Below are 110,364 nucleotides of genomic sequence, written 5' to 3' on the forward strand. Positions count from 1 at the left end.
GACCAGTAGGAAGACGACGATCGCCAGCAGCACCACGGCCGAGATCGAGAGTGCCACGGCGTTTCACCTCCACGTCGAGCGGACATCGGTACGCGTACTCGTACTCAGTGCTCGGCGGAGTCATACCCACCGTGCGCTACGGATCATAACTATCCGTACCAGCGCATCGATCGAATTCCGGCAGCACGAGGGGCGCATGCCGCGCATGCGCAGGGTCACGGGGGAGGCCGGCCGGGGAGCCTGTACGCCTCCCCGGCCGACTGTCGGCACCCGCACGGCCGCACGGGACCCAGGCTGCACGCCTCAGATCTCGGGACAGAAACGGTCAAGTTGCCTACGTGTAAACCGCGTTGGCGGGAAAGTGGCCCTGACGGAGCGAATCCGCGGGGGGTGGCCGGATTTCGCCCCTCGGGGCTGCGCCGGTCATTCCTTCGCCGGCGGGGCCGGCGCGGCGGGAGGCGGGGGAAGCTCGCCCGGGGCCGGGACGACCTGTTTCTCCGCCGCGAAGTGACAGGCCGACGGGTGGGCCGCCGGGCCGGACGGGAAGGCCTCCGGGACGGCCAGCAGCGGGACCTCGTCCGTGCAGCGCTGCTGCGCCTTCCAGCAGCGGGTGCGGAACGGGCAGCCCGAGGGCGGGTTGGCCGGGGAGGGCACGTCGCCGGTCAGGATGATCCGCTCGCGGTGTGCGCGTGCCTGCGGGTCCGGGACGGGCACGGCCGACAGCAGGGCCTGGGTGTAGGGGTGGGTGGGGTGGTCGTAGATCTGGGTGTCGGTCCCGATCTCCACCACGCGCCCCAGGTACATCACGCCGACCCGGTCGGAGATGTGCCGCACGATCGAGAGGTCGTGCGCGATGAAGACGTACGACAGGTCGAACTCGTTCTGGAGGCGTGCCAGGAGGTTGATCACCTGGGCCTGGACCGAGACGTCGAGCGCGGAGACCGGCTCGTCCGCCACGATGATCTCCGGCTGCAGGGCGAGCCCGCGGGCGATGCCGATGCGCTGGCGCTGGCCGCCGGAGAACTGGTGCGGGTACCGGTTGATGTACTCCGGGTTGAGGCCCACGACGTCCAGGAGCTCCTGGACCCTTCGGCGCCGGTCGCCCTTCGGAGCCACCTCGGGGTGGATGTCGTACGGCTCCCCGATGATGTCGCCGACCGTCATCCGGGGGTTCAGCGAGGTGTACGGGTCCTGGAACACCATCTGGATGTTGCGGCGGACGGCTCTGAGGGCCTTGCCGGACAGCTTGGTGATGTCCTCGCCCTTGTACGAGATCGCGCCGGACGTCGGGCGTTCCAGGTTGACCAGCATCTTGGCGACCGTGGACTTGCCGCAGCCCGACTCGCCGACGATGCCGAGGGTTTCGCCCCGGGCGAGGTCGAAGGAGACCCCGTCGACCGCCTTGACGGCGCCGATCTGCTTCTTGAAGAGGATGCCCCGGGTCAGCGGGTAGTGCTTGACGAGGTCCCTGGCCTCCAGGATGGACTCAGCCACCGAGGCACTCCTTCCAGAAGAAGCACGCGCTCGCGCGGTCCGGGCCGGCCTGCGCGAGAGGCGGGACGTCGGTGCGGCAGACCGCCTGCGCCATCGGGCAGCGTGGGTTGAAGGCGCAGCCGGGCGGGATGTTCAGCAGGTTGGGGGGCAGGCCCTTGATCGCGTAGAGCTCCTGGCCCTTCTGGTCCAGGCGCGGGATCGAGTCGAGCAGACCGCGGGTGTACGGGTGGGCGGGCGCGGCGTAGATCTCGTGGACGGGGGCCGCCTCGACGATCCGGCCCGCGTACATGACGGCGATCTTGTCGGCGACGTCCGCGACCACCCCGAGGTCGTGGGTGATGAGGATGAGCCCCATGTTGAGCTCGCGCTGGAGCTCGGCCAGCAGGTCCATCACCTGGGCCTGGACGGTGACGTCCAGGGCCGTCGTCGGCTCGTCCGCGATGATCAGGGAGGGCTCCAGGGCCAGCGCCATCGCGATCATGATGCGCTGGCGCATGCCGCCCGAGAACTGGTGCGGGTAGTCCCCCACCCGCTCCCGCGCCGCCGGGATCTTCACCCGGTCCATCAGCTCGACGGCCTTGGCCTTGGCGGCCTTGCGGGACATGCCGCGGTGGACCTCGTACATCTCGCCGAGCTGGGCGCCCACGCTGAGGACCGGGTTCAGGGAGGACAGGGCGTCCTGGAAGATCATCGCCATCTCGGCGCCCCGGATCTTCCGCCGCTCGTCCTCCTTCATCTTCAGCAGGTCCTTGCCCTTGAAGAGGATCTCGCCGCCCGCGATCCGGCCCGGCGGGACGTCGAGGATGCCCATCACGGCCTGGGCGGTCACCGATTTGCCCGAGCCGGACTCGCCGAGCACGGCGAGCGTCTCGCCCTCGTCCACCGAGTAGTTGACGCCGTTGACGGCCTTGGCGACTCCGTCCCGCGTACGGAACTCCACATGGAGGTCGCGGACTTCGAGCAGCATGTGCCCACTCCTCAGCGCAGCTTGGGGTCGAGGGCGTCGCGTACCGCGTCGCCGAGCATGATGAACGCGAGCACGGTCAGGCTCAGCGCGCCCGCCGGCCAGAGCAGCATGTGCGGGGCGTTGCGGATCTGCGAGGCCGCGTTGGAGATGTCGATGCCCCAGGAGACGGTGGGCGGGCGCAGGCCGACGCCGAGGAAGGACAGGGTGGCCTCCAGGGCGATGTACGTACCCAGGGCGATGGTGGCGACGACGATGACGGGTGCGACGGCGTTGGGCGCGACGTGCCGCAGCAGCATCCGGCCGTTGCCGGCGCCGAGGGCCCGGGCGGCCTGGACGTAGTCGTTCTGTCTGGCGGTGATGACGGAGCCGCGGCCGATGCGGGCGATCTGCGGCCAGCCGAGCAGCACGATGAAGCCGACGACCGGCCAGACGGTGGTGCTGGTGACCACGGACAGGAAGACCAGGCCGCCGAGGACGACGGGGATGCCGAAGAAGATGTCCGCGACCCGGGAGAGCAGCGAGTCGCCCCAGCCGCCGAAGAACCCGGCGAGCCCGCCGAGCACCGAGCCGAGCAGGGCGGCGCCGAGGGTGGCGCAGACGCCGACGGTGATGGAGGCGCGGGCTCCGTAGACGGTGCGGGTGTAGACGTCGCAGCCCTGGGTGTCGTAGCCGAAGGGGTGGCCGGGCGAGGAACCCTGCTGGGACTTGGACAGGTCGCACTGGAGCGGGTCGCCGCTCGCGATGAGCTGCGGCCAGATCGAGATGATCACGAGGAACAGGATCATCAGCGAGGAGATGACGAAGACGGGGTTGCGGCGCAGCTGGTGCCAGGCGTCGGACCACAGGGAGCGGGGCTTCTCGCCCGGGCCGGTGGGCGCGTCGCCCAGCTTCTTCTCGAGACTCTCGGCTTCCTCGAGCGCGAGGTCTATGGGCCCGCCCAGGCCGGTGGGCGCGATGGCCTCCCCCTCTCCGGGCTGCAGCGGGTCGAAGACGGGCTCGTTGCGCTCAGGCATAACGGATCCTCGGGTCCAGGACCGCGTAGAACAGGTCGACGAGCAGGTTGGCCAGCAGGAAGACGATGACGAGGATGGTCACGAAGCCGACGACCGTCGGGGAGTTGTTGCGCAGGATGCCCTGGTAGAGCTGGTACCCGACGCCGTGGATGTTGAAGATCCGCTCGGTGACGATGGCGCCGCCCATCAGGGCGCCGATGTCGGTGCCGATGAAGGTGACGACGGGGATGAGCGAGTTGCGCAGCAGGTGGCGGGTGACGACCCGGCGGCGCGGCAGGCCCTTGGCGACGGCGGTGCGCACGTAGTCGGCCTTGACGTTCTCGGCGATGGAGGTGCGCGAGAGCCGGGTGACGTAGGCGAGGGAGACCAGCGCGAGCACGATGCCGGGCAGGATCAGCTCGTTGATGGGGGCGTCCGGGGAGACGGTGGGCCGGACCCAGCCCCATTTGACGCCGAAGAGGTACTGGAGCACATAGCCCGTCACGAACGTCGGCACGGAGATGACGACGAGGGTGAGCACCAGCACGCTCGTGTCCACGGACTTGCCCCGGCGCAGCCCGCTGATCACGCCCAGGGTGATGCCGACGACGATCTCGAAGAAGATCGCGACCATGGTCAGGCGCAGGGTGACGGGGAAGGCCGAGGCCATCAGCTCGGTGACGGGCTGGCCGTTGAAGGCCGTGCCGAAGTCGCCCTGGAAGATCTGGCCCATGTAGTGGAGGTACTGCTCCCACAGCGGGCGGTCGAGGTAGAGGTCCTTGCGGATGCGCGCGGCGGTGGCGGGGTCGGGCGCCTTGTCGCCGAAGAGGGCCGCGACCGGGTCGCCGAGCGCGTACACCATGAAGAAGATCAGGAACGTGCTGCCGATGAACACCGGGATCATCTGGAGCAGCCGCCGGATCACATAACGTCCCATGGACTGCTCCAGGATCGATCCGACGGAGGGTCAGCTGACCTTGATCTCGTTGTAGACGGGGACGCTGAACTGGTTGAGCGCCACGTCCGTGAGCCGCTCGGCGTAGCCGGCGCTGCCGTTCTGGTACCAGAGCGGGATGGACGGCATCTGCGCGACGAGGATCTTCTCGGCGTCCTGGAACTTCACGATGGCCTTGGCCGCGTCGCTCTCCTGGTTGGCCTCGTCGACGAGCTTGTCGAAGTCCGGGTTGCTGAACTTGCCGTAGTTGGAGGAGGCGCCGGTGTAGTAGAGCGGCTGGAGGAAGTTCTGGATCAGCGGGTAGTCGGCCTGCCAGCCGGAGCGGAAGGGGCCGGTCAGCTTGAAGGAGCTCTGCTGGTTACGGAAGTCGGCGAACGTGCCGATGGGGTTCACCGTGCAGACCGGACCCTCGCCGAGCGCGTTGTTGATGCTGTTGCAGACGGCGTCCATCCAGTCGCGGTGCGAGCCGGTGTCCACGTTGGACGTCAGCGTGACCTTGCCGCCGGGGAGCCCGCCGGAGTCCTGGATGAGCTTCTTGGCGGCGGCCGGGTCGTACTTGCAGGCGTCGCCGCAGAGCGTGGCGCTGAAGCCGCCCTTCTCGCCGAGGGCAGGGGAGGTCCAGTCCTTGGCCGGGGTGCGGGTCTCGCGGAAGATCTGCTTGGTGATCTCGTCGCGGTTGATCGCCATGGAGATGCCGCGGCGGACGTTCTCCATGCCCTCCTTGCTCCACTGCGGGTCGTACAGCGGGAAGGTGAGGGTCTGGATGATGAGGGCCGGCTGGTTGATGTACCGGTCGCCGAGGTCGTTCTTGACGTTCTTCAGCTGCTGCGCGGGGACGTCGTCGACGAGGTCGAGGTTGCCGGAGATCAGGTCCGTGTAGGCGGTGTTGTTGTCGGTGTAGACCTTGAGGTCGACGCCGCCGTTCTGCGCCTTGTCATCGCCCGGGTAGCCGGCCCAGGTGCGCAGCTTCATGCCGGTGCCCTTGGTGTACGAGTCCACCGTGTACGGGCCGTTGCCGATCGGCTTGTTCAGCCAGCCGGCGTGGTCGGTGAAGAAGGCCTTGGGCAGCGGGGAGAAGGCCTGGTAGCCGAGGGTCTCGGGCCACGTGGAGAACTTGTTCTTCAGGGCGACCGTGAAGGTCTTGGGGTCCTTGACCACCAGCCCTGACATCGTCTTGGCCTTGGGCTCGCCGGACGCCGGGTGGACGTCCGCGTAGCCGACGATGTCGGAGAAGAACGGGGAGTTGTTCTGCTTGTTGCGCACGTCCGCGCCGTAGTTCCAGGCGTCCACGAAGGACTGCGCGGTGACCGGCTCGTCGTTGCTGAACTTCCAGCCGTCCTTCAGCGTGACGGTGAAGTGCTGGCTGTCGGTGGTCTCGATCTTCTCGGCGAGCATGTTGTTGGCCTCGCCGGTCTTCGGGTCGTACCGCTTGAGGCCCCGGAAGAGCATGTCGAGGACCTTGCCGCCCTGCACCTCGTTGGTGTTGGCCGGCTCCAGTGGGTTCTGCGGGTCACCCCAGGAGGAGCTGACGATCCCCGCGTCACCGCCTCCGCCGCCGCTCTCGCCGCCGCCGCAGCCCGTCGCCGCGAGGACGACGGCCACCGCGCATGCGGCCCACTGGGCTTGGATGGCTCCACGCATGGAGTGCCTCCTGTGACTCCTTCCCCCGGACGGATCCGGGGGACTTCTCACTCGGTTCCGTGGAACCTCGCGACGGCCAAGCCCTGACCGCTGCCCGAGGGCAGGGCCACAGCGTACCCGCCAATGTCACCCCATGTGCCGCTCCGTGCGCTCCCGGTGAACTCGATTGCACCCCTGCGTCTCGCGCCTGTCACCCGCACGGGTGCAAACTCAGCTCCCAGGTGTCCACCGCGTAGTGCAGGCCCATGTCGTGCGCCTCGTAGAGCGCCAGTGCGCCGGTCTCGTTGTGGACGTCCACGCCGAGGCCGACGGTGTCCCGGCCGCGGGCCGCGTAGGCGGCGAAGCCGTGGCGCAGCAGGAAGCCACCGATGCCGCGGCTGCGCAGGTCCGCGCGGACGCCGATGTGGCTGAGCCAGCCCATGCCGGTGCGGTCGTCGCGGCTCAGCAGGACGCCCACGTCGCCCGCGCCGGGCAGGCTCGCGATCCAGACCAGCGACCAGTCGAGCCGGCGGGCGTCGAGATGGTCCAGCCATGCCTCGTACGGGCGCTCCACATGGCCGAAGTGGGCCGCGAAGGTCTCCTCCACCAGGGCGTGGGCCCGGCGGCGGTCGGCCTCGTCGGCGGCGCAGTCGCGCAGGACGAGCCCCTCGGGCGGGGCGGGAGGCAGGTCGGCGGCCGGCGCGAGGGCTCGGGTCATCACCTGGTAGCGGCGTACGGTGCGGTAGCCGCGGCCGGGCAGCAGGTCCGCGTCGAGGGTGGGCTTCACGTTGAGCTGGAGCCGTAGAACGGCCTCCCCCGCGCCGGCGGTGAGCTCGCGGGCCCGGACCTCCATCAGCTCCAGCAGCCGGACGGCGGCCTCGCGGTGGCCGGGCAGGACGTAGTGGTCGGAGTCGACCCTGCCGGGACCGGAGTCAGCCCAGACCAGGGCGTACGCGACGAGCCGGCCGCCCTCGAAGGCCAGCCAGGAGTCCTTCGCGAGGTCGACGTCGGGGTGGTGGAGATCGGCCTCGACGGTCCCGATGTCGGTCTCCGGTCTGCCGATCTCGAAGACGTCGACGGCATTGAGCAGGGCGCAGATGTCGGACGCGTCCCCGGGCCCTGCGGGCCGTACGGCCGGCGTGCGCCGGCCTCGGCGGTCGTACGGTGTCTCGGCCATCCGGACACTGTCCCCTCGGCAGCGGCGTGCCCGCAACTGCCTTTCGGCGCGCTGCCCTACGCAAGGGGGCGGGCGCAGGGACCCGTACGCAAGGGCGCCCGGGCCGGAAGAATCCGGTCCGGGCGCCCTTCACTGCATACGGCGGTGCGGGATCAGACGGCCAGGATGGCCTTCTCCTCCGCGAAGTGGCACGCCGACTCGTGCGCGGCCGGGGTGTTCACACCCTGGAAGCGCGTCGGGATCGCCAGCAGCGGCTCCTCCGTGGCGCACCGGTCCTCGGCCTTCCAGCAGCGGGTGCGGAAGCGGCAGCCCGAGGGCGGGTTGGCCGGGGAGGGGACGTCACCGGTGAGGATGATCCGCTCGCGGCCCTCGCGGGCCTGCGGGTCGGGAACCGGGACGGCCGACAGCAGCGCCTGGGTGTAGGGGTGCGTCGGGTGCTCGTAGATCTGGGCGTCGCTGCCGATCTCGGCCATCTTGCCCAGGTACATGACGCCGACGCGGTCCGAGATGTGCCGGACGATCGACAGGTCGTGCGCGATGAAGACGTAGGACAGGTCGAACTCGTCCTGGAGCTTCTCCATCAGGTTGATGACCTGCGCCTGCACCGACACGTCGAGCGCGGAGACCGGCTCGTCGCAGATGATGATCTCCGGGTTGAGCGCGAGGCCGCGGGCGATGCCGATGCGCTGGCGCTGGCCGCCGGAGAACTGGTGCGGGTACCGGTTGATGTACTCCGGGTTGAGGCCCACGACGTCCAGGAGCTCCTGGACCTTGCGGCGCCGGTCACCCTTCGGAGCCACCTCGGGGTGGATGTCGAAGGGCTCCCCGATGATGTCGCCGACCGTCATGCGCGGGTTCAGCGAGGTGTACGGGTCCTGGAACACCATCTGGATGTTGCGGCGGACGGCCTTGAGGGCCCTGCCCGACAGCTTGGTGATGTCCTGGCCCTTGTAGAAGACCTCGCCGGCGGTGGCCTTCTCCAGGCTCATCAGCAGCTTGGCGACGGTGGACTTGCCACAGCCGGACTCACCGACGATGCCGAGGGTCTCGCCCCGGTACAGGTCGAAGGAGACCCCGTCGACCGCCTTGACCGCGCCGACCTGCTTCTTGAACAGGATGCCCTGGGTCAGCGGGAAGTGCTTGACCAGGTTGCGGACCTGGAGGATCGGCTCTCGCTCGGTGGCGTTCTTGGTGAGCTCAGCCATGGATCTGCTCCTTCCAGAAGTGGCACGCGCTGCCGCGGCCGGGCAGCTCGGTGCCGTCCTGCTCGGTCACCGGGTGCAGGACCGGCACGTCGGTGCGGCAGATGTCCTGCGCCTTGGGGCAGCGCGGGTTGAAGGCGCAGCCCGACGGGATGTTCAGCAGGTTGGGCGGCAGGCCCTTGATCGCGTAGAGCTCCTGGCCCTTCTGGTCCAGGCGCGGGATCGAGTCGAGCAGACCGCGGGTGTACGGGTGCGCGGGGCGGCTGTAGATGTCGTGGACCGGGGCGGTCTCGACGATCCGGCCGCCGTACATGACGGCGATCTTGTCCGCGACGTCGGCGACGACGCCGAGGTCGTGGGTGATCAGGATCAGGCCCATGTTCATCTCGCGCTGGAGCTCCGCGAGCAGGTCCATGACCTGGGCCTGGACCGTCACGTCGAGAGCCGTGGTCGGCTCGTCGGCGATGATCAGGTCCGGCTCGAGGGCCATCGCCATGGCGATCATGATGCGCTGGCGCATACCGCCGGAGAACTGGTGCGGGTAGTCGCCCACGCGCTCCTTGGCGGCGGGGATCTTCACGCGGTCCATGAGCTCGATGGCCTTGGCCGTGGCGTCCTTCTTGGACATCCCGCGGTGGACGCGGAACATCTCGCCGAGCTGGGCGCCGACGGTGTGCACCGGGTTCAGCGAGGACAGCGCGTCCTGGAAGATCATGGCGATCTTCGAACCGCGGATCTTGCGGTACTCCTCGGACGGGAGCTTGAGCAGGTCCGTGCCCTGGAAGAGGATCTCACCGCCCGCGATCTTGCCGGGCGGCATGTCGAGGATGCCCATGATGGCCTGCGCCGTCACGGACTTGCCCGAGCCGGACTCGCCGAGGACCGCGAGGGTCTCGCCGGCGTTCACGGAGTACGAGACACCGTTGACGGCCTTGGCGACACCGTCGCGGGTGTGGAACTCGACGTGCAGGTCGCGCACTTCGAGCAGGGGGGTCCCCTCCGGCGCCGAGCGCGGCGCGGGGACGTTCGAGGTCTTGTCGATGATGGTCAACGTACGCCCTTCCTCAGCGCAGCTTCGGGTCGAGGGCGTCGCGCACCGCGTCGCCGACCATGATGAACGCGAGCACAGTGACGCTCAGCGCAGCGGCCGGGAAGAGGAGCACGTGCGGGGCCTGCAGCCAGCGGACGGATGCGTCGCTGACCATGAGGCCCCAGGAGATCTCCGGGGGCTGGACACCGATACCGAGGTACGACAGGGCCGCCTCGGCGGAGATGTACACACCCAGGCTGATCGCGCCGACCACGATGACGGGGGCGATGGCGTTCGGCAGGATGTGCCGAACAGTGATGCGCAGGGTGCCGGCGCCGAGGGCGCGGGCGGCGACCACGTAGTCGTTGTTCTTGTTCTGCAGCACCGAGGACCGCATGATGCGGAAGATCTGCGGCCAGCCGAGGATCGCGAGCACCAGGGAGACCGTCCAGGCGTTGCCCGGCAGGGCGGACATGATCAGCATGCCGCCGAGCAGGAGCGGGATCGCGAAGAAGATCTCGGTGAAGCGGGACAGGAAGCTGTCCAGCATGCCGCCGGCCCAGCCGGCCAGCAGGCCGAGCGCACCGCCGACGACGACGACCAGCGTGGTGGTGACGATGCCGACGATCACCGAGTTGCGGGCCGCCCACACCGTACGGGTGTAGACGTCGCAGCCCTGGATGTCGTAGCCGAACCAGTGGTCCCCGCTCGGCTTCTTGAGCGAGTTCTGCAGGGTGCAGGCGGTGGCGTCGAACGGGCTGCCGTCGGTGAACCACTGCGGGAACGCGGAGATGACCAGCATGCAGACGACGAGGAACCCACCGATCAGGAAGACCGGGTTGCGGCGCAGGTCGCTCAGGGCGTCGGACCAGAGGCTGGCCTCGCGGTCCTTCTTCTTCTTTCCGCCGTCCTTGACCGCGGCGCCGGCGGAGGTGGCTCCGGCGAGCTGGGTGTCGGTCATCGAGTCCTCCACCGTAGTTGTGTCACGCATAGCGGATCCTCGGGTCGAGCACGGCGTAGAGCAGGTCCACGAGCAGGTTGCCGATCAGGTAGACGAGGACGAGGATCGTCACACCGCCGACCACGACCGCACCCTGCTTGAGGTACACGGACTGGGCGAGCAGGCCGCCGACTCCGTGGATGTTGAAGATCCGCTCGGTGATGACCGCACCACCCATGAGGGAGCCGAGGTCGGCGCCCAGGAAGGTGATGATCGGGATGAGGGCGTTGCGCAGCGCGTGGTTCACGACGACGCGGCGGCGGGGCAGGCCCTTCGCGGTCGCAGTGCGGACGTAGTCGGCGCGCATCGTCTCCATCAGGCTGGTGCGCGTCAGGCGGGCCACGTACGCGAGGGACGTGGAGGCCAGGACGAACGCCGGCAGGAGGTAGGCGCGGATCCCGTCGTTCTCGTTGAAGGAGACGGGGAAGAAGTCGATGCCCCAGTTGGTCTTCAGCTGCACGCCGAGCGTCAGCTGCAGCACGAAGCCGGTGACGAAGACGGGGATGGAGATGACCATCAGCGTGGAGATGAGCACCAGCTGGTCGAGGAACTTGCCGCGGCGCAGGGCGGCCATGACACCGGCCAGCACGCCGACGGCGGCCTCGATGACGAAGGCGACGAGGGCGAGGTTCACCGTGTACGGGAACGCCTCGGAGAACAGGTCGAGGACCTTGCGGCCGGTGAGGGTCTCACCGAGGTCGCCCTGGAACACACCGGAGATGTAGTTCCAGTACTGCAGCAGGAACGGGTCGTCGAGGTGGTACTTGGCACGCAGCATCGCCGTGACGAGCGGGTCTGCCTTCTTCTCGCCGGCGAGCAGCTGGATCGGGTCAGCGCCCGGCATGGCGAACGTCAGCGCGTAGATCAGGAACGTGGCACCGATCAGTACAGGGATCGCCTGTATGAGTCGGCGGATGAGGTAGCGGCCCATCAGACCTCCAACGAAGAACAGGGGGAAAGGGCGGGCAGACGGAAACCTGATTCCGCCTGCCCGCCCCCGGGATCCCCTTAGTGAAGAGGGGTGTTAGTTGAGCTCGACGTTCGCCAGGTCCATGCGGCCCTGTGCGTCGACCTCGACGTTCTTCACGGTCTTGGAGTAGGCCGAAGAAGACATGTACGTGAAGACCGGGATGTACGGCAGGTCCTTGATGATCATGTCATCGGCTTCCTGGTACAGCTTCAGGCCCTGAGCGGCGTCGGTGGCCTTGTCGGCCTCGGCGAGCTTCGCCTCGAACGCCTCGTTCACGTAGTGGCCGTAGTTGGAGCCGTTCTCGATCGCGACCTTCGAGAAGATCGGACGGAGGTAGTTCTCCGCGGCCGGGTAGTCCATCGACCAGGCCATGCGGAAGGCGCCCTTGTACTTCGAGGCACCCAGGTCGTCCAGCAGGTCGCCGAACTTGGCGTACGGCTTGGCGGTGACCTCGATGCCGAGGTTCGCCTTCAGCTGGTTGGCGACGGCCTCGATCCACTCCTTGTGGCCGCCGTCGGCGTTGTAGCCGAGCTCGATCTTGTTGCCCGGAACACCGCCCGCCTGGGTGTAGAGCTCCTTGGCCTTGGTCGGGTTGTAGGTCCCGGCCTCGCCCAGCGCGCCCTTGCGGTAGCCCGGGATGATCGGGCTGATGAAGTCGTCGGCCGGCTTGCGGGTGCCGTTGAAGATGGTCTTCGTGATGGCGTCCCGGTCGATGGCCATGGAGATGGCCTTGCGGATCTCCACCTTGCCGAACGCCTCGGGGTTCTGCTCCAGCGGGAGACCGATGTAGCCGACGCCGGACTCGGGCTTGTAGATGTAGCGGTCGCCGAACTCCTGGGAGACGGTGGCCATCGCCGAGATCGGGAGCTTGTCGACGATCTGGATGGTGTCGGCGCGCAGGTCGTTGTACGCCGTGTCCAGGTTGTCGTAGACCTTGAAGGTGACGCCGTCGAGCTTGGCGCGGCCCTCGGCCGGGTACTTGTCGTACTTCTTGATCTTGATCTGCTTGTTGTGCTCCCAGGCGCCGTCCATCTGGAACGGACCGTTGCCGATCGGAGCCTCGCCGAACTTCTTCGGGTCGGCCTCGAACGCCTTGGGCAGCGGGTAGAAGGCGTTGTAGCCCAGCATGGTCTTGAACTGGGAGAACGGGTCCTTCAGGGTGACGGTGAAGGTCTTCTCGTCGACGACCTTCAGGCCCTTGAGCTCCTTGGCCGTGGGCTTCTTGTCCTTGCCCGGCGCGAGCTCCTCGGAGCCCTCGATCTTCGAGAAGAACGGCAGACCCTCGGCCGCGTTGTCCTGGTTGGCGCCCCAGTTCCAGGCACGGACGAAGGACGCAGCGTCGACCTTCTCACCGTTGTGGAAGGTGAAGCCGTCCTTGATCTTGATCGTCCACGTCTTCGAGTCCGTGGTGTCGATGGCCTCGGCGACCGCGAGCTTCGGCTCGTTGGTCTTGTTGTCGTAGTCGACCAGGCCCTTGAAGAGCGCGTTGAGGACCTCAGCGCCTTCGGACTCGGCGGTGTTCTGACCCACCAGGCCGTGCTGCGGCTCGCCGAGCACCACGGTGATGTTGCCGCCGGACTTGCCGGCGTTCGAGTCCTTGCTGGTGCTGCATGCGGTGGCGGCCATCGCCACGATGACGGCACCCGCGACCCACTTGGCGCTCGTTGCTCCGCGCATGGGTAATTGCCTCCTCAGGAGTCACGATAGATACGTGAAGGACCCGGCCTCGCTGACACCCCTGACAGCGAAATCCGGCCCCATCGTGTGTGCTCGTGAGTCGACGCTCCCCACAGCGTGTGACCCATTGACCCGAGCTCAATGGAGCCATCCTCAGGGACCGCCAGACCGTAAACCACACTTAAGTGGTCTCGTTTTCACAACATCACCCCCTGGCGAAAACCCGAAATCCGGACAAACGGATAGGAGACAGACACGTGCGAAACGGACGGTTAGCTCATCTTCCGGAGTGTCACGGTCGGAATGCGGACACCTGAACGCAACAATCCGGTTGACAAACGCGAACAGCCCCTCCCGCCACAGACAACTGTGGGGAAGGGGCTGCTCGTTGGAACGGTGCCCTAGGGGCGTCCGGGAACTACCGCACTACTTGCCGGACTTGGCGCGCGACGCGGTGCGCGAGCGCTCCTTCTGGTCCAGGACGACCTTGCGGATGCGGACGGCCTCCGGGGTCACCTCGACGCACTCGTCGTCGCGGCAGAACTCCAGGGACTGCTCCAGGGAGAGCTTGCGGGGCGGCACCACGTTCTCGGTGTTGTCCGCGGAAGCCGCACGCATGTTGGTGAGCTTCTTCTCCTTGGTGATGTTCACGTCCATGTCGTCGGAGCGCGAGTTCTCGCCGACGATCATGCCCTCGTACACCTCGGTGCCGGGGTCGGTGAACAGGACGCCGCGCTCCTGCAGGTTGATCATCGCGAACGGCGTGACCGAACCCGAGCGGTCCGCGACCAGCGAACCGTTGTTACGGGTGGTCAGCGTGCCGAACCACGGCTCGTGGCCCTCGTGGATCGAGTGGGCGATACCCGTACCGCGGGTGTTCGTCAGGAACTCCGTACGGAAGCCGATGAGGCCGCGCGACGGGACGACGAACTCCATGCGGACCCAGCCGGAGCCGTGGTTCGACATGTTGTCCATGCGGCCCTTGCGGACGCCCATGAGCTGCGTGACCGCGCCCATGTGCTCCTCGGGGACGTCGACCGTCATGCGCTCGACCGGCTCGTGCACCTTGCCGTCGATCTCCTGCGTGACCACCTGCGGCTTGCCGATGGTCAGCTCGAAGCCCTCGCGGCGCATCTGCTCGACCAGGATGGCGAGCGCGAGCTCACCACGGCCCTGGACCTCCCAGGCGTCCGGACGCTCGGTGTCCAGGACGCGGAGCGAGACGTTGCCGACCAGCTCGCGGTCCAGACGGTCCTTGACCTGGCGGGCGGTGACCTTGCGGTCCTTGACCGCGGACTTGGCCTCCGCGCCCTTGCCGCTGCCGCCGCGGCCGACCATCGGGGAGGTGTTCGTACCGATGGTCATCGAGATCGCCGGCTCGTCCACCGAGATCAGCGGAAGCGCGATCGGGTTCTCCGGGTCGGCCAGGGTCTCGCCGATCATGATGTCGGGGATACCGGCGACGGCGCAGATGTCACCGGGGCCCGCCACCTCGGCCGGCTTGCGGGTGAGCGCCTCGGTCATCATCAGCTCGGTGATGCGGACGTTCGACATGGTGCCGTCACGCTTGATCCACGCGACGGTCTGGCCCTTGCGCAGCTCGCCCTGCTCGACGCGGAGCAGCGCGATACGGCCGAGGAAGTTGTCGGCGTCCAGGTTGGTGACGTGGGCCTGGAGGGGGGCCTCCTCGTCGTACACCGGGGCGGGGACGTGCTCCAGGATGGTGGAGAAGAACGGCTCCAGGCTGTCGCTGTCCGGGGGGACGGTGCCGTCCTCCGGCTTGGTCAGCGAGGCGACGCCGTCACGGCCGCAGGCGTAGACGATCGGGAACTCGATCTGCTCCTCGGTGGCGTCCAGGTCCAGGAAGAGGTCGTACGTGTCGTTGACGACCTCGTCGATCCGGGAGTCCGGCCGGTCCGTCTTGTTGATGCAGAGGATGACCGGCATGTTCGCCTGCAGGGCCTTGCGCAGGACGAAGCGGGTCTGGGGCAGCGGACCCTCGGAGGCGTCCACCAGCAGAACGACGGCGTCCACCATCGACAGACCGCGCTCGACCTCACCACCGAAGTCGGCGTGGCCGGGGGTGTCGATGATGTTGATCGTGATCGGGGCCCCGCCGTCCTTGGGGTGATACTTCACCGCCGTGTTCTTGGCGAGGATCGTGATGCCCTTCTCACGCTCCAGGTCGTTCGAGTCCATCATGCGGTCGTCGAGGTGCTGGTGGGCGGCGAAGGCACCGGCCTGCTTGAGCATGGCATCGACGATGGTCGTCTTGCCATGGTCGACGTGGGCGACGATGGCGACGTTACGGATGTCGTGGCGCGTGGGCACTTCGGCGCTTCTCCCGGGATCGTGGATGGCGTCGCGTACGGTCCGGCACGCGCGCCTCGACCGGGCGGAAAACCTGCCACGGCCTTACCCCATCGTACGTCGCGTGGCGGGAACCGCTCGCCGGGGGGTCTGTCAAGAGGCCGGACGACTGAGAAGGGCCGGGTGTGGGGTGGGGTGTCCCGGCCATGGATCCTGCGGGTTTGCTGCGGGTCAACAGGCGTGGTCAATGGGTGTGACACGACCTTGCCCGCCGGAGATCCGGCGGGCAAGCGACTTGAGTCACATCTGAGCTTGTGAGCCGAAGCTCAATCTGTCTGGCCCCGTTTTGTCACTTCTTCTTCTCCTGCTTTTCCTTGGCGGCTTGAGCCTTCTTCCAGCCGATGTCCTGGAAACGGGGGGTGCCGAGGCCGAAGGCGCCGGCATTGGCCAGGTTCGACTTGGCGGCCACCAGCTCGGGGCGCTGGTACAGCGGGATGGAGCCGACGGCGGCCCAGATCCGGGCGTCGGCCTTGCGCATCAGCTCGCGCGAGGCCTCCTCGTCGAGCTCGCCGAGCGCCTGGTCGAAGAGCTGGTCGATGTGGTCGGTGCCGACCCGTGTGTAGTTCTGTTCGACGAGGAGCGAGCCGTCGGCGGCCGGCTCCGGCTTGGCGAAGATGGGGCGGGCGTCGGTGGCCGGGTAGGCCGTCGCCGGCCAGGAGTAGAGCGCCAGGTCGTACTGGCCCGAGGCGACGTGGTCCTTGAAGAAGCTCTCGTCGGCCACCTTCGTCAGCTCGGTGTGCACGCCGACCTTCTGGAGCATCTGGGCGATCCGCTCGCCGACCGTGCGCAGGGCCTCGGAGCCGGGGCCGGCCGGGAGGACGAAGCGCAGGGAGAGCGCCTTGCCGTCCTTGGCCAGCATGTTTCCGGAATTGCGGGTCTGCTTGACCGGGGCCGGCGCCGGGCTGGGGCTGCTCCCGACCCTGCCGGGCTCGGGGGCGGCGCCGTCGCGGGCCGGGCCGCTCTTGGCGTCGCCGGCGGAGTCTGCGGCCTCTGCCGGGTCCGCCGGGTCGGGGGCGTCGGCGCCGAGGGCTTCGGCCTGGGCGAGGAGGGCGGCCCGCTGCTCGTCCGCGAACGGGGCCGCGGCCAGGACCGGGGAGAGGCGCCCGCCCTGGGCGAGGGGGCCGTTCCCGGCGCCCTCGTCGCCCTGGTCGCCCTGGTCGCCCTGGTCGCCCTGCGCGAACGTTTCCGCGTCCGTCTTGATCGCGGACCTGACCGCCGGGAGCCCCCGGTCCAGGCTGTCGCCGTTGCGCTCGTCGGTCTCGCCCACGATGTAGAGGCCGTCGTTCCCGGTGCCCGGACCCGACGGGGTCTTCGAGTCGTCCTGGCCGTCCTCCGCGTTCTCGGAGCCGGCCTTCGCGCCCACCGGCTCGGTGAGCTTGCCGCCCCGGCGCCAGCCCGCGTCCGCGAGCAGGGCCTCGGCCGCGTGGATGTCCTTGCCGCCGAGCGCCTCGCTGTTGTCCGCGTACGCCCGCTGCCCGGCCAGCGCCACGTGGCTGCCGACCGGCTTCGCCGGCAGGCCCAGGGGCTTCAGTACGATCTCGGCCAATTCCTTGCGGTCCAGGGCCCGGGCCACCGCCCGCCGGACCCGCTCGTCGGCCAGCGGGCCGGCGGACCCGTTCAGGGCGAGCTGGGTGTAGGCCGGCTCCAGGGACTTGCGGACCGTGAAGGTGCGCAGGGCCGACTGCTCGTCGGCGTAGTTCTTCGCCGCCTCGGCGTTCTGCGCCCGGTTCTCCCGCTCCGTCGCCGCCTTGCCCTCGTCGGCTCCGTACGCGATCGCCCACGACAGCGTGGCCTCGGCCGGGGTCACGGAGGCGTCCGGTGCGTGCGCCGGGGCTCCGCCCGAACCCGGGGTACTCGCCGCGTCCCGGCCGGCCAGCGCGATCCGGTCGGCGCCGGCACGGTCGATCTCCGCCAGGTCGACCTTCCCGGCGGCCAGCGCGGCCGGGCGCTGGGCCCGCGGCACGGCGGTCAGGACCAGCGTGTCCAGCTTGGCCGGCCGGCCCCACCAGCGGGCGTTGCGGGTCAGCGCGGCGGTGCCGGTCTTCTTGTCGATCGCCCCGAGGTTGAAGGGTCCGGCGGTGACCTTGAGGGTGCCGCGGGCGCCCTCGTTGAAGGCGTCCGGGGTGCCGGTGACCTGCTTGGGGTAGAGCGGGGAGAACAGGGAGCGCCAGTCGGTGTACGGCTTGGCGAAGGTGACCTTGACCTCGAGGTCGGTCTTGCCGCGCTCGATCTTCTCGATCCGGTCGTATCCGGCGTTGCGGGCCGTCCAGTAGGCGGAGTCCTTGCCGTTCAGGGCCCGCCACTGCGCCACGAAGTCGGCGGCGCCGATCTCGCGCCCGTCGCTCCACACCGCCTGCTGGTTCAGCTTGTACAGGACGACCTGCTTGGGCTCGCGCTCGACGACCTGGGCCTTCTCCAGGTAGTCCGGGTTGGCCACCGGCCGGCCCTTGTCGTCCAGCGTGAACAGCTGGGGCAGCACCGCCCCGGCGATCCGGTTGGTGGTGGCGTCCGCATCGGCCTGGAAGGTGTTCAGGGTGTCCGGGAGGCTGTCCACGGCCCAGCGCAGCACCCCGCCGTCGGCGACCTTGTCGCGGGTCGTGGCCGCGATGTCCTGGCCGGCGGCCACGGGGCCGCCCTCGTCGTCACCAGCGCCGCAGCCCGCGAGCAGCGGCAGTGCGAGGACTCCCGAGGTCAGGAGCGCCAAGGACCTGCGCCTTCTCTGGGACATGGGTGGTACCTCCGGGGCGGGGCGTGAAAGGGGGCAGCTTGATCACGTTTGGCGGTATATGGAGCTGATCACACTGGGTGTCGCAACACACTGAAATCCACAGCCCGCCGCACCTCTCGCAGCCGACCCTCGCCACGCCGCGAACCCCACCCGTGCGGACCAATCCCACTTGCGTCACGGACGGGCGTTCCCTCGTAAGAGGGATCAAAATGGGGGCAGGGAGGGGCGCACAGATTGCGCCTGCGCGCCCGCAATCGCTGCACGTCCCTTCACAACGGGGGACGGGAGGCGGGACACTCGCAGGCGCACATGAGCGTTGCCACCGCAACCAGCGGAAGTGAGGGCAAGTCATGTCCCTGCAAGATGATTTGACCGCCGTACGACGCAACCTGAACGAGCTGGTCCGCTCGGTCGAGCGGCTCGAGAAGGACATCGCCCGGCAGGCCCCGGACACCCCGCGGGCCCCACGCCAGGAGGGGATGGTCTCCGTTCCGGACGCCCCGTACGACAGCTCGCTGTGGAAGGACGCCGACGACGAGGGTCTCGGCGCCCGCGACCGCCGGGCACCCTGACCCTGGCGTACGCGGCCCCGCACCCCGCACACGCCGGCACCCCGCACCCCACCAGGCCCAGCCGTCCGCGGCTGGGCCTCGTGGGTCATCCGTCATCACTCCACCCGGAGTCCCCTTTGGCCACAGGCACGGAACCACCCCGGCAGCTGACCGGCGTCCACGACGCCTCCCGGGCCGCGATCGCCGCCCGGCACCTGCGCACCGACCGGTGGTGGCTGGCCCCCGCCGTCACCGCGGCCGGACTGCTCGCCTTCATCGTCTACTCGACGTGGCGGGCCTTCGCCAACGCCGACTACTACGCGGCCCCGTACGTCTCGCCGTTCTATTCCCCGTGTCTCGCGGAGAACTGCCAGGAGATGCGCGGCGGCCCCAACCTGGACCTGTTCGGCAGCTGGTGGGGCCTCTCCCCCGCCCTGCTGATCCTGATCTTCCCGCTCGGCTTCCGGCTGACCTGCTACTACTACCGCAAGGCGTACTACCGGGGCTTCTGGGCCTCGCCGCCCGCCTGCGCCGTCGCCGAGCCGCACGCGAAGTACACCGGCGAGACCCGCTTCCCGCTGATCCTCCAGAACATCCACCGGTACTTCTTCTACGCGGCGCTGCCGGTCGCGGGCATCCTCACGTACGACACGGCGCTGACCTTCCGCGACGAGCACTACGAGTGGGGCCACATGGGCCTCGGGACGCTGCTGTTCCTCGTCAACATCGCGCTGATCTGGGCTTACACGCTGTCCTGCCACTCCTGCCGGCACATCATGGGCGGCCGTCTGCGGCACTTCTCCAAGCACCCGGTGCGCTACCGGCTGTGGGGCTGGATCAGCCGGCTCAACACCCGCCACATGCAGCTCGCGTGGGCCTCGCTCATCAGCGTCGCCCTGTGCGACTTCTACGTGTACCTGCTGGCCGGCGGCGCCTTCACGGATCCGAGGTTCTTCTGACATGGCTCAAGTCGACCGGCAGCAGTGGGACGTGGTCGTGGTCGGTGCGGGCGGCGCCGGGCTGCGGGCCGCGATCGAGGCGCGCGAGCGGGGCGCCCGTACGGCCGTGATCTGCAAGTCCCTGTTCGGCAAGGCCCATACGGTGATGGCGGAGGGCGGGATCGCCGCCTCCATGGGCAACGTCAACGAGGGTGACAACTGGCAGGTGCACTTCCGCGACACCATGCGCGGCGGGAAGTTCCTGAACCAGTGGCGGATGGCGGAACTCCACGCGAAGGAGGCCCCGGACCGGGTCTGGGAGCTGGAGACCTGGGGCGCGCTCTTCGACCGCACCCCGGACGGGAAGATCTCCCAGCGCAACTTCGGCGGGCACGAGTACCCGCGCCTCGCGCACGTGGGCGACCGGACCGGCCTGGAGCTGATCCGCACCCTCCAGCAGAAGATCGTCCAGCTCCAGCAGGAGGACTTCAAGGAGTTCGGGGACTACGAGGCCCGGCTCAAGGTCTTCCAGGAGTGCACGGTCACCCGGGTTCTGAAGGATCGCAGTTCGAAGGATCAGGAGAAGGTCTCGGGGGCCTTCTGCTACGAGCGCGAGTCCGGCCGGTTCTTCGTCCTGGAGGCCCCGGCGGTGGTCCTGGCCACGGGCGGGATCGGCAAGTCCTTCAAGACGACGTCCAACTCCTGGGAGTACACGGGCGACGGCCACGCGCTGGCGCTGCTCGCGGGCGCGCCCCTGCTGAACATGGAGTTCGTGCAGTTCCACCCGACCGGCATGGTCTGGCCGCCCTCGGTCAAGGGCATCCTCGTCACCGAGTCGGTGCGCGGCGACGGCGGGGTGCTGCGCAACAGCGAGGGCAAGCGGTTCATGTTCGACTACGTCCCGGACGTCTTCAAGGAGAAGTACGCGGAGTCCGAGGAGGAGGGCGACCGCTGGTACGAGGACCCGGACCACAACCGGCGTCCGCCCGAGCTGCTCCCCCGCGACGAGGTGGCCCGGGCCATCAACTCCGAGGTCAAGGCGGGCCGCGGCTCCCCGCACGGCGGGGTCTTCCTCGACGTGTCCACCCGGATGCCGGCCGAGCGGATCAAACGGCGGCTGCCCTCCATGTACCACCAGTTCAAGGAGCTGGCGGACGTGGACATCACCGCCGAGCCGATGGAGGTCGGCCCGACCTGCCACTACGTGATGGGCGGGATCGCGGTCGACTCCGACACCGCGGCCACGGTCGGGGTCCCGGGGCTGTTCGCGGCGGGCGAGGTCGCGGGCGGCATGCACGGCTCGAACCGGCTGGGCGGGAACTCCCTGTCCGACCTGCTGGTGTTCGGCCGACGGGCCGGGCTGCACGCCGCCGAGTACGCCACCGGCCTCGCCGAGGCGCTGCCCGCGGTCTCCCAGGCGGAGATCGACGCGGCGGCGGCGGAGGCGCTGGCCCCGTTCCACGCCGCCGACGGCGCGGAGAACCCGTACACGCTCCACCAGGAGCTCCAGACGACCATGAACGACCTGGTCGGGATCATCCGCCGCGAGGGCGAGATGGCCGAGGCCCTGCGGAAGCTGGCGGGCCTGCGCGTACGGGCGGCCCGGGCCGGGGTCGAGGGGCACCGGCAGTTCAACCCGGGCTGGCACCTCGCCCTGGACCTGCGGAACATGCTGCTGGTCAGCGAGTGCGTGGCCCGCGCGGCCCTCGAGCGCACCGAGAGCCGCGGCGGGCACACCCGGGAGGACTGCCCGGCGATGGAGCGCGAGTGGCGCCCCGTGAACCTGCTGTGCCGTCCGGTCGACCCGCCCCCGGCGGATCCCTCGGCCGACCGGATCGCCCTCGTCCGCACCCGTACCGAACCCGTCCGCCCCGACCTGCTCGCGCTCTTCGAGAAGGACGAGCTGGTCAAGTACCTCGCCGAAGAGGAGCTCTACTCATGAGTGCGTACGACGCGAGCTTCCGGATCTGGCGGGGCGACGCGGAAGGCGGGGAACTGCGGGACTTCACCGTCGAGGTGCACGACGGCGAGGTCGTCCTGGACATCGTCCACCGTCTCCAGGCCACCCAGGCCTCGGACCTGGCGGTGCGCTGGAACTGCAAGGCGGGCAAGTGCGGTTCGTGCAGTGCGGAGATCAACGGCCGGCCACGGCTGATGTGCATGACGCGCATGTCGACCTTCGACCGGGCCGAAACGATCACGGTCACGCCGTTGCGCGCCTTCCCGGTCGTCCGGGACCTGGTCACGGACGTGTCGTTCAACTACCGCAAGGCCCGCGAGGTCCCGGCCTTCGTGCCGCCGGAAGGGGTGGCTCCGGGGGCGTACCGGATGCAGCAGGTGGACGTGGACCGCTCTCAGGAGTTCAGGAAGTGCATCGAGTGCTTCCTGTGCCAGGACACCTGCCACGTGGTGCGCGACCACGAGGAGAACAAGCAGGCGTTCGCCGGTCCGCGCTTCCTGATGCGGGTGGCGGAGCTGGACATGCACCCGCTGGACGCGGCGGCGGAGGCGGGCCTGGACCGCAAGCGCACGGCCCAGGAGGAGCACGGGCTCGGCTACTGCAACATCACCAAGTGCTGTACGGAGGTCTGCCCCGAGGGCATCAAGATCACCGACAATGCGCTGATCCCGCTGAAGGAGCGGGCGGTGGACCGCAAGTACGACCCGCTGGTATGGCTGGGCAACAAGATCCGCAGGCGTGCTGACCTGTAGCGCCCCCGGCCGTTCACTTCGCAGGACACAATGCCCCCTGGGAAAACGTCGCATGACGTGATGTCAGAGGGCTTTGCGGTGCGGGTGGGGGATCAGCTGGCCGGCCGGTACCGGCTGGACCAGCGGCTGGGCCAGGGCGGCATGGGCGAGGTGTGGCGCGGGCACGACCTGTCGCTGGACCGGTCCGTGGCGGTCAAGCCCTCACCCTCACCCTCGACGACGTCCTCCTGGTCGCCGACCACCTCGTCGTCTCCCGCCCCAGCCTCTCGGCTCAAGCCTTGCCCTGACCCGGCCCCGACCACCCCTCGCCGCCCGGGCCGCTCACCCCGGGCCGGGGGCCGTGCGGGGACGATCCCCGGGTGCGGCGCGGGTAATGCGCCCATACGCTCCCAAATGTGATGCCGTCGAGGAGCAGGGCGAAGAGACGCACCGCCGCCGGGATATCCGTACGGGCCGGGCTCGTGCTGGCCGCCGCGCTGCTGGGGCTCGGCGGGTGGGGGGTGGCCGGGGCGCCGGCCGCTCGGGCCGACGATCCCGTCACCCTGTCCCAGCAGGGGCAGATCACCGACCGCGTGGGCGCCCTCGGCGACCGGAAGGCCGCCGTCACGGCCGCATTGGACAAGCTGTACGCCGACCATCGCATCCAGCTCTTCGTGACGTACGTGCACGATTTCTCCGGGCGCTCCGCCCAGAGCTGGGCGGACGCCACCGCGCAGAAGAACGGCCTCGGCCAGGACGACGTGCTGCTGGCGGTGGCGACCGGGGCGCGCCAGTACGCCTATTCGGCCGATGTCGACTCCGGGTTCACCCAGGAGCAGCTCGCGGACGTCGCCCGTACGGCCATCGAGCCCGCGCTGAAGCAGAACGACTGGGCGGGCGCCGCGATCGGCGCCGCCGACGGGTACGGGGCCGTGCTCGCCGGGAAGCCCGTACCCGTGCCCGCCGTCACGCCCGGCGTGGCGAACCCCGGCGGCGGCGCGGGCGAGGGCAACGGGGCCGGGGACTACGTGCTCCCGGTGGTCGTCGTCGGCGCGGCCGGCGCCCTCGGGGCGTACGCGTACAGCCGCCGCAAGCGCAAGGCCGGCTGGGCCGGCAGCACGACGGGCTGGGGCGAGCAGCCCGCGACCACGACCGCCCTGCCGCTGCCCGAGCTGGACGGCAAGGCCAAGGCCCTGCTGGTGGAGACCGACGACGCGATCCGTACCAGCACCGAGGAGCTCGGCTTCGCCTCCGCGCAGTTCGGCGACGCAGCGGTCGGCACGTTCACCGAGGCCTTGGCCTTCGCGCAGAGCGAGCTGACGGCCGCGTTCCGGCTGCGCCAGCAGCTCGACGACGCATATCCCGAGGACGACCCCACCCGGCGGCGGATGCTCGACGAGATCGTGGCCCGCTGTACGGAGGCGAACCGGCGGCTCGACGCCGAGTCGGCGGACTTCGACCGGCTGCGGGACCTGGAGAAGAACGCCCCGCAGGCCGTGGCGACGGTGGAGGCGCACTTCCGGGCCCTGACGGGCCGTACGACGACGGCCGAGGCCACCCTGACCGCGCTGGCCGGGCACTACGCGGACTCGGCGTCCGCGCCCGTGGCCTCCAACGCCGAACAGGCCAAGGACCGGCTGCTGTTCGCGACGACCAGCCTCGGCGAGGCCCGGGCGGCGATCGAAGCGGGCGACAACGGGAAGGCGGCCGTGCACGTACGGGCCGCCGAGGGCGCGGTGGACCAGGCGGCGACGCTGGTCGACGCGGTGGAGCGGCGGGCGCAGGAGCTGGCGGAGGCCGCCGGGAAGCTGCCCGGGGCGCTCACGGAGACGGACACCGACCTCGCCGATGCCCGCGGCCTGCTGACCGGCACCGCGGAAGGGGCCTCCACGGCGGATCTGCGCGGGCGCATCGGCCGGGCGGAGGCGGTCCTGGCCGACGTACGGCGGGCGCAGGAGGCCGGCCGGTACGACCCGATCGATGCCCTGCGCCGGGTCGAGGAGGCCGATGCCGTCCTCGACGAGGCGCTGGCCGGGGCCCGGGAGCGCGAGGCGGGCAGCCGGCGGGCGGCCGCCCTGCTGGACCAGGCGGTGCTCTCGGCGCGCAGCGCGATCGGCGCGGCGGCGGACTACATCACCACGAGCCGGGGCGCGGTCGGCAGCCAGGCCCGCACCCGGCTGGCGGAGGCGCAGCGGCGCATGGAGCGGTCGGCGGCCCTCGCGGGCCCGGACCCGGCGGCGGCGCTGGCGGAGGCGCAGCAGGCGGACGGCCTGGCGCGGCAGGCGCAGCAGCTGGCCGAGCAGGACGTACGGGCGTACCAGGACCCGTACGGCGGCGGCGGGCAGCGGCAGCAGGGCGGCGGCATGGGCGGCGCGGTCCTCGGCGGGATCATCCTGGGCGAGATCCTGCGCGGCGGCCGCGGCGGCGGGGGCTTCGGCGGGGGCTTCGGCGGCGGGGGCTTCGGGGGCGGCGGACCGGGCCCCGGCTCCTTCGGCGGCGGCGGCACCCGTGGCCGCATGGGCGGCGGCGGTCGCTTCTGATCCACTCTCCCTCACCCCGTGAAAGGTCACCGATGAGCAAGCAGACCATCCTCGGCCGTGTCACCCAGCTCGCGAAGGCGAACATCAACGCGCTGCTGGACCAGGCGGAGGATCCGCAGAAGATGCTGGACCAGCTGATCCGCGACTACTCGAACAACATCACGGAGGCGGAGCAGGCGGTCGCCACCACGATCGGCAATCTGCGGATGCTGGAGGCGGACCACAAGGAGGACGTGGAGGCGGCCGCGGAATGGGGCGCCAAGGCGCTCGCGGCGAGCCGGAAGGCGGACGGGCTGCGGGCCGAGGGGTCCACTGCGGATGCGGACAAGTTCGACAACCTCGCGAAGGTCGCCCTCGGCCGTCAGCTCCGGTCGGAGAAGGAGGCGAAGACGGCGGAGCCGACGATCGCCGCGCAGACGGAGGTCGTGGACAAGCTCAAGTCCGGGCTGGACGCGATGAAGGAGAAGCTGACCGAGCTGACGGCCAAGCGGGACGAGCTGGTGGCCCGGGCGAAGACCGCGCAGGCGCAGAACACCATGCTGGACGCGGTGAAGAACATCGACGTCATGGACCCGACGAGCGACATCGCCCGCTTCGAGGACAAGGTCCGCCGGGAGGAGGCCAGGGCCTTGGGCCGGCAGGAACTGGCGGCGTCCTCCCTGGACGCCCAGTTCGAGGCCCTGGACGACCTCGACAAGACCTCGGAGGTCGAAGCCCGCCTCGCCGCCCTGAAATCCCGCAAGGCCGCCTGACGAAAGCGCTGCGCGACCGCTGCCGGGGGCTGAGCCCCGGCAGCGGCGCGGTCAGCCGTTGTACATGCCCAGCAGCTGCTCAGCCGAGAGTTCCGAGACCGCCTCCGCCGCCGCGCCCGGGAGCGGGAGCTCGAACCAGACCGTCTTCCCCCGGTGGGTGCGGCGCGTGCCCCAGCCCGCCGACAGCATGCCGACCAGCTGCAGCCCCCGCCCGCCCTCGTCCGTGTCCCGGGCCCGGCGGCGCCGCGGCTGCACCAGGTTGCCGTCCCAGACCTCGCAGACCAGGGTGCGGTCCAGCAGCAGCCGCAGCCGGATCTCGCCCTCCCCGTACCGCAGGGCGTTCGTCACCAGCTCGCTCACCAGCAGCTCGGTGGTGTCCAGCAGCCCCTCCAGCCCCCAGCCCGGCAGTTTCGCCCGTGCCAGCTCCCGCGCCCGGCCGACCGACCGCGCCTCGCGCGGCAGCTGCCAGTCCCCCACCGCTTCCACCGGCAGCCCCTGCACCCGCGCCATCAGCAGCGCGATGTCGTCCTCACCGTGCCGCGTGTCCAGCGTGTTCAGCACGTGGTCGCACACGTCCTCCAGCGGCCGCACCGGGTCGGACAGCGCGTCCCGCAGCCCCCGCAGCCCTTCCTCCAGCGGGTGGTCCCGCGATTCCACCAGCCCGTCCGTGTACAGGGCCAGCAGGGCCCCCTCCGGGAGGTCCACCTCCACCTCCTCGAACGGCTCCCCGCCCACTCCCAGCGGCATCCCGGGCGGCACCTCCAACAGCAGTGCGGGCCGCGGCGGGGCGCCCGGTTCGGCCGGTTCCACCAGCACGGGCGGCATGTGGCCGGCGTTGGCGATGGTGCAGCGCCGGGTCACCGGGTCGTAGACGGCGTACACGCACGTCGCGAGGTACACCTCGGAGCGGTCCGCGTCCCGCGAGTGCAGCGCCGCCCGGGAGGCCTGCTGGGAGCCGCCGGGCGCGCCGAGCCCGCGGGCGATCTCGTCCAATGCGGTGAGAACCTCCGCCGGTTCCAGGTCCAGCAGCGCCAGGGTCCGTACGGCGGTGCGCAGTTCGCCCATCGCGACGGCCGCCCGCAGCCCGCGGCCCATGACGTCGCCGACGACCAGCGCCGTGCGGTGCCCGGGCAGTTCGATGACGTCGAACCAGTCCCCGCCGACCTCGGTGGCCGCGTTCCCCGGCAGGTACCGGCAGGCAATGTCCAGGCCGGCCGCCTCGGGGTCCCCGGGCGGCAGCAGGCTGCGTTGCAGTATCAGCGCCCGCTCGTGCTCGCGCCGGTAGAGGCGGGCGTTGTCGATGCAGACGGCGGCCCGGGCGGCGAGTTCCACGGCCACCGCCCGGTCCCGTTCCCCGAAGGGCTCGCTGCCCTTCGTACGGGAGAACTGGGCGAGCCCGACGACGGTGTCGTGCGCGACCATCGGTACGACGAGCGTCGACTGCACGAGGTCGTCCGATCCGCCGCCTTCGATCAGCCTCGGCCGCGCGGTCCGCAGGGCGAGCGCCCCCGGCGAGGCCGCCGGGTAGCGGTGGATCTCCCCTACGGAGACCAGCGTGCCCGGACCGGACAGCGGGGCGTCCGACACGGCCGAGGCGAAGGCGACGCGCCGCAGGGGCGCGGAGGGCGCCCGGCCGGCGCCCAGCCCGGGCGGCAGCGAGGGCACGCCGGGGCCCTGCGGCCGGGCGGGCCGGTCGTCGTCGCCGAGCAGCAGCCCCTGGTAGAGGTCGACGGCGGCGAGGTCGCAGAAGCCCGGGACGGTCACGTCCAGCAGTTCGCGGGCGGTGGTCTCGAGGTCGAGGGAGTTCCCGATGCGGTGCCCGGCCTCGTTGAGCAGCGCGAGATTGCGCCGGACCCCGGCGGCCTCGCGGGCGGCGAGGTGACGGCGGGTGACGTCGGTGCCCAGGCCTGCGACGCCGATGGGGCGGCCGGTGCCGCCGTGGACGCGGTAGAGGTTGATGGACCAGTGGCGGTGCTCCCGGCTGCCGGGGGCGGCGCCGGTGATCTGAAGGTCGGTGACGGAGTCGCCGGTCTCCAGGACCCGCCGCAGGGCCTCGGCCATCCGGTCGGCCTCCTGGGGCGGGAGGTAGTCGTGGACCGTGCGGCCGCGGTGCTCCTCGACGGCGCCGCCGAAGACGGTCGCGAAACGGCGGTTGGCCCGCTGCACGGTGAGGTCCGTGCCGAAGAGCAGGAAGCCGAAAGGAGATTGGCCGAATATGGCCTGCGAGGCGGCGAGATCGGATTCGATCCTGCGCAGCGCGCGTACGTCGACCACGACGCACAGCGCGGCCCGCTCGGCGGTCTCGGTCTGGGTGGGCATCACATAGATCTCGGCCACGCCGTGCGCGCCGTTCCCGCCGGGGATCCGGAAGGGGACGAGGCCGGTCCATTCCTTGCCGTCGAGGATCTCGGCCACCCTGCGGTGTCCGTCGGCGCGCAGCTCCGGCGGCATGAAGGCGTCCACCGGGTCCCGGCCCACGGCCTGTGCGGCGGTCAGCCCGAACAGCTCCTCGGCGCGCAGGCTCCACTGGTCGATGAGCCCGTCGGGTCCGATGGAGAAGGACGCGACCTTTATGTAGTCATATATCGAGCCAGGCGGGCTGCTGTGCCACAGGGAGTCGTGCCATGTCTCCCCGGGCACACGGGCCTGATGTGCCTGCGCAGGTATCTCGCTCACGCGACCGTCCCCTCCAGCTCACCGCAACCGGACCGGCCATGACCGAAGTATTCAGCACCACGGCCCCGCACGGCACGGCGTTCACGATCACAAAAAGGTCCCGACTATTTCGAGCCATGCCCTGTGATCGTCGGCCATCCTTCACCTTGTTACTCACCAGGAAGTGCCAACTCGAACCACACGGTCTTGCCCGATTTCCCGTGCCGCGTCCCCCAGCGCTGCGCGGAGGACGCCACCAGGTGAAGTCCCCGGCCACCCTCGTCGTCCGGCTTCGCGACCCGTTCGCGGGGCGGATCCGGAAGCGGATCGGAAACCTCCACGAGCAAGGCGGCACCCCCCGTCACACTTCCACTGGCCGGATTGCGCCGCACCAGCCGGACGCCGATGGGGCCGGAGGCGTACCTCAGTGAATTGGTGACCAGCTCGCTGACCAGCAGGACGGTGACGTCGCCGACGGAGTCGAGACCCCAGGAACCGAGCGTGCCACGCACGGCGTGCCGGGCGGTGCGGACGGCGCCGGGTTCGGCGGGGAAGGCCCACTCGGCGCATTCACCGTCTGTGTCGATCACGCCGATCACTTCCCGGGCCGACAACGACCCCAGTCCGATTCATCAGGGACAGAGCCACGAGGGGCAGTACACGATAGGGACTAATAGCGACATACCCGATATTCGAGGCGCCGTACCACCCGATCCTTCACGCACCGGCGCACTGTGGCGCAGACGGCCCAGCGCACGCGCGTCACGCGCCCCCGTGCGACCTGGCGTGCTGCTCGTCGCGCTCGGCGCGCAGCCGGCGTCCGACCTCGGCAACGGCGGGCCGGTCCTGGTCGAGCCAGTCCACCGAGTCCAGCTCCCCGGGCCCGAGCCAGCGCAGCTCGTCGTGGTCCTCCAGCGGCGCGGGTTCCCCGGACAGCAGCCGGGCGGTCCACACGTGCAGGACGAGCCCGGGCCTGAGCGGCCACTCCCCCGGGATCCGCTCGAGCGGCTCGGCCTCCACGCCGAGTTCCTCGCGCAGTTCGCGTACGAGCGCCTCGGGGACGGATTCGCCCGGCTCGGCCTTCCCGCCCGGCAGTTCCCAGCGTCCGGCCAGCTCCGGGGGCGCGCTGCGGCGGGCGGCCAGCAGGCGGCCCTCATGACAAAGGGCTCCGCCCACGACCACTCGTACCGTCATGGGGCGGAGCCTATGCCAACGCGCGGATACTCAGTTCGTCGTGGCCGTCTGACCGATCCGCTCGACCCAGTACAGCTGCTTGTGGCCTCTGTCCTCGAGGCTGTCGGCGACCTTCTGGGCCTCGGCCCGGGTGGGGTACCGGCCCACCCGGTAGCGGTTGCCGTTGTCGTCCTGACGTATGACCAGCCATGAGAGCAGGGCACCGCTGTCGTTCATCGCGTTTGACCCTCCGCCGATGTACCTGCCCGGGAAACCGCATTGCGCATATGCCCGAGCTTACGCCCGACCTTTACGGAGCGGATACGGTTTTTCACGAAGAGGTACCTCAGGCGTACGCATCCGGCCATGCGTACGACAGGGCCGTGTACGCCGGTTCAGAACCGGCGCACCGTGGGCATCGACAGCACCACCGCACCTCCCTGCGGCGCCTTTCGGCAGTCCGTGACACCCCGTCACGCGTGGACATTGCCCCGGGGTTACGCCGCGCGCCCCCGCGTCACCGCCCGGTCAACACCCTGGCACGCCCTGTCCGCTCACCGGACCGGCAGGTGGTACGACAGGCGGTAGCGGTCCGCCGGGACCACCACGTCGGCGGTCTCGACCGCCCGCCCGGACGCGAAGTACGTACGGCCGATCACCAGGACCACATGGCCCGGGACCCCGCCCAGCAGCATGATCTCCTCGGCCAGGCCGGGCCGCGCCCCGACCTCCTCCACCACGTTGTCCACGACGACGTCGATCGCGGCCATCCGGTCGACGACCCCCGAGCCCCCGAGCGGCCCCTCCTCCGGCAGCATCACCGGGGTCCGGCCCGTGACCGCGAGCGGCTCCCAGGAGGTCGACAGCATCATCGCCTCCCCCGCGTCGCGGAACACGTACCGCGTCCGCATCACCCGCTCGCCGGGCTCGATGCCGAGCCGCCCGGCGATCTCCACCGGTGCGGCCGTCTGCTCACTGCCGGACTCCCAGGTGCCCCGGGCGCCCGCCTCGGCCTGCTCCTGCCGGAACGGCGTCGACGTCCCGCCCGTGCGGTATCCCGAGCGCGCGACCCGTCTCGGCACGGGCTGCTCCCGTACGTACGTACCCGACCCGGACCGGCCCTCGACCAGCCCCTCCGCCATCAGGACCTTGCGCGCCTCAAGCGCCACGGTGTCGGAGACCCCGTACTCCTCGCGGATCCGGGCCTGCGAGGGGAGCCGGGCGTGCGGGGGCAGGGACCCATCGACGATCTTCCGTCGCAGATCCCCGGCGACGCGCAGATAGGCCGGCTGCTCACCGAAAGTCACTGGCCACTCCCATCAGGTTGACAGACAGCTACACCCTGGCAACCGACGGTTGTAGACCGCAAGCAAGGGCCAGAGTTTCACCCGAAGTGATGAAGGCAGGTCACTGAAACCCGTTACCGCGCGCTATCCTCGACGGCTCCTCACACCGAGGCCGAAGAGGACCCGTCCGACTCGCCGTCAGGATCGCCCTCCGAGCCGCCGTCCGAGTCGCCCGGCTGCCCCGCGAGCCAGTCCGGCACCCTCGTCGAGAGCCCATACGCCCCGCGCAGCGCCTTCTCCGTGTCCACGGACAGTGCACCCGAGGCCGCGTCCCACGCGTCCTGGAACTCCGCCGGCCTCGTCGCCTTAGCCGCCCGCTGCCACGCCGCCCGCGCCGCCTCGACCCCCTTGAGCTGCGCCCGCGCCGGCCCGGCCAGCTCCGGCCGGGCCTTCACCCCGTCCAGCAGCCCCGCCTCCGCGGCCAGCGCCCGGTCGACCTCGCGGGCCCACTCCCGGTACTGCGGCAGCGCCTCGTCGAGCTCCTCCTCCGGCCCGCCCCCCAGCGCCAGGTCGGCCTCGTTCATCACGCGCAGGAAGGCCACCTGCTCCGGCTTCAGCGTCCCGGCGTCCTTGCGCAGGCTGCCGCGGTGCTCCCGCTCCGCCGTGCCGATGACGCAGAGCAGCCGCCGGTCGCCGCCGCTCCACGCTTCGCGCGAGGGCGCGAAGTAGAACATCTCCGCGTACGAGGGCAGCGCCCACGAGTCCATCGCGTACGCGTCCTGTGCCTTCCAGCACGTGTCCGTGGCGGTCTTCTTCAGCTCGGGCCCGCCCGGGAACACCGTGTCGTCGAACCGGGTCGAGGAGGTGACCTCGCCCTCGTGCACCTCCGTGCACGCGATCCGGTAGATGAGCGGGCTCTGGTCGAGCAGGTCTGCGCCGGGGACGTTGAAGCAGTCGCCGGCGCGCATGTCGTCCACGGCGGTCAACTCGCCCTCGACGCCCTCGAACTGCTGGAGCGTGTCCAGCCGGTCGAACAGCCGCTCCGCCACCCGGTCCGCGGCGAAGACGACGGCGGCGGTCATCGCGAGCGACACCGCCAGACCCGCGATGGCGAGCGCCCTGCCCCGCTCTCCCTTCCGCGCGATCTGGACGAGCGCCACGATCCCGAAGACGACCCCGAGCGGCGGCACGCACAACAGCCCGACCAGCAGCGACGCGAGCGCGAAGCCGTTGAGAGCGGGCTCCCGGTACGCCTGCTGCGGGGGCGGAGCGGGCCAGTAGGGCGGGGGCGGGGTGCTCACGGGGCGGGGTGCTCCATCACAGGGGGCGCGAACGAATGCGCGAAATAGTACGCAGCGGGGGCGACCGCCGTGACGGTCGCCCCCGCAGTTCACCGCGGCCTTGGGCCGCGTTCACCCCCGGTGGGTCAGAACTGGAGCGCCCAGGAGTCGATCTTGCCGGTGTCGATGTTGGCGTTGTCGTTCACACGGAGCTTCCACACACCGTTGGCAACCTCCGAAGAGGCGTTGACGGTGAAGGCCTTGATGATGTTGTCCGCACTGCCGCCGCTGCGGTTGTGCAGGGTGTACACGGAGCCGTCGGGGGCGACCAGGTCGACCTTCAGGTCACCGGTGTACGTGTGCTTGATGTCGACCGAAACGCTCAGCGCCGCCGGGGCGTTGCCGGAGACGCCGCTGACGGTGAGCGGCGACTCGACGGTGGCGTTGTCGTTGATCGCGTAGTCGGCGGTGTTCTCGAAGCGGGTGCCCGGGTTCGGCGGGGTGGTGCCGCCGCCCACGTAGAGCAGGCGGTTCGGGGAGCCGGAACCGGGGCCGGTCACCACGTTCGGGGTGGCCGCGGCCACCAGGGCCGCGGAGACCTGGGCCGGGGTGCTCGAGGGGTTCTGCGAGAGGTACAGGGCGGCCGCGCCCACGACGTGCGGCGTGGCCATCGAGGTGCCCGAGATGGTGTTGGTGGCGGTGTCGCCGGTGCCCCACGAGGAGGTGATGGAGGAGCCCGGGGCGAAGATGTCCAGGATCGAGCCGTAGTTGGAGTAGCTGGCCTTGGCGTCGGTGTTGGTGGTGGCGCCGACCGTGATGGCCTCGGCGACACGCGCCGGGGACTTGGTGCTCGCGTCCGTGGACTCGTTGCCCGCGGCGACGCCGTACGTGATGCCGGAGGCTATGGAGTTGCGTACGGCGGTGTCGAGCGCGGAGTCGGCTCCGCCGCCGAGCGACATGTTCGCCACGGCCGGCTTGACGGCGTGCTGCGTCACCCAGTCGATGCCGGCGACGACCTGTTCCGTCGTACCGGAGCCGTTGTTGTCGAGGACGCGGACGCCGACGATCTTGGCCTTCTTGGCCACGCCGTACGAGGTGCCCGCGACCGTTCCGGCGACGTGCGTGCCGTGGCCGTGGCCGTCCTGGGCGGTGTTGTCGTTGTCGATGGCGTCGTAGCCGTAGGAGGCGCGGCCCGCGAGCTCGCCGTGGGTGATGCGGACGCCGGTGTCGATGATGTACGCGGTGACGCCCTCGCCGGCCTTGTCCGGGTAGGTGTAGCTGTTGTCGAGCGGGAGCGGGTGCTGGTCGATGCGGTCCAGGCCCCAGGAGGGCGGGCTGGGCTGGGTGCCCTGGGCGTCGTCGACGGTGAACGTCCGGTTCTGCACGACGGACTTGACCGCCGGGTCGGCGGCGAGCTTCTTCGCCTGCGCCTCGGAGACCTTGACGGAGTAGCCGTTGAGGGCGGCGCTGTAGGTCCTGCCGATCGTCGCGCCGTAGCGCTGGGCGACGGCCTTGCCGCTGTCGGCGGTGGAGCGGGCGGCCGAGTCCTTCAGGGTCACGATGTAGCTGCCGGCGACCGAGCCGGGGGCGCCGGCGTTCTCGATGACGCCCTGGGGGCCGTTGTCGGCCGCGGAGGCGGGTAACGCGGCGGCCGCGCCGAGCGCGAGGGCCACGACGGCGGTCGCGCTGATGCCGGCGAATTTCCGGCGGGTGTGACGCATCACGGACATGTGGGGGGTCCTCCTCATAGGTGGTGCATTGCGGGGGGTGAGGCGGCAGAAAGACATGGGCATGACAACCCCTTCGGGGTCTGCCGGGCTGCCGCCTCCAAAAGGTTGGCCCACGCGTTCGCCCCACCACAAGAGGACGGCGAACGCGTAACATCCGTGCCATACAACGGCCATGAATGAGCAAAGGCCCTCTGCACATGACGCACGCACTGCCCGGCTACGTCTGCCCCGAAGACGCCACGCGCGCGGATGCCCGGACGGCGCCCTGGCGCTGCCCGCTCTGCGGAGGACCGTGGGATCTCGACTTCACACCGGATCCGGCCAGTCCGCTCGAACCGGCCGCCGGACCCAACTCGCTCTGGCGGTTCGGGTCCGTGCTGCCGCTGCCGGGGGCGTTCTCCGTGACGCTGTCGGAGGGGAACACCCCGCTGGTCCCGCTCGGGGAGCGGATTCACGCCAAGCTCGACTTCCTGATGCCGACGCTGTCGTTCAAGGACCGCGGCGCGGTGATGCTCGCGGAGCTGGCCCGGCGGCTGGCTCCGGAGCGGGTCGTCGCGGACAGCAGCGGGAACGCGGGGACGGCCGTGGCCGCGTACTGCGCGCGGGCCGGGCTGAAGTGTGAAGTTTTCGTGCCCGAGGGCACCTCGGAGAAGAAGACGGAGCAGATGCGGGCGCACGGGGCGGCGGTCCGCGTCGTACCGGGCGGCCGGGAGGCGACGGCGGTGGCGGCCCGGGAGGCGGCCGACCTCCCGGGGGTCTTCTACGCGAGCCACGTCTTCAACCCGTACTTCCTGCACGGAACCAAGACGTACGCGTACGAGGTGTGGGAGGAGCTCGGCGGCCGGCTCCCGGAGACCCTCGTCGTCCCCGTCGGCAACGGCACCCTGCTGCTGGGGGCGGCGCTGGCGGTCGAGGAGCTGGCCCGGCGCGGGGTGAAGCCGCCGGCGCTGATCGCGGTACAGGCGGAGGCGGTGTCCCCGCTCGCCACGGCCTTCGCGGCGGGCGCGCAGGACGCCGACCCGGTGGAACAGCGGCCCACCCTGGCCGAGGGCATCGCGATCCCGGCCCCTCCGCGGGCCCGCCAGATCCTGGCGGCGGTCCGCAAGTCCGGCGGCACCTTCCTGACGGTCCCGGAGCCGGCCCTGCGCGCGGCCCAGCGGGACCTGGCACAGCGCGGGCTCTTCGTGGAGCCGACGGCGGCGGCCTGCTGGGCGGCGGTGGGCCCGCTCGCGCCCACCGATCCCCTCCAGGGCCGCACGACGGTCCTCCCCCTGTGCGGAGCAGGCCTGAAGGGAGGCCTCGCGTAGTCCAGCCCCCGCCGGCACATCCAGCCCGGCCGGCGCTTGAGGCGCGGGGGCCCGGGGGCAGCGCCCCCTACACGTCGGAAAATCGCAAGCCGGGGCCGGGCCCGGTCTGCTGAACTGGTCCCATGACCACCACCGTTGATCTCGCCCGCCGCTTCACCGCGCTCCACACCCCCGCCGCGCCGCTGGCCCTGGCCAACGCCTGGGACGTAGTCAGCGCCCGCCTCGTCGAGGCCGCCGGCGCCCCCGCCGTCGCCACCACCAGCGCCGGTGTCGCCTGGTCCCTCGGCGCGCCCGACGGGGACGCCCTGACCCGCGACCGCGCCCTCGACCTCGTCGCCCGGGTGGCCGAGGCCGTCTCCGTCCCCGTGACCGCCGACATCGAGGGCGGCTTCGGCGCCGACCCCGCCGGGGTCGCCGAGACGGTCACCGGGGTGCTCGCCGCCGGCGCGGCCGGCATCAACATCGAGGACGGCACCCGGGCCGCCGCCGACCACGCGGAGCGGGTGGCCGCGGCCCGGGCCGCCGCCGACACCGCCGGGGTCCCGCTGTACATCAACGCCCGCATCGACACGTTCCTCTTCGGCCTCGGGGAGGAGGCGAACCGCCTCGACGAGACCCTCGCCCGCGCCGCCGCCTACCTCCGCGCGGGCGCCACCGGCATCTTCGTCCCCGGCGTCACCGACCCGGCCACCGTCACCGAGCTGGCCAAGGGCATCGACGCGCCGCTCAACGTCCTCGTCGGCCCCGGCGCCCCGTCCGTCGCCGAGCTCGGCGCCCTCGGCGTCGCCCGCGTCAGCCTCGGCTCCTGGGTCGCGTCGGCCGCGTACGACGTGGTCCGCCGCGCCGCCGAGGAGCTGATCGCGGGCGGCACGTACACCGCGCTCGACGCCTCCCTCCCGTACGGCGAGCTGAACGCCCTGCTCAAGGGCTGAGACCCAGGAAGCGTGTACGCGCCAACGACCCTAGGATCCCGTCATGCGCACCTCGGAGACTGCTGAGAGCAAGCCGCCGGAATCCACCGCCCGCAGGGTCACGGGCGCCGTCTGGACCGCGCTCGCCCTCGTCTACGTCCTCTGGGGCTCCACCTACCTCGCCATCCGCGTGGTCGTCCGGACCATGCCGCCGTTCCTCTCCGCCGGTGCCCGCTTCATCGCGGCCGGCCTGCTGCTGCTGGGCCTCGTCGCCTGGCGGTACGGGCCGGCCGCGCTCCGGGCCACCCGCGCCCAGGTCGGTTCGGCGGTCGTGGTCGGCCTGCTGCTGATCCTCGGCGGCAACGGCCTCGTCGTGCTCGCCGAGACCGAGGTGCCGTCCGGCCTGACCGCGCTGCTCATCGCGGCGGTGCCGATGTGGCTGGTGGTGCTGCGGACCGCCACCGGCGACCGGCCGCCGCTGCGCACCCTGGGCGGCGTCCTGCTGGGCTTCGCCGGGCTCGCGGTGCTGACCAGTCCGGGCATCGGCGGTGCGGTGCAGCTCTCCGGGGTGCTGCTGGTGCTGGTGGCGTCGGTGCTCTGGTCGCTCGGCTCGTTCTCCGCGTCGAAGCTGTCCCTGCCGGGCAACCCGTTCACGGGCAGCGCGTACCAGATGCTCGCGGGCGGGGCCGGCGGCATCGTCGTCGGCCTGCTGCGCGGCGAGCACCAAGACCTGGACTGGGCGGGCTACTCCACCGCCTCCTGGCTGGCGCTGGGCTACCTGGTGGTGTTCGGCTCGCTGGTCGCCTTCACGGCGTACGCATGGCTGCTCCAGTCGGCGCCGCTGTCGCTGGTCGCCACGTACGCGTACGTCAACCCGGTCGTCGCCGTCGCGCTGGGTGCGCTGATCCTCGACGAGGCCATGACCTGGCCGATCCTGGTCGGCGGTGCGGTCGTCGTCGCGGCGGTGTGCGTGATCGTCAGTACCGAGCGCAGGCAGTAGCGGGGGCCCGGGCTCAGTCCCGTGCGGCCTGCTCGTACAGCGCCTTGGCCTTCTCGTCCAACAGGGCGGCCGTGGAGTCCACGTCCGTCTCCCCGCCGCTCAGCACCCCGATCAGCCGCCCGGGACGGCCCGGACCGCCCCGGTCTGCGATCCAGGGGCTGCCGCTGGTGCCCGACCAGAAGCCCGCGCAGCTGATGTACAGCATCGCGGGGTCCTGCTGGTCGTGGCTGGTCTGGGTGGTGCAGGAGATGGGCTTGTTCTGCGGGTTGCGGTCCGACTCCGGATAGCCGACGACCGTCACCTCGCGCTCGTACCCGGAGGTCCAGTCGGGCTTCGGGGCCTCCTCGGCGCCGCCGACCGCCTGCTGCACGCTGCGGCCGTCCTCGTCCGGCTCGATGCTGAGGAAGGCGAAGTCGGCGGTGTCCTCGCCCCATCTGGTCCAGCGCTCGTCCACGTGGACCGCGCGGACCTTCCACACCCCGAGGGGCTGGCGGCCCACGCCCTCCCCGGTGAAGGCGGGGGCGAAGGAGAGATCGCCGATGGCCCGGCCGTCGGGGGCGACCGCTCCGGGCTCGCCGTCCTCGCCCGCGGGGGCCACACAGTGCGCGGCGGTCGCGACGACCGTGCCCTTGGGGCTGTCGACGACGCTCGCCGTGCACCAGTGCTCCCCGTTCGCCATGAGGACGCCGACGCCGGGGAAGGCGTGCACCGCGTGCGCGTCCACGTCCGTCGCCTTGAGGAAGCCGACGGCCAGGACCGCCGCCACCCCGGCGGCGGCCGCCGCCGCCGCACCCTTGACGACTACGTTCATCGCACGCCGGGGTCGGGGGTCGGTGCGAGCATGACCTTGCTGATCCACTCCAGAGCGCCCTCCCTCATACCGCGTACGTACGACTTTCCATTGTGCTCACCATCCTGGATCACCTGGAGCTGGGTGTGCACGGGGCCCTTTCCGTACTCCTTCATGAACTTCTCGGCCCTCTCGCGGCCGGTCTCCTTGGTGCCGATCTGGAAGTTGATGTAGACGTCCGGACCACCCTCCTTGATCAGCTTCTCGGCGAGCTTCTCGGGGTTGTTCTCGTCCATGGCCTGCGTGTTCCCCTTCCACAGCGGGGAATCGGGGACGATGTCAACCCCGCTCGCGATGGCCGCCTTGAACCGGTCGGGGTACTTCAGGACGTGCTTGAAGGCACCGAATCCGCCCGCGGAGGAGCCCATGAAGGCCCACCCGTCCCGGGAGGTGAAGGTCCGGAAATTGGCCTTCGTGAAATCCGGGATGTCCTCGGCCATCCAGGTGCCCATCTTGGGCTCGCCGGGGATGTCCGAGGCGTCGAAGTGGTGCTTGGTGTCCGCGTTGTGCACCGGCATGACGAGGATGAAGGGCAGGCTCGTACCGGCCTTCGCCCCGTCGCTGACGGCCTTCTGGAGGCCGAGGCCGGGGCCCGTCCCCCAGTAGTTCGTGGGGTAGCCCCGGCCGCCGGGCAGGGAGATCAGCACCGGGAAGGCGCTCTTGGCGTATCTCGGCTCGTCGTACTCCTTCGGGACCCACACCCACACGTCACCGGTGAACCCCGACTTCGCGCCGGTCAGGGTCGTCCGGCCGATCTGCGTGCCGTCGGGCATCCGGTAGGTCCGGACGAACTCGGACTTCGGCCCGGTCGGCATGCTCACCCCCGGCCGGATCTCCTCGGCCGCGGCGGCCGACTCCTGCACCTTCCCGAAGGAGACCGGATCCCCTATGTCCGAGAAGAGCCCGTACTTGTACGCCGCCGCGCCGCCGCCGGCGGCGAGCGTGAACGCCAGCGCACCGCCGATCAGAAGCCTGCGCAGGCGCTTGGGGCGGCGACGGCCCGTGGTCAGCGGGCCTTCCTCGGTCATGAGGTCGCCGTCACCCTGAAGCTGGTCATGCTGCACGGTTTTGTCCCGTTCCTTCTCCGGCGCTCCCGAAGAGCGCGGGTCAGACCGATCGGTCCCCCTTACACCCCTTACAGAGGTGTCAACGATCGGATGGGTTGCCTGGGACCGGCGGGACGTGGCCTGCGCCACCCCGCTCCCGGGCTCCGTGCGTACGGCGTGGTCAGCCGGCTGGTCAGCCGGCCTGGGGCTTCGGGCCCTTGAGCACCTTGCTGATCCACTCCAGGGAGCCTTCCTTCATGCCCCGGACGTAGTGCCAGCCGTTGTGCTCGCCGTTCTGGATGTCGCGGATGGTCATCTTGACGGGGCCCTTGCCGTACTGCTGCTGGAACTTGGTCATCCGCTCCTTCCCGGTCTCCTTGGTGCCGACCTGGAAGTTGATGTAGACCTCGGGGCCGTTGCCGTCGATCAGCTTCTTCGCGAGCTTCTCGGGGTTGTTCGCGTCCATCTCCGCCTGGTGGCCCTTCCAGAGCGGGGAGTCGGGAACGATCTCGCCGCCGCTGGCGATCACGGCCTTGAACCGGTCCGGGTACTGCAGGACCGTCTTCATGCCGACGAAGGCGCCGGAGGAGGAGCCCATGAAGGCCCAGCCGTCGCGGGACTGGTACGTACGGAAGTTGGCCTTGGTGAACGCCGGGACGTCCTCGGCGATCCAGGTGCCCATCTTGGGCTGGCCGGGGATGTCGGCGCCGTCGTAGTAGTACTTGCTGTCCGGGTTCAGCACCGGCATGACCACGATGAACGGCAGGCTGGTACCGGCCTGGACGCCCTCGCTGATGGCCTTCTGCAGGCCCAGGCTGCGGTCGGCCCAGTAGTTGCTGGGGAAGCCGTTGCCGCCGGGGAGGGCGATGAGCACCGGGAAGGCGCTCTTCTCGTACTTCGCCTCGTTGTACTCCTTGGGCGTCCACACCCAGACGTCGCCCTCGAAGCCGGACTTCGCGCCCGCGAGGCGGGTCTTCGCGATGATCGTGCCGTCGTCGAGCTTGGCGGTCTGCTTGAAGTCGGACTTCGGGCCGGTCGGCAGGAGTACGTCCGGATCGCCGGTCGGCGTGGGAGAGGCCGACGGCGCATCCGGGGACGGCTTGCCCGCATCGGGGGTGGCGGACGCGGGAGCCTTGCCGAAGCTCACGGAGCCGCCGTCGCCGGAGAACCACTCGAGCTTCCAGGCGGCGAAGCCTCCGCCGCCGAGCAGCAGCGCGAAGGCCACGACGGCGGATATCCATATCGCCCGGCGGGAACGCCGGGGCGGGTCTTGGTGCACGAACTTCGCTCCGAACGGTCATGACTGCCCCGGGCCGGGACAGAACGGCTGGGTATCCCTTTAGCCCTGATGTGCGAATCCCACGGACAGTTCCAAAACCCGGCAAAAACATGGTCGGAATCTCATGTGTCCGGAACCCCGACAGCAGAACTCACCTCTGGGCGTCGAGCGCCTCCGCGCACCGCCCCAGCAGGCTGATCAGCTGCTCCCGCTCCTCAGCCGAGAACGCGGTGGCGAGCGCCCGCTCGACCCGTACGGCGCCGGCGTCGGCGAGCTCCATCGCGGCCCGGCCCTCCTCCGTGAGCCGGGTCTCGAGCACGTTGCGGTGCCATTCGTGCGGGGTGCGCTCGATGAGCCCGCGCTCCTGGAGGTTCTTCAGCACGGTGTTCATGGTCGGCGGCGTCACCCCGCACAGCCGGGCGAGCGCGGCCGCGGAGATCCCCGGCTTCTCGGAGAGCCAGAGCAGCGCGGCGTACTGCGGAACCGTTACTGCGGCGGGCTTGAGCGCAGCGTTCTTGGCCGCGAGAAGCGCCTGCTCGGCGCGCTTGACGTGCGAGCCGATGCGCTCCTCGGGAGGCATGGAGGTCATCCCCGCATCCTAAGGCCCTTGCAAGCATTAGAGCTCTAACCTATCTTCGTGTTCACCTACTCGGAAGAGGACACTCGCTGTGCTGAAGAAGCTCCTGCCCGCCACGTTCCTGACCCTGACCACGGCGCTCACCCTGGGCGCGATCCCGGCCGCGCAGGCTGCCCCGGCCGCCTCGGCCCCCGCCCCGGCCTCCGCCCCGGCCCACGACAACCGGATCTCGACGGCCTTCACCCTCCCCGGCGAGAAGGTCTACCCCGAAGGCATAGCCACCGACCCCCGCAACCACACCGTCTACGTCGGCTCGTACGCGGACGGCACCGTCTACCGGGCCCGCCCCGGACAGCGCACCGCCGAGGTGTTCCTGCCCGCCGGCACCGACGGCCGCCACACGGCGAACGGCCTGCGCGTCGACGCCCGCGGCCGCCTGTGGGTGACCGACTCCACCTCCGGGGTCTCCGTCTACGACACCGCGTCCCGCAGGCGCGTGGCCCACTTCGAGGTCGCCGGGAGCGGCGGGCTCTTCGTCAACGACCTGGCCATCACCCCGGACGGCACCGCCTACCTGACGGACAGCGTCCGCTCGGTGATCTACCGCGTGACCCCGGCCCAGCTGGCGGCCGGCTCGGGCGCGCTGCTCCCCGCGTACGACCTGAGCGGGCACCTGACCCCGTCCCCGGCGGGCAGCTTCGCCCTCAACGGCATCGTCTCGGACCCGGCGGGACGCTTCCTGCTGACCGTGGACATGACCGCGGGCGACCTCCACCGCATCGACCTGCGCACCGGCGCGATATCCCGCGTCGCCCTCCAGGGCGGCGACCTCACCCACGCCGACGGCCTCGACCTCGCCCCCGACGGCACCCTGCGGGTGGCCCACAACACCACGAACACCCTGACCCGGTGGCACCTGAGCCCCGACGGCACCCGGGCCCGGCTGACCAGGACGATCACCGACCCGTCCCTGCAGATCCCGACCACGCTGAGCCACACCCCGGGCCGCACGCTCGTGGTCCGCTCCCAGTTCGACAAGGGCGGTCCCATGGGCCCGGGTACGCCGGCGTCCTTCACGATCGCCTCGGTCCGCGGTCTTTGACGCCTCCTTCTCGACGCGCCCCGCGGTAGCCGTCAGCGGGCGGCGCCGAGCCGCGCCTGTTCCTCCTCGACGATGCGCCGGGCCAGCGAGGTGTCCGAGACGTCGACCGCCTCGGGCGCCGACTCCGCCACCACGCTGCGCCGGGCGTACGCGTCGAACAGCCGGGCCTTGCGCTCCAGCACCTCCAGCATCCGCTGGTCCACCCCGTCCGTGGCCAGCAGCCGGTGCACCCGTACGGCGCGCACCTGGCCCATCCGGTGGGCGCGGGCCACCGCCTGCTGCTCCATGGTCGGCTTGACCTGCGGCTCGCAGAGGATCACCACGGACGCCGCCTGCAGGTTGATCCCGATGCCGCCCGCCTCGATCTGCGCGAGCAGTACGGCATGCCCGGCCGCCGCGCCGAACCCGTCGACGAGCCGCTGGCGCCGCGCCGGCGGCACGCTCCCGGAGATCGGCCCGAAGAGGAGGCCGCTGTCTGCATGCGGCCGGCGCCCCAGCGCCTCCTCGACCGCCCCGAGCACCTCGCGGAAGGAGGAGAACACCACGACCTTCAGCCCGTTGGCGGCGGCGTCCGCCACCAGCTCGCGCAGCCGTTGCAGCTTCGCCGACTTCTCCGGCTTCGCGTACGCGGCCCGGCGCATCGCCATGAAGTTGCCGGCCCGCACCGCCGCCCGGTAGGCGTCCCGGTCCGCGGCACTCAGCTCCTCCCACTCGTCGGTCCACTGGAGTTCGGGCAGCTCGGCGAGTACGTCGCGCTGGTTGCGCCGCAGGTACGCGGGCGCCACCGCTTTGCGGAACGCCTTGGACCCGGCGACCGAGTCGACGTCCCCGATCCCGGAGACCGCCTCGGGCTGCAGGATCCGTACGAGACTGCGGAACTCGGAGACCCGGTTCTCCATCGGGGTGCCGGTGAGGAAGAGGACGTACGTGCAGCGGGCGGCCCAGGCGGCGACCGCCAGGGAGCGCCGCGCGCGCGGGTTCTTGACGTGGTGCGCCTCGTCCACGACGAGCATCCCCAGCTCCTCGGCGGCGAGTTCGGGGAATCCGGTCAGCGCCTGGAAGGTCGTCACGGCCACCCCGCCCTCCCCCCGCCAGTCCGCGAAGGCGTCGTGCCGGCCGGGGCCGTGCAGGGCGACCGCGCGCAGGGTGCTGCGCGCCTCGATCTCGCGGGTCCAGTTGATCAGAACGCCGGCCGGGCAGACCACGAGGAAGTGGCGCTGCCCCTGCGCGGCGAGGTGCGCGAGGGCGGCGAGCGCCTGGATCGTCTTGCCCAGCCCCATCTCGTCGCCGAGGATCACCCGCCGCTGGGCGAGGGCGAAGCGGGCGCCGAAGGACTGGTACCCGCGCAGCGAGACCCGGCGGTGCGTTGCGTCGAGGTCCTGGGCGCGGACCCGTTCGGCCAGCGCTTCGGGCAGGAACCCCTGGGCGGCGGCCGGGTCGGGGCCGCTCCCGGCGTGCTCGGTGAGCTCCGTGAGCAGCCCGTAGTACTCGGCGGAGCGCAGCTCGAAGTCGACCCAGGCGGCCGCCTCGCCGGCGGGGCCGCGCAGCAGGTCGACCGAGGCCTGTCCGAGCAGTACGGGCACCCCGCTCCCGGCGGCCTCCGCGGTCAGCCGGCCGATCTCCCCGACGGCGGCCAGGGCCCGCTCCCGCCGCTCCCGTCCTGCGAACCACATCCGCAGCCGGCCTGCGGCGGGCCCGGCTTCGGCGAGCAGCGGTCCGAGCCCGGCGTCCAGCTGCCGGGCCGCCGCGACGGCCCGGCGGGCTTCGGGCCCGGCCTCGACGAGGAGCTGCAGGGCGGTCACGAGTGCGGTGGTCCGGGGTTCGGGGCGGTCCACGTCGAGGTGCACGGCGACGGTCTCCCCGACGGCCTCGGCGAGCTGCCGGGCGGCGCCGAGCGCCTGGTCGGCGGTCTGCTGCCCGACCCCGGGGATCTGCCGCAGCCGGTGGCGTCCGGCGTCCAGCACCTGCTGCACGGTGTCGAACCCGGCCGCCTCGATGGCGGCCACCCGCAGCCGCCCCTCGGTGACCTGGGCCAGCCGGTCGACGGGGATCCGTCGCAGCTCGAGGCGGGCCAGCTCCGCGTGGATCGGCGCCCAGGCCTCCCGTACGGCTTCGACGGCCCGCCGGTGGTCGGCCAGCAGCGCGCCGGCCGCCGCATGCAGCCGCTCGCCCGCGTCGATCGCCTCGGCCGCCCTGTGCCGCATACCCCTCCCCTCCCCTCGACCGCTCCCGCCGACTGCTCCCGGCTGCGCCGGGTAACGACTGCACGCAACCTACCGCCGCCGGCGGGACGCTCAGTAGCCGTTCACGGCGCCGCCCACGGTGATCTCCGCCTTCATCCCGAGGTCCTTGTGCCCGTCGACGGGGCAGTAGAGCTCGTACGTACCGTCCTTGAGGGTGATGTCGAACTTCCCGCTCTCCCCCGGTGCCAGGGTCTTGGAGCGCTGCTCCCCGCCCGGTCCCTCGACCTCCAGGGCGTGGTCGTGGTGGCCGGTGTTGTTGACGGTGAACGAGTAGGCCCCTGCCGTGAACGTCTTCTGGGACAGGGCGATATGGAAGTCGCTGAGGTCCGCCGTGACCTGCGTCGCGGCGGGCGCGGGTGGGGCGGGCGGCGCCGCCGGGCCGTTTCCGGCTCCGTAGCCGCCGCCCCCGCAGGCGGCCAGCAGCCCCGCGAGCGCTCCGGCCGCCAGCCCCGTTCCCACACGAGTGGTCCGGGTGGTGCGTGTCCTTGTCATGGCAGGGATACGGCTGACAGCCGCCGGGAGATTGCGGACGGGAACGGAGGCCGGGAGAGGAGGAGAATGAAGGGGTGTTTCCGCGCGAACCCGAACCAATCCATTCGGGGAGGCCGAACGTATCCACTGATGTGCAGAGAATGGGCCTCCCGCTCGGGCGTGCGCCGGACGAAGCACTGCTGTCGGGCCTGGCGACGGGTGATCCCGAGATCGCCGTCGCGTTCGTCCGCCGCTTCCAGCGCACGGTGTTCGGCGTGGCCATCGCCGTGGTCGGAGATGCGCAGCTCGCCGAGGACATCGCCCAGCTGACGTTCGAGCGGGCGTGGCGGCACGCCCAGGTCTACGATGCGCGCCGCGGTTCGGTACGGACCTGGCTGACGGCGATCGCGCACCATCTGGCGATCGACGCGGTCCGGGCCCGCCGGGCCAACCCGGTCGCCCCCGAGGACCTGGACGCCCTCCTCGACATCGTGACGCAGACCCCCGAGCAGCAGGCGCTCGCCGCCGAGACGTCGGCCGGGATACGGACTGCCGTGGCGGCCCTGCCCCGGGAGCAGGCCCGCGCCCTGGTGATGGCGGGGATCTACGGGATGACCGCGCAGCAGGTCGCCGACATGGAGCGGATCCCGCTGGGGACGGCCAAGACGCGGATCCGGACGGCCATGCACAAGCTGCGCAGGACCCTGGGGGCCGAGGAGAGCCGGCGATGAGCGAGATGACCTGCGAGCAGCTGAGGGAGCTCGACGCCGAGCTGGCGTTGGACATCCTTCCGGCCCGGGAGCGCGCCCGTGCGGTCGCCCACCTGGACCGGTGCCCCGGCTGCCGGGTGCACATCGAGCAGCTGTCCCTGGTCGGCGACGGGCTGCTGGGCCTGCTGCCGGGTACGGAGCCCCCGGTCGGCTTCGAGAGCCGCGTCACGACCGCCCTCCAGCCGGCGCCGCAGCAGCCTCCCCCGCAGCCCGCGCCGGCCCGGCGCCGACTGCTGCGGCCCCGGGTCGCGGTCGCGGCGGCGGCGCTGGCCGTGGCGTGCGGCTTCGCCGGCTGGGCGGCGGGCACGGTGATCGAGCAGGCCTCGGGGCCCGCGTCCCCGACGGGCGCAGCGAACGCGCAGCTGCTGCAGGCGCCGCTGATGGCGGACGGCGGGGAGGTGGGCCGGGTCTTCGCCCATCCGGGCCGGCAGGGCTGGGTGTACATGTCGGTGGACCTGGAGAAGACGACGCCGGAGGTCAGCTGCGTACTCGTCAACAAGGACGGCACGACGACCCGCCTCGGCACGTTCTCGCTCCAGGGCGGCTACGGCTACTGGGTCGCGGCGGCCGATGTGAACCCCACGACCCTCGCGGGCGCCAGCCTCCTCACCCCGGACGGCACGGTGCTGGCAAAGGCCAACTTCGCATGATGAGTCACGGAGAGTAACGCTCCGAAATGCGGGAGTCACCACCCGGTGCCAGGGTGGTGGACGTCCCCAGTGGACGTCCCCTCACCCTCTTCGAGGAGCGAAACCGGCATGGTCAAGAAGCAGCCGCCCCAGGACAAGGCCAACAAGCTCAAGGAGCAGGCCAAGCAGAAGACGCAGGAAGCCAAGAGCCAGGCGAAGAACCCGGACCGCAAGTCCGAGGACATGGACATGGACATGGACATGCCCCAAGACCGCCCCCGCCCGTCAGGCTCCTCCGAGTCCCTGTACTAGCGGCACCGCAAGGCGCGCCCGACTCCCCCCGGGCGCGCCTTGCGCGTTCCGCGGACCGGCTGCGGTCACGGGACCACGAAGGTCAGCGTGGCCGGGGGGGCTGCGGGGCGGGGGACGGAGAGGTGGGTGGTGCCCGCGCGGACCGCGCGCAGTTCCCATTCGCGGTGGCCCGTGGCCGTGACGTTGCTGATGGGGATCAGCAGGACCGACTCGCCCTGAGCCGTGGGTTCCGGGCCGCCCTCCGGGAGGGGGAGCCGGAGCCGGGCCGTCTGACCGGCCTCGAGCCGCCCCGTGAAGCCGTCATCGGCCCCGGTGAATACGCGGCCCTGCGCCGGTGTCGGTGCGCCCGCTCCCGTGGCGCCCGTACCGCCCGGGTCACGCGACTCGTTCGCCGGCGGACGCGCCCGGCCGCCCCCGCACCCGGTGAAGAGCGCGAGGGCGGCGAGGCACACCAGGCGTCGGTCAGCCACCGTCACGCACGTTGAACCGCAGCAGGACGTCGACCTGGGACAGCAGCTGGTTCCGCGTCGACGCCGGGTTGTTGCAGACCGCCTCGGCGCGGGCCATCGCCGCCCCGAAGGTCGAGTCCGTCTTCCAGTCGCCGTTGGTGTCCACCGGCGTGGCCAGGTCGTATGACCCGTTCGCGAAGTTGAGCCACGCCGCGAGCAGCTGCTGGGACACCAGCGGCCTCGGCTGCGGAGAGCCCGAGCTCAGGATCGCGTACGCCTGGGCCTCGGTCAGCGGCCCGTAGACCGCGCTCATGAACGAGGCCACGCTCAGCAGGCAGGCCCGCTGGGCCGGCATGAACTGGTTCGGTGCCCGCCCGTCGTACTCGCCCATCCAGTACGCCTGGTTGCGCGCCCGCAGTGCATTGCCGGTGGTGATGACGGCCGCCGTGTCGAAGGCGTTGCCGCCGTCGTCGTCCTGGCCGGTGAAGGTCAGCGTGGACAGGCAGGCGGCCGGGTACGCGTGCGACTTCGTCGCCGTCACGTTGCGCGGCTGGATCGAGGGGCTCGGGTCCGGGTCGGTGGCCGGCGGGTTCACCAGCGAGACCAGGTTGTCCGAGGCCCCGTCCCCCCACAGCCACGTCAGGGTCAGGTCGTCGCTTCCGGGGTCGGTCGACGTGCCCTTCACGGCGACCGGCGTGCCGGCGTGGGCGATGAAGGCCTTCTGCCCGTTGTACGTCGTCTGCCGAGGTTCCCGGCCGAGGGCGCGGTCCCTTTGGCGGAGCCGGCGGCGCTGAGCGTGACGTCCGTGCCCTCACCCGTCGTGTAAGGGCCGCCGGCGTTCGCGGTCGGCAGGCAGGCGGCGGGGACGGTCTCGTCGGCCGTCACGGTGTTCTGGTCCGCGCTCGACGCGGCGCCCGTGCCCATGCCGCGGCCGGCGAAGACCCGCCACAGCAGGCACTGGTTCGCGCCCGCGTTGTTGGTCATGTCGGCGGCCAGGATGCCGTCGCGGGCGTCGAGGTAGCTCGGCGCGGTGACGGTGTTCTTCATGCCGTCGATGACGAGCTGCTGGGTGAACGCGACGCCCTTCGCCTCGCGGATGTCGTACATCGTCGCGGCCCAGATCTCACCGTTGCGGTGCACGCCACGGGCCGGGCGGAACGTTCCCCACTTCTCGGTGGACGTGTCGTACGCCTGCGTGCGGATGCCGGTGGCGGTGTTGCCGGTGACGTACTCGCCGACCGTCGCGTCGCCCCACTTGAGGAAGGAGATCGTGTCGCTCCAGCCCTCCCCGAGGGCGCCGGTCTGGGCACCGCCGCCGAGGTTGCCGCCGCCGACGAGGCGGTTGGACACGCCGTGCCCGTACTCGTGCGCGATGACGTCGCCGTCGAGCGAACCGTCACGCCACGGCCGGCCCGGCGGCTGCCACATGTACATCTGCATGCGCGGGCTGGCGCCGTCCCCGGGGGTGCCGAAGTTGGCGTTGTTCGTGCACCGGATCGCGTTCGGCGGCGTGCTGCTGTCCAGGCAGCCGAAGTCCCAGCCGTCCTGCGCCTCGGCCAGCACCGGGTCGTTGCCCGAGCCGCCGCGACCGAAGTTGTCGACCTGGAAGTTCCGCGACGCCTCGTCGAACCCCAGGTTGTAGAGGTAGTCGTGCATCACGTTGGTGTAGTAGAAGAGCTGCGTGACGACGGGGTTCACGTCCGCGTCGAGGTTGGCCTGCGTCGCGGTGGCGTTGGTGCGCCAGGTGTCGCTGAACGTGTAGTTGAAGTGCCGGAAGGCGGGGTCGCCACTGGCCGGGGACTGCGGGCGCAGCGCGTCGTTCCCGGTGTCCGGCACCGTGTTGTCGCCGTCCTCGTCCCGGTACGCGTTGGCGTTGTTGCCCTGGGTCAGCCGGTCCGCCACCCAGGAGCCGTCGCGCCCGGTGAAGGGCGTGACCGTACGGGCGGCGCCGGCGGCGTCCGGGTGCTGCGCCGTGAAGACGGTCCCTTCGGGGCCGGCGTGGTGGTACCGGCTCTCGCGGCTCAGCAGCCGGCCGTCGGCGGCGTCGACCACCGTCTGGTACCAGGACGTACCCGAGACCTCGATGTCGGTGAGCCAGGCCGGGCGCAGCTCGCGGCCGGAGTCGGTGGGGAACCACACCAGCTCGGCGGTCACGTCGTTGGGCTTCGTGAGCCTCTTGGCGTAGACGTTCTTGAACTTCTGCTTGCCCTTGTCGCGGTTGTCCGTGCCCGTCAGCTCGTGCTGCGCCCTGGCGCCCTGGGCCTCGGCCGCGTGGTCGAGGGCCTGCTTCGCCGTCAGCTCTACGCTGCCGGCCGGCTCGGCGGTCACGACGGCGCCGCCGAGGATGACGAGGCGGCCGCGCTTGTCGACGGTGGCGGTGAGAAGCCCGCCGTGTACGCGCATGCCGTCGATGCTCTGACCGATCGTCACCTGCTGCGCCCCGTTGTGCTTGGTGGGGTACGTGGAGACGACGACGAGCTGCGCGGCCTGCTCGGCGGTGAGCCCGAACTCCCCCCGATGGTCACGCACGTAGGCAAGTGCGACGTGCTCGGGAGCCCGCTTGGAGGGGGTCGTCAGATAACCGCCGGAGTTGAAGATCATCCGGGCGTGCCCGGTCGCGGGGTCGCGCCGTACGGTCGGATCGGCGGGGTCGTCGACACCCCGCGGCGCGGCGGCGGCCAGGCCCGGCGCCAGAGCCAGGAGCAGGCCCGTGGTGGTCACTGCGGTCCACAGCCTCGTGCGGAATCGCCATCTGGTCACGGCCTGACCCTCCCAAGCGCCGACGCTCCCCCGGGTCTGCTGTCGAGACCGCGCGCGCTCCGTGACCCTACTCACCAAGATCCACCGGTCAACGAGGCTCTCCGCCCGCTCCCACCTCCGCCCCCATTTGCGGCAAGCGCACACAAGCCCGACACCGGAAGGCGCTGCGGGCACCCCGAAACAAGAACGGGGCCCCCAGCCCGAGGGTCGCCGTCTGCGAGTCAGCGATTACCGGGTCGTATACACGATCGACAACGGGGAACTGGTGGTCTGGGTCGTTCACGTGGGGCATCGGTCCACGGTTTACGAGACCTGATCGGCAGCGATGACCCAGGGATGGTGCGGCAAGTTGCCGAAAAACCTCCGGCCGGGATCGTTGGCTCTCCAGCCTGAGCTGCGGGCGGCTACCGTGAAGCCATGACCGGACTGCCCGACTGGATGCGCCCGCCGCGCGCGGAAGGCTGGTTCGCGGAGGACCTCGACCGCCTCCCCGAGGCACCCCGCCACACCGAGCTGATCGATGGAGCCCTCGTCTTCATGATGTCGCCCCAGAGGTGGTGGCACGGCCACCTCGTCACCACGCTCACCGTCGCACTCATGGAGCAGGTGCCCGCCGACACCAGAGTCGGCCGCGAGATGACCATCAAGCTCGACCCGCGCAACCGTCCCGAACCGGACCTGCTGGTGACGACGGCCGATTTCGACGGCGACCGTACCTGGTTCGCACCGGAGGACGTCCAGCTCGTCATCGAGGTCGTCTCCCCGGAGTCCGCCCATCGCGATCGCACAGTAAAACTCCGCAAGTACGCAGAGGCCGGCATCCCGCACTACTGGTGCATCGAGGACGAGGACGGGGCACCCGTCGTCCACGTCTACGAGCTCGACGAACCCACTGGCGCATACGCGCCCGCCGGGATCTTCCGGGGCACCCTCCAGCGCCCGGTGCCTTTCGAGGTCAGCCTGGACCTCGACAAGCTCACGCCGCCCCGAAGCAGCTGAAAAGTCAGCACCAAGTCAGCACGGGAATGCAGAAGGGGTCGGACTCGCCAGAGCCCGACCCCTTCTGGCCTGCACATTTGACGAAACTGTCTCACATGCAGTAACGAGCCGATTACACGTTGAAGCGGAACGTCGAGTGCAGAGCTGCGACCTGCGGAAACGCCGTTTTGGAGGGGCTTATCCCAGCACCATCCCAGCACCGGCGATCAGTAGTGGTACCGGGCAGCGAGGATGACGATCTCCATGTCCGTCACCAGGTAGACGAGGCGGTGCTCGTCATCGATCCGCCGCGACCACGCCCCAGGCAGGTGATACTTCAGCGGCTCTGGCTTACCGATGCCCGCAAAGGGGTCACGCCTGACGTCCTCGATGAGCTTGTTGATCCGGGCGAGCATCTTGCGGTCGTTCTTGAGCCAGGACGTGTAGTCCTCCCAGCCCTGATCCTCAAAGGCAAGCCTCACGCGGCACCCGCACCAGCGTCCGCCGAGTCCGGATCGATCAGCTCCCGCTCCGACACATTGACGTGGGCCAGGGCGTTCTCGTACGCCTTGAGCAGCCGACGTGCGTTCGCCGGCGAGCGCAGCAGGTACGAGCCCTCACGCAGCGCCGCATAGTCCTCGGCCGAGACGAGCACGGCGTTGCCGTGCTTCGAGACGATCTCGATGGCCTCGTGGTTCTCGTTGACCTTTTTGATCAGCGGAAAGAGTTCTTTGCGGGCTTCGCTCGCGGTTATGGACATGACCTGACCTCTTCCCTCAAGTGGTACCTAATAACGTACCACTCTCGGCGCTGTTCAGGAGGGAGGGCGACTGATGGATAGTCAGCTATCCCAGCACCATCCCAGCACGGGAAAAAGCCAAGGGCCCACCTCCGAGGAGGTGGCCCTTCTGACCTGCAGGTTTGCCTGGTGGGCAACGTGGCGCTAATTCACACGCTCACACGTTGAAGCGGAATGCCTGAGCCCCGATCCTGGCCTGCGGTGGAACCCAGCCCAGGCCCCTGACCAGGTATTTTCCCGTTGGCGTGCGTTGGCTTCCGACGGACGCTTACGGGTGTCCTGCGGACTGCGCCATGCGTCCCTCGGCCGGGGCTGCGCAGGACGGGACGGCGGCCAGCACGCAGGCATCTTCCCTCTCGCGTCGGCGGCCGGTGCCGCTGAAATCCATGGCCCGCCGTCCGGCACATCGGCAAGACTGCACAGATGAGCAGCCGATACCCGTGTCCTTGCTGCGGGCATCGCGGGCTCGACGAGATTCCCGGCTCCTACTCGATCTGTCCTGTCTGCTTCTGGGGGGGGGACCGCCCTCTGCTGCTCCCCGGAAAGGCACTTCCGAATGACGCTGCGCAAGGTGCTGACAGGTGTGGTGACGGCAGTCCTCTGCGGCACTGCCGTCTCCTGCACGACCGGGGGCGACGACAGTAGTTGGACCGCGCCCGCCAAAGGCCAGGCCGCCGCGCTGCTGGACTTCTCCGACGAAGGCCGGGACGCGAGTCTCAGGACGGTGGCGTTCTACGGCTTCAACGGTTTCCCGGGCGGTATGACGACCGGCCAGGACGGCAGCGTCTACGTACTTGGACAGAAGCTGGTCCGGATGAAGCGCGACCGGACGGTGTCGACGGTCGAATTCGCTGGTGAGAAGGAGGGCGCCGCCTCCGGCGTCGTGGCGCTGGCCGACGGCTCTCTTGTGCTCGGCATCGAAGGACAGGTGAAGAAGCTGGAGCCGGACGGCAGCGTGTCGGTCCTGGCCGGCGCTTCCGGGTCCGCCCGCACGACGGGGACGCCCGTTCCGGTGTCGGCACCCGCCGCCGGATTCCACTTCAGCGCTACGCCGAGCCCGTTCGGGGTCAGGCCCGACGGAACCATTCTGATCGCGGATCACGATGTCTTGTGGGCGCTCAAGGACGGCACACTCAGACAGCTCTACCGCACCACCGCGACGTCTCCGGATGGCGAGCCGCTCCTGCTCGGCTGGGACAACGCGGTCGACGCGTCCGGCGCGGCATATGTGTCCCCTGAGGTGCCTGAGCGCGTGCCGGGACGTCTCGGCGATGTGGTGGCGATCAACGCCGACGGCCTGTTGAGCAAGCCGCTGCTGCCCTCGGAGATCCCCGGCTGCCGGGATCCCCTGCCGCGCTGAAGGTGATGTGGCTGACCGGCGACGGCGCGAGCGGCATATTCGCGCAGGTCTACGACGCGTCGGGCTCCAACGGCGCGGTCCTGCACCTCCATTCCGGGAGGGCCGATGTCCTCACGCGTGAGAAGCCCGGCATCAGCTCCGGCAGCCCCTGCCGTATTCAGCACCCGATGGACGCGCTGCAACTGCAGTGTGCACTGCCCCCAGGCATGACCTATCGGTCGGGCAGCCTCATCCTCGGCGGAAACGGGGACTACGTCCTGGAGATCCGGGTCACCTGACCCATCCGGAGATCGACGGCCGGCGTACGCGGCTGAGGACCCTCGCGGACAACAAAAGGGGCGAGGCGGCTGCCCTGGACGGGATGACGTTGCCTCAGAGCCTCACTTCTCCGTCTTCGGCCAGTAGAAGGAGAGGTCGATGAACGTCGGCTTCTCATCGTCGAAGGAGTACAGCAGGGATGCGTCGATGTATGGCGTTCCCGGCGTGTGCTTCGCGGGAGACATGCCGCTGGTGGACATCACGGCCTCGCGCCCGGCCTCGCGGCCGCCGGTCCGCTGCTTGTACCAGCGGTCCACGTTCACGGTGTCCATCGACACCTCCTTGGCCAGCTCCTTCGCGGCCCGGTAGGCGTCATCGGTGCTCATCTTCGGATAAATGATGTGCACCGAGTTGACAGTGCCGCTGTCCGGGTCCGCGTCGAGCCGGAGCATGCGCCTTCCGGTGAGGTGAATTCCGCCGGAGAACGTGATGTCGTACTCGGCCGAGGAGATTTCCCAGGAACTCCGGCTCTTGCCGGACCAGTTGACGTCCGATTTGGTATGGCTGTGACTCAGGTCCCATTTCACGGAACTGGGCTCCTCCCGGGCCATGTACAGGTACCCAAGAAGAAGCAGTGCGGCCGAGACGGCCGCGAAGGTGATGACGAGGGGCCGGGCGCGGTACGGCATCCTGGATCAGCCCTCGCCGTTGAGCGTGATGCGCCGGAACTCCTTGGCGCGCTCGTTCAACGGCAGGGCGATGAGCCGCTTCGCTTCCGCCGGATTGTCGCGGAGAAGACGTTGATAGGCAGGCAGCATGTCGTCCGAGATCCAGTCCCGGCGGTCGTCGGTGTTGGTGACCTGGCTGAACGGACAACCGACGAAGCCCCAGCTGTAGTCCTTGAAGCTTTCGCTCCCCGGCATCGGCGAGCGCGTCATCTGGTCCAACTCGGTGGAGAAGAAGAAGCCGATGAGTCCGTCGTGGTGGTAGATCTCCGAGTAGCAGGGCGGGCAGGATGGCCTTCTGCTCCCGCGCGAGGAGATCCTGGTTCCCGTCGGAGATGCGCTTGGGGTCTCCTGAATTGACCCCTTTCATGTGCCGGCAGATCTGGCATCGATCAGACCTTCCCATTGGAGGGGTCAGGCGTACACCTTCTGGACTTTGGCGTCGTTGGGGCCGAGTCCCTTTGAAGTGTCCCAGGTGGTGGGGTCGATGTCCGCCGCGATCATCGCCTTGGCCATCTGGCGGGCCATCGCCGTGTCCGAAACGTCGGCCGCGTCCGGCGTCGACTCGGCGACCGCGCTGCGGCGTTTCGATGGTCGGTTTGATCTGAGACTCACAGATGATCACGACGGAGGCGGCCTGCATGTTGAGCCCCACCCCCGGCGCCGACCGTGGCCCGAAGCTGTTGTGTACACATGGCACACTCGGTACCCTTGAGGCATGACTCAGCCGCTGCCCATAGAGTCCATCCGCGACGTACGCGCTCACTTGGCCGAGGTCGTCGAACGGGCCGACCGCGACGACGTGCCCACTGTCATCACCCGTCGCGGCAAGCAGGTCGCCGCCGTGGTCTCGATCGAGGTGCTGCGCAAGTACCAGAAGTGGGAAGAGCGCGAGATCAACCGCATCATCGACGAGCGCATGGCGAGCCCGGCCGCCGGCGTCCCGATCGAGGACGTGATGAGGGAGACGCTGGCACGCGGTGAGTGACTACCGCACGGTGTTCCGGCCCGAGGCCCAGGCCGAGCTGCGCAAGATCCCGCGTGACATGGCGCTTCGTATCCTGGCCAAACTGACAGAGCTGGAGAGCGACCCCTTCGGCTTCAACACCACCGCACTCGTATCCCAGCCTGAGCGCCGCCGCCTACGGGTCGGCGACTACCGTGTCGTCTACACGATCGACAACGGGGAGCTGGTGGTGTGGGTCGTACACGTCGGACACCGCTCCACGGTCTACGACACGTAGCCACTCCAGGTTCTGCGGACTGCTGCGGACAGCACAACGGCCTGACCTGCTTTCTCACAGGTCAGGCCGTTTGCACACATCCAATCAGACGTTGAAGCGGAACTCGACCACGTCGCCGTCCTGCATGACGTAGTCCTTGCCTTCCATGCGGGCCTTGCCCTTGGCGCGGGCCTCGGCGACCGAGCCGCAGGCGACCAGGTCCGCGAAGGAGATGACCTCGGCCTTGATGAAGCCGCGCTGGAAGTCGGTGTGGATCACGCCGGCCGCCTCGGGGGCCGTGGCGCCCTGCGGGATGGTCCAGGCGCGGGTTTCCTTCGGGCCGGCCGTCAGGTAGGTCTGGAGGCCCAGGGTGGCGAAGCCGACGCGGCCGAGGGTGGCCAGGCCGGGCTCGTCCTGGCCTACCGACTGGAGGAGCTCGAGGGCCTCCTCGTCGTCCAGCTCGGCAAGGTCCTGCTCCAGCTTGGCGTTCAGGAAGATCGCCTCCGCCGGGGCGACCAGCGCGCTCTGCTCCGCCTTGAAGGCGTCGTCCACCAGCTCGTCCTCGTCCACGTTGAAGACGTAGAGGAACGGCTTCGTGGTCAGCAGGTGCAGCTCGTGGAGGAGGTCGCCCTGCTCCGTGCCCTTGGTGATGCCCTTGGAGAACAGGGTGTCGCCGGCCTCGAGGATCTTCTTGGCCTCGACGACGGCCGCGAGGACCGCGACCTTCTCCTTCTGGAGGCGGGACTCCTTCGTCAGGCGGGGCTCGGCCTTCTCGATGGACTGGAGGTCGGCGAGGATCAGCTCGGTGTTGATCGTCTCGATGTCGTCCTTCGGCGAGACCTTGCCGTCGACGTGCACGACGTTCTCGTCCTTGAAGGCACGGATGACCTGGCAGATCGCGTCCGACTCACGGATGTTCGCGAGGAACTTGTTGCCCAGGCCCTCGCCCTCCGAGGCGCCGCGGACGATGCCCGCGATGTCGACGAAGTCGACCGTCGCCGGGAGGATGCGCTGCGAGCCGAAGATCCCGGCGAGGACGGCCAGGCGCGCGTCCGGGACGCCGACGACGCCGACGTTCGGCTCGATGGTGGCGAACGGGTAGTTGGCCGCCAGCACGTCGTTCTTGGTCAGGGCGTTGAACAGGGTCGACTTGCCGACATTCGGCAGGCCGACGATTCCGATCGTGAGCGACACGTTGGCGACTTCCCGTAGCTGGAGGGGGCGGCGGCCCGGGAGTGGGCCACCGGACAGTTTACTTTCCGATGAGTGGCAGTCGTTGTACGCGTGTCCCCACCCCGATACCGCGCTCGGCCCGCCTAGCTTGGTGGGGTGGAGCAACACAGGACGCGTTCGGCGGATCACCCGCAGCGACAGCAGCCGGAGCGACAGCAGCCGCGGCGCCCGGCCGCCCCGCCCATCGGCGGGGTGCCCGCCCAGGGCGGCCGCCCGCAGCCCGCGCCCGCCCGGCGGCTGCCGCGGGCCCGGCTGACCGGGCTCGGCGGCGGGCTGTTCGCGTGCGTCGCGATGACCCTGGTCGCCGGGATCGCCTGGCTGCTCTTCGGCGGCTCGCTGCTCGCGTACGGACTGCTCTTCCTGCCCGTCGCGGCCGCCACCGCCCTCTGGGTGCGCCCCGCCGACCTGATCACCGCGCCGATCTCCGCGCCGATCGCCTTCGCCGTCGGGGTCTGGCCCATCTCCGGCGGCTCGGGCGGCTTCGGCGCAGAGCTCATGGGCATCGTGTCCGCCCTGTCGCTGCACGCCGGCTGGCTGTACGGGGGGACGCTGATCTCCGCGCTGATCGTCGTCGTACGGAAGGCCGTGCTCATCTCCCGGCGCAGGCTCCCCCGCCGGACCGCCTAACTGCTCGATCCCCTCGCCGCCATCGCCGCCCCCACGATGCCCGCGTTGTTCTGGAGCCTGGCCGGGACGATCTCGGCCCGGACGTCCTGGATCAGCGGAAGGAACTTCTCCGGCTTGCGGCTGACGCCGCCGCCGATGATGAACAGGTCCGGGGAGAAGAGCATCTCCACGTGCTCCAGATACCTCTGCACCCGGTGCGCCCAGCGCTCCCAGGTGAGCTCCCCGTCCTCCTTGGCCTTGACCGACGCCCGCTTCTCCGCGTCGTGGCCCTTCAGCTCCAGGTGGCCGAGCTCCGAGTTCGGAACCAGCCGCCCGTCCGTGAACAGCGCGCTGCCGATGCCGGTGCCCAGCGTCAGCATGATCACCGTGCCGTCGCGGCCCCGGCCCGCGCCGTACGTCATCTCCGCGATCCCGGCGGCGTCCGCGTCGTTGAGGACGGTGACGGGCTGGCCACCGAGCCGCTGCGACAGCAGGGTCGCCGTGTCGACGCCGATCCACGCGCTGTCCATGTTGGCCGCCGTACGGGTGACGCCCCCCGTGACGACGCCCGGGAACGTCACCCCCACCGGGCCGTCCCAGTCGAAGTGGCGCACCACCTCGACGACACAGCCGGCCACCCCGTCGGGGGTGGCCGGCTGCGGTGTCAGTACCTTGTGGCGCTCCTGCGCCAGCTCGCCACGGTCCAGGTCCGCGGGAGCGCCCTTGATCCCGGAACCACCGATGTCCACGCCGAAGATCTGCATGGAAACACCGTAGGGAACTTCGCGGGCAGGGGCCTACTTCTCGGCGACCAGCGCGGCCGCTTCCGCGCGCAGGTCGCGGCGCAGCTCCTTCGGCAGCGAGAAGACGATCGACTCCTCGGCGGTCTTGACGATCTCCACGTCCTCGAAGCCGCGCGCGGCCAGCCACTCCAGGACCTCCTCGACCAGCACCTCCGGCACCGAGGCGCCCGAGGTCAGGCCGACCGTGGTGACGCCCTCCAGCCAGGCCTCGTCGATCTCGCTCGCGAAGTCGACGAGGTACGCGGCGCGAGCGCCCGCGTCGAGGGCGACCTCGACCAGCCGGATCGAGTTCGAGGAGTTCTTGGAGCCGACGACGATGACGAGGTCGGAGTCGGCGCCCATCACCTTGACCGCGGCCTGGCGGTTCGAGGTGGCGTAGCAGATGTCGTCGCTCGGCGGCGAGACCAGCAGCGGGAACTTGGTCTTCAGCGCGTCGACCGTCTCCATGGTCTCGTCGACCGAGAGGGTGGTCTGCGAGAGCCAGACGACCTTCGACTCGTCGCGCACGACGACCTTGTCCACGTCGTCCGGGCCGTCCACGATCGTGATGTGGTCCGGGGCCTCGCCGGAGGTCCCGATGACCTCTTCGTGGCCTTCGTGGCCGATGAGGAGGATGTCGAAGTCCTCGTTCGCGTACCGGATGGCTTCCTTGTGCACCTTGGTGACCAGCGGGCAGGTCGCGTCGATCGTCGCGAGCTTGCCGGCCGCCGCCTCCTCGTGCACCACCGGCGCCACGCCGTGCGCGGAGAACATCACGATGGAGCCCTCGGGCACCTCTTCCGTCCGCTCGACGAAGATGGCGCCCTTCTTCTCCAGCGTCTGGACGACGTACTTGTTGTGCACGATCTCGTGCCGGACGTAGACCGGCGCACCGTACTGCTCGAGGGCCTTCTCGACGGCGATCACGGCTCGGTCCACGCCCGCGCAGTAGCCGCGCGGGGCGGCGAGCAGGACGCGTCGGGAAGCGGGAGCAGGTGCGGCAGCAGTCATGCGGTCCATCGTACGGGGGTCTCCAGGAGGCCCGGCGTCGCCCATTCGGCACAGACTGGGTCGAACGTGAGAACCGACCGCCCCTCGGAGGAACGATGGCGTCCGTTACGGAGCCCGGTACGGCCCCGAAGCCGGCCCTCCGGCGGAGCCTCGGATTCCGGGACCTGGTCGTGTACGGGCTCCTCTTCATCGCCCCCATGGCCCCGGTCGGGGTGTTCGGCACCCTGGACGCGAAATCGCACGGCGCCGTCGCCCTCGTCTACGTCTTCGCGACGATCGCGATGGCCTTCACGGCGTTCTCGTACGCGCAGATGGTCCGGGTGGCCCCGCAGGCCGGCTCGGTGTTCACGTACGCACGCAAGGGACTCGGCGAGGGGCCCGGGCTGATCGCCGGCTGGATGGCGATGCTCGACTACCTGCTGATCCCGGCGGTCGCGTACCTCTTCTCCGGGATCGCGATGAACGCGCTGGTCCCGGAGGTCTCCCGGTGGGTGTGGACGGCGCTGGCCGTGCTGGTGACCACCGCGCTGAACCTGTGGGGCGTACGGGCGGCCGCGCGCGTGGGCTTCGCCGTGCTGGCCATGGAGATCGCGGTGCTGCTGGTGTTCGTAGTGGCCGCGGTGACGGTGCTGGTCCGGGACGGGGCGCAGCGCGGCTGGCTCTCGCCGCTGACCGGGGACGGCACTCCGGCCTTCTCCCTGACGGCCGTCCTGGGCGCGGTGTCGGTGGCGGTCCTCTCCTACCTCGGCTTCGACGCGATCGTCTCCTTCGCGGAGGAGGTGAGTGAGGAGGGGCGCGAAGCCCCTTGGAAGGGGGGTGGCGGGCGACGGGCGGGCGGCTCGGAGAAGGTGGCGCACGCGGTGCTGTTCTGCCTGGCGCTGGCCGGGGTGCTGTTCATCGGGCAGAGCTACCTGGCGGCGCTGCTGATGCCGGTGCCCTCGGCGGAGCTGGCGGCCGAGCCGGCGCAGCAAGGGCCGGCCTTCTACAACGCGGTGGACTCCTCGGTCGGCCCCTGGCTGCACGACCTGGTCGCGGTCAGCAAGGCGATCGGGGCGGCGTTCGCGGCACTGGCCGGGCAGGCGGCGGCGGGCCGGCTGGTGTTCGCGATGGCCCGGGAGCGGCGGCTGCCGGGGGCGCTCGCGCGGATCTCGGACGGGACTCCGCGGCCGGCCCTGCTGGTGGCGGCGACGATCACGCTGATCGCGGCGGTGTGGGCGGCCCGCCGCGACGACGGGCTCGACCAGCTGGTCTCGGTGGTGGACGTCGGCGCGCTGGTGGCGTTCACGCTGCTGCACGCCTCGGTGGTCGGCTGGTTCGTGGTGCGGCGCGGGGCGGGGACCCCGAACTGGTGGAAGCACCTGGTGATCCCGGTGCTCGGCGCGGCGGTGACCGTGACGGTGATCGTCGAGGCGTCCTGGACGGCGCAGGTGGTGGGGGCGGTGTGGCTGCTGGTGGGCCTGGGGGTGCTCTTCGCCCAGCGCGGACGGCGGCCGGACGCCGACACCGGACGCTGAGACACGACACCCCGCCGGACCCGGGACACGACATCATCACCGGTCCCTGAGACGCTGTCAGCCCGGGCGGCTAGCCTTCGTGCATGGGTCTGAATACGTCGGCTGACGCGCCGCTGCCGGTCGGCCAGGTGTCCCGGCTCATCGGGGGCTGGATCGACAGGCTCGGCCAGGTGTGGGTGGAAGGGCAGATCACGCAGCTCTCGCGGCGGCCGGGGGCGGGGGTGGTCTTCCTGACGCTGCGCGACCCCTCGCACGACATCTCGCTCAGCGTGACCTGCTACCGCCAGGTCTTCGACGAGGTCGCGGACGCGGTGACGGAGGGCGCGCGGGTCGTCGTCCTGGCCAAGCCGGAGTGGTACGCCCCGCGCGGGCAGCTGTCGCTGCGGGCCACCGAGATACGGCCCGTCGGGATCGGCGAGCTGCTCGCCCGGCTGGAGAAGCTCAAGCGGTCGCTCGCATCCGAGGGCCTGTTCGCGCTGGACCGCAAGAAGCCGCTGCCCTTCCTGCCGCAGCTGATCGGGCTGGTGGTCGGGCGGGCCTCGGCGGCCGAGCGCGACGTACTGGAGAACGCCCGGCGGCGCTGGCCGGCGGTCCGCTTCGAGGTGCGGAACGTCGCCGTCCAAGGGGTGAACGCGGTGCCGCAGGTGATCCGTGCGGTCAAGGAGCTCGACGCCCTGGACGAGGTCGACGTCATCATCGTGGCGCGCGGCGGCGGCAGCGTGGAGGACCTGCTGCCGTTCTCCGACGAGGAGGTCGTACGGACGGTCGCGGCGGCCCGTACGCCGGTGGTCTCGGCGATCGGGCACGAGCCGGACTCCCCGCTCCTGGACCTGGTCGCGGACCTGCGGGCCTCCACGCCCACGGACGCCGCGAAAAAGGTGGTCCCGGACGTCGGCGAGGAGCTGGAGCGGGTACGCCAGCTGCAGGGCCGGGGGCTCCGGGCGGTGCGCGGGCTGCTCGACCGGGAGGAGCGGGGCCTCGCTCAAGCGCTCGCCCGGCCGGTCTTCGTCCATCCGCAGCGGATGGTGGAGACCCGCGAGGCCGAGCTGGAGGCCCTGCTGGGCCGCACCCGGCGCACCCTCGGGCACCTGCTGGACCGGGCGGATTCGGAGCTCGCGCACACCCTGGCCCGGGTGGTGGCGCTGTCCCCGGCGGCGACGCTGGAGCGCGGGTACGCCGTACTGCAGCGGGCGGACGGGCACGTGGTGCGCTCGCCGGAGGACGTCTCGGCGGACGAGGTGCTGCGCGCGCGGGTGGCGGAGGGCGAGTTCTCCGTACGGGTCGTACAGGTCGCACCGGACGCCGGGCAGCCCGGCGAGTGAGCCGCGCGCCCCGCACCGGATATTCGATGTACTGCACACATAAGGTGGGACGGGAATGACTGAAACCGATACCTCGTTGGGGTACGAGCAGGCCCGGGACGAGCTCATCGAGGTCGTCCGCAAGCTGGAGGCCGGCGGCACCTCCCTGGAGGACTCCCTCGCACTCTGGGAGCGCGGCGAAGAGCTCGCGAAGGTCTGCCGGCACTGGCTGGAAGGGGCCCGCGCCCGGCTCGACTCGGCACTGGCAGCCCGCGAAGCGGGGGCCGACGGGGGTGGCGGGAGTGACGAGCGGGACGCCTGAGGTCGGGCCGAACGCGAGGTCAAACGTGATCCGAGTCACCTCGACACCGATTTAGTTGAAAGTTCTACAACTTTTGGCTTAAAGTCGGGACATCGCTTCACCTCCGTATGGAAGAAGGCTTTCCGATGTCTCTCGTTCTTGACTCCGCCGCTCAGGACCTGCTGTTCCGCGAGGCCCGCACCGCCAACTCGTTCTCCGACGAGCCGGTGACCGAGGAGCAGGTCCAGGCGATCTACGACCTGGTCAAGTACGGCCCCACCGCCTTCAACTCGACGCCGCTGCGCATCACGCTGGTCCGCTCCCCCGAGGCCCGCGAGCGCCTGGTGAACCTGATGATGGAGGGCAACCAGGCGAAGACCGCCGCCGCGCCGCTCGTCGCGATCCTCTCCGCGGACAACGAGTTCCACGAGGAGCTGCCGCAGCTGCTCCCGCACTTCCCGCAGGCCAAGGACGCCTTCTTCAGCGAGCGCCCGGTCCGCGAGCAGGCCGCCGTGATGAACGCCGCCCTGCAGGCCGCGTACTTCATCGTCGGCATCCGCGCCGCCGGCCTCGCCGCGGGCCCGATGGGCGGCCTGGACTTCGCCGGTGTCCAGAAGGAGTTCCTGGACGGCGACCACACCCCCCTGATGGTCGTCAACATCGGCAAGCCGGGCGAGGACGCGTGGCACCCGCGCGGCCCGCGCCTGAGCTTCGACGAGGTCATCACCACCGTCTGAGTCCGCACACAGGTACGCAGAAGGCCGCTCCCCCGGGATTCCGGAGGAGCGGCCTTTTCCGCATGTCGGCGCCCGCACAGCGGGCTGTCGGCCGTACGGCGGACTACTGGGCGGCGCCCTGCTTGAACTCCAGCGCCGCCGCCATCGTGCCGAGGCCCTCGAAGGAGGCCGTTCCGGCCACCACCGTGACGTGGCCCTGCTCCTGGCGGACGAGCGCGTCGTACTTCTCGCCCTCCCAGCGCTCCCAGGCCAGGTCGCCCACCTGCTGCGTCTGCCCGGTGGCCTTCGCCTGCCGGGTGAGGGCGGCCACTCGCTTGGCCGAGGCGTCGCTGGACTGCTCGATCGCGACGTACTGCCCCTGCGGGTCCAGGAAGCCCAGGTGCCAGGCGTTCGCGGCCCTGCGGTCGAACGTCACCGAAGTCGCCCGCCACTCCGCCGGCAGCCCTGCGGGCGCCGCCACCGGGTACGGCGCCGCGCGCCGGGCGGTGATCGTCTCCACCCGGTAGTCGACCACGTGTGTCGGATCGGCCTTTTCGTCATGTGGGACGAAGATGTAGATCACCGCGACGACGACACCGATCACCGCCAGCGACCGGACCATGTCCCAGACCGTCTGCTTGCCCTTCATACCTGCCACGCCACCATCGTCCCCCATGGCCGGGAGCGATCTCCGCCGGGGTGGCCGCGCCGCCCGCCCCCGTTCGCAAGATGTCCGCTCAGGCCAATCGCCTGACCGATATCCCGCTCATACGTGACCCGGTCTGCTCAATTTGTCGACGTACCGATAGAGTTCCAGCACCCTCACTTCCCGGCCGTCGCCGTACAGAAAGGTGCGCTCCGATGACCGAGCACAACCTGCCGCCCCAGCTCGAAGTCTCTCCGGAGGCCCCCGACCGCAACCTCGCCCTGGAACTGGTCCGGGTGACCGAGGCCGCCGCGATGGCCGCCGGCCGGTGGGTCGGACGCGGCGACAAGCTCGGCGCCGACGGCGCCGCGGTCAACGCGATGCGGACCCTGATCTCCACCGTCTCGATGAACGGCGTCGTCGTCATCGGCGAGGGCGAGAAGGACGAAGCCCCGATGCTGTTCAACGGCGAGCGGGTCGGCGACGGCACCGGTGCCGAGGTCGACATCGCCGTCGACCCGATCGACGGCACCACCCTGAACGCCAAGGGCATGCCGAACGCCATCGCCGTGCTCGCCGCCGCCGACCGCGGCACCATGTTCGACCCGTCCGCGGTCTTCTACATGGAGAAGCTGGTCACCGGCCCCGAGGCCGCCGACTTCGTCGACATCAACGCACCCGTCTCGGTGAACATCCGCCGCGTCGCCAAGGCCAAGAACATGGCCGTCGAGGACGTCACGGTGATCATCCTGGACCGCCCCCGCCACGAGGGCATCGTCAAGGAGATCCGCGAGACCGGCGCCCGGATCAAGTTCATCTCGGACGGCGACGTCGCGGGCTCGGTCATGGCGGTGCGCGAGGGCACCGGCGTGGACCTGCTCCTGGGCATCGGCGGCACCCCCGAGGGCATCATCTCGGCCTGCGCCATCAAGTGCCTCGGCGGCACGATCCAGGGCAAGCTGTGGCCGAAGGACGAGGCCGAGCGCCAGAAGGCCATCGACGCGGGCCACGACCTGGACCGGGTACTGCACACCGACGACCTGGTGTCCGGCGACAACGTCTTCTTCGTCGCCACCGGCATCACGGACGGCGAGCTGCTGCGCGGCGTCCACTACCGCTCGGAGACCGCGACCACGTCCTCGCTGGTCATGCGCTCGAAGTCGGGCACGATCCGGCAGATCGACTCGACCCACCGCCTGTCGAAGCTGCGCGCGTACAGCGCGGTCGACTTCGACCGCGCGAAGTAGGACCGGACAGGCCGGCCGGCGGCCGGCACAGCGAGAGGGGCGTTACCGCGTGCGGCGGTAGCGCCCCTCTCGCTCGCGTGCGTACGAGCCCTCAGCCCGCGGCGGCTATCGGCCCGGCCCCCGGGGCCTGGCGCAGTTCCGCCGCCCGGCGCCGGCGGCGGGCCAGCACCACCCGCCGTTCGGCGGCGGTGAGCCCGCCCCAGACCCCGTACGGCTCGGGCTGGAGCAGTGCGTGCTCGCGGCAGGCGACCATCACCGGGCAGCGCGCGCAGACGCGCTTGGCGGCCTCCTCGCGGGAGAGCCTGGCCGCGGTCGGCTCCTTGGAGGGCGCGAAGAACAGCCCCGCCTCGTCCCGGCGGCACACCGCCTCCGCGTGCCATGGGCCGTCCTCTTCCCTCGCCGGCACCCGCGGCTTCGGTACGGCGGCCGGACGCGCCTGGAGGCTCTGTACGGCGGCTACCTGCAGGGACTGATGCGGCGGATGCTGCACGGTCTACTCCTGACGACGTATACGCAAGCGAGAGACGATGCACCTGTCCCTACCCGCTGTACGCGCCCCTATGCACTGCGTGGAGCAAGCGCGCCGCGGGGCGGAACTTCGACCGAAACCCGACGCACCGCCCGGCCCCCTACCCCTCTGGTTGCACGCCGGCTACCCCCTGGGTGGGCCCTGAGGATCACCCAGGGGTGGGCCGAGAACGAAGGGCTCCTGCGACTACGTTTCCCCCGTCCCGAACGACGTGCCCGACACGACGGAGGAACGATGAACCTGAAGACGAAGGCAGCCCTGGCCTTGGCCGCGATCCCGGCGGCCCTGCTGCTGACGGCCGGCCCGGCCGCCGCCGGCGGCGGCTACGACGTCACCCACACCGGCGGCGACATCGCCGGGGCCTGGGCCCGCGGCAACATCTGGACGACGTCCGACGGCCGAGTGCACCTGGACGGCAAGCTGAAGGACACGTCCTCGGCGGACAAGAAGGGCGCGGCCCTGCGGATCCACGCCGTGTACGCGGACGGCGGCACCCGCGACGAGGAGGTGTGGAACACCAACGGCGCCGGGACGGAGGTCAGCATCGGCGCGTACAGCTTCGCGTCGAGCGTGCGCCGCATCGAGCTCAAGGAGTGCCGGCTGTTCCGCGCGAGCAACGGCGGCATCTACGTCGGCGCCTGCGCCGCCGGCACGGACGTCTGGTCCCTCTGACCGGCCGATCCGACCCGCACTGCCGACCGGCCGTACGCCCCGGGCCCCGCGGCCCGGGGCCTAACGGAGGGGCCGGCGGAGGGGCCGGCGCTACCTCTCCAGGTGCTTGCGGAGCTTGAGGGCCAGGTCGACCAGGCGGGCGCCGAGCTTGGGCCGGGCCTCGATGTTGCCCAGCAGCGCGAACCCCCGGACGATCACCACCGGCGCGTTCGGATCGATGGTCCCGGCGCGGCCCTCGCCGTGCACCTCGAAGTTGCCGAGGACCCCGCTGCCGTAGCCGCGGAGCGTCACGTTCTCCGGGACCAGGATCTCGACGTTCCCCAGCACGCTCGTCACGTTGATCTCGGTGACCTGCTGCTCGAAGACCGCCTCGGTGAGGTCGACGGTGACGTCGCCCAGGACGGAGACCACGCGGGTGTGTGCGCCCGGCCGCCAGCGGCCCTTGCGGGTGACGCTGCTGCACACGGCGACCACGGTCTCGGAGACCTCGGCCTGGCCGGCCTGCGCAGGAGCCGCCGGAGCCTGGGCGTACGAGGGCGCCGCAGGCACGGCGCCGGGCGCCGGCAGATCCCGTACGAGCACCTCGAGCTCCCCGACCGTCTTCACGGCGTACAGCGAATCCAGTCGCTCGGAGTGCTCATCGGCGGTCAGCCGGCCCTCGGCGAGGGCGTCGGCCAGGATGTGCGCGATCCGGTCGCGGTCGGCGTCGGAGGCTCGCAGTTCGGCGGGCGCGGCAGGGTTCTTTTCCAGGTCCACGTCGGCCAGCATAGCGATACGCGATAGATCGCGATAGTCGCCAGTGAGCCTTACCTCACAGACACAGCCCGGGACGGAGGTCCTACGCTGGATAGCCGCGCTGCCAATTGGTCGTCAGCGCCGTCTGCCGAGTGAGGAATGACTGCCGTCATGCCAGAGTTTGCGTACACCGACCTGCTGCCCCTGGGCGAGGACACCACCCCCTACCGGCTGGTGACCTCGGAGGGCGTCTCGACCTTCGAGGCCGACGGCCGTACGTTCCTCAAGGTCGAGCCGGAGGCGCTGCGCAAGCTCGCCGAAGAGGCCATCCACGACATCCAGCACTTCCTGCGCCCCGCGCACCTCGCGCAGCTGCGCCGGATCATCGACGACCCCGAGGCCTCGTCGAACGACAAGTTCGTCGCGCTCGACCTCCTCAAGAACGCGAACATCGCGGCGGCAGGCGTCCTGCCGATGTGCCAGGACACGGGCACCGCGATCGTGATGGGCAAGCGCGGCCAGAACGTCCTCACCGAGGGCGGGGACGAGGCGGCCCTCTCGCACGGCATCTACGACGCGTACACGCGCCTGAACCTGCGCTACTCACAGATGGCCCCCCTCACCATGTGGGAGGAGAAGAACACCGGCTCGAACCTGCCCGCGCAGATCGAGCTGTACGCGACCGACGGCGGCGCGTACAAGTTCCTCTTCATGGCCAAGGGCGGTGGCTCGGCCAACAAGTCCTTCCTCTACCAGGAGACCAAGGCGGTCCTCAACGAGGCCTCCATGATGAAGTTCCTGGAGGAGAAGATCCGCTCGCTCGGTACCGCGGCCTGCCCGCCGTACCACCTGGCGATCGTGGTCGGCGGCACCTCCGCCGAGCACGCGCTGAAGACCGCGAAGTACGCCTCCGCGCACTACCTGGACGAGCTCCCCACGGAAGGCTCCCCCCTGGGACACGGCTTCCGCGATGTCGACCTCGAACAGCAGGTCTTCGAGCTGACCCAGAAGATCGGCATCGGCGCGCAGTTCGGCGGCAAGTACTTCTGCCACGACGTCCGCGTCGTCCGCCTCCCCCGCCACGGCGCGTCCCTCCCGGTCGCGATCGCCGTGTCCTGCTCGGCGGACCGCCAGGCCACCGCGAAGATCACCGCCGAGGGCGTCTTCCTGGAGCAGCTCGAGCGCGACCCGGCCCGGTTCCTGCCGGACACCACGGACGAGCACCTCAGCGACTCCTCGGACGTCGTCTCCATCGACCTGAACCAGCCGATGGACGAGATCCTCGCGACGCTGACCGAGCACCCGGTGAAGACCCGCCTCTCCCTGACCGGCCCGCTGGTCGTGGCGCGCGACATCGCGCACGCCAAGATCAAGGAGCTGCTGGACTCGGGCGCGGAGATGCCGCAGTACCTGAAGGACCACCCGGTCTACTACGCAGGCCCGGCGAAGACCCCCGAGGGCTACGCCTCGGGCTCCTTCGGCCCGACCACGGCCGGCCGCATGGACTCGTACGTCGAGCAGTTCCAGGCGGCGGGCGGCTCGAAGGTCATGCTGGCCAAGGGCAACCGCTCCCAGCAGGTGACGGACGCGTGCGGCACGCACGGCGGCTTCTACCTCGGCTCGATCGGCGGCCCGGCGGCACGCCTGGCCCAGGACTGCATCAAGAAGGTCGAGGTCCTGGAGTACGAGGAGCTCGGCATGGAGGCGGTCTGGAAGATCGAGGTCGAGAACTTCCCTGCGTTCATCGTCGTGGACGACAAGGGCAACGACTTCTTCCAGAACCCGGCTCCGGAGCCGACGTTCACCCACATCCCGGTCCGCGGTCCCGGTCTGGCGTAGCCCAACGCCTACGCCCCACCACAGAGCCCCTGGCGCCCTCGCCGGGGGCTCTTGCCGTGTCCGCCCCTCCCCGGCCCGCAGAGCACACAAGGGACGCACGTCGAGGCGCTGAACCGGGGTCGGTGGCCTCATCCATCCCGGTTTCCTGTTCTGGAATCACGAACCCCTTGCGCCTGTGGGCAGTTGCTCGCGAGCATCGATCGCAACGTGACAGCAAGAAGGGAACCCCGTGAAGGTCACCAAGCTTGTGAGTACGTGCGACCTCAAAGACTGCCCGACCATCTACGCCACCGACAGGGACACGTTCCTGGTTCAGGGTGAGACCCCTACCGACCACGGGCTTGAAATTCCCGCACACGAAACCGTGGTCGAAATCCCGCAACAACTTGTCCTCGACCTTATTCGGAAGGGTCTTCGTGGCGCCTAAGACTCTGGGGGAGCTGTTCGAGACCTTCACGCGGGAGGCATTCCGGCTAGAGACGCTGGATGACTACAGCAAGTCGGGAAACGTGGACGCCTACCGGGCGTTCCTCGCCGGGGAGCCTCAGCCGGCCGACTACAACGAAGCATGGGTGTCAGAACTCCGCTCCCACACAAGCAAGGGCAAGCGAGTCTATCGCGTTCACATCCTCTCTCGCCCCCTCACTCCCTACCTACGATTCGAGTTGGGTTGGGGGTATCGAAAGAATGCGACAGGTGGCGAGGAGTTCTTCATTCTCGACACCACCGAACAGCCAAACCCCCTGGAAGGGGTTCCTGACTTCTGGTTGACAGATAGCCGCACGCCCGGGGTGATGAACTACTCGGAAGACGGGGCATTCCTTGGGGCTGAAATCCTCCCCGATGAACGGGCCGTAGAGTTCACCGCCTACAGGGATACGGCTTTGGCACACGCTGTACCGTTCCCCGAATGGTGGGCGAAGCACGGGGAGTGAACAGAGCACAGCTAGGGGCCGCACTGCGGGCGCTTCGGCAGGCATCTGGGAAGGAAGCCAAGGCCGTCGCTCGCAGTGCTGTCATGTCTCCAAGCAAGCTGAGCAAGATTGAAACGGCTAAGGTCGCTCCGTCCGTCGCAGACGTTGAGCGCATTCTTACAGCCATCGGCGTTTCGGATGAGGTCAAGGCAGAATACCTAGAGGCTGTCAGAGCGGCAGCCACGGAAACCACGGCTTGGCGCCTTATCCGACGTATGGGAGTGCATAAGGCGCAGCAGCAGACGCGGTCCCTAGAGGCCCAAATGACGTTGCTGCGACTCTTCCAACCGGCTTTGATCCCTGGACTCCTACAGACCCCTGAATACATCCGAGCGATTCTCTCCCGGCACGACCTCGGCGAGGACGTGCTGACACGGACTATCAGTGCCCGGATTGAACGGCAACAGGTGCTCTACGATTCATCCAAGGAACTCAAGTTCGTCATCACGGAGTCTGCACTTCGGTGGCGCATCGTGTCAGCCGCCAGGATGGCGGAACAGGTAGACAGGCTGGCCTCTCTTTCGCGACTGCCAAGCATAGACATTCGGATTGTCCCGTTGGCTGCACGACAGCAAGACATAGCGAATCACGCCTTTGTTATCCGGGATGATCGGACGGTCACTGTCGAGACGGTTCACGCAGAGATCGTCGTGACCGACCCCCGAGACGTTGCGCTGTATGTGCAAAAGTTCGAGGGGTTCGCCTCGATGGCACTATCCGGTGACGCCATGCGGGCCACGCTCGAAGCAATCCGAGACGAGCTTTTGCGCGAGCAGGAAACCGGCTAGAACCTCGGCCCATCGCTCGGACACCATTGGCTGTCGATTCCCGGAGACAGCGGCGAAGGAGTGCGTGCGCAATGGCAACCAAGACGGACACGTTCGAGTACGCGACGTACACGCAAAAGCGGGAGACGTGCCCGTCATGCAACATGCCCATCCCCCTTCACCACCTCGCCCGGCGGGGGATGCTCGGCGGGCAGGACGGCCCGCCCAAAGTCGCGTACTGGCACACCCGGTGCGTCAAGGCGGACGGATCACGCTGATGACGCGCTCAGTCATTCGGCACACCGAGCATCGGATCATCAGCGACCCCGAGACCTCGCCCACGGTGGTTGCGAGCTGTCTCTACGCAGAATGTGGCTGGGCTGCCGTTCCCGGCCCTGACGTGGCCGAGGTTGACCGGCAGTGCATGACCCACACGGGCCTGAACGCCGTACGCGGCCGCTTTCTCGGAGGGTTCGAGGACATCGCCCTTGTTGATCGGGTCGACACGACCTGACACAGACTCCCGCCCCCGCCAGGGCGGGTCAGAAAACACAGCCTTCACGCCCACCTATGAGCGAAGGAGAGATGCAATGCCCAAGCATGGCGGAGGTACCGGCAGCGGCCAGGGCGGCAGTCAGCAGGACGACGGCAGCAGCGGGCGCGGACACGGAGGAGGCGGCACCGACACCGGTAGCGGCGGAAACTCCTCCGACGGCTCCGGCCCCGCGAAGAAGTAGGTCAGATGACCGCGCGCACAGAAGAGGCGGGCCCCCAGGGGCTCGCCTCCGCGCTCGTCCAGTCGGGCGCTCTGCACTCCGATTGGCTGCCGACATACAAGGCAGTCCCCCGAGACCTGTTCGTGCCTGACCGCATTTGGCCAGGCATCCCTGACGGCACCCGACAGAACCCTTTAGTGGACCGCACCACGGACCCCCATGCCTGGTTCCGCGCCGTGTTCTCCGACATCCCTCTCACGACGCAGTGGGACGACGGCAACCATGCGGGTGACGGCCTCGGCACCACCCCGAGCAGCTCCAGTTCCCAACCACACATGGTGTTCTCGATGCTGGCCGATCTCGATGTGAGGGACGGGCATCGGGTCCTTGAGATCGGTACAGGTACGGGCTGGAACGCCGGTCTTCTCTCGCACCGGCTCGGGCCCGGCAACGTGGTGTCGATCGAGTTCGATCCCGAGGTAGCGAAGGGGGCAGGCAGGAACCTTCGGGCCGCTGACCTCTCGCCTTTGGTGATCGTGGGAGACGGCCGGCTGGGCTACGCGGGAGGGGCACCGTATGACCGTGTCATTGCGACGTGCTCGATCGGTGAAGTTCCCTCCGCGTGGGTCGAGCAGACCGCTACCGGCGGCGTCATCGTCGCCCCTTGGGGAACGGTGTACGGGGGCGAAGCCATCGTCCGCCTGACCGTGAACGGCGACGGAACCGCGAGCGGCCGTTTTACCCGCTCCAGTGCCTTCATGCGCCTGCGGCAGCAGCGCCAGAACCTGCCCCCGCATGACGCATACCTCCAGGGGCAGCAATGGCCCGCAGACGGCGAAAGGAGCACGACGACGCTGTCACCCGCCGAGGTCGGCGGATGGCTCGAACAGTTCGTGATCGGGCTCCGCATGCCCGGGGCGTTCTGGCGGGTAGAGCGCTACGAGGACGGCGCGTACACGCTGTGGACACACAGCACGGACACGAAGTCGTGGGCCTCGGCCGACTATGAGCCGGGGCGGCAGGAGTACGAGGTGGTCCAGTCGGGCCCCCGCAAGCTGTGGGACGAGACGGAAGCTGCGTACCGCTGGTGGGAGCAGCAGGGCCGCCCCACGTTCGAACGGTTCGGCCTGACCACTGACAGCAACGGCGGACGGGCGTGGCTCGACTCCCCGAACAACCTGGTACCGGTTCACCGGTTCGCATAGAGGACCGGAAACGCAAAAGGAACCCCCAGTGGAAGCTGGGGGTTCTTCGCTTTGCGGCTGAGATTGGCTAGCCGCAGCCTTCACCGTCTGGACCGAAGCAGGCTCGGCGAGAGAAACGCCGGCCATACGCATGGTGAGCCATACGGGTACCGACGTGTCCTCTCCATCCCGGTCCGCGGCCCGGGTCTGTAGTACGACGGCCTGAGGGCCCCTCCCCCGTGCGGGGGAGGGGCCCTCACGCATGTCGTCCGACGGGCAGATGGATCGCCGGAGGCCCCGCGAGAGGCTGTTGCCGTATCCGAACGGCACACCGTCAACGGGAGTTCACGATGAAGAACCGCAAGCGCGCCCTCCTCCTGGCCGGATGCGCCGCCGCCCTGGTGGCGTCGCTGATCGGCGCGGCTCCGGCCCCCGCGGCCCCCGCGGTGCCCGCGGCGCCGGCCGCGTCGAAGCTCGCCTCGGTGCACGGAGGCGGGACGGTGTCCTACCCCTACGTCCCGAAGGAGCACGACATCCGCTTCACGGTCGACGCAGACGCCGTCCCGTGGAGCAGGCCCTTCCCGGCGCCGGGCGGGGAGCAGGGCATGCCGGTCGATGCGCGCGGCAAGGTGACCGTCTACCACGCCATGCCCGATGCGGGCTTCACCGGCGTCGCCGAGGCGGAGGTGGACTGCATGGTGACCGGCGGCAGGACGGCCACGATCACCGCGGTGGTCACGTCCTCGAACGTCGGCTGGGAGGGCAAGCGGATCGGGATCAGCGTCCAGGACGGCGAACGCGGCGGGCCCGACCGGGTGGGCTTCTCGTGGGGCATCGCCAACGTCGACGTGAAGCCCGACGGCTCGGTGTCCGAGCCGCGCGTGGGCACGTGCATGGCCCCGGCCCCCTTCACGGAGGTCACGAAGGGCGGCTTCAAGGTCACCCCGGCGCCACTGGCCCCCAAGCCCCACTGAGCAGTCCTGTCAGGGCTCCCGCTCCGCGGAGCCATCTCCCCGCACCCCGCACCCCGATGTAACGAACTGTTCGGTCACCGGGTCGGCACCGGCTCCGCGCAGCACCACGCATCCGGATAACGTCTGATCCATGAATCGGCAGTACGCGCAGTCCGTCACCGCCCGCGACGTGCGGGTCATCGCCCATCGGGGGGCCTCCCACGAGCACCCCGAGCACACCCTCGCCGCCTACCGGCAGGCCATCGCCGACGGCGCCGACGCGCTGGAGTGCGACGTACGGCTGAGCGCCGACGGGCGGCTCGTGTGCGTGCACGACCGGCGGGTGGAGCGGACCTCCGACGGGCGCGGAGTCGTCTCCGCCATGACGTACGAGGAGCTGGCCGCGCTCGACTTCGGCGGCTGGAAGGGGGAGGAGCACCGCGGGGCGCAGGTGCTGCTCTTCGAGGACCTGCTCAAGGAGGCGCTGGCCGCCGACCGGCCCGTCGGGCTGGCCGTCGAGACCAAGCACCCCACCCGCGCAGGCGGACGCCTGGAGGCCGAGCTCGTACGGGTCCTGAAGGACCACGGGCTGGCCGACGGATCCGACGGCCGCATCGAGGTGATGAGCTTCTCCCGCAACGCCCTGACCCGGCTGAACCGGCTGGCTCCCGGCCTGCCCGCCGTCTACCTGATCGAGCGGCGGCTGCGGCCTGCCCGGCCGCCGTTCGCGGGGCACGCCGGGCCCGGTATCGACCTGCTGCGCAAGGATCCGGGGCTGGTGGCGCGGCTGAAGGCCAAGGGGCTGCGGGTGCGGGTCTGGACGGTCGACGAGCCCGAGGACGTGGAGCTGTGCCTGCGCCTCGGCGTGGACGCCATCATCACCAACCGGCCGCGCGAGGTACGGGAGCAGCTCGAAGCGCTCTGAGGACGGCCGTTCAGAACGCCGGGTACCCTGCCTGCGGGTCACGAGGAAGTGGATCCCCTTGCCCAAGAGGAGGAGAACGGCGAGAAGAGCGGTGACGGCCAGGAGGAGGATGGTGACGAGGATCGGAGTGCTCCCTTACGAGGTCTGCACGCGCCCGCCTCGGGACGAAGCCGGCGAGCCTGCCGCAGGATACGGACGTGCGTTCGGGCCCGGCGGTTGCGGACATGGGAGCACCCGGCCGGAACGGTCCGGCCGGGTGTGGGGGGTTCGGGTCGTACGGGGCGGGGTTACGCGCTGCGTCCTCTACACGAAGCGCTGGTTCGCCGAGCCGTTGCAGGTCTGCAGGCGCAGCTGGTCGTGGGCGGCGGCCACGGTGAGACACATGCCCGGGGCGGCCGCGGGGTGCAGGGTGGCGCCGTCGCGGACCCACTGCTGGTTCGCGCCGCCGTGGCAGTTCCAGATGATCAGGCCGGTGCCGGCCCCGTAGTTGGCGCCCGGGGCGTCCAGGCAGCGGTCGTGGGTGAGCTCGATGTGGACGGACTTCTTCGCGGAGTCGTACCACCAGCCCTGATTGCGGCCGCCGTGGCAGTCCCAGCCGATGACCTTGGTGTCATTGGCGCTGGCGCCGCCGTTGGAGTCGAGGCAGTTGCCGGTCGCCTCGTTCTTCAGCGGCTTGTACAGGTCGTCCCAGGCGCCGGTCTGCAGGACGGGCGTGCCGGTGCTCGCCGGGTCGGCGCAGGAGGCCTCGCGCAGGCCGGAGTCGTAGAGCTGGGTCAGGCAGGCCGCGAAGGCGCCGTGGCCGCGGTAGTTGGGGTGGAAGGACTGGCGGGCGGTGTTCTCGTCCCACGGGAAGTGGTCCCCGAGGTCCAGGTAGAGGCCGCGGGCCCAGGTGTCCTCCATGCACACCTCGTGGCCCTGGAAGAGCCGCGAGTTGTCCAGGTACGTGGCGCCCGAGGCCAGGGCCGCCGCGCGCATGCCCTTCTCGAAGGTGGGCACCGCGTAGTTGCGGCCCCAGGCGGCGTCGGAGTCGTAGCCGGCGCAGCCTCCGGGGAGCTTGCCGGGGAAATTCGGGTTGTCGTAGAAGTCGGGGCCGATGGGGCTGGGGTAGCCCATCACGACGAGCTTGTAGTCGGAGTCGGCGTACCCCGCGTCGCGCATGACCGTCTTGAGGTCGGCGACGGTGGACTCGACCTTGGGCTTCAGGCCGTCGACGCGCGCCTGCCAGCCGGGGCCGTACTTGGGCTCGCAGGTGCCCTGGCTGAGCACCCAGCGGGTCACGCAGTCGGTCATGACCGGGCCGAACTGCAGGTCGTCGTTGGCTCCGGCGACGAGCAGCACCATCTTGATCTTCGTGTTGCGCGCCTTGACGGCCAGGCTGTCGCTCTGCACCAGCTCGTCGGCGTACTGCTTGCTGCCGCCGATCCGGATGTTGCCGGTGTAGCCGCCGGAGCAGGCGACGTTGAAGGTCAGGTCGGCCGGGATGCCGGTGCGGTGGATGGCGGAGTCCGGCGAGCGGTGGCACTGGTTGTTCGGGGTGTTGGTCGCCGGGTCGTAGTTGCCCACGCCCTCGCCCGAAATCTCGCTGTCGCCGAGCGAGATCAGGCCGGTCTTGCGCTCGTTCAGCGGGCGGATCGCCGCGTCACCGTAGATCTTGACGGCCTCCGCCGCGCGGATGGCCTCCAGTTCGGGCGAGAGCGGGGTGGCGGCCGCGGCGGGGGTGGTCGCCGCCTGGGCCATGGGGGTGATGGCGGTGACGCCCCCGAGGGCGGCCGCGATCGCCGCGACGGCGGCGAAGGTAGATCTGAGCCTGGGTCTCGTAGGTACACGTGTCATGAACGTCTCCCCTGTCGGTGTTACCCACGGTATTTACTGGCCGGTAGGGGAGTTGGGAACACTTCGAACAAGACAATTGCTCAACTTTTTGAGGAGGCCACGAAGATGACGAACGATCAGCAGGCCCAGGGATCAACGGGCGAGTACCGGATCGAGCACGACTCGATGGGCGAGGTACGCGTGCCCGCGCACGCCAAATGGCGAGCTCAGACCCAGCGCGCGGTGGAGAACTTCCCCGTCTCCGGGCAGCGCCTGGAGCGCGCCCACATCGAGGCACTCGCCCTGATCAAGGCCGCGGCCGCCGAGGTGAACGCGAAGCTGGGGGTGGTGGACGAGGGCATCGCCGACGCGATCCGGTCCGCCGCCGCAGAGGTGGCCGAGGGGCGCTGGGACGAGCACTTCCCGGTCGACGTGTTCCAGACCGGGTCCGGGACCTCGTCCAACATGAACACCAACGAGGTCATCGCCACCCTGGCCGGCGAGCGGCTCGGCCGCGAGGTCCACCCCAACGACCACGTCAATGCCTCGCAGAGCTCCAACGACGTGTTCCCGTCGTCCATCCACATCGCCGCGACCGCCGCCGTCACCCGCGAGTTGATCCCGGCCCTGGAGCACCTCGCCGCCGCCCTGGAGCGCAAGGCCGCCGAGTTCGCCGAGGTGGTCAAGGCGGGCCGCACGCACCTGATGGACGCCACCCCGGTGACGCTGGGCCAGGAGTTCGGCGGGTACGCCGCCCAGGTGCGCTACGGCGTCGAGCGGCTGCGGGCGGCGCTGCCCCGGCTGGCCGAGCTGCCGCTGGGAGGGACCGCGGTGGGCACCGGGATCAACACGCCGCCCGGGTTCTCCGCGGCCGTCATCGCCGAGGTGGCCGCCGCGACCGGGCTGCCGCTGACCGAGGCGCGCAACCACTTCGAGGCCCAGGGGGCGCGGGACGCGCTGGTGGAGACCTCGGGAATGCTCCGTACGATCGCCGTCTCGCTGACCAAGATCTCCAACGATCTGCGCTGGATGGCTTCGGGGCCGCGGACAGGATTGGCCGAAATCAATCTGCCCGATCTCCAGCCGGGCTCGTCGATCATGCCCGGGAAAGTCAATCCGGTGGTCCCGGAGGCCGTGCTCATGGTCGCCGCGCAGGTGACGGGGAACGACACGACCGTCGCGGTGGCGGGCGCGGCGGGCAACTTCGAGCTCAATGTGATGCTCCCCGTGATGGCGAAGAACCTCCTGGAATCGATCCGGCTGCTGGGCAACGCGAGCCGCCTGCTGGCCGACCGCACGGTCGACGGGATCACCGCGAACGTGGCGCGGGCCAGGGAGTTCGCCGAGTCCTCCCCCTCCGTGGTGACCCCGCTGAACCGGTACATCGGCTACGAGGAGGCGGCCAAGGTCGCCAAGAGGGCCCTCGCGGAGCGGAAGACGATCAGGGAGGTCGTACTCGAGTCCGGCTACGTCGACCGCGGCGACCTGACGCTGCAGCAGCTGGACGAGGCGCTCGACGTCCTGCGGATGACCCGGCCCTGAAAACGTTTCCGGACTGGGGGTCCCCCCTGACGGAGTCAAGGGGGAGGGCCGGATTCGGTCGTTTCCCGTCCCCGCGCACCTCCGTGACCTGCACCGCAGCGGGCGCGGGGGCCCCCGCCCTAAGATCTGCGCATGACAGGTACCGCAGGCCGCGGGGGCGGCGACGCGCAGGGCACCCGCTGGCGGCCCGGGGAGCAGATCCTCTGGCGCTACCGCGACCACGCCCCGGGCCTGAAGGGCGCGGTCCACATCTGCCGCCCGGTGACCGTGGTGCAGGACACCGACGAGCTGCTGGCGGTGTGGATGGCCCCCGGCACCGAGTGCGTCAAGCCGGTGCTGTCCGACGGCACCCCCGTCCACGAGGAGCCGCTCGCCACCCGGTACACCGCTCCGCGCACCACCGTACGGTCGCGCTGGTTCGGCGCCGGCGTGCTGAAGCTGGCCCGGCCCGGGGACCCGTGGTCGGTGTGGCTGTTCTGGGAGCACGGCTGGCGGTTCAAGAGCTGGTACGTGAACCTCGAGGAGCCGCGGACCCGGTGGTCCGGCGGGATCGACTCCGTGGACCACTTCCTGGACATCTCCGTCTACCCGGACCGCACGTGGAAGTGGCGGGACGAGGACGAGTTCGCGCAGGCCCAGCGGTCCGGTCTGATGGACGCGGAACAGGCCCGCCGGGTGCAGGTCGCGGGGCGGTCCGCGGTGGACGTGATCAAGGCGTGGGGGGCTCCGTTCTCCGACGGCTGGCAGGACTGGCGGCCGGATCCCGCCTGGGGAGTTCCGGCCCTTCCCGAGGACTGGGACCGCACTCCGGCGCATATGACCTCATGAGACCCTTGATGCGCCCCCGGGGTTCAAACGTAAGATCTCCCTCCGCGGGTCGCGCGCGGGAGACGCGCTCGTCCGCACATCCGTAAATGTCGTGCCGTATGCGGGACTTGACCGGAGGTCAACGCAGAGCAAGAGGTAACGAGCGGGACGCGGTACCGCGGGGTGATGGTGTCCCCGCCGCTGAGCGGGTATACCGCGACTGACCGAGTTGAGTGCAGCGCACATCGAGCGCAAACGGACGGAATTCCACGCGTGACGGAGTACCCCACCTCGCAGGAGGGCCCGCAGCCTGCCGCGGCCGCCGCGACACCGGCCCCGGGCGGCTCCGCCATGCCTGCCTCCTCCGGAGGCCCGGCGGACGAACTGGGCCACGGCAAGGCCCCCGTTCCCGCCGCCGAGGCCGTACGCGGTTCGGCCGCGTCCGGCGACGACCCGGTCCGCCCGGTCCGCGCGCACGCGGAGGCCGCCGGCCGGGGCTCGGACGTCCCGCGCCCGCGCGGCGAGGGCGTGCCCGCCCCGCAGGACGGCACACCCCGCCCCGGCCGCGGCCGTTCGCGCGCCACCCCGGCGCAGGGCGCGGCCGGCCGCCGCGGCCCCGACGGCGAGGCGGCCCGCAATGCCGCGCGCGAGACCGCAGCGGGCGGATCCCGGCGGCGCGACGGCGAAGCCGCACGGAACGCCGCGCACGCGGCAGCCGCCCACGACGAAGACCCAGCCTCCGCAGCCCTGCCCGTCGGGCGGGCCCACGAGGCCCCGGACGCGGGCCAGGACCGCCGGGCAGCCGCGAAACCGGACGCCTCCCGCCCCCGCGAAGCCGAACCGGACGCGGACGCACCCGCGGGCCGCGAAGGCCAGGCCGCCGCAGGCGGCGAAGGCGCAGCCGCCGGGCAGGCCCGTGAAGGCCGCATCCCGGCAGACACGGACCCCGCCCGCACGACCGGGGCCGGCGCCGCCGGGCCGGCGTACGAGGGGCAGGGCTCCGCAGTGGCCGATGTCCTCGGCGGGGGCGCGCCGGTGCCGGACGGCGGGATGGCGCGGCGCGAGGGGGACCGGCTGCGCTTCGTCGGGGCCGCCACCCGGCGGATCGCCCGCGGCATCGACCTCGACGAGATCGTGCTCGGACTGTGCCGGGCCACCGTGCCCACTTTCTCGGACGCCATCCTCGTCTACCTGCGGGATCCCCTGCCGGTGGGCGACGAGCGTCCCGTCGGCCCGGTCGTTTTAAGGCTGCGCCGCACCGACCGGCTCCGGCCGATCGACGATCTGACCGGAGCGGACGGCGCCGGGGCCGCGGGGGCCGCCGGCGAGCTCGACTTCAGCCAGCTGCCGTTGGTCGGCCCGCAGGGTGACCTGCCCGCGGCCGAGCTGTGCGAGATCCGCACCGGCGGTGCGCTCGCCGAGGTCCTGCGCGGCGTACGGCCCGTCTTCGGGTCCGCCGCCGGGGCCAAGGACGCGCTGGCGGAGCTGCTCGGCTCGGAGCACCCCGTACCGCGCGGCCAGCGTGCCATCCTCGCGCCGCTGCGCGGCCGCCGCCGCGTCATCGGCGCCGCGGTGTTCCTGCGCAGCCCCGAGCGGCCCGCGTTCGAGCAGAACGACCTGCTGGTCGCCGCGCAGCTGGCCACGCACACCGCGCTCGGCATCGACAAGGCGGTCTTGTACGGCCGTGAGGCGTACATCGCCGACGAGCTCCAGCGCACCATGCTCCCCGACAGCCTCCCCCAGCCCACCGGGGTCCGGCTCGCCTCGCGCTACCTGCCCGCCGCCGAGACGGCCCGGGTCGGCGGCGACTGGTACGACGCCATACCGCTGCCCGGCAGCCGGGTCGCGCTCGTCGTCGGCGACGTCATGGGCCACTCCATGACCTCCGCCGCGATCATGGGCCAGCTCCGCACCACCGCACAGACCCTGGCCCAGCTGGACCTGCCGCCCGCCGAGGTCCTCCACCACCTCGACGAGCAGGCGCAGCGCCTCGGCTCCGACCGGATGGCCACCTGCCTGTACGCGGTCTACGACCCGGTCTCGCACCGGATCACCATCGCCAACGCCGGCCACCCTCCGCCGGTGCTCCTGCACCTCGGCGGCCGCGCCGAAGTGCTCCGCGTGCCCCCCGGCGCCCCCATCGGCGTCGGCGGCGTGGACTTCGAGGCCGTGGAGCTGGACGCCCCCGCCGGGGCCACGCTGCTGCTGTACACCGACGGCCTGGTGGAGTCCCGGCTGCGCGACGTCTGGACCGGCATCGAGCAGCTCCGCGAGCGGCTCGCCACCACCGCCCAGCTGACCGGCCTGGACCATCCGCCGCCGCTGGAGGCGCTCTGCGACGACGTCCTGGACATGCTCGGCCCGGGCGACCGGGACGACGACATCGCGCTGCTCGCGGCCCGCTTCGACGGCATCGCGCCCAGTGACGTGGCGTACTGGTTCCTGGACCCGGAGGAGACCGCTCCGGGCCGGGCCCGCCGGTTCGCCCGCCGCGCGCTGACCCGGTGGGGCCTGGAGGAGCTCCAGGACTCCCTGGAGCTGCTGGTCAGCGAGGTGGTCACGAACGCCGTGCGGTACGCGGAGCGGCCCGTGACGTTGCGCCTGCTGCGGACGGACGTACTGCGCTGCGAGGTCGGCGACGACTCCCCGCAGCTGCCGCGCCAGCGCCGGGCCCGGGACACCGACGAGGGCGGCCGCGGGCTGTTCCTGGTCAACCGGATGGCCCGCCGCTGGGGCGCCACCCGGCTGAGCAGCGGAAAGGTGGTCTGGTTCGAGCTCCCGTTGCCCGGGGCGAACGACCGGCGTTGACCGGGCAGGCGTAAAGCCGGACGCGAGAACACCGCCGCCCCGCAGCATGGATGCTGCGGGGCGGCGGTGCGTCAGGGGCCGTACGAGCGCGCTACGGGAGCGTGATCGGCGGACTCTTCGTCGGGTCCGGGGTCTTGGACGGGTCCGGGGTCTTGGACGGGTCCGGGCTCTTCGACGTGCTCTTGGTCGGGTTCGGCGAACTCTTGCCGGGGTCCGGGGAGTTCTGCGACGGCGAGACGGGGGCCGACGGCGTGACCGGGGCCGAGGAGCTCGCCGACGGGGAGCTGCTGCGGGTCGGCGCCTGCGAGGCGCCCATCTTCGCCTCGGAGAGGTCGAACTCGCCGGCGTCCACGCCCTTGAGCGCGGCCAGCGTGTACGCCTTCCAGATCTCGGCCGGGAAGCTGGAACCACCCGCTCGGCCACCGCCCGCGGTACCGGTCAGGGTGACCTGCTTGGCCGTTCCGGGCTCCTCGCCGAACATCGCGACGACGGTGACGAGCTCCGGCGTGTACGCGGTGAACCAGGCGGCCACGTTGGACTCGGTGGTACCGGTCTTGCCTGCGGCCTCGTAGGCGGAGCTCTTGACGGCCTTGCCGGAGCCGTCGTTGACGACGCCGGTGAGCACCTTGGTCACCGTGTCGGCGGTCTCGCGGGTGATGGCCTGGCCGCCCACCGACTCGATCGGCTTGGGGACGCGGGTGGCGTGCTTGGCGCCCTTGATGATCGTCGGGGTGACCTTCTTGCCGTGGTTGTCGAGGGTGGCGTAGACGCCGGCCATCTCCAGGGTGTTGGCGCTCATGGTGCCGAGCGACATGGCCGGCTTGTCCTCCGGCCAGCCGTCTCGGTCCTTCATGCCGAGCGCGAGGGCCGTCTTCTTCACGTTCGGCGGGCCCACGTCCACGATCATCTGCGCGTAGACGGAGTTCACGGAGGAGTTGGTGGCCGCCTGGACGGTGAGGTACGGGTCGCCGTAGTTCGCGTTGTCCTGGTTCTGCGGCGCGAACGGGGTGTCGCTGCCGACGACCGGGCGCTTGCTGGTGCCGTCGTAGAGCGCGTTCGGGGTGATGGGCTTCTTGTCGTGCGTCGTGGACTTGTTCTCCAGGGCGGAGGCCAGCACGATCGGCTTGAAGGTCGAGCCGGGCTGGAAGTCCTGGCGCAGGGCGTTGCTCGCCCAGTGGTCGGAGAGCCCGGTGCCGCCGTACATCGCGACGACCGCACCGGTCTTCGGGTCCACGGAGGTGGCGCCTGCCTGCACGCTCGCGTCGACCGGCCGGTCCTTGCGGTCGAGCTTGGACTCCAGCTCGTCCTGGACGGCCTTCTCCAGCGCGGCCTGCTTCTTGGGGTCGATGTTGAGGGTGATCTCCCAGCCGCCGGCCTGCAGCTCCTGGGCGGTCATGCCGGTCTGCCGCCGCAGTTCCGCGTCCGCGGCCTGCTTCAGGTAGCCCTTCTGGCCCTCCAGGCCGGGGGCGGCCTTGGGCTTGGTCGGCATCGGCAGCTGGAGGTCCTTGCGCTTGGCGGGGTCCAGCTCCTTCATCTCGACCATGTTGTCGAGCACGCCGTTGAAGCGGATCTTGACCAGCCGTGTGCCGTTCGGGCCCGCGGTCGACAGGTCGTAGTCGCTGGGCGCCTGGAGGACGGCCGCGAGGTACGCACCCTGCTCCAGGGTCAGCTTGTCGACGTCGACGCCGTAGTACGCCTGGGCGGCAGCCTGGATGCCGTATGCGCCGCGCCCGAAGTAGCTGGTGTTCAGGTACCCCGCGAGGATGTCGTCCTTCTCCATGTGCCGGTCGACCTTGAGGGAGATCACCAGCTCCTTGAGCTTGCGGGTCGCCGTCTGGTCCTGGTTCAGGTAGAAGTTCTTGACGTACTGCTGGGTGATCGTCGAACCGCCGGCCTTGCCCTTGCCCGTGGCCGTGTTGAACAGGCCTCGGGCGATGCCGAGGAAGTCGACGCCGCTGTCCTTGTAGAAGGACTTGTTCTCGATGGCGATGAAGCCCGTCTTGACGTCCTTGGGGACCCGGCTGATCGGCACGATCTCGCGGTTCATCGAGCCGTCGCGCGCCATGATCGAGCCGTCCGCGTACTTGTAGACGTTGCTCTGCTTGATGGCGTCGGCGTTGGGGTCGGGCTCGTCCACGTAGAAGTAGAGGGCGACAAGTGCACCCATGCCGAGCAGGATCAGCCCGAAGAGCGTCCCCAGGATCTTCTTCCAGGTGAAGAAGCGACGTATGCCGGTCGGCTTGCCGGCACGCCCCTTTTTCCCGGTGGCGCTCCCACGCGGCGCCCGCCGCGCACTGCGCTGCTGCGCCTTACGCGCTTCTGCTCGGCCCATCGCTCCCGCTCCGCTCGATTTCCCCCCCGACGTCAGCTCAGAAAGCTAACACCGCAGGTTGTGACAAAGGTTGGCCAACCATGGCCAATATCGGTCAATTCGGACGTGAGAATCAGCACCCACATCAAGGGAACCGACGCGCGGCAAGCCCATAGGGTTGCGGCAGCCTGAAAAAGTGATATCACTTTGCTAGGCGGCTCGACCGGCCGCGACCAAGCGAAACGGGGCAGATGATGACGAACTCGGCGGCGACCGCTGGAGACGTACGGGAGTTCACGGCACGCAGCATGGGCGGCGGACTGGCCCTGGTACTGGGGCTGTTGGCGGCGGCGGCCGGCGCGGGCCTGATCGCCCTCGGCGTGACCGCCGACGGCACGGTGATGCACGCGTCCCTGATACCGGCGGGCGTCCTGCTGATCCTCCTCGCGGTCATCTCGATGAGCGGGCTGAACACGGTGGCTCCGGGCGAGGCCCGTGTGGTCCAGCTGTTCGGCCGGTACCGGGGGACGGTCCGTGCGGACGGCCTCCGCTGGGTCAATCCGCTGACCTCGCGGGAGACGATCTCCACCCGGGTCCGCAACCACGAGACGGCCGTCCTGAAGGTCAACGACGCGTACGGCAACCCGATCGAGCTGGCGGCCGTCGTGGTGTGGCGCGTGGAGGACACCGCGCGGGCGAAGTTCGAGGTGGACGACTTCACGCAGTTCGTCGAGACCCAGACCGAGGCCGCGGTCCGGCACATCGCGATCGAGTACCCGTACGACTCGCACGAGGAGGGCGGGCTCTCGCTGCGCGGCAACGCCGAGGAGATCACCGAGAAGCTGGCGCTCGAACTGCACGCGCGGGTGGAGGCGGCCGGCGTCCGCATCATCGAGTCCCGGTTCACGCATCTCGCGTACGCTCCGGAGATCGCCTCCGCGATGCTCCAGCGCCAGCAGGCGGGCGCGGTCGTGGCGGCCCGCAAGCAGATCGTCGAAGGGGCGGTCGGCATGGTCGAACTGGCCCTGACCCGCCTGGCGGAGGAGGACATCGTGGATCTGGACCCGGAGCGCAAGGCCGCCATGGTCTCGAACCTGATGGTGGTCCTCTGCGGCGACCGGGCGGCCCAGCCGGTGGTCAACGCGGGCACGCTCTACCAGTGAGCCCCGCCGGCGAGCCGCAGGACCGGGAACCGGGACAGGGCCCCGGCGCGGGCCAGGGCCAGGAGCGGGCCGCGCGCCCCGGGCGGCAGGCGCGCAAGCAGGTGCTGCTGCGGCTCGACCCGCAGGTGTACGACGCCCTCGCGCGCTGGGCGGGCGAGGAACTGCGCAGCGCCAACGCGCAGATCGAGTTCCTGCTGCGGCGGGCCCTGTCCGAGACGGGCCGCCTGCCGGGCGGGGCCGGCCCGATCCGGCCGCGCGGGCGCCCCCGCAGCTCGCCCGATTCCTGACGGCAGCTCCCCGGGCAAACCCCTGTCGGGCATCTCCGGCCGACCGGGCCGGAGACCGGCCGGCCACCCGCAGGGACCTGCCCCGACCGTACGGCGGGACGTCGTACGCGCTGGAGGACAAGCCGAGCCCCGCCGCGATGCGCGAGGCGGCAGAGGCGGGCAAGCTCGCGCCCCTCGGCCACACCCACCAGAACCCCTCCTACGCCACCGCTGCCGGAGCAGCCGTCTCGTACTGGACGTACTTGAGCTTTCGGCCGGTGCGGCGAGAGTGCGTGCCGGGCGTCCGCGACGGGGCGAACGTTGCCTGACGCGGCACACGGCCTTCGGCCCCCTTCCCACGGCCACGGGAGCAGGCCGAAAGTCATCTCTACACCGCATGTATACATCGTGCGTATACACCGCATGTATAGTCCTCGGCATGTCCATCGGTCACACGCTCCTCGGCCTCCTCGAGGCCGGTCCACGCCATGGTTACGACCTCAAGCGCGCCTTCGACGAGAGATTCGGCCACGACCGCCCCCTCGCCTACGGACAGGTCTACTCGACCATGTCCCGCCTCCTGAAGAACGGCCTCGTCGAGGTCGAGGGGATAGAGAGCGGCGGCGGGCCCGACCGCAAGCGGTACGCCATCACCGACGCCGGCATCACCGACGTCGACAGCTGGCTCGCCCAGCCCGAGAAGCCCGAGCCCTACCTCCAGTCGACGCTCTACACCAAGGTCGTCCTCGCCCTGCTCACCGGCCGCAGCGCCGCCGACCTGCTGGACACGCAGCGGGCCGAGCACCTGCGGCTCATGCGCATCCTGACCCAGCGCAAGCGCAAGGGCGACTTCGCCGACCAACTCGTCTGCGACCACGCCCTGTTCCACCTGGAAGCGGATCTGCGGTGGCTGGAACTCGCCGCTGCCCGCCTCGACCAGCTCGCCCAGGAGGTACGCCGATGACCCCGGCCGGCACCCTGCTCTCCGCCATGGACCTCCGTAAGGCGTACGGGCCCACCAAGGCCCTCGACGGCGCCGAGTTCTCCATCCACCCCGGCGAGGTCGTCGCCGTCATGGGGCCCTCCGGCTCCGGCAAGTCGACCCTGCTGCACTGCCTCGCCGGGATCGTCACGCCCGACTCCGGCACCATCACGTACGCCGGCCGCGAGCTGTCCGCCATGAACGACGCCGAGCGCAGCGCCCTGCGCCGCAGCGAGTTCGGCTTCGTGTTCCAGTTCGGGCAGCTCGTCCCCGAGCTGAGCTGCGTGGAGAACGTCGCCCTCCCGCTCCGCCTCGCCGGCGCCAAGCGGAAGGAGGCCGAGCGGACCGCCCTGCAGTGGATGGAGCGCCTCCAGGTCGAGGACCTCGGCCACAAGCGGCCCGGCGAGGTCAGCGGCGGTCAGGGCCAGCGCATCGCCGTGGCCCGCGCCCTGGTCACCACCCCCCGGGTGATCTTCGCCGACGAGCCCACCGGCGCCCTCGACTCCCTCAACGGGGAGCTCGTCATGCAGCTGCTGACCGAGGCCGCCCGGTCCGCGAACACCGCCGTCGTCCTCGTCACCCACGAGGCCCGGGTGGCCGCGTACTCCGACCGCGAGATCGTCGTACGCGACGGCAGGTCGCGCGACATGGAGCGGATCGTATGAGGGCGCCCGGCACCCGCAGCTCCTGGGTCAAGGACCTTGCCATGGGCGCCCGGTTCGCCTTCGCCGGCGGCCGCGAGGGCTGGACCCGCACCCTCCTCACCGGCATGGGCGTGGGCCTCGGCGTCGCGCTGCTGCTGGTCACCACCGCCGTGCCCAGCGCCCTGGCCGCCCGCGACCAGCGCGGCGCCGCACGCGAGACGATCACCTCTCGGACGGCCGAGCAGCCGGGGCGCGACACCCTGCTGATCGCCCGCGGGAACATGTCGTACCACTCGGACGACATCGAGGGGCGCCTCGTCCAGCCCGAGGGCCCGGACGCCCCGCTGCCGCCCGGTCTGAAGAAGTACCCCGGCCCGGGCGAACTGGCCGTCTCCCCGGCCCTCGACCGGCTGATGAAGACCGACGAGGGCAAGCTGCTCCGCGAGCGCCTCGACGGGAAGATCGTGTCGCTCATCGGCGACGCGGGCCTGGTCGGCCCCGGCGACCTGTACTACTACGCCGGCACCGACCGGCTCGCAGCGCAGGCGGACGGCTCGTACGTCGAGCGGATCACCACCTTCGAGAACACCGTCGAGGCCCCGCCGCTCGACCCCGTCCTCGCCCTCCTCGTGGTGCTGGTGTTCGTCGCCCTGCTGACGCCGGTCGCCGTGTTCATCGCGGCCGCCGTCCGCTTCGGCGGGGACCGCCGCGACCGCAGGCTCGCGGCCCTGCGCCTGGTCGGCGCCGACGGCCGGACGGTCCGCCGGATCGCTGCGGGCGAGGCGCTCGCCGGCGCACTGATCGGCCTGGTGCTGGGTACCGGCTTCTTCCTGATCGCCCGGCAGCTGGCACCGAACCTGAGCCTCCAGGGCCGCAGCGTCTTCCCCGCCGACCTCGACCCGCGCCCGGCGCTGGCCGCGCTCGTCGCGGTTTCCGTCCCGGCCGCCGCCGTCGCCGTGACCCTGTTCGCCCTGCGCGGCGTGGTCATCGAGCCGCTCGGCGTGGTCCGCACGGCCACCCCGCGCAGGCGCCGGATCTGGTGGCGGCTGCTGCTGCCGCTGGCCGGTCTCGGCCTGCTGGCCCCGATGATGGGCCGCGGCAACACCCACGGGCGGTTCAACCAATGGCAGGTCTCGGGCGGTGTGGTGCTGCTCCTGGTCGGCATCACCGCCCTGCTGCCCTGGCTGCTGGAGCGGGTCGTGGGCCGGCTCGGCGGCGCCGGCGGGGTCTCCTGGCAGCTGGCCGTGCGCCGGCTCCAGCTCACCAGCGGGACCGCCGCCCGGCTGGTCAACGGGATCGCGGTCGCGGTGGCCGGGGCCATCGCCCTGCAGATGCTCTTCGCGGGCGTCGAGGGCGACTACACCCGCGACACCGGCCAGGACCCGGCCCGGGCCTCGATGTCCATCCTCACCCGCTCCGGTACCGAGGATCACGTCGATGCTCTCGGCAAGGCGGTGGCCGGCACCAAGGGCATCCTCAAGGCCGTTCCGCTGACATCCGTTCCGGCCTCCCGCACCCCCAAGGCGCAGGGCGGTTCGATCGATCTCACCGTCGGGACGTGCGAGGCCCTGCGCGAGGTCGGGCAGCTGCCCTCCTGCAAGGACGGCGACGCGTTCGTCCTGACCGGCGCCCCCGGCGAGCCGGACGGGCGCACAGGAACCGCCGGGCCCGGCGACAAGCTGTTCACCGGGAACCTCTACGACCGCGAGGGCCCCGAGCCGAGCGTCTGGACCGTGCCCGCCGACGCGCGGACGGCGCAGGCCCTCAAGGACCCGAACGGCCGCCTGCGCACCGGCCTGCTGGTCACCCCGGCGGCCGCTCCCAAGAACCTGAGCGGCCGCGGAATGGCCCAGGTGTACGTGCAGCTGGACCCGAAGGTGCCGGACGCTCTGGAGCTGGCCCGGACCGCGGCCTACAAGGCCGACCCGCTGGCCACCGCCATGACCCTGCAGTCGTCCCGGACGACCACCGAGTTCGGCTCGATCCGGACCGGCCTGTTCATCGGCGCCACCCTGGTGCTGGTGCTGATCGGCGCCAGCCTGCTGGTCTCCCAGCTGGAGCAGCTGCGCGAGCGCAAGAAGCTGCTGTCCGCCCTGGTCGCGTTCGGCACCAAGCGCTCCACGCTGAGCCTGTCGGTGCTGTGGCAGACGGCCCTGCCGATCGCGCTCGGCCTGGCCCTGGCCACCGCTATCGGCCTTTCCCTCGGCGCGGTGCTGATGCGGATGACCAACGTGCCGGTCCGGATCGACTGGTCCTCGGTCGCGATGATGGCCGGCAGCGGCGCCGGGGTGGCCCTGGTGGTCACCCTGCTCAGCCTGCCGCCGCTGCTGCGGCTCATGCGCCCGGACGGCCTGCGTACGGAGTGACGCCGGGCGCGCGCAGGCCCGTGCGCCCGCTCCCCGGCCCGGCCCGCCCTACTCGGCGGGCCACACCGGGAGCGGGCGCACGGCTTCGCGCAGGGCGCCCGCGATGGCCCGGAACTCCTCCTGGCGGGCCGTTCCCGTGCGCATGGCGAGCGCGATCCGCCGCGACGGCGCGGGCTCGGCGAAGTACCCGGTGGCCAGGTACTCGTTGCGGGCGGTCTCCAGCCGCAGCGCGGTGCGCGGCAACAGCGTCACCCCCAGTCCCCCGGCGACCAGTTGTACGAGGGTGGACAGCCCGGCGGCGGTCGTGGTGACGTCCGCCCCGTCGGTCCGGCCGGCTTCGCGGCAGATGTCCAGGGCCTGGTCGCGCAGGCAGTGCCCCTCGTCGAGCAACAGCAGTTGCAGGCCCCGCAGTTCCTCGCGCGGGATGTCCCTGCGCCCGGCGAGCGGGTGCTCCCGGGGCGCGAGGAGGACGAAGTCCTCGTCGAAGACGGGGAGTTCGGTCACTCCGGGGACGCCGAGGGGGACCGCGAGCAGCAGCAGGTCGAGCCGTCCGCCGGCCAGCCCGTCCAGCAGCGAGGAGGTCTGCTCCTCGTGCACCTGGAGGTCCATCCGCGGGTAGCGCCGGTGGAAGAGCCCGAGCACGGTCGGCAGCAGGTAGGGGGCGACCGTGGGGATCACCCCGAGCCGCAGGATCCCGGTGAAGGGGGCGCGTACCGCCTCGGCCTCCTCCAGCAGCCCGCCCATCGCGTCGAGGACCATCCGGGCCCGGGCCGCGATCCGCTCACCCGCCGGAGAGAGCAGCACCTTGCGGGTGGTGCGCTCCAGCAGCTGCACGCCGAGGGCCTCCTCCAGCGCGGAGACGGCGCCGGAGAGAGCCGGCTGGCTCATTCCGATGGCCGCGGCGGCGTCCCGGAAGTGCAGATGCTCGGCGACGGCCGCGAACGCGCGCAGCTGTGCGAGCGTCGCCTGCTTCGCTCCCCTATTACCGACAGCCACTGATAGGTACCTCCGATCACCCGCCTCGAGTCTAGCTATTTCCGTAATCAATCCTGCTGTGCCAGCATGTGAGATCCGTCCAACCCCCTCGGAAAACCCCCAAAAGGGCTCTTTTCCATTTCCGCAAGGAGAGCACGTGCTCACTGTCGGTGACAAGTTCCCCACCTACGATCTGACCGCTTGCGTCTCGCTCGAAGCCGGCAGCGAGTTCGCCCAGATCGACCACAAGACCTATGAGGGCAAGTGGCGCGTGGTGTTCTTCTGGCCGAAGGACTTCACCTTCGTCTGCCCGACCGAGATCGCCGCCTTCGGCAAGCTGAGCGACGAGTTCCTGGACCGCGACGCCCAGATCCTCGGCGTCTCCGGCGACTCCGAGTTCGTCCACCACGCCTGGCGCAAGGACCACGCCGACCTGCGTGACCTGCCCTTCCCGATGCTGGCCGACTCCAAGCACGAGCTCATGCAGGCCTGTGGCGTGCAGGGCGAGGACGGCTTCGCGCAGCGCGCCGTGTTCATCGTCGACCAGAACAACGAGATCCAGTTCACGATGGTGACCGCCGGTTCCGTGGGCCGTAACCCCAAGGAGGTCCTGCGGGTCCTCGACGCCCTGCAGACCGACGAGCTGTGCCCCTGCAACTGGAACAAGGGTGAGGGCACCCTGGACGCCGGCGCGCTGCTGGCCGGTGAGTGACGGATGTCCCTCGACTCCCTCAAGTCCGCCATACCGGACTTCGCCAAGGACCTGAAGCTGAACCTCGGTTCGGTCATCGGCAACAGCAACCTCCCGCAGCAGCAGCTGTGGGGCACGGTCCTGTCCTGCGCGATCGCCGCCCGCTCCCCGCGCGTCCTGCGTGAGCTGGAGCCGGAGGCGAAGGCGGCCCTGTCGCCGGAGGCGTACACCGCCGCCAAGTCCGCCGCCGCGGTCATGGCGATGAACAACGTCTTCTACCGCACGCGGCACCTGCTCTCCGACCCGGAGTACGGCACCCTGCGCGCGGGTCTGCGGATGAACGTCATCGGCAACCCGGGTGTGGAGAAGGTCGACTTCGAGCTGTGGTCGCTCGCCGTCTCCGCGATCAACGGCTGCGGCCAGTGCCTGGACTCGCACGAGCAGGTCCTGCGCAAGGCCGGCGTCGACCGCGAGACGATCCAGGAGGCCTTCAAGATCGCCTCGGTGATCCAGGCCGTCGCGGTCACCCTCGACGCCGAGGCCGCCCTCGCCGCCGAGTAGTCCCCCTCGTACGAGGTCCAGGGCCCCCGCAGCCGTTCCCGGCAGCGGGGGCCCTGTCGTTCCTGCGCCTGTCGTTCACTTGCGCAGGGCCGCCATCAGGGCGCGCATGTCCTCGAGCATCGCCGCCTGGACGGCATCCTCGTCCGGGTCCGGGGCGTCCTGGCCTCCGTACCATTCGACGGTGAGGCTGAACACGGCGCCCCCGTCGAGCACTTCGAGCCTTGAGCCACCGACCCGGCGGGTGAGCAGCGCCCGCTCGCCGAGCCCGGGAACCTGCTCCACCTCGCCGCCCGAACTCGCCATGCGCCCCAGGCCCATGAGGCCGGCGGGGTCCGCGCCGAACTCCGTGCCGGGATCGGCCTTCTTGTGCAACTGGACCGACACCTCGGCCCCGTACGACAGGCGGCCGTCGGCGTACGGCGCGCCGTGCTCGCAGTACGCCCAGTCGAGCGCGGGGTGCTCGTTGTGGCGCGCGTAGTCCCCGGTGAGCTTCACGGTGGACGCGGACACCGCGGTCAGCGGCACCTTGCACAGGTCCTCGACATGCCGGTACGCGATCCGCGGCGCGGGGTCACCGAAACGATCCTGCGCCACCAGGGCGCCGGCCCAGACGGCCGAGGCCAGTACGGCCCCGCCGAGCGCCCATAACCAGGCCGTACGAGGCCCCCTTACGCGCTCGCGCGGGGCGTCGGGCTCCTCCGCCGGCGTGGCCGGCCGGCCGGTGTCCCACTCCCCCTCGAGCTCAGGCTCGCTGATCACGCTCGGCCCCCCGCGCGGCCTGCTCGAACGCCGTCGAGCCGTGCGGACCGGGGCCGATCGCCGCTGCGCCGTGCAGGAGCTGGTCGCGGGAGTAGGCCCGCAGGTAGACGACCACCGTGTTGGTGACGGCGACCAGCGGGACCGCGACGACCGCGCCGCCGATGCCCGCGATCATGCCGCCCGCGGCCACCGACAGGACCACCGCGAGCGGGTGCACCCGTACCGCCCGGCCCAGGATGAAGGGCTGGAGCACGTGCCCCTCGATCTGCTGCACGGCCAGCACCACGAGAAGCACCATCAGCGCGGTCCACGGCCCCTGGGTCACCAGGGCGACGACCACCGCGAGGGCGCCCGAGACCACCGCGCCGACGAGCGGGATGAAGGCGAACAGGAAGATGAAGACGGCCAGCGGCACCGCCATCGGCACCTTGAGGAAGTAGATCCCGAGGCCGATGAAGATGGCGTCGATGAGCGCGACGAGGACCGTGCCGCGGACGTACGCCGTCAGCGTGCGCCAGGCGCGCGGACCGGCGCCCGCGACACCGGGGCGGGCGGCGGCCGGGACCAGGCCCTGCACCCAGGTCCAGATGCGCTTGCCGTCGTAGAGCAGGAACAGCGTCGAGAACATCGCGAGCAGGATGCCCGTGAGTACCTCGACGAGGACCGTCACGCCCTGGAGGCCGGCGGAGGTGATCTGCTCGGTGTTGGTGCCGATGGTCTCGCTGAGGTTCTTCGCGATGTCGTTGATCTGCTTCTCGGTCACGTGGAACGGACTGTCCAGTGCCCAGAGTTTGAGCTCGTTGATGCCGTCGCGGACGCGGGCGGAGAGGTCGTCGAGGTTCTCCATGACCTGCCAGACCACGAACCAGCCGACCAGCCCGATGACCACGAACCCGAGGATCGCGGTCACGGCGGTGGCGAGCCCGCGCGGCAGTCCGAGGCGGCGCAGCCGGACCACGAAGGGCTGGAGCAGCGCGGTGACGAGCAGGGCTGCGGCGAAGGCGAGGACGACCAGGCGGACTTCGCTGATCACCTTCATCACGACCCAGAGCATCCCGGCGAGCAGCAGCAGCCGCCAGCTGGCCTCGGCGGCGACGCGCATGCCCCACGGGACGACGCTCACCGGGTCGGGACGCCCGTGCAGGGCGGGCGGGTGCGGGTGCGGGTGGCCGGGCTGCTCGGCGGGAGTGCTGGGCGCCGGGGCTGCCGGAGCCCCCGCACCGCCCCGCGTGCCCACGCTCGTACGGGCGGCGCCCCCGGCGGTGACCGGGACCGGAGCGGCGAGGATGCTCTCCGCCTCGACCTCGGCCCGCCTTTCCTGGAGCCGCGCCTCCATGCGGCTCAGCCTGTTCCCGAGCCGGCCGAGCCAGCCTGCCCTCTTCGCCATGTCTTTCCCTTCCCCCGCCCGTGGACACACCTCGAAAGACCGTACACGCGAGGAGCCCCGCACCGTAGGACGGTGCGGGGCTCCCGGAGGTTGAGCGGGTGGCCGGTACTAGTACCAGCCGTTGGCCTGGTGGAAGCTCCAGGCGCTGCACGGGCTGTGGTAGCGCTCGTTCATGTAGTTCAGGCCCCACTGGATCTGGGTGGCCGGGTTGGTGCGCCAGTCGTCGGCGACCGAGGACATCTTCGAACCCGGGAGTGCCTGGACCAGACCGTACGCGCCCGAGGACGAGTTCACGGCCTTGTAGTTCCAGGTGGACTCCTCGTTGATGATGTTCGAGAAGCACTGGAACTGGCCGGCCGGGACGATCTGCCGGGCGATTTCCTTGACCTGGGCGACCGTGTAGGAGCTCTGGACGGCGAAGTCGCCGGCGCTGCGCGCCGCGGAGCGGCTGGCGACCTGCTCCTTCTCCTCGCGGTCCTTCTTCGCCTTCTCGTCGGCAGCCTTCTGCGCCTCGGCCTTCTTGGACTTGGCGTCCTCGGCGGCCTGGATGCGGGCGGCTTCCTCGGCGACGCGCTTGGCGTCGGTGTCGGCGCCCTGGGCGATGGCGTCGGCCTGCTGCGTCAGGGACGCGTTCTGGACCTGCGCCTGATCGCCGACCGGGATGTCGGCGAGGAGGGTCGCCCCGGACGCGGTGGTCTCGAGATCGTTCGAGGCGGGGTCGCCAGCGGCAACGCCCACGACTGCGCCGACGGTGGTGACTGCGGTGGCAGAAGCCACGGCGAATCCCCGGACCGAGATCCGGCTCACACGGTGTCCTTCCAGCAGCGTCCGCAGTGACCGGGCGGGCGCAATAGTGCCCCTCGACACTGGCCTCCGCGGTACTGCGATCACTGGAGGCGCGGGCCCGTGGGCAACTCCCTTACGGGGGCTGCCGCGTGGTGCTCGGGCGGCATACGGCGAACGACTGTGGAGTTGTGATGCTGCTTGTACCTCACGTTGGGACAACGGGAGATACTGGGGGTCCCCCCAGACGTAGTCGAGGGGGAGTGTGCCGTATGCGGGGCCTGACGGAAAACAGACTCTGCCGGACCCCGACACCGCAAGGCAATTCTCCGCTGCGTGGGAAAGGTCACACCTGGCATGTTGCTGTTGGTTTCGCCAAAGACCTGTGCAGCACGACGCCGCCCGGCTAGGCTCTCGCGCCTTTGCCGGGCGGCGCCAACTCACTATCCCGCTATGAGGGTTTTACCCCCTTCGCTCCTACAGGGACTCGAGCATCTCGGTGACCAGTGCGGCGATCGGGGAGCGCTCGGAGCGGGTGAGCGTGACGTGCGCGAAGAGGGGATGCCCCTTCAGCTTCTCAACGACCGCCACCACCCCGTCGTACCGGCCGACCCGCAGATTGTCCCGCTGGGCGACATCATGGGTCAGAACAACCCGCGAATTTGCTCCGATTCGGGACAGAACGGTCAGCAGGACATTCCGCTCCAGCGACTGCGCCTCGTCCACGATCACGAAGGCGTCGTGCAGCGAGCGCCCGCGGATGTGCGTGAGCGGCAGGACCTCCAGCATCCCCCGGTTCAGCACCTCCTCGATGACCTCGCGCCCGGCCACCGCCGAGAGGGTGTCGAAGACCGCCTGCGCCCAGGGGCTCATCTTCTCGGACGCGTCCCCGGGCAGGTAGCCGAGGTCCTGGCCGCCCACCGCGTACAGCGGCCGGAAGACCATCACCTTCTGATGCTGCCTCCGCTCCAGCACGGCCTCCAGGCCCGCGCACAGCGCCAGCGCCGACTTTCCGGTGCCGGCCCGGCCGCCCATGGAGATGATCCCGATCTCCGGGTCGAGCAGCAGGTCCAGGGCGATGCGCTGCTCGGCGCTGCGGCCGTGCAGCCCGAAGGCCTCGCGGTCGCCCCGTACGAGCCGTACGTTGCCGTCCGCGGTGACCCGGCCCAGGGCCTTGCCGCGCTCGGACTGGAGGACCAGCCCGGTGTGCACGGGCAGTTCGGTGGCCTCCGGTACGTACAGCCGCTCCTCGGAGTAGAGCAGGTCGACCTGCTCCCCGGACAGCGCGAGCTCGCTCATGCCGGTCCAGCCGGCGTCGGTGATCGCGAGCTCCGCCCGGTACTCCTCGGCGAGCAGCCCCACGGAGGAGGCTTTGATGCGCAGCGGGAGATCCTTCGAGACGACCGTGACGTCGTAGCCCTCGGCCTGGAGATTGCGGGCGACCGCGAGGATCCGCGAGTCGTTGTCCCCCAACCGGAAGCCGGCCGGCAGGACACCGGGGTCGGAGTGGTTGAGCTCGACACGCAGGGTGCCGCCCAGATCGCCCAGCGGGATGGGGGCGTCGAGGCGACCGTAGCGAACCCGGAAGTCGTCGAGCAGGCGAAGGGCCTGACGGGCGAAGTAGCCGAGTTCGGGATGGTGCCTCTTTGCCTCCAGCTCGGTGATCACCACGATCGGGAGCACGACCTCGTGCTCGTCGAAGCGGGTGATCGCGTTGGGGTCTGCCAGCAGGACGCTGGTGTCGAGGACATAGGTCCGCCTGTCGGGCAGGCGGCGCTTTGTGCTGGTCACCACGGAAGGACGTACCCCCTCGGAAGAGGTCGGGCCATGAAGACCGGACCGGTCATCGGCACCCATGCCGGGGCCGATTTCCGGCCCCCCCATTCGTCCGTGCGAACCGCACGTGCGTCCTGGTGCAAAGGGCCTCCCGGGCGGACGACCCCATGCCGTCCGCTGAGACTCGACACCCGTGGATCGGGCATCGACCTGAAAGGGATATTCCCCGATCAGGCCCGGCCATGCCATGGCATATGACGGACGCTCGGTGAATCCCTGGTGAAGGCCTTGCAGGGAGGACGGCCGGGGCCGGGGGGACCCCCGGGAGTACGGCGACGGCGCGCCACCGGAGGTCCGGGGCGCGCCGCGAGAGGTGCCGAAAAGTGCCGTACCGAGGGGCCGTCAGGAGCCGTAGCGGCGGTGGCGGGCGGCGTAGTCGCGCAGCGCCCGCAGGAAGTCGACCTTGCGGAAGGCCGGCCAGAACACCTCGCAGAAGTAGTACTCGGAGTGCGCGCTCTGCCACAGCATGAATCCGGACAGCCGCTGCTCGCCGCTGGTACGGATGACCAGGTCCGGGTCGGGCTGGCCGCGCGTGTAGAGGTGCTCGGCGATGTGGTCGATGTCGAGGATCTCGGCGAGCTCCTCGAAGGAGGTCCCCTTCTCCGCGTGCTCGAGCAGCAGGGAGCGGACCGCGTCGGCGATCTCCTGGCGGCCGCCGTAGCCGACCGCGACGTTGACGAGTATCCCGTCGATGTCGTGGGTGGCCTGCTCGGCCTCCTTGAGCACGGACTGCGTCTGTGCGGGCAGGATGTCGAGGTTGCCGACGTGGTGGACGCGCCAGCGGCCGTCCGCGGCGAGGCCCCGGACCGTGTTCTCGATGATGTTGAGCAGCGGGCGGAGCTCGACCTCCGGCCGGTCCAGGTTGTCCGTGGACAGCATCCACAGGGTGACGACCTCGACGTCGGTCTCGGTGCACCAGCCCAGCATCTCGGAGATCTTGTCGGCGCCGGCCTGATGGCCCTGCACCGTGGAACTCCCCGACGCCTTCGCCCAGCGCCGGTTCCCGTCCAGGATCACGCCGATGTGCTTGGGCGCCGCGTCATGGTCGAGGCGGCCTTCCACCCGGCGTGCGTAGAGCCTGTACACCAGGTCGCGCAGCTTCACGATCTTCCAGCCCCTCCGTGCAATGCCCCCGTGCGAAATGCGGTCCTTCCCCCGAGGCCGCCACATTACTGCGCAGCGGGATCGGGTACCCAACTCGGTCTGTCACAAGTCCGTGATAGGGAGGACAACGTGACTGATAACAATCCCTATCGGGCAGAGCCCTCGCGCTACGACTCCATGGAGTACCGGCGCACCGGCCACAGCGGCCTCAAGCTCCCCGCCATCTCCCTCGGCCTCTGGCACAACTTCGGTGATGACAAGTCCCTCGAGTCCCAGCGGGCGATCCTGCGCCGGGCCTTCGACCTCGGCGTCACCCACTTCGACCTGGCGAACAACTACGGCCCGCCCGCCGGCTCGGCCGAGCTCAACTTCGGCAAGATCTTCGCGCAGGACTTCGCGTCCTACCGCGACCAGCTGATCCTCTCCACCAAGGCCGGCTACTTCATGCACGAGGGCCCGTACGGGGAGTGGGGCAGCCGGAAGTACCTGATGAGCTCGCTCGACGCCTCGCTGAAGCGGATGGGCGTGGACTACGTCGACATCTTCTACTCGCACCGCTTCGACCCGGAGACCCCGCTGGAGGAGACCATGGGCGCGCTCGCGTCCGCGGTCCAGCAGGGCAAGGCGCTGTACGTGGGCGTGTCCTCGTACACGGCCGAGCAGACGGCCGAGGCTGCGCGGATCCTCCGCGAGATGGGCATCCGCCCCCTCATCCACCAGCCCTCGTACTCCATGATCAACCGCTGGACGGAGGACGACGGCCTGCTGGACACCCTGGAGGAGGCCGGCATGGGCTGCATCTCCTTCGCGCCGCTCGCGCAGGGGCTGCTGACCGGCAAGTACCTGAAGGGCATCCCGGAGGACTCGCGTGCCGCCGCGGGCAAGTCCCTGAGCCCGGACCTGCTGTCCGAGGACGTGGTGCGCCGCCTGGCGGGCCTGAACGAGATCGCGGCGCGGCGCGGGCAGTCGCTGGCGCAGCTGGCGCTGACCTGGGTGCTCCGGGACGAGCGGATGACCTCGGCGCTGATCGGCGCTTCGAGCGTGTCGCAGCTGGAGCAAAACGTGGCGGCTCTGGGCGGTGCGCCGCTCTCGGAGCAGGAGCTGAAGGAGATCGACTCCTTCGCCGTGTCCACCCCCGGCACCAACATCTGGGCCCAGCGCAGCTGACCTGCGGTTTTGCCCGGGCTGTGGTGGAAACAAAAAACGGGCCGGTCCGTGGGGGGGATACGGACCGGCCCGAGGGGGGGGTTCCACCATAACCCTTCGTAAAGCGATATGCGTGCATCGGCGCAAGATGATTACGCTCCGAAACCACCCAGCAGCACTCCGGTGAGGGCTCCGGCCGCCATGAAGGGGCCGAACGGAAACGCCGTCCGGCGGCCTCCGGGGCCCCGCAGCACAAGGGCCAGCCCGTACAGGGCGCCGTAGAGGAACCCGAGGAAGGCTCCGACGGCCCATACCCCCCATCCGTACCACCCAAGGATGACCCCGAGCGCGAGCGCCAGCTTGACGTCGCCGAAGCCCATACCGGCGGGGTTGATCAGGAACAGCAAGAGATACGCCCCTCCGAGCGCGCCCCCGCCGAGCAGCGCCCCCGTCCAGGACCCCCCGGCGCCGGGTACGAGGGCGGCGCCCCCGAGCCCGGCGGCAACCGCTCCCGCGAGGGGCAGGGTGAGCACATCGGGCAGCCGCTGCACGGCCAGATCCACCAGGGCCAGCAGGAACAGCAGGGGCACCACCCCGACGAACACCACCCCCTCGGGCCGCTCCCCGACAGCTCCACCCACCACCCCGCACACCGCCCCGGCCAAGCCGCCGCTCCACACAACGCAAACCCCGTACCGATGCGACGGCCCTGCCGGCTGCGACTCCCGCTGCGCGGTGCCGTCTCCCCGCCCCGCCCTTCTCCCGCTCACCGGGCTCTGCCCGGACCCGCGCCTCAACCGCCGGCGCGGCTGCATTCCAGCCCCGCCGGCGGTTGAGGCGCGAGGGTCCGGGGGCCGGCCCCCGGCAACGGCGCCGCACCCGGGCTCCGTACCGCCGGCACCATCCGGCCCCGCCGGCGATTGAGGTGCGGGGGCCTGGGGGCGGCGCCCCCGGCAGTAAGGCAGGCCCAGCCAGCCCCGGATGGGGTGACCCTCCGGGCAGCGGTCGCGCCACGCGGCATCCGGCTCGACCGCCAGGCGATACGCGGCCCGCGGCAGCAGCAGCCCCGCAGCCACCCCGTACACAACCGCGGCGACGGTGATCACTGACAGGCCCATCCGCCGACGGTAGGCGCAGACACCGGTACCTGCATGGGCCCGGGGGCCCAACCCCCCTACCCTGGCCGCCATGACCACCAGCAACGGCCTGCTCCGCCTCGGGCCGGACCGCGAACCGGTGCCCCTGGAGATCGCGGCCTCGTACCGGGCCCGCACCCGCGGCCTCCTCGGCCGCGACGGCATTCCCGGCGCCGCCCTGCTCCTCACCCCGGCCGGGAGCGTGCACACGTTCCGGATGCGGTTCGCGATCGACGTGGCGTACCTCGACCGCCGCCTGCGCGTCATCGCCCTGACCACCATGCCCCCCGGGCGGCTCGGGCTCCCCCGGCTCCGCTCCCGGCACGTCCTGGAGGCCGAGGCCGGGGCCATGGCCGTCTGGGGCCTGCACGTCGGCTCGCAGCTCCACATCGACGGACCGGACGGACCCGACGGACCGGACCCGTCTCAACTGCCGCTAGGCCCCGCGCGGCCGCGGCGGTAGGTTGGGGCGGTTGAGCTGGGGTCTCAGGGGAGCGGCATGACGGAGAACGCGCAAATCAAGGCGCTGGAGCAGATCATGCCGGCGACGCACGGCGCCGACGAGGACATCGACTGGCCGGCCGCGGAGGCCACCTGGCGCACCCGGTTCCCGGCCGATTTCATCGCCTTCATGGGCCGCTTCGGCGCCGGATCCATCAACGGCGAGGCCAGCATCCTGCTGCCCCTCCCCAAGCCCGGGCTGCAGTGGGATCCGGCCGAGATGGCCGAGGAGACCGGCAACGCCCGCCAGCTCTGGGAGGCGGAGGGCGGCCGGGCCGCCTTCGACGTGGACCCCGAGTCGATCATCGCGTGGGGCGTCACCGGCGGCTCCGACATCCTCTGCTGGCTCACCACCGACCCCGATCCGGACCGCTGGCCCGTCCTGGTGGTCGGCCGGCACACCGCCGACGCGTTCGCGGTCTATCCGTACGGCATGGCCGAGTTCCTGTACCGGCTCTGCGCCGACGAGTTCGACGTGAGCCCGGTCAGCATCACCTTCTGGGACGGCGGGCACCTCAGCTTCGTGCACTGGCGCAAGGCCCAGCGCCGCTGGCAGGAGGGCCGCAACCCGGAGACGGGCGAGCCCGACCCGTACGCGGGCGAGTTCGCCGACTGAGCTCCGGGCGCACCGGCCCACTGACCTGATCCGGACCCCCGACCCGTTCCGCAGCCCCAATGGGCCGGAATCGGGCCTTTCGGCATGTCTACGCGCGTCCGAATTGTTGATCACATATCGGAAAACACCAGCCGGAAAAGCCGCACTTGGAGCATTGACCACAAGTTCCGACCCAATGGAATCAACCGCCCTTCCGCAGGAGAGAATTCCGGCCAACGGGCCACGGACGGACACCCCAGCCCGGAGCAACTCATAAGCAGTAACGGGACTCAAAGAAATTCAGGGGAATACACCCGTGCGACGAAGAATCTTCGGCACGGGCGCGACCGCGGTCGTGCTCGGTCTGCTCATCCCGCTGGCCGGATGCGGCGGTTCAGACAACGGCGCAGGTGACAGCGGCACGCTGCACCTGGTCGCCGCGGAATACGGCGACAACCAGGCCACCAGCTCGAAGGCCTTCTGGGACAAGGTCACGGCCGATTTCACCAACGCCAACCCCGGCCTCAAGGTCGAGGTCCAGCTCCTGCCGTGGGCGGACATCGACCGTGAGGTAACCCGTATGGTCAAGTCCGGCAATGCGCCGGACATGGCCCTCATGGGCTCGTACTCGGACTTCGCGGCGCAGAACAAGCTCTATTCCGCGGACGAACTCCTCTCGGTGACCGCCGAGGCGAACTTCCTGCAGCCGCTCGCCGAGGCCGGCACGGTCGGCAGCACCCTCTACGGCCTGCCCTGGGTGGCGAGCAGCCGGCTCCTCTTCTACAACCAGGGCCTCTTCAAGCAGGCCGGCGTCAGCGAACCCAAGAACTGGTCCGACCTGAAGTCCGCCGCCAAGGCACTCAAGGACAAGGGCGTGAAGTACCCGTACGCCCTGCCCCTGGGCCCGGAGGAGGCGCACGCCGAGGCGATGATCTGGGAGCTGAGCAACGGCGGCGGCTACGCCGACAGCGCCGGCAACTACAACCTCGCCTCCGACCAGAACATCCAGACCTTCCGCTGGCTGAAGGACAACCTGGTCGGGCCCGGCCTGACCGGGCCCGTCCCGCCGTCCCAGCTCAACCGCGCCGACGCCTTCGCCGCCTTCGTGCGCGGCGAGGTCGGCATGCTGAACGGCTACCCGCAGCTCCTCCACGAGGCGCGCGCCAAGGGCATCGACGTCCGCACCGCGACCATGCCGGTCGCGGACACGCTCGGCTCCGGGGAGACTCCGCCGACCGTGGGTGTCGCCGACTGGATGATGGCGTTCAAGCAGAACGGAAAGCGCACGGAGATCGGCAAGTTCCTGGAGTTCATCTACCAGGACAAGAACCTGTCGGACTTCGCGGGCCGCTACCACCTGCTGCCCTCGACCGTCTCGGCCTCCCGCAACCCCTCCGGCGCCGGCCTCGACAGCAACGACCAGTTCTTCCTGACCGCCCTGCGCGGTGCCCAGCTGTACCCGGTGAACGACCCGTCCTGGGTGACGGTCAGCGACACCATCAAGCGCAACATCGGCCGCGCCGTGGAACCGAACGGCGACGCGAAGTCCGTCCTCGATGAGATCTCCGCCAAGGCGAACGAGGCCCGGAAGAAGCACTGAAAGTACTGAACTTCCCGCCCGACACGGGACTTTCGTCCCTGCCGCATCCCACCCCGTGCGGCAGAATGGCTGCTACGGCTCTTGATCCAAGGCCGCGGACCAGTCGCCCGCCGAGTACCCACAAGGTGCACGGGGCGGCCGGCCCTCTCCCTCCCCCCCTCCCCCGCCTCCGGGTCAGACCTTGCCGTTCTCCGACGAGAACGCCGTCCGGTGCTGCTCACAGCTGGAGTCCCAGCTCAGCGTCCCCGTGAGCGTCCCGTAGCCCGAGCGCGTGACCGACCACTCCACCGTGTACTCACCGGTGTCACAGGCGATCCGCTTGCCGCCCGGCACCTTGGCGCGCCCCGTCGCCGGCCGGTCCGCCAGCTCCTGGCGCACCTCGACCGCCTTGGCGTGGTCCGCGGAGCGCAGTACGGCGTGCAGGACGATCGGGTGCCTGCCGTCCTTGGTCGTCACGGCCTTCTTCACCAGCTTCGAGTCCGACACCGCCCAGCCGAAGTCGAACGAGGGCTGCCAGGCCAGGGTCTTGGGGTCGGCGACCTGCCGCTCGTAGTCGGGGGCGCCCGAGGGGCCGGGGCGGGTCACCGTCTTGTACCGGATCCCGGGGTAGAAGCGGAGCTGCCCTTCCAGCTTGTGCATCTCGTCCTTGGTCCACTGCGACTTCATCGTCTTCTCGCCGCCGGCCGGATCCTGCAGGTACGCACCGTCCGCGGCGGTGGCGGGCTGGCCGAGGGCGGGGGCGAGGGCCGCTGCGGCGGTGGCGAGGGCGAGGGCGAGAGCGGCGATGCGAGTGCGCTTCATGCCCGGTCCAACGGGGACCCGCGGAGGGCTGCAACGAGGCCGCGCGAGCTTTCACCCGTACGGGAGCCGCGCACCGGAATATCGCATGATCATCTTCCGTTCCACCGGGTGAAGCGACGACACCGAGCGACAGGGAGTCCCGATGAGCGCGAGTGCGGGTGTGAGTACGAACGTGTACGGCACGGTGGCAGCGGGCTGGGAGCCCGTCCGGGAGGAGTTCGAGGCCTTCGTCGCGGCCGAGGCGCACTCCCCCGAGGCGCAGCTGGCGGTGTACCGGGACGGCCGCCGCGTGGTCGACCTGTGGGCCGGCGAGGACACCGGCGCCGACACCCTGACCGGGGTCTATTCGATCACCAAGGGCGGCGCGCACCTGGTGGTGGCGCTGCTCGTACAGGACGGCGTACTGGAGCTGGAGCGCCGTGTCTCGGAGTACTGGCCGGAGTTCACGGGCGGCGGCAAGGAGCGGCTGACGGTGCGGCAGCTGGTCTCGCACCAGGCCGGACTGGTCAACACCGCCGAGGGCTTCGACTACGCGGAGATCGCGGACGACGCGCTGATCGCGGCACGGCTGGCCGCGCAGGAGCCGTACTGGGAGCCCGGGACGGCGTACGGGTACCACGCCTTCGTGATCGGCGCGCTGATCGGCGAGGTGGTGCGGCGGGCCACTGGAAAGTCCCTCCAGGAGGTGTTCGAGGAGCGGATTCGCGCACCCCACGGGCTGGACCTGTACATGGGCCTGCCGCAGGAGCTGGAGGGCCGCTGGAAGCCGGTCCTGGAGATGCTCCCCACGCCCGAACAGCTGACCGCGATGGCCGGGGCGGCCGTGCCGGAGCTGCTGCCGGTCGCCTTCAACGCGCATCGGGATCCGGCGATGGACCTGGTGGAGTACGGGAACCACCCGAAGGTGAAGGCGCTGGGCCCGGCGTCGGCAGGCGGCGTCGGCACGGCGCGCGGCGTCGCGGGGATGTACGCGGCCGCGATCAGCGAGGTGGACGGCCGGCCTCCGCTGCTGAAGCCGGAGACGGCGGCCGAGTTCGCGCGGCCCCACACCCCGGGCGAGGACCGGGTGACCGCCGAGGTGGACCACTTCGGGCTGGGCTTCGAGCGGCAGCACGCGGTGGGCCCGCAGGCCTTCGGGCACTGCGGGGCGTCGGGCGGGCTGGGCTGGGCGGACCCGGCGACGGGGCTCGCGTACGGGTATGCGCGCCGCCGGTTCGCCTTCCCGGGCGGGGCCGCGCCGGAGAACGAGCGCCTGACGGCGGCGGTGCTGCGGGCGGCCGCTGCACAGGGGACGACGGCTCAGGGGTCGACGGCTCAGGCCTGACCTGTTTCGAAGCGGCTGATGCGGCCGTTGTCGGTGACGAACCGCCAGGCGGTGCGCATCTCGCCCCACGTGTCGTTGCGGTAGTCGACGACGAGGGCGAGGCCGCCGTCGGACTCCTTCTCGACGTCCATGTGCCCGTTGGAGGACCAGACCTCCTTCTCGGCCCACTGGGCGACGTCGCGGTCGGAGCCGTCGTCGGACATGGTCGCGCCCTCGGTGAGGACGGCGCGGAAGGCGCTCTGGTCGCCCGCGTTCACAGCGGTGACGAAGGCGCGGACGGTGGGGTCGGTCAGCTGGCTCGGCGCGATCACGGGGGCCTCCTGGGGCGGTCGTACGGGCTCCGTACGGGGCTGTGTGCGCGACCAGGGAACACCGCGGGCGGCGCCGGGGCGGCGACCGTCACCCGTTCGCCGCCGGACGGCGTGTCAGGAGGCGTCAGGGGCGGTGCGGACGGGGAAGCCGGTGGGGCGGCCCTGGTCCTTCAGCCAGGCCAGCACCTGGTCGAGGGCCGCGACGGTCTGGGTGCGGTTGCCGCCGCCGTCGTGGAAGAGGACGGTCGGGCCGTTGCCTATCTCGGTCTTGACCGCGTGGACGATGGCGGCGACCCCGGGCTTCCCGAAGTCCTTGGTGTCGACGTTCCATCCGAGCGGGCGCATGCCGTGCGCGGCGGCGATGCGGCGGCTGTCGGGGGTGAACGCGCCGCCGGGGGCACGGTAGTACTCCACCTCGGCGCCGCCGCCCGCGGCGTCCTCGATCATCTTCTTCGCGTCCAGGATCTGCTTCTCCTGGTAGTCGACGGGCTTCTTGTCCATGGCCGTGTCGTGGTTCATGGTGTGGTCGCATAGCCGGTGGCCGCCCGCGACGACCCGCTTGACCAGGTCGGGGTGGGCCTTGGCCTGCGGCCCGATCATGCAGAAGGTCGCCTTCACGTCGTACTTCTTCAGCACCTCGAGGACCTTGGGGGTCCACTGGGGGTCGGGGCCGTCGTCGATGGTGATGTTGACGGCGTTGCCGCCGCTCTCGGAGGCGTGCGCTATGCCGTCGGGTATCTGCGACTGCGGTGCTCCGGCGTCGGCGCCTCCGGCGCCTTGGGCTCCGCCACCGCTCTTCCCCCCGCCGCCCTTCGCACCGTCGTCCTTCGCACCGTCGTCCTTCGCACCGTCGTCCGAACCGCCGCCCGTGCCACCGGTGCCGGTCTGGCGTGCCGCGTTCTCCTGCCGGCCGGGCCCCGGTTCCACGAGGGCCGTCACCCCCCACACCGTCCCGGCCACTGCGGCGGCCGCGGCCACGACGACTGCCCCGGCCCGGATGCCCTGCCTGTTCGCGCGCGCCATGAAGCCCATGAACCGTCCCCTCCCCGTCCGTTCCTGTGTGCGCTCTGCCCTCCAGGACGACCCTTGAAGCGGAGGGGTTCCCGCCAATTCCCCCATAAAATCCAGCTAATAGGACCTTGGTCCTTGATCGCCCCGATTTGGACCCCACCTGAAACAGGACGGAACCACATCAACCTCCCCCGCATCAGCCGCATTCACCGAACTCATGAGTACCCGGCTTCAGGGCAGGAAAAAGCCCGGCCCCGGCGGAAATCCGCCGGGGCCGGGCTGGGGAACGTACGGCTTTGTCAGTGCGAGAAGGACGCCTGCGGAGCCTGCGCCGCCTTGTCGCCGTCCGCGTCGCCGCCCTGGGCCGGGCCCGCGCCCCGCAGCGGGACCTCCTTGACGAACCAGGCGGCTGCGAAGCCCAGTACGGCGATGGACGCGCCGAGCAGGAACGCGGAGTGCGTACCGGCGGCGACCGCGTGCTGATAGGCGTCGCGCACCGCTTCCGGCAGCTTCGCCAGGCTGGCCGCGTCGAGCTGGGCGGAGCCGGCGGCCTGGGCGGCCTGCGGGCCGAGGCGCTCGCTCATGGTGTCCGTGACCCGGCTGGTGAACAGCGAGCCCATCAGGGCCACGCCGAACGAGCCGCCGAGCGTACGGAAGAGGGTGGCCGAGGAGGACGCGACGCCCATGTCCTTCATGTCCACGCTGTTCTGCGCGACCAGCATCGTGATCTGCATCAGGAAGCCGAGGCCGGCTCCGAGGATCGCCATGTAGACGCCGGACATCAGGCGGCTGGTCTCGGTGTCCATCTGCGCTAGCAGGAAGAGCCCCACGACCATGAGCGCGCCGCCCACGATCGGGAAGATCTTGTACTTGCCGCTGCTGGTGGTGATCCGGCCCGCGATCAGCGAGACGACCATCATCGAGAGCAGCATCGGGAGGAGCAGCAGGCCGGAGTTGGTGGCGGAGGCGCCCTGGACCGACTGCTGGAAGAGCGGGAGGTAGAGCACGCCGCCGAACATCGCGAAGCCGACGAGGAAGCCGATGACCGACATGAGCGTGAAGTTGCGGCTGCGGAAGATGTGCAGCGGCATGACGGGCTCGGCGGCCTTGGTCTCGGCGAAGAGGAAGGCGGCGATCGACACGATGCCGACGACGATCAGGCCGATGATCTCCCCGGAGCCCCAGGCGTACTCGGTGCCGCCCCAGGTCGTGACCAGCACGGTCGAGGTGATGGCGACGGTCAGCAGCGCGGCGCCCAGGTAGTCGATCTTGCCCTTTGCCTTCTTCTTCGGCAGGTGCAGGACGGCGGTGACCATCGCCAGCGCGACGGCGCCGAGCGGCAGGTTGATGTAGAAGGACCAGCGCCAGCCCATGTGGTCGGTGATGGTGCCGCCGACGAGCGGTCCGCCGATCATGGCGAGGGCCATCACGCCGGCCATCATGCCCTGGTACTTGCCGCGCTCACGGGGCGGGATCAGGTCGCCGATGATCGCCATGACGCCGACCATCAGACCGCCTGCGCCGAGGCCCTGGATGGCGCGGAAGCCGATCAGCTGGCCCATGTCCTGGGCCATGCCGCTGAGCGCGGAGCCGATCAGGAAGATGACGATGGAGGTGAGGAAGGAGCCCTTCCGCCCGTACATGTCGCCGATCTTGCCCCAGATGGGGGTGGAGGCCGCGGTGGCCAGCGTGTACGCGGTGACCACCCAGGAGAGGTGCTCCAGACCGCCGAGCTCACCGACGATCGTCGGCATCGCGGTACCGATGATCATGTTGTCGAGCATGGCCAGGAGCATTGCGATCATGAGGGCCATGAGGACGACTCGGACGCTGCGCGGCTTCACCCCCTCGGAGATCTCCGCCGCCTTTGTGTTTTGAGTCATGTCCACTCCCCGTTCACCCACGCACTCCGGACCCTTACTTGCCGCCCGGCTAGTTGACTACACTGGGGAAGGTAGACCCGTCACTAGCCGGGCGTCAAGTAAGTAGTTTGGGGAGAGCCATGTCCAGCAGCAGTCCGCAGGCGCGCCGTGGCAACACGCGCCAGCGCATCCAGGACGTCGCACTGGAGCTCTTCGCCGAGCAGGGGTACGAGAAGACTTCGCTGCGCGAGATCGCAGAGCGGCTGGAGGTCACGAAGGCGGCGCTGTACTACCACTTCAAGACCAAGGAAGACATCATCATCAGCGTCTTCGAGGACCTGACGAGGCCGATCGACGAGCTGATCGACTGGGCGAAGCAGCAGCCGCCGACGCTGGACATGAAGCGCGAGGTGCTCCGGCGCTACAGCGAGGCGATGGTGGCGGGGGCGCCGCTGTACCGGTTCATGCAGGAGAACCAGGCGACGATGCGGGAGCTGAGCATCGGCGAGACGGTGAAGCGCCGGCTGTTCACGCTGGTCGAGCTGCTCCGCACGGAGGACGGGCCCCTGACGAACCAGGTGCGGTGCGTGAGCGCCCTGTTCACGCTGCACGCGGGGATGATGTTCCTCCAGCACGTGGAGGGCGACCCGGAGGAGACCCGCCTGGCGGCCCTGGAGGTCGCCACGGACCTCATCACGCAGGCCCACGAGGCGACCTGAGGCGGGGCGGCCGGACTGGGGGCCACCCACTGGGGGCCACCCGAAGATGAGTATCCGCACTCACGTCCGATCGTTCGCGTTCCCATACGGTGGGCGGGTCGGTGTGGAGTGTGCTGCGGAGGTGGACGGATGGGACACGGTCGGGCCATGGCCCGGGCGCAGGCGCAGGCGCACTTCGAGGACTCGGGCCGGCCCCTGCTGCGGAGCGCGGTGGCATTGGTGACCCTGTTGGCACTGACCGCCACGACAGCGGCGTGCGCGAGGAAGACGGCCGACTTGACCGAGCAGCAGGCCCGGATGCGTGCCGAGGAGATCGCGCAGCAGGCCGTTGCCGGAATGTCCCCGAAACCGACACTGCGGCAAGATCACTACTCCAGCAGTGGGTGCACAACCGAGTTCGGCACCGCCAAGCTGGACCAGGTCTCCGTCGACTACCGGCTTGAGGGCGTGCCCCCTTCTGCCGCGAGGGATCTCGTCCGTCAGGCCCGGGACGCGTGGGTGGCGCTGGGTTACAAGTTCCAGAGCAAAGGCTCCGACGGCGACTGGTCAGATCCCGCAACAGCCGTCTTCATGCACACCAGGCCCGACGACTTCTCGCTGAGCGCCCAGAACAGCATCACGGACAGGAGCACCGGTGACGGCATCGCCTACATCACCGTCCGATCGCCCTGCTACCTGAAGCCCACGGAGAGCCCCTCCCCCTCCCCGTAGCCGAGGGCGCCCGCGCGGGGAAGGGTCGCCCAGGTCCGGGTCCCGCCACCCGGCTCCCGGGACTCCCCGAAACCCCAGGCCCCGCCGCACTCCCGGACCACGACGGCCATGAGCCGCAGCGCGGCCCGCCGCCGGGCCTCGCAGTGGGCGGCCAGCCGGGGGTGGGAGTGGGGTGCGTGACCGTCGTAGACGGTGAGCCGCAGCGCATCGTCCCGATACCGGACGGAGAGGTAGAGACTCCGCCCAGGATCCAAATGCCAGGAGGCGGCGAGCAGTTCGCCGGTCACCTGCTCGGCGGCGACGGCGACCGCATCGAGCCGATGTGCATGCAGGACGGACCGTACGGTCCGACGCGCGATCTGCGCGCTGTACGCCTCGCCGGGCACGGTCAGGCTGCAGGTCAGCGCCTCCGGACAGGGCGGCTCGTCCCCGTCGGGAGCGGGCGGCGAAGCCGGACAGACGGTGAACCGGCCCTGGGCCGACTGCATGAAGGGGTTGAGCATCGCGAACTCCCTGTGGTTGCGAGTGGCTCCGCCGTGGGCGTGGTGGCCTGTCGCTGCGGCATGCGCATGCCGCAGCGATGCACTTCAACTCCCGTTGCGTGAGCGGTGCGTTACCCAATGTAGCGCCGAGCGGGCCAAATTTGGCCCGCTCGACGGGAGAAGTCAGCCGCTCGTGCCCAGAGGGCCTCGGGACGCGCAAGACTTCACGCCATGACCGCGAGGACAGCCACGACAGAGCGCCAGAAGAGGTTGGGGTACGAGCTACGCAGAATGCGTACGGCAGCGGGGGTTTCGGCCGAGTTCGCCGCCGGACTTCTGGGGGTGGACCGGGGTGCCATCTCCGCAATGGAGGCCGGGACGCGCGCCATCTCGACCGAGCGGCTGCGCACGCTGGCCTGCAACTGCGAAGTGACCGATGACCTGTACATCTCCGGACTGATGGAGATGGCGCAGCCAGCCGGACGCCAGTGGTGGGATCGCTATCGGGGCCAACTCCCCCAGGCCCTCCTGGACATCGCGGAAATGGAAGCCGGCTGCGTCCGCATGCGGGGCGCCTACTCCGTTCACATGCCCGGACTCCTGCAAACCTCCGACCACGCACTCGCCCTTTTCCGGATGGTGATCCCTCCCCTGCCGGAGCGCGAGGTCGCATTGCGGCTGGCGCTACGCGTCGAGCGCCAGCGCATCCTGGACGGCGAGAACGCGCCCGAGTTCGTGGCCGTCGTACACGAAGCCGCCCTGCGCATGCAGTTCGGCGGACGCGCCGTCTTGCGTGCACAGCTCGACCACTTGCTCAACCGGTCCGAGCAGGACAATGTGACTGTGCTCGTCCTCCCGTTCGACGCGGGAGGGTTCCCGGGTGCAGGGCAGACCGTGATCTACGCGGAGGGCCCGACAGCACAGCTCGACACCGTGCAGGTCGACAACTCCCACGGCCCCGACTTCATCCACGCGGAGACGCAACTCTCGAAATACCGCGCCCACTTCGCCCTGCTGGAAAGCCTGGCCCTGTCCGCCGAAGCCTCCCGGGACTTCATCCGAACCATCGCAAGCCAGCTGTGAGAGGGACACCGTGACCACCGTGACATGGGAAGACCCGTTCTGCGGAGAAGGCAACTCCTGCTACCGGATCGGGGTGGACGGAGAGGGCGGGAGCTACATCGCGGTGGCCGGGCAGGAGGCGGTGTACGTCAGCGACACCGCAGACGCGCTGCGGCAGCTGATCCGGGACATCAAGGCCGGCAAGGCCGACCACCTGCTGGCGGACTGACCCGTGGGGACGTGCACGGGCCGCGCCCGTACACGTCCCCACGACACACCCCAGGGCTGCAAGTCGCCCTCGTGCCGGCCGCTGCCCGCGGCTGGCCGTTCGGGCCGCTGAACCAGGAGGTGCAGCAGTAGCGGCAGCCTGCCGTCGGGCCGCCTGGGCCGTCCACCCGGCGGGAGGGTGAACAGCTCGACGGCGAGGGCCGTCTGGAGGCTGTTGCCGAACGACCCCCGCATCGCCGGCGAGCTGGCGCACTACTACAAGTTCGGGGAGCTCCTCGAGAAGGCGTGGAAGGACGGGGACGGAGCGGCGCTCGGCAAGTCCTTCGAGGCGATGAAGGAGCTTCAGAAGGACGCGGTGGAGCTGATGCAGATCAAGCGGCCGGACGGTGAGGACATCGCCACCTACGGGCCCGAGTTCCTCGTGGTCTGATCGGCCGGCGGCTACCCCGAGGAGCGGATGAAGGCGAACAGGCCGTCGGCGTAGCGGTCCGGGTGGGTGAGGTGGGGGACGTGACCGTCCCCCACCAGTGTCCGCATCTGCGCACGGCCGCCGAGCGCGGTGGCGAGCTTGCCGACGATCACCGGGAACCACGGCGGGCT

114 protein-coding genes (2 of these 114 cut by a window edge) are annotated in these 110,364 nt (G+C 70.4%); 58 read left to right on the top strand and 56 right to left on the bottom strand.

Annotated features, from left to right (window positions below; genetic code table 11):
- The 14 genes from AB0M76_RS11240 to AB0M76_RS11305 all read right to left on the bottom strand — a co-directional run.
- Positions 1-57, bottom strand: the 5' end (the start) of a protein-coding gene (locus tag AB0M76_RS11240; RefSeq protein ID WP_030291103.1) for a hypothetical protein. 138 nt of this gene lie to the left of the window's left edge; the window shows 57 of its 195 coding nt (coding positions 1-57); its start codon is at positions 55-57; the stop codon falls past the left edge of the window.
- Between the two features lie 366 nt (positions 58-423).
- Positions 424-1,494 carry a dipeptide ABC transporter ATP-binding protein gene (locus AB0M76_RS11245; protein WP_365952604.1) on the bottom strand — a complete coding sequence of 357 codons (1,071 nt, stop codon included), beginning with the start codon at positions 1,492-1,494 and terminating at the stop codon, positions 424-426.
- Positions 1,487-2,461 (bottom strand): ABC transporter ATP-binding protein, encoded by a 975-nt coding sequence (locus AB0M76_RS11250; protein WP_365952605.1) that lies wholly within the window; start codon positions 2,459-2,461, stop codon positions 1,487-1,489. Before AB0M76_RS11250 ends, AB0M76_RS11245 begins: the two co-directional genes overlap by 8 nt.
- Positions 2,462-2,472: 11 nt before the next feature.
- A complete protein-coding gene (locus AB0M76_RS11255; protein ID WP_365952606.1) occupies positions 2,473-3,474 on the bottom strand; it encodes an ABC transporter permease in 1,002 nt (333 codons plus the stop codon).
- Entirely contained in the window at positions 3,467-4,390 is a 924-nt protein-coding gene (locus AB0M76_RS11260) for an ABC transporter permease (protein ID WP_365952607.1), read from the bottom strand. The genes AB0M76_RS11255 and AB0M76_RS11260 overlap by 8 nt, the downstream gene beginning before the upstream one ends.
- Before the next feature lie 30 nt (positions 4,391-4,420).
- Positions 4,421-6,049 (bottom strand): ABC transporter substrate-binding protein, encoded by a 1,629-nt coding sequence (locus AB0M76_RS11265; RefSeq protein WP_365952609.1) that lies wholly within the window; start codon positions 6,047-6,049, stop codon positions 4,421-4,423.
- Between the two features lie 190 nt (positions 6,050-6,239).
- Positions 6,240-7,205 (bottom strand): GNAT family N-acetyltransferase, encoded by a 966-nt coding sequence (locus AB0M76_RS11270; RefSeq protein ID WP_365952610.1) that lies wholly within the window; start codon positions 7,203-7,205, stop codon positions 6,240-6,242.
- A 152-nt stretch (positions 7,206-7,357) separates the two neighbouring features.
- The gene (locus AB0M76_RS11275) at positions 7,358-8,410 is read right to left on the bottom strand and encodes a dipeptide ABC transporter ATP-binding protein (RefSeq protein WP_266664121.1); all 1,053 of its coding nucleotides are present in this window, start codon (positions 8,408-8,410) and stop codon (positions 7,358-7,360) included.
- A complete protein-coding gene (locus AB0M76_RS11280) occupies positions 8,403-9,458 on the bottom strand; it encodes an ABC transporter ATP-binding protein (protein ID WP_365952611.1) in 1,056 nt (351 codons plus the stop codon). The genes AB0M76_RS11275 and AB0M76_RS11280 overlap by 8 nt, the downstream gene beginning before the upstream one ends.
- Positions 9,459-9,471: 13 nt before the next feature.
- Complete coding sequence (locus AB0M76_RS11285) at positions 9,472-10,428, bottom strand: ABC transporter permease (protein WP_365952612.1); 957 nt, start codon at positions 10,426-10,428, stop codon at positions 9,472-9,474.
- The gene (locus AB0M76_RS11290; protein WP_365952613.1) at positions 10,421-11,368 is read right to left on the bottom strand and encodes an ABC transporter permease; all 948 of its coding nucleotides are present in this window, start codon (positions 11,366-11,368) and stop codon (positions 10,421-10,423) included. The genes AB0M76_RS11285 and AB0M76_RS11290 overlap by 8 nt, the downstream gene beginning before the upstream one ends.
- 93 nt (positions 11,369-11,461) lie before the next feature.
- Positions 11,462-13,084, bottom strand: coding sequence for an ABC transporter substrate-binding protein (locus tag AB0M76_RS11295; protein WP_365952614.1), 1,623 nt, complete (start codon positions 13,082-13,084; stop codon positions 11,462-11,464).
- Between the two features lie 426 nt (positions 13,085-13,510).
- A complete protein-coding gene (typA, locus tag AB0M76_RS11300; RefSeq protein WP_365952615.1) occupies positions 13,511-15,415 on the bottom strand; it encodes a translational GTPase TypA in 1,905 nt (634 codons plus the stop codon).
- Between the two features lie 328 nt (positions 15,416-15,743).
- The gene (locus AB0M76_RS11305; RefSeq protein WP_365952616.1) at positions 15,744-18,182 is read right to left on the bottom strand and encodes an ABC transporter family substrate-binding protein; all 2,439 of its coding nucleotides are present in this window, start codon (positions 18,180-18,182) and stop codon (positions 15,744-15,746) included.
- Between the two features lie 350 nt (positions 18,183-18,532).
- Between AB0M76_RS11305 and AB0M76_RS11310 the strand changes: the two genes are divergently transcribed.
- From AB0M76_RS11310 to AB0M76_RS11335, 6 genes are all read left to right on the top strand, one after another.
- Positions 18,533-18,754, top strand: coding sequence for a hypothetical protein (locus AB0M76_RS11310; RefSeq protein WP_365952617.1), 222 nt, complete (start codon positions 18,533-18,535; stop codon positions 18,752-18,754).
- A 116-nt stretch (positions 18,755-18,870) separates the two neighbouring features.
- Positions 18,871-19,692: a hypothetical protein gene (locus tag AB0M76_RS11315; protein ID WP_328620391.1), complete on the top strand. Its 822-nt coding sequence runs from the start codon at positions 18,871-18,873 to the stop codon at positions 19,690-19,692.
- A gap of 1 nt (position 19,693) precedes the next feature.
- Complete coding sequence (locus AB0M76_RS11320) at positions 19,694-21,613, top strand: fumarate reductase/succinate dehydrogenase flavoprotein subunit (RefSeq protein ID WP_365952618.1); 1,920 nt, start codon at positions 19,694-19,696, stop codon at positions 21,611-21,613.
- Complete coding sequence (locus AB0M76_RS11325; RefSeq protein ID WP_266996866.1) at positions 21,610-22,383, top strand: succinate dehydrogenase/fumarate reductase iron-sulfur subunit; 774 nt, start codon at positions 21,610-21,612, stop codon at positions 22,381-22,383. Before AB0M76_RS11320 ends, AB0M76_RS11325 begins: the two co-directional genes overlap by 4 nt.
- Positions 22,384-22,781: 398 nt before the next feature.
- Entirely contained in the window at positions 22,782-24,902 is a 2,121-nt protein-coding gene (locus AB0M76_RS11330; protein ID WP_365952769.1) for a TPM domain-containing protein, read from the top strand.
- Positions 24,903-24,934: 32 nt separating this feature from the next.
- Positions 24,935-25,654, top strand: a complete 720-nt coding sequence (locus AB0M76_RS11335) for a PspA/IM30 family protein (protein WP_365952619.1) — start codon at positions 24,935-24,937, stop codon at positions 25,652-25,654.
- A 51-nt stretch (positions 25,655-25,705) separates the two neighbouring features.
- On the opposite strand, the gene AB0M76_RS11340 is transcribed toward AB0M76_RS11335, so the two are convergent.
- The 7 genes from AB0M76_RS11340 to AB0M76_RS11370 form a co-directional block, all read right to left on the bottom strand.
- Positions 25,706-28,294, bottom strand: a complete 2,589-nt coding sequence (locus AB0M76_RS11340) for a SpoIIE family protein phosphatase (protein ID WP_365952770.1) — start codon at positions 28,292-28,294, stop codon at positions 25,706-25,708.
- Positions 28,295-28,479: 185 nt separating this feature from the next.
- On the bottom strand, positions 28,480-28,908 hold the full coding sequence (locus AB0M76_RS11345; protein ID WP_266633254.1) for an ATP-binding protein: 429 nt from the start codon (positions 28,906-28,908) through the stop codon (positions 28,480-28,482).
- A 163-nt stretch (positions 28,909-29,071) separates the two neighbouring features.
- On the bottom strand, positions 29,072-29,503 hold the full coding sequence (locus AB0M76_RS11350) for a (deoxy)nucleoside triphosphate pyrophosphohydrolase (RefSeq protein ID WP_365952620.1): 432 nt from the start codon (positions 29,501-29,503) through the stop codon (positions 29,072-29,074).
- A 30-nt stretch (positions 29,504-29,533) separates the two neighbouring features.
- Complete coding sequence (locus tag AB0M76_RS11355; RefSeq protein WP_365952621.1) at positions 29,534-29,719, bottom strand: SPOR domain-containing protein; 186 nt, start codon at positions 29,717-29,719, stop codon at positions 29,534-29,536.
- Between the two features lie 317 nt (positions 29,720-30,036).
- The gene (locus AB0M76_RS11360; protein WP_365952622.1) at positions 30,037-30,789 is read right to left on the bottom strand and encodes a GntR family transcriptional regulator; all 753 of its coding nucleotides are present in this window, start codon (positions 30,787-30,789) and stop codon (positions 30,037-30,039) included.
- A 140-nt stretch (positions 30,790-30,929) separates the two neighbouring features.
- Positions 30,930-32,069 carry a DUF4190 domain-containing protein gene (locus tag AB0M76_RS11365; protein ID WP_365952623.1) on the bottom strand — a complete coding sequence of 380 codons (1,140 nt, stop codon included), beginning with the start codon at positions 32,067-32,069 and terminating at the stop codon, positions 30,930-30,932.
- A gap of 125 nt (positions 32,070-32,194) precedes the next feature.
- On the bottom strand, positions 32,195-33,778 hold the full coding sequence (locus tag AB0M76_RS11370) for a S8 family peptidase (protein ID WP_365952624.1): 1,584 nt from the start codon (positions 33,776-33,778) through the stop codon (positions 32,195-32,197).
- 197 nt (positions 33,779-33,975) lie between these two features.
- Between AB0M76_RS11370 and AB0M76_RS11375 the strand changes: the two genes are divergently transcribed.
- The 3 genes from AB0M76_RS11375 (at position 33,976) to AB0M76_RS11385 (ending at position 36,996) form a co-directional block, all read left to right on the top strand.
- Complete coding sequence (locus AB0M76_RS11375; protein ID WP_365952771.1) at positions 33,976-35,085, top strand: threonine synthase; 1,110 nt, start codon at positions 33,976-33,978, stop codon at positions 35,083-35,085.
- Between the two features lie 122 nt (positions 35,086-35,207).
- Positions 35,208-36,017, top strand: coding sequence for an isocitrate lyase/phosphoenolpyruvate mutase family protein (locus tag AB0M76_RS11380; protein WP_365952625.1), 810 nt, complete (start codon positions 35,208-35,210; stop codon positions 36,015-36,017).
- 43 nt (positions 36,018-36,060) lie between these two features.
- Positions 36,061-36,996 (top strand): EamA family transporter, encoded by a 936-nt coding sequence (locus AB0M76_RS11385; RefSeq protein WP_365952626.1) that lies wholly within the window; start codon positions 36,061-36,063, stop codon positions 36,994-36,996.
- Positions 36,997-37,009: 13 nt separating this feature from the next.
- Here AB0M76_RS11385 and AB0M76_RS11390 read toward each other — a convergent pair whose 3' ends face one another.
- The 4 genes from AB0M76_RS11390 to AB0M76_RS11405 form a co-directional block, all read right to left on the bottom strand.
- A complete protein-coding gene (locus tag AB0M76_RS11390; RefSeq protein WP_365952627.1) occupies positions 37,010-37,807 on the bottom strand; it encodes a serine protease in 798 nt (265 codons plus the stop codon).
- Positions 37,804-38,910, bottom strand: coding sequence for an alpha/beta hydrolase-fold protein (locus tag AB0M76_RS11395; protein WP_365952628.1), 1,107 nt, complete (start codon positions 38,908-38,910; stop codon positions 37,804-37,806). The genes AB0M76_RS11390 and AB0M76_RS11395 overlap by 4 nt, the downstream gene beginning before the upstream one ends.
- Before the next feature lie 175 nt (positions 38,911-39,085).
- Positions 39,086-40,171 carry an alpha/beta hydrolase-fold protein gene (locus tag AB0M76_RS11400; protein WP_365952629.1) on the bottom strand — a complete coding sequence of 362 codons (1,086 nt, stop codon included), beginning with the start codon at positions 40,169-40,171 and terminating at the stop codon, positions 39,086-39,088.
- A 151-nt stretch (positions 40,172-40,322) separates the two neighbouring features.
- On the bottom strand, positions 40,323-40,760 hold the full coding sequence (locus tag AB0M76_RS11405; protein ID WP_365952630.1) for a MarR family transcriptional regulator: 438 nt from the start codon (positions 40,758-40,760) through the stop codon (positions 40,323-40,325).
- A 79-nt stretch (positions 40,761-40,839) separates the two neighbouring features.
- On the opposite strand from AB0M76_RS11405, the gene AB0M76_RS11410 reads away from it, so the two are divergent.
- Positions 40,840-41,850, top strand: coding sequence for an SMP-30/gluconolactonase/LRE family protein (locus AB0M76_RS11410; RefSeq protein ID WP_365952631.1), 1,011 nt, complete (start codon positions 40,840-40,842; stop codon positions 41,848-41,850).
- Positions 41,851-41,882: 32 nt separating this feature from the next.
- Here AB0M76_RS11410 and AB0M76_RS11415 read toward each other — a convergent pair whose 3' ends face one another.
- Both AB0M76_RS11415 and AB0M76_RS11420 read right to left on the bottom strand, forming a co-directional pair.
- A complete protein-coding gene (locus AB0M76_RS11415) occupies positions 41,883-44,054 on the bottom strand; it encodes a DEAD/DEAH box helicase (protein ID WP_365952632.1) in 2,172 nt (723 codons plus the stop codon).
- A gap of 90 nt (positions 44,055-44,144) precedes the next feature.
- Positions 44,145-44,585 (bottom strand): copper-binding protein, encoded by a 441-nt coding sequence (locus tag AB0M76_RS11420; protein ID WP_365952633.1) that lies wholly within the window; start codon positions 44,583-44,585, stop codon positions 44,145-44,147.
- 140 nt (positions 44,586-44,725) lie between these two features.
- Between AB0M76_RS11420 and AB0M76_RS11425 the strand changes: the two genes are divergently transcribed.
- The 3 genes from AB0M76_RS11425 (at position 44,726) to AB0M76_RS11435 (ending at position 46,275) form a co-directional block, all read left to right on the top strand.
- Entirely contained in the window at positions 44,726-45,295 is a 570-nt protein-coding gene (locus AB0M76_RS11425) for a sigma-70 family RNA polymerase sigma factor (protein WP_133896993.1), read from the top strand.
- Positions 45,292-45,984: a zf-HC2 domain-containing protein gene (locus AB0M76_RS11430; protein WP_365952634.1), complete on the top strand. Its 693-nt coding sequence runs from the start codon at positions 45,292-45,294 to the stop codon at positions 45,982-45,984. The genes AB0M76_RS11425 and AB0M76_RS11430 overlap by 4 nt, the downstream gene beginning before the upstream one ends.
- Positions 45,985-46,092: 108 nt before the next feature.
- Positions 46,093-46,275 carry a hypothetical protein gene (locus AB0M76_RS11435; protein ID WP_365952635.1) on the top strand — a complete coding sequence of 61 codons (183 nt, stop codon included), beginning with the start codon at positions 46,093-46,095 and terminating at the stop codon, positions 46,273-46,275.
- 65 nt (positions 46,276-46,340) lie between these two features.
- Here AB0M76_RS11435 and AB0M76_RS11440 read toward each other — a convergent pair whose 3' ends face one another.
- The 3 genes from AB0M76_RS11440 to AB0M76_RS11450 are packed head-to-tail and all read right to left on the bottom strand — an operon-like array spanning position 46,341 to position 49,484.
- Entirely contained in the window at positions 46,341-46,745 is a 405-nt protein-coding gene (locus AB0M76_RS11440) for a hypothetical protein (protein WP_365952636.1), read from the bottom strand.
- Positions 46,738-47,409 carry a hypothetical protein gene (locus AB0M76_RS11445; RefSeq protein ID WP_365952637.1) on the bottom strand — a complete coding sequence of 224 codons (672 nt, stop codon included), beginning with the start codon at positions 47,407-47,409 and terminating at the stop codon, positions 46,738-46,740. The genes AB0M76_RS11440 and AB0M76_RS11445 overlap by 8 nt, the downstream gene beginning before the upstream one ends.
- Complete coding sequence (locus AB0M76_RS11450) at positions 47,406-49,484, bottom strand: M36 family metallopeptidase (protein WP_365952638.1); 2,079 nt, start codon at positions 49,482-49,484, stop codon at positions 47,406-47,408. The genes AB0M76_RS11445 and AB0M76_RS11450 overlap by 4 nt, the downstream gene beginning before the upstream one ends.
- A 61-nt stretch (positions 49,485-49,545) precedes the next feature.
- Here AB0M76_RS11450 and AB0M76_RS11455 point away from each other — a divergent pair, with 61 nt between their 5' ends.
- Positions 49,546-49,800, top strand: a complete 255-nt coding sequence (locus tag AB0M76_RS11455; RefSeq protein ID WP_365952639.1) for a type II toxin-antitoxin system RelE/ParE family toxin — start codon at positions 49,546-49,548, stop codon at positions 49,798-49,800.
- A gap of 101 nt (positions 49,801-49,901) precedes the next feature.
- On the top strand, positions 49,902-50,483 hold the full coding sequence (locus tag AB0M76_RS11460; RefSeq protein WP_365952640.1) for a Uma2 family endonuclease: 582 nt from the start codon (positions 49,902-49,904) through the stop codon (positions 50,481-50,483).
- A gap of 206 nt (positions 50,484-50,689) precedes the next feature.
- On the opposite strand, the gene AB0M76_RS11465 is transcribed toward AB0M76_RS11460, so the two are convergent.
- Both AB0M76_RS11465 and AB0M76_RS11470 read right to left on the bottom strand, forming a co-directional pair.
- Positions 50,690-50,944 (bottom strand): Txe/YoeB family addiction module toxin, encoded by a 255-nt coding sequence (locus AB0M76_RS11465; protein WP_365952641.1) that lies wholly within the window; start codon positions 50,942-50,944, stop codon positions 50,690-50,692.
- Positions 50,941-51,222: a type II toxin-antitoxin system prevent-host-death family antitoxin gene (locus AB0M76_RS11470; protein ID WP_099889684.1), complete on the bottom strand. Its 282-nt coding sequence runs from the start codon at positions 51,220-51,222 to the stop codon at positions 50,941-50,943. The genes AB0M76_RS11465 and AB0M76_RS11470 overlap by 4 nt, the downstream gene beginning before the upstream one ends.
- 462 nt (positions 51,223-51,684) lie before the next feature.
- On the opposite strand from AB0M76_RS11470, the gene AB0M76_RS11475 reads away from it, so the two are divergent.
- The 3 genes from AB0M76_RS11475 to AB0M76_RS11485 are packed head-to-tail and all read left to right on the top strand — an operon-like array spanning position 51,685 to position 52,899.
- Positions 51,685-51,906 carry a CPCC family cysteine-rich protein gene (locus AB0M76_RS11475; RefSeq protein ID WP_365952642.1) on the top strand — a complete coding sequence of 74 codons (222 nt, stop codon included), beginning with the start codon at positions 51,685-51,687 and terminating at the stop codon, positions 51,904-51,906.
- Positions 51,818-52,621, top strand: coding sequence for a hypothetical protein (locus tag AB0M76_RS11480; protein ID WP_365952643.1), 804 nt, complete (start codon positions 51,818-51,820; stop codon positions 52,619-52,621). Before AB0M76_RS11475 ends, AB0M76_RS11480 begins: the two co-directional genes overlap by 89 nt.
- Positions 52,622-52,626: 5 nt before the next feature.
- The gene (locus tag AB0M76_RS11485; protein ID WP_365952644.1) at positions 52,627-52,899 is read left to right on the top strand and encodes a hypothetical protein; all 273 of its coding nucleotides are present in this window, start codon (positions 52,627-52,629) and stop codon (positions 52,897-52,899) included.
- Between the two features lie 102 nt (positions 52,900-53,001).
- Here the strand turns inward: AB0M76_RS11485 and AB0M76_RS11490 are convergent, their stop codons facing one another.
- The 3 genes from AB0M76_RS11490 to AB0M76_RS11500 form a co-directional block, all read right to left on the bottom strand.
- Positions 53,002-53,568, bottom strand: coding sequence for a hypothetical protein (locus AB0M76_RS11490; protein WP_365952645.1), 567 nt, complete (start codon positions 53,566-53,568; stop codon positions 53,002-53,004).
- Positions 53,569-53,574: 6 nt separating this feature from the next.
- Positions 53,575-53,826: a hypothetical protein gene (locus AB0M76_RS11495; RefSeq protein ID WP_365952646.1), complete on the bottom strand. Its 252-nt coding sequence runs from the start codon at positions 53,824-53,826 to the stop codon at positions 53,575-53,577.
- Positions 53,827-54,018: 192 nt separating this feature from the next.
- Entirely contained in the window at positions 54,019-54,219 is a 201-nt protein-coding gene (locus AB0M76_RS11500) for a hypothetical protein (protein ID WP_365952647.1), read from the bottom strand.
- A gap of 103 nt (positions 54,220-54,322) precedes the next feature.
- On the opposite strand from AB0M76_RS11500, the gene AB0M76_RS11505 reads away from it, so the two are divergent.
- Entirely contained in the window at positions 54,323-54,592 is a 270-nt protein-coding gene (locus AB0M76_RS11505; RefSeq protein WP_365952648.1) for a type II toxin-antitoxin system Phd/YefM family antitoxin, read from the top strand.
- Positions 54,585-54,848 carry a type II toxin-antitoxin system RelE/ParE family toxin gene (locus AB0M76_RS11510; RefSeq protein WP_030207783.1) on the top strand — a complete coding sequence of 88 codons (264 nt, stop codon included), beginning with the start codon at positions 54,585-54,587 and terminating at the stop codon, positions 54,846-54,848. Before AB0M76_RS11505 ends, AB0M76_RS11510 begins: the two co-directional genes overlap by 8 nt.
- Before the next feature lie 84 nt (positions 54,849-54,932).
- Here AB0M76_RS11510 and ychF read toward each other — a convergent pair whose 3' ends face one another.
- Positions 54,933-56,021, bottom strand: coding sequence for a redox-regulated ATPase YchF (ychF, locus tag AB0M76_RS11515; RefSeq protein ID WP_365952649.1), 1,089 nt, complete (start codon positions 56,019-56,021; stop codon positions 54,933-54,935).
- Between the two features lie 222 nt (positions 56,022-56,243).
- On the opposite strand from ychF, the gene AB0M76_RS11520 reads away from it, so the two are divergent.
- Entirely contained in the window at positions 56,244-56,687 is a 444-nt protein-coding gene (locus tag AB0M76_RS11520) for a DUF6542 domain-containing protein (RefSeq protein WP_327364524.1), read from the top strand.
- Here AB0M76_RS11520 and ppgK read toward each other — a convergent pair.
- Entirely contained in the window at positions 56,684-57,430 is a 747-nt protein-coding gene (ppgK, locus tag AB0M76_RS11525; protein WP_365952650.1) for a polyphosphate--glucose phosphotransferase, read from the bottom strand. The two genes, AB0M76_RS11520 and ppgK, sit on opposite strands and share 4 nt — an antisense overlap.
- A gap of 33 nt (positions 57,431-57,463) precedes the next feature.
- The gene (locus AB0M76_RS11530) at positions 57,464-58,468 is read right to left on the bottom strand and encodes a 4-hydroxy-3-methylbut-2-enyl diphosphate reductase (RefSeq protein WP_266664193.1); all 1,005 of its coding nucleotides are present in this window, start codon (positions 58,466-58,468) and stop codon (positions 57,464-57,466) included.
- Between the two features lie 86 nt (positions 58,469-58,554).
- Between AB0M76_RS11530 and AB0M76_RS11535 the strand changes: the two genes are divergently transcribed.
- From AB0M76_RS11535 to AB0M76_RS11550, 4 genes are all read left to right on the top strand, one after another.
- Entirely contained in the window at positions 58,555-59,973 is a 1,419-nt protein-coding gene (locus tag AB0M76_RS11535; protein ID WP_365952651.1) for an APC family permease, read from the top strand.
- 83 nt (positions 59,974-60,056) lie between these two features.
- The gene (xseA, locus tag AB0M76_RS11540; protein ID WP_365952652.1) at positions 60,057-61,295 is read left to right on the top strand and encodes an exodeoxyribonuclease VII large subunit; all 1,239 of its coding nucleotides are present in this window, start codon (positions 60,057-60,059) and stop codon (positions 61,293-61,295) included.
- A 55-nt stretch (positions 61,296-61,350) separates the two neighbouring features.
- A complete protein-coding gene (locus AB0M76_RS11545) occupies positions 61,351-61,596 on the top strand; it encodes an exodeoxyribonuclease VII small subunit (RefSeq protein ID WP_030291008.1) in 246 nt (81 codons plus the stop codon).
- A 125-nt stretch (positions 61,597-61,721) separates the two neighbouring features.
- Complete coding sequence (locus AB0M76_RS11550; protein WP_266664201.1) at positions 61,722-62,312, top strand: malonic semialdehyde reductase; 591 nt, start codon at positions 61,722-61,724, stop codon at positions 62,310-62,312.
- A gap of 103 nt (positions 62,313-62,415) precedes the next feature.
- Here AB0M76_RS11550 and AB0M76_RS11555 read toward each other — a convergent pair whose 3' ends face one another.
- A complete protein-coding gene (locus AB0M76_RS11555) occupies positions 62,416-62,940 on the bottom strand; it encodes a DUF4245 domain-containing protein (protein WP_365952772.1) in 525 nt (174 codons plus the stop codon).
- A gap of 212 nt (positions 62,941-63,152) precedes the next feature.
- Here AB0M76_RS11555 and glpX point away from each other — a divergent pair, with 212 nt between their 5' ends.
- Positions 63,153-64,184, top strand: a complete 1,032-nt coding sequence (glpX, locus tag AB0M76_RS11560) for a class II fructose-bisphosphatase (protein ID WP_365952653.1) — start codon at positions 63,153-63,155, stop codon at positions 64,182-64,184.
- A gap of 91 nt (positions 64,185-64,275) precedes the next feature.
- Here glpX and AB0M76_RS11565 read toward each other — a convergent pair whose 3' ends face one another.
- Positions 64,276-64,650 carry a WhiB family transcriptional regulator gene (locus tag AB0M76_RS11565; RefSeq protein WP_082410276.1) on the bottom strand — a complete coding sequence of 125 codons (375 nt, stop codon included), beginning with the start codon at positions 64,648-64,650 and terminating at the stop codon, positions 64,276-64,278.
- A gap of 297 nt (positions 64,651-64,947) precedes the next feature.
- On the opposite strand from AB0M76_RS11565, the gene AB0M76_RS11570 reads away from it, so the two are divergent.
- Positions 64,948-65,385: a hypothetical protein gene (locus AB0M76_RS11570; protein ID WP_365952654.1), complete on the top strand. Its 438-nt coding sequence runs from the start codon at positions 64,948-64,950 to the stop codon at positions 65,383-65,385.
- A 90-nt stretch (positions 65,386-65,475) separates the two neighbouring features.
- Here the strand turns inward: AB0M76_RS11570 and AB0M76_RS11575 are convergent, their stop codons facing one another.
- Positions 65,476-66,153 carry a DUF1707 domain-containing protein gene (locus AB0M76_RS11575; RefSeq protein WP_365952655.1) on the bottom strand — a complete coding sequence of 226 codons (678 nt, stop codon included), beginning with the start codon at positions 66,151-66,153 and terminating at the stop codon, positions 65,476-65,478.
- Between the two features lie 138 nt (positions 66,154-66,291).
- Here AB0M76_RS11575 and AB0M76_RS11580 point away from each other — a divergent pair, with 138 nt between their 5' ends.
- The 10 genes from AB0M76_RS11580 to AB0M76_RS11625 all read left to right on the top strand — a co-directional run bounded on the left by AB0M76_RS11580 (position 66,292) and on the right by AB0M76_RS11625 (position 73,478).
- Positions 66,292-67,959, top strand: a complete 1,668-nt coding sequence (locus AB0M76_RS11580) for a fumarate hydratase (RefSeq protein ID WP_365952657.1) — start codon at positions 66,292-66,294, stop codon at positions 67,957-67,959.
- 229 nt (positions 67,960-68,188) lie between these two features.
- Complete coding sequence (locus tag AB0M76_RS11585; protein WP_365952658.1) at positions 68,189-68,386, top strand: hypothetical protein; 198 nt, start codon at positions 68,189-68,191, stop codon at positions 68,384-68,386.
- Positions 68,376-68,894, top strand: coding sequence for a DUF6879 family protein (locus AB0M76_RS11590; protein ID WP_365952659.1), 519 nt, complete (start codon positions 68,376-68,378; stop codon positions 68,892-68,894). The genes AB0M76_RS11585 and AB0M76_RS11590 overlap by 11 nt, the downstream gene beginning before the upstream one ends.
- Entirely contained in the window at positions 68,870-69,721 is an 852-nt protein-coding gene (locus tag AB0M76_RS11595) for a helix-turn-helix transcriptional regulator (protein WP_365952660.1), read from the top strand. The genes AB0M76_RS11590 and AB0M76_RS11595 overlap by 25 nt, the downstream gene beginning before the upstream one ends.
- 71 nt (positions 69,722-69,792) lie before the next feature.
- Positions 69,793-69,978 carry a hypothetical protein gene (locus tag AB0M76_RS11600; RefSeq protein WP_365952661.1) on the top strand — a complete coding sequence of 62 codons (186 nt, stop codon included), beginning with the start codon at positions 69,793-69,795 and terminating at the stop codon, positions 69,976-69,978.
- Positions 69,978-70,214 (top strand): hypothetical protein, encoded by a 237-nt coding sequence (locus AB0M76_RS11605; protein WP_365952662.1) that lies wholly within the window; start codon positions 69,978-69,980, stop codon positions 70,212-70,214. The genes AB0M76_RS11600 and AB0M76_RS11605 overlap by 1 nt, the downstream gene beginning before the upstream one ends.
- A 76-nt stretch (positions 70,215-70,290) precedes the next feature.
- Positions 70,291-70,437 (top strand): hypothetical protein, encoded by a 147-nt coding sequence (locus tag AB0M76_RS11610; RefSeq protein ID WP_362626944.1) that lies wholly within the window; start codon positions 70,291-70,293, stop codon positions 70,435-70,437.
- Between the two features lie 5 nt (positions 70,438-70,442).
- Entirely contained in the window at positions 70,443-71,621 is a 1,179-nt protein-coding gene (locus AB0M76_RS11615; protein ID WP_365952663.1) for a protein-L-isoaspartate(D-aspartate) O-methyltransferase, read from the top strand.
- 329 nt (positions 71,622-71,950) lie between these two features.
- Positions 71,951-72,574 carry a hypothetical protein gene (locus AB0M76_RS11620; protein ID WP_365952664.1) on the top strand — a complete coding sequence of 208 codons (624 nt, stop codon included), beginning with the start codon at positions 71,951-71,953 and terminating at the stop codon, positions 72,572-72,574.
- Between the two features lie 130 nt (positions 72,575-72,704).
- Positions 72,705-73,478 carry a glycerophosphodiester phosphodiesterase gene (locus tag AB0M76_RS11625; RefSeq protein ID WP_365952665.1) on the top strand — a complete coding sequence of 258 codons (774 nt, stop codon included), beginning with the start codon at positions 72,705-72,707 and terminating at the stop codon, positions 73,476-73,478.
- A 303-nt stretch (positions 73,479-73,781) separates the two neighbouring features.
- On the opposite strand, the gene AB0M76_RS11630 is transcribed toward AB0M76_RS11625, so the two are convergent.
- Entirely contained in the window at positions 73,782-75,311 is a 1,530-nt protein-coding gene (locus AB0M76_RS11630) for a ricin-type beta-trefoil lectin domain protein (protein WP_365952666.1), read from the bottom strand.
- Positions 75,312-75,416: 105 nt separating this feature from the next.
- Between AB0M76_RS11630 and AB0M76_RS11635 the strand changes: the two genes are divergently transcribed.
- The 3 genes from AB0M76_RS11635 (at position 75,417) to AB0M76_RS11645 (ending at position 80,447) form a co-directional block, all read left to right on the top strand.
- On the top strand, positions 75,417-76,832 hold the full coding sequence (locus AB0M76_RS11635) for a class II fumarate hydratase (RefSeq protein ID WP_365952667.1): 1,416 nt from the start codon (positions 75,417-75,419) through the stop codon (positions 76,830-76,832).
- 132 nt (positions 76,833-76,964) lie between these two features.
- Positions 76,965-77,660, top strand: a complete 696-nt coding sequence (locus AB0M76_RS11640) for a DUF402 domain-containing protein (RefSeq protein WP_365952668.1) — start codon at positions 76,965-76,967, stop codon at positions 77,658-77,660.
- Between the two features lie 726 nt (positions 77,661-78,386).
- On the top strand, positions 78,387-80,447 hold the full coding sequence (locus AB0M76_RS11645) for an ATP-binding SpoIIE family protein phosphatase (RefSeq protein ID WP_365952773.1): 2,061 nt from the start codon (positions 78,387-78,389) through the stop codon (positions 80,445-80,447).
- A gap of 91 nt (positions 80,448-80,538) precedes the next feature.
- On the opposite strand, the gene AB0M76_RS11650 is transcribed toward AB0M76_RS11645, so the two are convergent.
- Entirely contained in the window at positions 80,539-82,779 is a 2,241-nt protein-coding gene (locus AB0M76_RS11650) for a transglycosylase domain-containing protein (protein WP_365952669.1), read from the bottom strand.
- 230 nt (positions 82,780-83,009) lie between these two features.
- Between AB0M76_RS11650 and AB0M76_RS11655 the strand changes: the two genes are divergently transcribed.
- The 6 genes from AB0M76_RS11655 to AB0M76_RS11680 all read left to right on the top strand — a co-directional run bounded on the left by AB0M76_RS11655 (position 83,010) and on the right by AB0M76_RS11680 (position 88,179).
- On the top strand, positions 83,010-83,921 hold the full coding sequence (locus AB0M76_RS11655) for an SPFH domain-containing protein (RefSeq protein WP_365952670.1): 912 nt from the start codon (positions 83,010-83,012) through the stop codon (positions 83,919-83,921).
- Entirely contained in the window at positions 83,918-84,208 is a 291-nt protein-coding gene (locus tag AB0M76_RS11660; protein WP_365952671.1) for a hypothetical protein, read from the top strand. The genes AB0M76_RS11655 and AB0M76_RS11660 overlap by 4 nt, the downstream gene beginning before the upstream one ends.
- A gap of 137 nt (positions 84,209-84,345) precedes the next feature.
- Positions 84,346-84,516: a hypothetical protein gene (locus AB0M76_RS11665; protein WP_365952672.1), complete on the top strand. Its 171-nt coding sequence runs from the start codon at positions 84,346-84,348 to the stop codon at positions 84,514-84,516.
- 110 nt (positions 84,517-84,626) lie between these two features.
- A complete protein-coding gene (locus AB0M76_RS11670; protein WP_365952673.1) occupies positions 84,627-85,151 on the top strand; it encodes a PadR family transcriptional regulator in 525 nt (174 codons plus the stop codon).
- Positions 85,148-85,834: an ABC transporter ATP-binding protein gene (locus AB0M76_RS11675; RefSeq protein WP_365952674.1), complete on the top strand. Its 687-nt coding sequence runs from the start codon at positions 85,148-85,150 to the stop codon at positions 85,832-85,834. Before AB0M76_RS11670 ends, AB0M76_RS11675 begins: the two co-directional genes overlap by 4 nt.
- Positions 85,831-88,179 (top strand): FtsX-like permease family protein, encoded by a 2,349-nt coding sequence (locus AB0M76_RS11680; protein WP_365952675.1) that lies wholly within the window; start codon positions 85,831-85,833, stop codon positions 88,177-88,179. Before AB0M76_RS11675 ends, AB0M76_RS11680 begins: the two co-directional genes overlap by 4 nt.
- Before the next feature lie 48 nt (positions 88,180-88,227).
- Here AB0M76_RS11680 and AB0M76_RS11685 read toward each other — a convergent pair whose 3' ends face one another.
- The gene (locus AB0M76_RS11685) at positions 88,228-89,175 is read right to left on the bottom strand and encodes a hydrogen peroxide-inducible genes activator (protein ID WP_365952676.1); all 948 of its coding nucleotides are present in this window, start codon (positions 89,173-89,175) and stop codon (positions 88,228-88,230) included.
- A gap of 136 nt (positions 89,176-89,311) precedes the next feature.
- Here AB0M76_RS11685 and AB0M76_RS11690 point away from each other — a divergent pair, with 136 nt between their 5' ends.
- Both AB0M76_RS11690 and AB0M76_RS11695 read left to right on the top strand, forming a co-directional pair.
- The gene (locus AB0M76_RS11690; RefSeq protein WP_365952677.1) at positions 89,312-89,866 is read left to right on the top strand and encodes a peroxiredoxin; all 555 of its coding nucleotides are present in this window, start codon (positions 89,312-89,314) and stop codon (positions 89,864-89,866) included.
- Between the two features lie 3 nt (positions 89,867-89,869).
- Entirely contained in the window at positions 89,870-90,406 is a 537-nt protein-coding gene (locus tag AB0M76_RS11695) for an alkyl hydroperoxide reductase (protein WP_365952678.1), read from the top strand.
- Positions 90,407-90,481: 75 nt separating this feature from the next.
- Here AB0M76_RS11695 and AB0M76_RS11700 read toward each other — a convergent pair whose 3' ends face one another.
- The 5 genes from AB0M76_RS11700 to AB0M76_RS11720 form a co-directional block, all read right to left on the bottom strand.
- Positions 90,482-91,165 carry a hypothetical protein gene (locus AB0M76_RS11700; protein ID WP_365952679.1) on the bottom strand — a complete coding sequence of 228 codons (684 nt, stop codon included), beginning with the start codon at positions 91,163-91,165 and terminating at the stop codon, positions 90,482-90,484.
- Positions 91,149-92,552, bottom strand: coding sequence for an AI-2E family transporter (locus AB0M76_RS11705; protein WP_365952680.1), 1,404 nt, complete (start codon positions 92,550-92,552; stop codon positions 91,149-91,151). The genes AB0M76_RS11700 and AB0M76_RS11705 overlap by 17 nt, the downstream gene beginning before the upstream one ends.
- A gap of 108 nt (positions 92,553-92,660) precedes the next feature.
- Positions 92,661-93,377 (bottom strand): transglycosylase SLT domain-containing protein, encoded by a 717-nt coding sequence (locus AB0M76_RS11710; RefSeq protein WP_266672755.1) that lies wholly within the window; start codon positions 93,375-93,377, stop codon positions 92,661-92,663.
- A gap of 435 nt (positions 93,378-93,812) precedes the next feature.
- Entirely contained in the window at positions 93,813-95,129 is a 1,317-nt protein-coding gene (locus AB0M76_RS11715) for a PhoH family protein (protein ID WP_365952681.1), read from the bottom strand.
- Positions 95,130-95,513: 384 nt separating this feature from the next.
- Positions 95,514-96,275, bottom strand: a complete 762-nt coding sequence (locus AB0M76_RS11720; protein ID WP_365952682.1) for an isoprenyl transferase — start codon at positions 96,273-96,275, stop codon at positions 95,514-95,516.
- A 129-nt stretch (positions 96,276-96,404) separates the two neighbouring features.
- On the opposite strand from AB0M76_RS11720, the gene mgrA reads away from it, so the two are divergent.
- Entirely contained in the window at positions 96,405-97,442 is a 1,038-nt protein-coding gene (gene mgrA / locus AB0M76_RS11725) for an L-glyceraldehyde 3-phosphate reductase (RefSeq protein ID WP_365952683.1), read from the top strand.
- 131 nt (positions 97,443-97,573) lie between these two features.
- Here mgrA and AB0M76_RS11730 read toward each other — a convergent pair whose 3' ends face one another.
- Positions 97,574-98,539, bottom strand: coding sequence for an A24 family peptidase (locus AB0M76_RS11730; protein WP_365952684.1), 966 nt, complete (start codon positions 98,537-98,539; stop codon positions 97,574-97,576).
- Positions 98,540-98,609: 70 nt separating this feature from the next.
- Between AB0M76_RS11730 and AB0M76_RS11735 the strand changes: the two genes are divergently transcribed.
- From AB0M76_RS11735 to AB0M76_RS11745, 3 genes are all read left to right on the top strand, one after another.
- Positions 98,610-99,020 (top strand): DUF192 domain-containing protein, encoded by a 411-nt coding sequence (locus AB0M76_RS11735; RefSeq protein WP_365952685.1) that lies wholly within the window; start codon positions 98,610-98,612, stop codon positions 99,018-99,020.
- Between the two features lie 36 nt (positions 99,021-99,056).
- Positions 99,057-99,674, top strand: a complete 618-nt coding sequence (locus tag AB0M76_RS11740; protein ID WP_365952686.1) for an SMI1/KNR4 family protein — start codon at positions 99,057-99,059, stop codon at positions 99,672-99,674.
- Positions 99,675-99,969: 295 nt separating this feature from the next.
- Entirely contained in the window at positions 99,970-101,253 is a 1,284-nt protein-coding gene (locus AB0M76_RS11745; RefSeq protein WP_365952687.1) for an extracellular solute-binding protein, read from the top strand.
- A gap of 174 nt (positions 101,254-101,427) precedes the next feature.
- Here AB0M76_RS11745 and AB0M76_RS11750 read toward each other — a convergent pair whose 3' ends face one another.
- Positions 101,428-102,054, bottom strand: a complete 627-nt coding sequence (locus tag AB0M76_RS11750; RefSeq protein ID WP_365952688.1) for a hypothetical protein — start codon at positions 102,052-102,054, stop codon at positions 101,428-101,430.
- A gap of 142 nt (positions 102,055-102,196) precedes the next feature.
- Here AB0M76_RS11750 and AB0M76_RS11755 point away from each other — a divergent pair, with 142 nt between their 5' ends.
- Positions 102,197-103,378, top strand: a complete 1,182-nt coding sequence (locus tag AB0M76_RS11755; protein WP_365952689.1) for a serine hydrolase domain-containing protein — start codon at positions 102,197-102,199, stop codon at positions 103,376-103,378.
- Here the strand turns inward: AB0M76_RS11755 and AB0M76_RS11760 are convergent.
- The 3 genes from AB0M76_RS11760 to AB0M76_RS11770 form a co-directional block, all read right to left on the bottom strand.
- The gene (locus AB0M76_RS11760) at positions 103,369-103,689 is read right to left on the bottom strand and encodes a nuclear transport factor 2 family protein (RefSeq protein WP_365952690.1); all 321 of its coding nucleotides are present in this window, start codon (positions 103,687-103,689) and stop codon (positions 103,369-103,371) included. The two genes, AB0M76_RS11755 and AB0M76_RS11760, sit on opposite strands and share 10 nt — an antisense overlap.
- Before the next feature lie 114 nt (positions 103,690-103,803).
- Positions 103,804-104,712: a polysaccharide deacetylase family protein gene (locus tag AB0M76_RS11765; protein ID WP_365952774.1), complete on the bottom strand. Its 909-nt coding sequence runs from the start codon at positions 104,710-104,712 to the stop codon at positions 103,804-103,806.
- Between the two features lie 287 nt (positions 104,713-104,999).
- Entirely contained in the window at positions 105,000-106,583 is a 1,584-nt protein-coding gene (locus tag AB0M76_RS11770) for an MDR family MFS transporter (protein WP_365952691.1), read from the bottom strand.
- 119 nt (positions 106,584-106,702) lie between these two features.
- Here AB0M76_RS11770 and AB0M76_RS11775 point away from each other — a divergent pair, with 119 nt between their 5' ends.
- The gene (locus tag AB0M76_RS11775; RefSeq protein ID WP_266664267.1) at positions 106,703-107,281 is read left to right on the top strand and encodes a TetR/AcrR family transcriptional regulator; all 579 of its coding nucleotides are present in this window, start codon (positions 106,703-106,705) and stop codon (positions 107,279-107,281) included.
- Between the two features lie 129 nt (positions 107,282-107,410).
- Positions 107,411-107,992: a hypothetical protein gene (locus AB0M76_RS11780; RefSeq protein WP_365952692.1), complete on the top strand. Its 582-nt coding sequence runs from the start codon at positions 107,411-107,413 to the stop codon at positions 107,990-107,992.
- Here the strand turns inward: AB0M76_RS11780 and AB0M76_RS11785 are convergent.
- Positions 107,953-108,495 (bottom strand): ATP-binding protein, encoded by a 543-nt coding sequence (locus AB0M76_RS11785; protein ID WP_365952693.1) that lies wholly within the window; start codon positions 108,493-108,495, stop codon positions 107,953-107,955. The genes AB0M76_RS11780 and AB0M76_RS11785 overlap by 40 nt on opposite strands.
- Positions 108,496-108,705: 210 nt before the next feature.
- Between AB0M76_RS11785 and AB0M76_RS11790 the strand changes: the two genes are divergently transcribed.
- From AB0M76_RS11790 to AB0M76_RS11800, 3 genes are all read left to right on the top strand, one after another.
- Positions 108,706-109,557, top strand: coding sequence for a helix-turn-helix transcriptional regulator (locus AB0M76_RS11790; RefSeq protein ID WP_365952694.1), 852 nt, complete (start codon positions 108,706-108,708; stop codon positions 109,555-109,557).
- A 10-nt stretch (positions 109,558-109,567) separates the two neighbouring features.
- Entirely contained in the window at positions 109,568-109,765 is a 198-nt protein-coding gene (locus tag AB0M76_RS11795) for a hypothetical protein (RefSeq protein ID WP_266664275.1), read from the top strand.
- 213 nt (positions 109,766-109,978) lie between these two features.
- Entirely contained in the window at positions 109,979-110,194 is a 216-nt protein-coding gene (locus AB0M76_RS11800; RefSeq protein WP_365952695.1) for a hypothetical protein, read from the top strand.
- Positions 110,195-110,205: 11 nt separating this feature from the next.
- On the opposite strand, the gene AB0M76_RS11805 is transcribed toward AB0M76_RS11800, so the two are convergent.
- Positions 110,206-110,364 carry the final stretch of an alpha/beta hydrolase gene (locus AB0M76_RS11805; RefSeq protein ID WP_365952696.1) on the bottom strand. It continues 660 nt past the right edge of the window, so the window shows 159 of its 819 coding nt (coding positions 661-819); the start codon falls outside the window, past its right edge; the stop codon is at positions 110,206-110,208.

Source organism: Streptomyces sp. NPDC051364 (genome assembly GCF_040682115.1).
GTDB lineage: Bacteria > Actinomycetota > Actinomycetes > Streptomycetales > Streptomycetaceae > Streptomyces.

Coding starts and splice junctions, on each gene's coding strand:
- AB0M76_RS11285 (WP_365952612.1), bottom strand. CDS start 10,428: ATGCGTGACACAACTACGGTGGAGGACTCGATGACCGACACCCAGCTC.
- AB0M76_RS11405 (WP_365952630.1), bottom strand. CDS start 40,760: ATGACCTCCATGCCTCCCGAGGAGCGCATCGGCTCGCACGTCAAGCGC.
- AB0M76_RS11460 (WP_365952640.1), top strand. CDS start 49,902: ATGACCGGACTGCCCGACTGGATGCGCCCGCCGCGCGCGGAAGGCTGG.
- AB0M76_RS11740 (WP_365952686.1), top strand. CDS start 99,057: ATGACGGAGAACGCGCAAATCAAGGCGCTGGAGCAGATCATGCCGGCG.
- AB0M76_RS11255 (WP_365952606.1), bottom strand. CDS start 3,474: ATGCCTGAGCGCAACGAGCCCGTCTTCGACCCGCTGCAGCCCGGAGAG.
- AB0M76_RS11435 (WP_365952635.1), top strand. CDS start 46,093: ATGGTCAAGAAGCAGCCGCCCCAGGACAAGGCCAACAAGCTCAAGGAG.
- AB0M76_RS11430 (WP_365952634.1), top strand. CDS start 45,292: ATGAGCGAGATGACCTGCGAGCAGCTGAGGGAGCTCGACGCCGAGCTG.
- AB0M76_RS11505 (WP_365952648.1), top strand. CDS start 54,323: ATGACTCAGCCGCTGCCCATAGAGTCCATCCGCGACGTACGCGCTCAC.
- AB0M76_RS11320 (WP_365952618.1), top strand. CDS start 19,694: ATGGCTCAAGTCGACCGGCAGCAGTGGGACGTGGTCGTGGTCGGTGCG.
- AB0M76_RS11420 (WP_365952633.1), bottom strand. CDS start 44,585: ATGACAAGGACACGCACCACCCGGACCACTCGTGTGGGAACGGGGCTG.
- AB0M76_RS11595 (WP_365952660.1), top strand. CDS start 68,870: ATGGTGGGCGAAGCACGGGGAGTGAACAGAGCACAGCTAGGGGCCGCA.
- AB0M76_RS11780 (WP_365952692.1), top strand. CDS start 107,411: ATGGGACACGGTCGGGCCATGGCCCGGGCGCAGGCGCAGGCGCACTTC.
- AB0M76_RS11635 (WP_365952667.1), top strand. CDS start 75,417: ATGACGAACGATCAGCAGGCCCAGGGATCAACGGGCGAGTACCGGATC.
- AB0M76_RS11580 (WP_365952657.1), top strand. CDS start 66,292: ATGCCAGAGTTTGCGTACACCGACCTGCTGCCCCTGGGCGAGGACACC.
- AB0M76_RS11655 (WP_365952670.1), top strand. CDS start 83,010: ATGATGACGAACTCGGCGGCGACCGCTGGAGACGTACGGGAGTTCACG.
- AB0M76_RS11675 (WP_365952674.1), top strand. CDS start 85,148: ATGACCCCGGCCGGCACCCTGCTCTCCGCCATGGACCTCCGTAAGGCG.
- AB0M76_RS11530 (WP_266664193.1), bottom strand. CDS start 58,468: ATGGACCGCATGACTGCTGCCGCACCTGCTCCCGCTTCCCGACGCGTC.
- AB0M76_RS11470 (WP_099889684.1), bottom strand. CDS start 51,222: ATGTCCATAACCGCGAGCGAAGCCCGCAAAGAACTCTTTCCGCTGATC.
- AB0M76_RS11475 (WP_365952642.1), top strand. CDS start 51,685: ATGAGCAGCCGATACCCGTGTCCTTGCTGCGGGCATCGCGGGCTCGAC.
- AB0M76_RS11650 (WP_365952669.1), bottom strand. CDS start 82,779: ATGGGCCGAGCAGAAGCGCGTAAGGCGCAGCAGCGCAGTGCGCGGCGG.
- AB0M76_RS11545 (WP_030291008.1), top strand. CDS start 61,351: ATGACTGAAACCGATACCTCGTTGGGGTACGAGCAGGCCCGGGACGAG.
- AB0M76_RS11770 (WP_365952691.1), bottom strand. CDS start 106,583: ATGACTCAAAACACAAAGGCGGCGGAGATCTCCGAGGGGGTGAAGCCG.
- glpX (WP_365952653.1), top strand. CDS start 63,153: ATGACCGAGCACAACCTGCCGCCCCAGCTCGAAGTCTCTCCGGAGGCC.
- AB0M76_RS11575 (WP_365952655.1), bottom strand. CDS start 66,153: ATGCTGGCCGACGTGGACCTGGAAAAGAACCCTGCCGCGCCCGCCGAA.
- AB0M76_RS11390 (WP_365952627.1), bottom strand. CDS start 37,807: ATGAACGTAGTCGTCAAGGGTGCGGCGGCGGCGGCCGCCGCCGGGGTG.
- AB0M76_RS11270 (WP_365952610.1), bottom strand. CDS start 7,205: ATGGCCGAGACACCGTACGACCGCCGAGGCCGGCGCACGCCGGCCGTA.
- AB0M76_RS11705 (WP_365952680.1), bottom strand. CDS start 92,552: ATGGCGAAGAGGGCAGGCTGGCTCGGCCGGCTCGGGAACAGGCTGAGC.
- AB0M76_RS11665 (WP_365952672.1), top strand. CDS start 84,346: ATGCGCGAGGCGGCAGAGGCGGGCAAGCTCGCGCCCCTCGGCCACACC.
- AB0M76_RS11550 (WP_266664201.1), top strand. CDS start 61,722: ATGTCTCTCGTTCTTGACTCCGCCGCTCAGGACCTGCTGTTCCGCGAG.
- AB0M76_RS11385 (WP_365952626.1), top strand. CDS start 36,061: ATGCGCACCTCGGAGACTGCTGAGAGCAAGCCGCCGGAATCCACCGCC.
- AB0M76_RS11670 (WP_365952673.1), top strand. CDS start 84,627: ATGTCCATCGGTCACACGCTCCTCGGCCTCCTCGAGGCCGGTCCACGC.
- AB0M76_RS11335 (WP_365952619.1), top strand. CDS start 24,935: ATGAGCAAGCAGACCATCCTCGGCCGTGTCACCCAGCTCGCGAAGGCG.
- AB0M76_RS11295 (WP_365952614.1), bottom strand. CDS start 13,084: ATGCGCGGAGCAACGAGCGCCAAGTGGGTCGCGGGTGCCGTCATCGTG.
- ppgK (WP_365952650.1), bottom strand. CDS start 57,430: ATGCAGATCTTCGGCGTGGACATCGGTGGTTCCGGGATCAAGGGCGCT.
- AB0M76_RS11310 (WP_365952617.1), top strand. CDS start 18,533: ATGTCCCTGCAAGATGATTTGACCGCCGTACGACGCAACCTGAACGAG.
- AB0M76_RS11695 (WP_365952678.1), top strand. CDS start 89,870: ATGTCCCTCGACTCCCTCAAGTCCGCCATACCGGACTTCGCCAAGGAC.
- AB0M76_RS11600 (WP_365952661.1), top strand. CDS start 69,793: ATGGCAACCAAGACGGACACGTTCGAGTACGCGACGTACACGCAAAAG.
- AB0M76_RS11260 (WP_365952607.1), bottom strand. CDS start 4,390: ATGGGACGTTATGTGATCCGGCGGCTGCTCCAGATGATCCCGGTGTTC.
- AB0M76_RS11570 (WP_365952654.1), top strand. CDS start 64,948: ATGAACCTGAAGACGAAGGCAGCCCTGGCCTTGGCCGCGATCCCGGCG.
- AB0M76_RS11785 (WP_365952693.1), bottom strand. CDS start 108,495: ATGCTCAACCCCTTCATGCAGTCGGCCCAGGGCCGGTTCACCGTCTGT.
- AB0M76_RS11425 (WP_133896993.1), top strand. CDS start 44,726: ATGGGCCTCCCGCTCGGGCGTGCGCCGGACGAAGCACTGCTGTCGGGC.
- AB0M76_RS11615 (WP_365952663.1), top strand. CDS start 70,443: ATGACCGCGCGCACAGAAGAGGCGGGCCCCCAGGGGCTCGCCTCCGCG.
- AB0M76_RS11330 (WP_365952769.1), top strand. CDS start 22,782: ATGCCGTCGAGGAGCAGGGCGAAGAGACGCACCGCCGCCGGGATATCC.
- AB0M76_RS11735 (WP_365952685.1), top strand. CDS start 98,610: ATGACCACCAGCAACGGCCTGCTCCGCCTCGGGCCGGACCGCGAACCG.
- AB0M76_RS11490 (WP_365952645.1), bottom strand. CDS start 53,568: ATGCCGTACCGCGCCCGGCCCCTCGTCATCACCTTCGCGGCCGTCTCG.
- AB0M76_RS11630 (WP_365952666.1), bottom strand. CDS start 75,311: ATGACACGTGTACCTACGAGACCCAGGCTCAGATCTACCTTCGCCGCC.
- AB0M76_RS11555 (WP_365952772.1), bottom strand. CDS start 62,940: ATGAAGGGCAAGCAGACGGTCTGGGACATGGTCCGGTCGCTGGCGGTG.
- AB0M76_RS11605 (WP_365952662.1), top strand. CDS start 69,978: ATGACGCGCTCAGTCATTCGGCACACCGAGCATCGGATCATCAGCGAC.
- AB0M76_RS11380 (WP_365952625.1), top strand. CDS start 35,208: ATGACCACCACCGTTGATCTCGCCCGCCGCTTCACCGCGCTCCACACC.
- AB0M76_RS11250 (WP_365952605.1), bottom strand. CDS start 2,461: ATGCTGCTCGAAGTCCGCGACCTCCATGTGGAGTTCCGTACGCGGGAC.
- AB0M76_RS11480 (WP_365952643.1), top strand. CDS start 51,818: ATGACGCTGCGCAAGGTGCTGACAGGTGTGGTGACGGCAGTCCTCTGC.
- AB0M76_RS11375 (WP_365952771.1), top strand. CDS start 33,976: ATGACGCACGCACTGCCCGGCTACGTCTGCCCCGAAGACGCCACGCGC.
- AB0M76_RS11620 (WP_365952664.1), top strand. CDS start 71,951: ATGAAGAACCGCAAGCGCGCCCTCCTCCTGGCCGGATGCGCCGCCGCC.
- AB0M76_RS11355 (WP_365952621.1), bottom strand. CDS start 29,719: ATGAACGACAGCGGTGCCCTGCTCTCATGGCTGGTCATACGTCAGGAC.
- AB0M76_RS11485 (WP_365952644.1), top strand. CDS start 52,627: ATGTGGCTGACCGGCGACGGCGCGAGCGGCATATTCGCGCAGGTCTAC.
- AB0M76_RS11275 (WP_266664121.1), bottom strand. CDS start 8,410: ATGGCTGAGCTCACCAAGAACGCCACCGAGCGAGAGCCGATCCTCCAG.
- AB0M76_RS11790 (WP_365952694.1), top strand. CDS start 108,706: ATGACCGCGAGGACAGCCACGACAGAGCGCCAGAAGAGGTTGGGGTAC.
- AB0M76_RS11415 (WP_365952632.1), bottom strand. CDS start 44,054: ATGCGGCACAGGGCGGCCGAGGCGATCGACGCGGGCGAGCGGCTGCAT.
- AB0M76_RS11535 (WP_365952651.1), top strand. CDS start 58,555: ATGGCGTCCGTTACGGAGCCCGGTACGGCCCCGAAGCCGGCCCTCCGG.
- AB0M76_RS11265 (WP_365952609.1), bottom strand. CDS start 6,049: ATGCGTGGAGCCATCCAAGCCCAGTGGGCCGCATGCGCGGTGGCCGTC.
- AB0M76_RS11325 (WP_266996866.1), top strand. CDS start 21,610: ATGAGTGCGTACGACGCGAGCTTCCGGATCTGGCGGGGCGACGCGGAA.
- AB0M76_RS11370 (WP_365952624.1), bottom strand. CDS start 33,778: ATGTCCGTGATGCGTCACACCCGCCGGAAATTCGCCGGCATCAGCGCG.
- xseA (WP_365952652.1), top strand. CDS start 60,057: ATGGGTCTGAATACGTCGGCTGACGCGCCGCTGCCGGTCGGCCAGGTG.
- AB0M76_RS11350 (WP_365952620.1), bottom strand. CDS start 29,503: ATGACGGTACGAGTGGTCGTGGGCGGAGCCCTTTGTCATGAGGGCCGC.
- AB0M76_RS11640 (WP_365952668.1), top strand. CDS start 76,965: ATGACAGGTACCGCAGGCCGCGGGGGCGGCGACGCGCAGGGCACCCGC.
- AB0M76_RS11625 (WP_365952665.1), top strand. CDS start 72,705: ATGAATCGGCAGTACGCGCAGTCCGTCACCGCCCGCGACGTGCGGGTC.
- AB0M76_RS11290 (WP_365952613.1), bottom strand. CDS start 11,368: ATGGGCCGCTACCTCATCCGCCGACTCATACAGGCGATCCCTGTACTG.
- AB0M76_RS11765 (WP_365952774.1), bottom strand. CDS start 104,712: ATGGCGCGCGCGAACAGGCAGGGCATCCGGGCCGGGGCAGTCGTCGTG.
- AB0M76_RS11680 (WP_365952675.1), top strand. CDS start 85,831: ATGAGGGCGCCCGGCACCCGCAGCTCCTGGGTCAAGGACCTTGCCATG.
- AB0M76_RS11750 (WP_365952688.1), bottom strand. CDS start 102,054: ATGAAGCGCACTCGCATCGCCGCTCTCGCCCTCGCCCTCGCCACCGCC.
- AB0M76_RS11730 (WP_365952684.1), bottom strand. CDS start 98,539: ATGGGCCTGTCAGTGATCACCGTCGCCGCGGTTGTGTACGGGGTGGCT.
- AB0M76_RS11775 (WP_266664267.1), top strand. CDS start 106,703: ATGTCCAGCAGCAGTCCGCAGGCGCGCCGTGGCAACACGCGCCAGCGC.
- AB0M76_RS11305 (WP_365952616.1), bottom strand. CDS start 18,182: ATGTCCCAGAGAAGGCGCAGGTCCTTGGCGCTCCTGACCTCGGGAGTC.
- AB0M76_RS11610 (WP_362626944.1), top strand. CDS start 70,291: ATGCCCAAGCATGGCGGAGGTACCGGCAGCGGCCAGGGCGGCAGTCAG.
- AB0M76_RS11755 (WP_365952689.1), top strand. CDS start 102,197: ATGAGCGCGAGTGCGGGTGTGAGTACGAACGTGTACGGCACGGTGGCA.